The organism is Acinetobacter brisouisimilis, assembly GCF_000368265.1.
Classification (GTDB): domain Bacteria; phylum Pseudomonadota; class Gammaproteobacteria; order Pseudomonadales; family Moraxellaceae; genus Acinetobacter.
Window position 1 is genome coordinate 543618 of record NZ_KB851219.1, and the last position, 115343, is coordinate 658960.

110 protein-coding genes (2 of these 110 cut by a window edge) are annotated in these 115343 nt (G+C 42.2%); 59 read left to right on the forward strand and 51 right to left on the reverse strand.

Features of this window, described 5'->3' with window-relative positions; translation table 11 throughout:
• The 4 genes in view from ybgC to F975_RS06255 are tightly spaced (at most 17 nt apart) and all read right to left on the reverse strand, a layout consistent with a single transcriptional unit that may run on beyond the window.
• On the reverse strand, positions 1–62 hold the 5' end (the start) of the coding sequence (gene ybgC, locus F975_RS06240; RefSeq protein ID WP_004751432.1) for a tol-pal system-associated acyl-CoA thioesterase. Its footprint begins 352 nt before the window's first position; 62 of the gene's 414 nt are visible here — the first part of the coding sequence; its start codon is at positions 60–62; the stop codon falls past the left edge of the window.
• A gap of 15 nt (positions 63–77) precedes the next feature.
• A complete protein-coding gene (gene ruvB / locus F975_RS06245) occupies positions 78–1076 on the reverse strand; it encodes a Holliday junction branch migration DNA helicase RuvB (protein ID WP_034425812.1) in 999 nt (332 codons plus the stop codon).
• Between the two features lie 8 nt (positions 1077–1084).
• On the reverse strand, positions 1085–1687 hold the full coding sequence (gene ruvA, locus F975_RS06250) for a Holliday junction branch migration protein RuvA (protein ID WP_004751436.1): 603 nt from the start codon (positions 1685–1687) through the stop codon (positions 1085–1087).
• 17 nt (positions 1688–1704) lie between these two features.
• Positions 1705–3045, reverse strand: coding sequence for a deoxyguanosinetriphosphate triphosphohydrolase (locus F975_RS06255; protein WP_004751437.1), 1341 nt, complete (start codon positions 3043–3045; stop codon positions 1705–1707).
• 186 nt (positions 3046–3231) lie between these two features.
• Here F975_RS06255 and F975_RS06260 point away from each other — a divergent pair, with 186 nt between their 5' ends.
• From F975_RS06260 to F975_RS06275, 4 genes are all read left to right on the forward strand, one after another.
• Positions 3232–3936: a VIT1/CCC1 transporter family protein gene (locus F975_RS06260; RefSeq protein ID WP_004751440.1), complete on the forward strand. Its 705-nt coding sequence runs from the start codon at positions 3232–3234 to the stop codon at positions 3934–3936.
• Between the two features lie 399 nt (positions 3937–4335).
• A complete protein-coding gene (purL, locus tag F975_RS06265) occupies positions 4336–8172 on the forward strand; it encodes a phosphoribosylformylglycinamidine synthase (protein WP_004751442.1) in 3837 nt (1278 codons plus the stop codon).
• A gap of 113 nt (positions 8173–8285) precedes the next feature.
• Positions 8286–8969, forward strand: a complete 684-nt coding sequence (locus F975_RS06270) for a hypothetical protein (RefSeq protein WP_004751444.1) — start codon at positions 8286–8288, stop codon at positions 8967–8969.
• A 20-nt stretch (positions 8970–8989) separates the two neighbouring features.
• Positions 8990–9313: a YqfO family protein gene (locus F975_RS06275; RefSeq protein WP_004751445.1), complete on the forward strand. Its 324-nt coding sequence runs from the start codon at positions 8990–8992 to the stop codon at positions 9311–9313.
• Between the two features lie 181 nt (positions 9314–9494).
• On the opposite strand, the gene F975_RS06280 is transcribed toward F975_RS06275, so the two are convergent.
• Both F975_RS06280 and F975_RS06285 read right to left on the reverse strand, forming a co-directional pair.
• Entirely contained in the window at positions 9495–10253 is a 759-nt protein-coding gene (locus tag F975_RS06280; protein ID WP_004751447.1) for a nitroreductase family protein, read from the reverse strand.
• 121 nt (positions 10254–10374) lie between these two features.
• Entirely contained in the window at positions 10375–11226 is an 852-nt protein-coding gene (locus tag F975_RS06285) for an enoyl-CoA hydratase-related protein (protein ID WP_004751450.1), read from the reverse strand.
• Positions 11227–11343: 117 nt separating this feature from the next.
• Here F975_RS06285 and F975_RS06290 point away from each other — a divergent pair, with 117 nt between their 5' ends.
• Entirely contained in the window at positions 11344–11907 is a 564-nt protein-coding gene (locus tag F975_RS06290) for a nicotinate-nicotinamide nucleotide adenylyltransferase (protein WP_171063165.1), read from the forward strand.
• A gap of 33 nt (positions 11908–11940) precedes the next feature.
• On the opposite strand, the gene F975_RS06295 is transcribed toward F975_RS06290, so the two are convergent.
• The 6 genes from F975_RS06295 to dapD form a co-directional block, all read right to left on the reverse strand.
• Positions 11941–12402: a peroxiredoxin gene (locus F975_RS06295; RefSeq protein ID WP_004751454.1), complete on the reverse strand. Its 462-nt coding sequence runs from the start codon at positions 12400–12402 to the stop codon at positions 11941–11943.
• 9 nt (positions 12403–12411) lie between these two features.
• Entirely contained in the window at positions 12412–13104 is a 693-nt protein-coding gene (locus tag F975_RS06300; protein ID WP_004751456.1) for a Dph6-related ATP pyrophosphatase, read from the reverse strand.
• 93 nt (positions 13105–13197) lie between these two features.
• A complete protein-coding gene (locus F975_RS06305) occupies positions 13198–13602 on the reverse strand; it encodes a hypothetical protein (RefSeq protein ID WP_004751458.1) in 405 nt (134 codons plus the stop codon).
• Between the two features lie 12 nt (positions 13603–13614).
• Positions 13615–14286: a 7-cyano-7-deazaguanine synthase QueC gene (gene queC, locus F975_RS06310; RefSeq protein ID WP_004751462.1), complete on the reverse strand. Its 672-nt coding sequence runs from the start codon at positions 14284–14286 to the stop codon at positions 13615–13617.
• 22 nt (positions 14287–14308) lie between these two features.
• Positions 14309–15019, reverse strand: a complete 711-nt coding sequence (queE, locus tag F975_RS06315) for a 7-carboxy-7-deazaguanine synthase QueE (protein ID WP_004751463.1) — start codon at positions 15017–15019, stop codon at positions 14309–14311.
• 114 nt (positions 15020–15133) lie between these two features.
• On the reverse strand, positions 15134–15955 hold the full coding sequence (gene dapD / locus F975_RS06320; RefSeq protein ID WP_004751466.1) for a 2,3,4,5-tetrahydropyridine-2,6-dicarboxylate N-succinyltransferase: 822 nt from the start codon (positions 15953–15955) through the stop codon (positions 15134–15136).
• Positions 15956–16309: 354 nt separating this feature from the next.
• Here dapD and carO point away from each other — a divergent pair, with 354 nt between their 5' ends.
• Positions 16310–17047, forward strand: coding sequence for an ornithine uptake porin CarO (gene carO, locus F975_RS06325; protein ID WP_004751468.1), 738 nt, complete (start codon positions 16310–16312; stop codon positions 17045–17047).
• A 56-nt stretch (positions 17048–17103) separates the two neighbouring features.
• On the opposite strand, the gene F975_RS06330 is transcribed toward carO, so the two are convergent.
• The 9 genes from F975_RS06330 to F975_RS06370 all read right to left on the reverse strand — a co-directional run bounded on the left by F975_RS06330 (position 17104) and on the right by F975_RS06370 (position 26146).
• Complete coding sequence (locus F975_RS06330; RefSeq protein WP_004751470.1) at positions 17104–17799, reverse strand: methionine ABC transporter permease; 696 nt, start codon at positions 17797–17799, stop codon at positions 17104–17106.
• Entirely contained in the window at positions 17796–18821 is a 1026-nt protein-coding gene (locus tag F975_RS06335; RefSeq protein WP_004751472.1) for a methionine ABC transporter ATP-binding protein, read from the reverse strand. Before F975_RS06335 ends, F975_RS06330 begins: the two co-directional genes overlap by 4 nt.
• 72 nt (positions 18822–18893) lie before the next feature.
• Complete coding sequence (locus F975_RS06340; RefSeq protein WP_004751475.1) at positions 18894–19769, reverse strand: MetQ/NlpA family ABC transporter substrate-binding protein; 876 nt, start codon at positions 19767–19769, stop codon at positions 18894–18896.
• 464 nt (positions 19770–20233) lie between these two features.
• Complete coding sequence (gene purD / locus F975_RS06345) at positions 20234–21517, reverse strand: phosphoribosylamine--glycine ligase (protein ID WP_004751477.1); 1284 nt, start codon at positions 21515–21517, stop codon at positions 20234–20236.
• A gap of 97 nt (positions 21518–21614) precedes the next feature.
• Positions 21615–23189, reverse strand: coding sequence for a bifunctional phosphoribosylaminoimidazolecarboxamide formyltransferase/IMP cyclohydrolase (gene purH, locus F975_RS06350; RefSeq protein ID WP_004751479.1), 1575 nt, complete (start codon positions 23187–23189; stop codon positions 21615–21617).
• Positions 23190–23258: 69 nt separating this feature from the next.
• Complete coding sequence (gene fis, locus F975_RS06355) at positions 23259–23528, reverse strand: DNA-binding transcriptional regulator Fis (protein WP_004751481.1); 270 nt, start codon at positions 23526–23528, stop codon at positions 23259–23261.
• Between the two features lie 513 nt (positions 23529–24041).
• Positions 24042–24872: an MJ0042-type zinc finger domain-containing protein gene (locus F975_RS06360; RefSeq protein WP_004751482.1), complete on the reverse strand. Its 831-nt coding sequence runs from the start codon at positions 24870–24872 to the stop codon at positions 24042–24044.
• A 19-nt stretch (positions 24873–24891) separates the two neighbouring features.
• Entirely contained in the window at positions 24892–25791 is a 900-nt protein-coding gene (prmA, locus tag F975_RS06365) for a 50S ribosomal protein L11 methyltransferase (protein ID WP_004751484.1), read from the reverse strand.
• 130 nt (positions 25792–25921) lie between these two features.
• The gene (locus tag F975_RS06370; protein WP_034425816.1) at positions 25922–26146 is read right to left on the reverse strand and encodes a hypothetical protein; all 225 of its coding nucleotides are present in this window, start codon (positions 26144–26146) and stop codon (positions 25922–25924) included.
• A 459-nt stretch (positions 26147–26605) separates the two neighbouring features.
• On the opposite strand from F975_RS06370, the gene rutD reads away from it, so the two are divergent.
• Positions 26606–27382, forward strand: a complete 777-nt coding sequence (gene rutD / locus F975_RS06375; protein WP_004751489.1) for a pyrimidine utilization protein D — start codon at positions 26606–26608, stop codon at positions 27380–27382.
• Positions 27383–27393: 11 nt separating this feature from the next.
• Entirely contained in the window at positions 27394–27993 is a 600-nt protein-coding gene (locus F975_RS06380; protein ID WP_004751491.1) for a malonic semialdehyde reductase, read from the forward strand.
• Between the two features lie 49 nt (positions 27994–28042).
• On the opposite strand, the gene F975_RS06385 is transcribed toward F975_RS06380, so the two are convergent.
• A complete protein-coding gene (locus tag F975_RS06385) occupies positions 28043–28690 on the reverse strand; it encodes a TetR family transcriptional regulator C-terminal domain-containing protein (protein WP_004751493.1) in 648 nt (215 codons plus the stop codon).
• 289 nt (positions 28691–28979) lie between these two features.
• On the opposite strand from F975_RS06385, the gene rutA reads away from it, so the two are divergent.
• The 5 genes from rutA (at position 28980) to F975_RS06410 (ending at position 33268) form a co-directional block, all read left to right on the forward strand.
• Complete coding sequence (rutA, locus tag F975_RS06390; protein WP_004751495.1) at positions 28980–30098, forward strand: pyrimidine utilization protein A; 1119 nt, start codon at positions 28980–28982, stop codon at positions 30096–30098.
• Positions 30095–30835: a pyrimidine utilization protein B gene (rutB, locus tag F975_RS06395; protein WP_004751496.1), complete on the forward strand. Its 741-nt coding sequence runs from the start codon at positions 30095–30097 to the stop codon at positions 30833–30835. The genes rutA and rutB overlap by 4 nt, the downstream gene beginning before the upstream one ends.
• A gap of 12 nt (positions 30836–30847) precedes the next feature.
• Positions 30848–31228 (forward strand): pyrimidine utilization protein C, encoded by a 381-nt coding sequence (gene rutC / locus F975_RS06400; RefSeq protein WP_004751498.1) that lies wholly within the window; start codon positions 30848–30850, stop codon positions 31226–31228.
• A gap of 69 nt (positions 31229–31297) precedes the next feature.
• The gene (gene rutF / locus F975_RS06405) at positions 31298–31891 is read left to right on the forward strand and encodes an NADH-dependent FMN reductase RutF (RefSeq protein ID WP_004751500.1); all 594 of its coding nucleotides are present in this window, start codon (positions 31298–31300) and stop codon (positions 31889–31891) included.
• A 30-nt stretch (positions 31892–31921) separates the two neighbouring features.
• A complete protein-coding gene (locus tag F975_RS06410; protein WP_004751502.1) occupies positions 31922–33268 on the forward strand; it encodes a solute carrier family 23 protein in 1347 nt (448 codons plus the stop codon).
• Between the two features lie 325 nt (positions 33269–33593).
• Here F975_RS06410 and trmA read toward each other — a convergent pair whose 3' ends face one another.
• Both trmA and putA read right to left on the reverse strand, forming a co-directional pair.
• Positions 33594–34679 (reverse strand): tRNA (uridine(54)-C5)-methyltransferase TrmA, encoded by a 1086-nt coding sequence (trmA, locus tag F975_RS06415; RefSeq protein ID WP_004751504.1) that lies wholly within the window; start codon positions 34677–34679, stop codon positions 33594–33596.
• A gap of 163 nt (positions 34680–34842) precedes the next feature.
• On the reverse strand, positions 34843–38601 hold the full coding sequence (gene putA / locus F975_RS06420) for a trifunctional transcriptional regulator/proline dehydrogenase/L-glutamate gamma-semialdehyde dehydrogenase (RefSeq protein ID WP_034425820.1): 3759 nt from the start codon (positions 38599–38601) through the stop codon (positions 34843–34845).
• A gap of 116 nt (positions 38602–38717) precedes the next feature.
• Here putA and F975_RS06425 point away from each other — a divergent pair, with 116 nt between their 5' ends.
• Positions 38718–39203, forward strand: a complete 486-nt coding sequence (locus F975_RS06425) for an Lrp/AsnC ligand binding domain-containing protein (protein ID WP_004751508.1) — start codon at positions 38718–38720, stop codon at positions 39201–39203.
• A gap of 47 nt (positions 39204–39250) precedes the next feature.
• Here the strand turns inward: F975_RS06425 and putP are convergent, their stop codons facing one another.
• Positions 39251–40744 (reverse strand): sodium/proline symporter PutP, encoded by a 1494-nt coding sequence (gene putP / locus F975_RS06430; protein WP_004751510.1) that lies wholly within the window; start codon positions 40742–40744, stop codon positions 39251–39253.
• A gap of 581 nt (positions 40745–41325) precedes the next feature.
• On the opposite strand from putP, the gene aspA reads away from it, so the two are divergent.
• Complete coding sequence (aspA, locus tag F975_RS06435; RefSeq protein ID WP_004751515.1) at positions 41326–42771, forward strand: aspartate ammonia-lyase; 1446 nt, start codon at positions 41326–41328, stop codon at positions 42769–42771.
• A gap of 298 nt (positions 42772–43069) precedes the next feature.
• Here aspA and F975_RS06440 read toward each other — a convergent pair whose 3' ends face one another.
• From F975_RS06440 to F975_RS06450, 3 genes are read right to left on the reverse strand one after another with little or no spacing between them, the layout of a single operon-like run.
• Entirely contained in the window at positions 43070–43786 is a 717-nt protein-coding gene (locus F975_RS06440) for an SIR2 family NAD-dependent protein deacylase (RefSeq protein WP_004751517.1), read from the reverse strand.
• A 1-nt stretch (position 43787) separates the two neighbouring features.
• Positions 43788–44717, reverse strand: coding sequence for an alpha/beta fold hydrolase (locus F975_RS06445; protein WP_004751519.1), 930 nt, complete (start codon positions 44715–44717; stop codon positions 43788–43790).
• An 8-nt stretch (positions 44718–44725) separates the two neighbouring features.
• Positions 44726–45265 (reverse strand): PadR family transcriptional regulator, encoded by a 540-nt coding sequence (locus F975_RS06450; protein ID WP_004751520.1) that lies wholly within the window; start codon positions 45263–45265, stop codon positions 44726–44728.
• 130 nt (positions 45266–45395) lie between these two features.
• Between F975_RS06450 and F975_RS06455 the strand changes: the two genes are divergently transcribed.
• Entirely contained in the window at positions 45396–47423 is a 2028-nt protein-coding gene (locus F975_RS06455) for an NADPH-dependent 2,4-dienoyl-CoA reductase (protein ID WP_004751523.1), read from the forward strand.
• Between the two features lie 61 nt (positions 47424–47484).
• Here F975_RS06455 and F975_RS06460 read toward each other — a convergent pair whose 3' ends face one another.
• Positions 47485–47961, reverse strand: coding sequence for a hypothetical protein (locus F975_RS06460; protein WP_155757283.1), 477 nt, complete (start codon positions 47959–47961; stop codon positions 47485–47487).
• A 224-nt stretch (positions 47962–48185) separates the two neighbouring features.
• Between F975_RS06460 and pyrG the strand changes: the two genes are divergently transcribed.
• Genes pyrG through ispD form a run of 5 tightly spaced genes read left to right on the forward strand, consistent with a single transcriptional unit; the run spans position 48186 to position 53135 of the window.
• Positions 48186–49829, forward strand: coding sequence for a CTP synthase (pyrG, locus tag F975_RS06465; RefSeq protein WP_004751528.1), 1644 nt, complete (start codon positions 48186–48188; stop codon positions 49827–49829).
• 25 nt (positions 49830–49854) lie between these two features.
• A complete protein-coding gene (gene kdsA, locus F975_RS06470; protein ID WP_004751530.1) occupies positions 49855–50712 on the forward strand; it encodes a 3-deoxy-8-phosphooctulonate synthase in 858 nt (285 codons plus the stop codon).
• 44 nt (positions 50713–50756) lie between these two features.
• On the forward strand, positions 50757–52046 hold the full coding sequence (gene eno / locus F975_RS06475; RefSeq protein WP_004751532.1) for a phosphopyruvate hydratase: 1290 nt from the start codon (positions 50757–50759) through the stop codon (positions 52044–52046).
• Between the two features lie 11 nt (positions 52047–52057).
• Complete coding sequence (ftsB, locus tag F975_RS06480) at positions 52058–52450, forward strand: cell division protein FtsB (RefSeq protein ID WP_034426178.1); 393 nt, start codon at positions 52058–52060, stop codon at positions 52448–52450.
• Positions 52419–53135, forward strand: a complete 717-nt coding sequence (gene ispD, locus F975_RS06485) for a 2-C-methyl-D-erythritol 4-phosphate cytidylyltransferase (protein ID WP_004751535.1) — start codon at positions 52419–52421, stop codon at positions 53133–53135. The genes ftsB and ispD overlap by 32 nt, the downstream gene beginning before the upstream one ends.
• Positions 53136–53161: 26 nt before the next feature.
• On the opposite strand, the gene F975_RS06490 is transcribed toward ispD, so the two are convergent.
• A complete protein-coding gene (locus F975_RS06490) occupies positions 53162–53815 on the reverse strand; it encodes an A1S_1983 family putative colistin resistance protein (protein WP_004751537.1) in 654 nt (217 codons plus the stop codon).
• An 88-nt stretch (positions 53816–53903) separates the two neighbouring features.
• Here F975_RS06490 and ispF point away from each other — a divergent pair, with 88 nt between their 5' ends.
• Positions 53904–54392: a 2-C-methyl-D-erythritol 2,4-cyclodiphosphate synthase gene (gene ispF / locus F975_RS06495; protein ID WP_004751539.1), complete on the forward strand. Its 489-nt coding sequence runs from the start codon at positions 53904–53906 to the stop codon at positions 54390–54392.
• Positions 54393–54401: 9 nt separating this feature from the next.
• Here the strand turns inward: ispF and F975_RS06500 are convergent, their stop codons facing one another.
• The 4 genes from F975_RS06500 to F975_RS06515 form a co-directional block, all read right to left on the reverse strand.
• A complete protein-coding gene (locus tag F975_RS06500; protein ID WP_034426181.1) occupies positions 54402–54926 on the reverse strand; it encodes a protein tyrosine phosphatase family protein in 525 nt (174 codons plus the stop codon).
• A gap of 53 nt (positions 54927–54979) precedes the next feature.
• The gene (locus tag F975_RS06505) at positions 54980–56071 is read right to left on the reverse strand and encodes a 3-deoxy-7-phosphoheptulonate synthase (protein ID WP_004751542.1); all 1092 of its coding nucleotides are present in this window, start codon (positions 56069–56071) and stop codon (positions 54980–54982) included.
• A gap of 128 nt (positions 56072–56199) precedes the next feature.
• Entirely contained in the window at positions 56200–57078 is an 879-nt protein-coding gene (locus tag F975_RS06510) for a sulfite exporter TauE/SafE family protein (protein WP_034425826.1), read from the reverse strand.
• A 446-nt stretch (positions 57079–57524) separates the two neighbouring features.
• Positions 57525–58805 carry a globin domain-containing protein gene (locus tag F975_RS06515; RefSeq protein WP_004751546.1) on the reverse strand — a complete coding sequence of 427 codons (1281 nt, stop codon included), beginning with the start codon at positions 58803–58805 and terminating at the stop codon, positions 57525–57527.
• A 707-nt stretch (positions 58806–59512) separates the two neighbouring features.
• On the opposite strand from F975_RS06515, the gene lpxB reads away from it, so the two are divergent.
• On the forward strand, positions 59513–60691 hold the full coding sequence (lpxB, locus tag F975_RS06525) for a lipid-A-disaccharide synthase (protein WP_004751550.1): 1179 nt from the start codon (positions 59513–59515) through the stop codon (positions 60689–60691).
• Positions 60692–60736: 45 nt separating this feature from the next.
• Here lpxB and F975_RS06530 read toward each other — a convergent pair whose 3' ends face one another.
• The gene (locus tag F975_RS06530; RefSeq protein WP_004751552.1) at positions 60737–61606 is read right to left on the reverse strand and encodes a DUF2797 domain-containing protein; all 870 of its coding nucleotides are present in this window, start codon (positions 61604–61606) and stop codon (positions 60737–60739) included.
• A gap of 36 nt (positions 61607–61642) precedes the next feature.
• On the opposite strand from F975_RS06530, the gene F975_RS06535 reads away from it, so the two are divergent.
• Positions 61643–62113, forward strand: coding sequence for a DUF6231 family protein (locus F975_RS06535; RefSeq protein ID WP_004751554.1), 471 nt, complete (start codon positions 61643–61645; stop codon positions 62111–62113).
• Between the two features lie 45 nt (positions 62114–62158).
• On the opposite strand, the gene F975_RS06540 is transcribed toward F975_RS06535, so the two are convergent.
• From F975_RS06540 to F975_RS06560, 5 genes are all read right to left on the reverse strand, one after another.
• A complete protein-coding gene (locus F975_RS06540; RefSeq protein WP_004751556.1) occupies positions 62159–62959 on the reverse strand; it encodes a thiazole synthase in 801 nt (266 codons plus the stop codon).
• 12 nt (positions 62960–62971) lie between these two features.
• The gene (gene thiS / locus F975_RS06545) at positions 62972–63169 is read right to left on the reverse strand and encodes a sulfur carrier protein ThiS (protein ID WP_004751558.1); all 198 of its coding nucleotides are present in this window, start codon (positions 63167–63169) and stop codon (positions 62972–62974) included.
• A 7-nt stretch (positions 63170–63176) separates the two neighbouring features.
• Entirely contained in the window at positions 63177–63542 is a 366-nt protein-coding gene (locus F975_RS06550; RefSeq protein WP_004751560.1) for a DUF423 domain-containing protein, read from the reverse strand.
• A gap of 135 nt (positions 63543–63677) precedes the next feature.
• The gene (gene rpoH, locus F975_RS06555) at positions 63678–64547 is read right to left on the reverse strand and encodes an RNA polymerase sigma factor RpoH (protein WP_004751561.1); all 870 of its coding nucleotides are present in this window, start codon (positions 64545–64547) and stop codon (positions 63678–63680) included.
• A gap of 141 nt (positions 64548–64688) precedes the next feature.
• Positions 64689–64922, reverse strand: coding sequence for a sulfurtransferase TusA family protein (locus F975_RS06560; protein ID WP_004751563.1), 234 nt, complete (start codon positions 64920–64922; stop codon positions 64689–64691).
• Positions 64923–65273: 351 nt separating this feature from the next.
• On the opposite strand from F975_RS06560, the gene F975_RS06570 reads away from it, so the two are divergent.
• Together F975_RS06570 and rhlB are read left to right on the forward strand one after the other, a co-directional pair.
• Positions 65274–65486: a cold-shock protein gene (locus F975_RS06570; protein ID WP_004751565.1), complete on the forward strand. Its 213-nt coding sequence runs from the start codon at positions 65274–65276 to the stop codon at positions 65484–65486.
• 101 nt (positions 65487–65587) lie between these two features.
• Complete coding sequence (rhlB, locus tag F975_RS06575) at positions 65588–66739, forward strand: ATP-dependent RNA helicase RhlB (protein WP_004751568.1); 1152 nt, start codon at positions 65588–65590, stop codon at positions 66737–66739.
• 52 nt (positions 66740–66791) lie between these two features.
• Here rhlB and F975_RS06580 read toward each other — a convergent pair whose 3' ends face one another.
• Positions 66792–67169 (reverse strand): hypothetical protein, encoded by a 378-nt coding sequence (locus tag F975_RS06580; protein WP_004751570.1) that lies wholly within the window; start codon positions 67167–67169, stop codon positions 66792–66794.
• Positions 67170–67366: 197 nt separating this feature from the next.
• Here F975_RS06580 and F975_RS06585 point away from each other — a divergent pair, with 197 nt between their 5' ends.
• The 12 genes from F975_RS06585 to F975_RS06640 all read left to right on the forward strand — a co-directional run bounded on the left by F975_RS06585 (position 67367) and on the right by F975_RS06640 (position 79008).
• Positions 67367–67948 carry a nitroreductase family protein gene (locus tag F975_RS06585; RefSeq protein ID WP_004751572.1) on the forward strand — a complete coding sequence of 194 codons (582 nt, stop codon included), beginning with the start codon at positions 67367–67369 and terminating at the stop codon, positions 67946–67948.
• Positions 67949–67966: 18 nt separating this feature from the next.
• Entirely contained in the window at positions 67967–69040 is a 1074-nt protein-coding gene (locus F975_RS06590) for an NAD(P)H-dependent glycerol-3-phosphate dehydrogenase (protein WP_004751575.1), read from the forward strand.
• Between the two features lie 59 nt (positions 69041–69099).
• Complete coding sequence (locus F975_RS06595) at positions 69100–69555, forward strand: SixA phosphatase family protein (RefSeq protein ID WP_004751577.1); 456 nt, start codon at positions 69100–69102, stop codon at positions 69553–69555.
• Positions 69556–69736: 181 nt separating this feature from the next.
• Positions 69737–70741, forward strand: a complete 1005-nt coding sequence (locus tag F975_RS06600) for a quinone-dependent dihydroorotate dehydrogenase (protein ID WP_004751579.1) — start codon at positions 69737–69739, stop codon at positions 70739–70741.
• A 4-nt stretch (positions 70742–70745) separates the two neighbouring features.
• Entirely contained in the window at positions 70746–71339 is a 594-nt protein-coding gene (locus tag F975_RS06605) for a CvpA family protein (protein WP_004751580.1), read from the forward strand.
• A gap of 24 nt (positions 71340–71363) precedes the next feature.
• Positions 71364–72905, forward strand: a complete 1542-nt coding sequence (gene purF, locus F975_RS06610) for an amidophosphoribosyltransferase (RefSeq protein WP_004751581.1) — start codon at positions 71364–71366, stop codon at positions 72903–72905.
• Positions 72906–72998: 93 nt separating this feature from the next.
• Positions 72999–74885 (forward strand): M48 family metalloprotease, encoded by a 1887-nt coding sequence (locus F975_RS06615; RefSeq protein ID WP_004751583.1) that lies wholly within the window; start codon positions 72999–73001, stop codon positions 74883–74885.
• Between the two features lie 72 nt (positions 74886–74957).
• Entirely contained in the window at positions 74958–75650 is a 693-nt protein-coding gene (locus F975_RS06620; RefSeq protein ID WP_004751585.1) for a hypothetical protein, read from the forward strand.
• A gap of 9 nt (positions 75651–75659) precedes the next feature.
• Positions 75660–76628 carry a 2-hydroxyacid dehydrogenase gene (locus F975_RS06625; protein ID WP_004751588.1) on the forward strand — a complete coding sequence of 323 codons (969 nt, stop codon included), beginning with the start codon at positions 75660–75662 and terminating at the stop codon, positions 76626–76628.
• Between the two features lie 15 nt (positions 76629–76643).
• A complete protein-coding gene (locus F975_RS06630; protein ID WP_004751590.1) occupies positions 76644–78101 on the forward strand; it encodes a M48 family metalloprotease in 1458 nt (485 codons plus the stop codon).
• Positions 78102–78116: 15 nt separating this feature from the next.
• A complete protein-coding gene (locus F975_RS06635; RefSeq protein ID WP_004751591.1) occupies positions 78117–78500 on the forward strand; it encodes a hypothetical protein in 384 nt (127 codons plus the stop codon).
• Positions 78501–78636: 136 nt separating this feature from the next.
• Positions 78637–79008: a hypothetical protein gene (locus F975_RS06640; RefSeq protein WP_004751593.1), complete on the forward strand. Its 372-nt coding sequence runs from the start codon at positions 78637–78639 to the stop codon at positions 79006–79008.
• An 80-nt stretch (positions 79009–79088) separates the two neighbouring features.
• Here F975_RS06640 and F975_RS06645 read toward each other — a convergent pair whose 3' ends face one another.
• Together F975_RS06645 and rpsU are read right to left on the reverse strand one after the other, a co-directional pair.
• Positions 79089–79535, reverse strand: coding sequence for a GatB/YqeY domain-containing protein (locus F975_RS06645; protein WP_004751594.1), 447 nt, complete (start codon positions 79533–79535; stop codon positions 79089–79091).
• A gap of 39 nt (positions 79536–79574) precedes the next feature.
• Positions 79575–79790: a 30S ribosomal protein S21 gene (gene rpsU, locus F975_RS06650; protein ID WP_001136722.1), complete on the reverse strand. Its 216-nt coding sequence runs from the start codon at positions 79788–79790 to the stop codon at positions 79575–79577.
• A 147-nt stretch (positions 79791–79937) separates the two neighbouring features.
• Here rpsU and tsaD point away from each other — a divergent pair, with 147 nt between their 5' ends.
• Entirely contained in the window at positions 79938–80951 is a 1014-nt protein-coding gene (tsaD, locus tag F975_RS06655; RefSeq protein WP_004751596.1) for a tRNA (adenosine(37)-N6)-threonylcarbamoyltransferase complex transferase subunit TsaD, read from the forward strand.
• Between the two features lie 46 nt (positions 80952–80997).
• Here the strand turns inward: tsaD and F975_RS06660 are convergent, their stop codons facing one another.
• Both F975_RS06660 and F975_RS06665 read right to left on the reverse strand, forming a co-directional pair.
• The gene (locus F975_RS06660; RefSeq protein ID WP_004751598.1) at positions 80998–81618 is read right to left on the reverse strand and encodes a glutathione S-transferase family protein; all 621 of its coding nucleotides are present in this window, start codon (positions 81616–81618) and stop codon (positions 80998–81000) included.
• Positions 81619–81640: 22 nt separating this feature from the next.
• Positions 81641–81895, reverse strand: a complete 255-nt coding sequence (locus tag F975_RS06665) for a dienelactone hydrolase family protein (RefSeq protein WP_155757284.1) — start codon at positions 81893–81895, stop codon at positions 81641–81643.
• A gap of 185 nt (positions 81896–82080) precedes the next feature.
• Here F975_RS06665 and F975_RS06675 point away from each other — a divergent pair, with 185 nt between their 5' ends.
• From F975_RS06675 to F975_RS06725, 11 genes are all read left to right on the forward strand, one after another.
• On the forward strand, positions 82081–82686 hold the full coding sequence (locus tag F975_RS06675) for an IMPACT family protein (protein ID WP_004751599.1): 606 nt from the start codon (positions 82081–82083) through the stop codon (positions 82684–82686).
• Positions 82676–83293 (forward strand): DapH/DapD/GlmU-related protein, encoded by a 618-nt coding sequence (locus F975_RS06680; RefSeq protein ID WP_004751601.1) that lies wholly within the window; start codon positions 82676–82678, stop codon positions 83291–83293. The genes F975_RS06675 and F975_RS06680 overlap by 11 nt, the downstream gene beginning before the upstream one ends.
• A gap of 498 nt (positions 83294–83791) precedes the next feature.
• Positions 83792–85441 carry a phosphoethanolamine transferase gene (locus F975_RS06685; RefSeq protein ID WP_034425841.1) on the forward strand — a complete coding sequence of 550 codons (1650 nt, stop codon included), beginning with the start codon at positions 83792–83794 and terminating at the stop codon, positions 85439–85441.
• Between the two features lies 1 nt (position 85442).
• Complete coding sequence (locus F975_RS06690) at positions 85443–86123, forward strand: response regulator transcription factor (RefSeq protein ID WP_004751608.1); 681 nt, start codon at positions 85443–85445, stop codon at positions 86121–86123.
• Positions 86124–86235: 112 nt separating this feature from the next.
• The gene (locus F975_RS06695) at positions 86236–87510 is read left to right on the forward strand and encodes a sensor histidine kinase (protein WP_004751610.1); all 1275 of its coding nucleotides are present in this window, start codon (positions 86236–86238) and stop codon (positions 87508–87510) included.
• A 201-nt stretch (positions 87511–87711) separates the two neighbouring features.
• Positions 87712–88860, forward strand: coding sequence for a glycerate kinase (locus tag F975_RS06700; protein WP_004751612.1), 1149 nt, complete (start codon positions 87712–87714; stop codon positions 88858–88860).
• A 259-nt stretch (positions 88861–89119) separates the two neighbouring features.
• The gene (locus tag F975_RS06705; RefSeq protein ID WP_004751614.1) at positions 89120–90094 is read left to right on the forward strand and encodes an HlyD family secretion protein; all 975 of its coding nucleotides are present in this window, start codon (positions 89120–89122) and stop codon (positions 90092–90094) included.
• Between the two features lie 15 nt (positions 90095–90109).
• The gene (rbbA, locus tag F975_RS06710; protein ID WP_004751616.1) at positions 90110–92899 is read left to right on the forward strand and encodes a ribosome-associated ATPase/putative transporter RbbA; all 2790 of its coding nucleotides are present in this window, start codon (positions 90110–90112) and stop codon (positions 92897–92899) included.
• 2 nt (positions 92900–92901) lie between these two features.
• Positions 92902–94026 (forward strand): ABC transporter permease, encoded by a 1125-nt coding sequence (locus F975_RS06715; protein ID WP_004751618.1) that lies wholly within the window; start codon positions 92902–92904, stop codon positions 94024–94026.
• Between the two features lie 19 nt (positions 94027–94045).
• Positions 94046–95518, forward strand: a complete 1473-nt coding sequence (locus tag F975_RS06720; RefSeq protein WP_004751620.1) for a TolC family protein — start codon at positions 94046–94048, stop codon at positions 95516–95518.
• Positions 95519–95945: 427 nt separating this feature from the next.
• Positions 95946–97790: an autotransporter domain-containing protein gene (locus F975_RS06725; RefSeq protein ID WP_004751622.1), complete on the forward strand. Its 1845-nt coding sequence runs from the start codon at positions 95946–95948 to the stop codon at positions 97788–97790.
• Positions 97791–97844: 54 nt separating this feature from the next.
• Here F975_RS06725 and F975_RS06730 read toward each other — a convergent pair whose 3' ends face one another.
• Together F975_RS06730 and rbsK are read right to left on the reverse strand one after the other, a co-directional pair.
• Positions 97845–98330: an Lrp/AsnC family transcriptional regulator gene (locus F975_RS06730; protein ID WP_004751624.1), complete on the reverse strand. Its 486-nt coding sequence runs from the start codon at positions 98328–98330 to the stop codon at positions 97845–97847.
• 207 nt (positions 98331–98537) lie between these two features.
• Positions 98538–99479, reverse strand: a complete 942-nt coding sequence (gene rbsK, locus F975_RS06735; protein ID WP_004751626.1) for a ribokinase — start codon at positions 99477–99479, stop codon at positions 98538–98540.
• A gap of 165 nt (positions 99480–99644) precedes the next feature.
• Here rbsK and F975_RS06740 point away from each other — a divergent pair, with 165 nt between their 5' ends.
• Positions 99645–100631, forward strand: coding sequence for an ion transporter (locus F975_RS06740; RefSeq protein WP_004751628.1), 987 nt, complete (start codon positions 99645–99647; stop codon positions 100629–100631).
• A 289-nt stretch (positions 100632–100920) separates the two neighbouring features.
• On the opposite strand, the gene F975_RS06745 is transcribed toward F975_RS06740, so the two are convergent.
• Both F975_RS06745 and F975_RS06750 read right to left on the reverse strand, forming a co-directional pair.
• Positions 100921–103020, reverse strand: a complete 2100-nt coding sequence (locus F975_RS06745) for a TonB-dependent receptor (RefSeq protein WP_004751630.1) — start codon at positions 103018–103020, stop codon at positions 100921–100923.
• A gap of 61 nt (positions 103021–103081) precedes the next feature.
• On the reverse strand, positions 103082–103483 hold the full coding sequence (locus tag F975_RS06750) for a DUF2946 domain-containing protein (protein ID WP_004751631.1): 402 nt from the start codon (positions 103481–103483) through the stop codon (positions 103082–103084).
• Positions 103484–103580: 97 nt separating this feature from the next.
• Here F975_RS06750 and F975_RS06755 point away from each other — a divergent pair, with 97 nt between their 5' ends.
• Entirely contained in the window at positions 103581–104948 is a 1368-nt protein-coding gene (locus F975_RS06755; RefSeq protein WP_004751634.1) for a PepSY-associated TM helix domain-containing protein, read from the forward strand.
• A gap of 59 nt (positions 104949–105007) precedes the next feature.
• On the opposite strand, the gene F975_RS06760 is transcribed toward F975_RS06755, so the two are convergent.
• Together F975_RS06760 and lipA are read right to left on the reverse strand one after the other, a co-directional pair.
• Positions 105008–106096: a hypothetical protein gene (locus F975_RS06760; RefSeq protein WP_004751636.1), complete on the reverse strand. Its 1089-nt coding sequence runs from the start codon at positions 106094–106096 to the stop codon at positions 105008–105010.
• A gap of 372 nt (positions 106097–106468) precedes the next feature.
• Positions 106469–107431, reverse strand: coding sequence for a lipoyl synthase (gene lipA / locus F975_RS06765; protein ID WP_004751637.1), 963 nt, complete (start codon positions 107429–107431; stop codon positions 106469–106471).
• 434 nt (positions 107432–107865) lie between these two features.
• On the opposite strand from lipA, the gene F975_RS06770 reads away from it, so the two are divergent.
• The 7 genes from F975_RS06770 to F975_RS06800 all read left to right on the forward strand — a co-directional run.
• Positions 107866–108828, forward strand: coding sequence for a thiamine pyrophosphate-dependent dehydrogenase E1 component subunit alpha (locus F975_RS06770; RefSeq protein ID WP_004751640.1), 963 nt, complete (start codon positions 107866–107868; stop codon positions 108826–108828).
• A gap of 26 nt (positions 108829–108854) precedes the next feature.
• Entirely contained in the window at positions 108855–109874 is a 1020-nt protein-coding gene (locus F975_RS06775) for an alpha-ketoacid dehydrogenase subunit beta (RefSeq protein WP_004751641.1), read from the forward strand.
• Between the two features lies 1 nt (position 109875).
• Entirely contained in the window at positions 109876–111432 is a 1557-nt protein-coding gene (locus F975_RS06780) for a dihydrolipoamide acetyltransferase family protein (RefSeq protein ID WP_004751643.1), read from the forward strand.
• Positions 111433–111442: 10 nt separating this feature from the next.
• Positions 111443–112846 (forward strand): dihydrolipoyl dehydrogenase, encoded by a 1404-nt coding sequence (gene lpdA, locus F975_RS06785; protein WP_004751644.1) that lies wholly within the window; start codon positions 111443–111445, stop codon positions 112844–112846.
• A 159-nt stretch (positions 112847–113005) separates the two neighbouring features.
• Positions 113006–114064 carry a 2,3-butanediol dehydrogenase gene (locus F975_RS06790; protein ID WP_004751647.1) on the forward strand — a complete coding sequence of 353 codons (1059 nt, stop codon included), beginning with the start codon at positions 113006–113008 and terminating at the stop codon, positions 114062–114064.
• Positions 114065–114199: 135 nt separating this feature from the next.
• Positions 114200–114985 carry an acetoin reductase gene (locus F975_RS06795; protein ID WP_004751650.1) on the forward strand — a complete coding sequence of 262 codons (786 nt, stop codon included), beginning with the start codon at positions 114200–114202 and terminating at the stop codon, positions 114983–114985.
• A gap of 294 nt (positions 114986–115279) precedes the next feature.
• A protein-coding gene (locus F975_RS06800; RefSeq protein WP_004751651.1) for an iron-containing alcohol dehydrogenase crosses the window boundary here: on the forward strand, positions 115280–115343 show its start. The gene runs 1097 nt beyond the window's last position; only the first 64 of its 1161 coding nucleotides appear in the window; the start codon lies at positions 115280–115282; its stop codon lies beyond the right edge, outside the window.

Below are 115343 nucleotides of genomic sequence, written 5' to 3' on the forward strand. Positions count from 1 at the left end.
ATGCCTCCAGCATCGGTATCTTCAATGTAAACACGTATTTTGAACTCAAAACGATTAGTCATAAATGTTTTCCATAATTACGTTTCAGGTGGAGTCAATCCAAATTGTAAATAAGATTGATTGGTCGCAATTCGGCCACGCGCGGTACGCATGACAAAACCTTGTTGAATCAAATAGGGTTCAATTACATCTTCAAGCGTGCCACTGTCTTCAGCCATAGCTGCAGCTAGCGCTTCAATTCCTGCTGGCCCACCATCGAAGCGCTCCAGCAACATACTCAAATAGCGGCGATCAAGGGTGTCTAAGCCTGCTTTGTCGACATTGAGCATATTAAGGGCACGCTGCGCCATGTCTTGAGTGACTTCACCAGTGCCTTTGACCTGTGCATAATCTCGTACACGACGTAACAAGCGGTTGGCAATACGCGGTGTACCGCGAGCGCGGCGAGCGATTTCTGCTGAACCTTCGGGCGTCATTGGGACATCCATCAGCATGGCTGAACGGCTGACAATTGAGGTGAGGTCTTCTACAGAGTAAAATTCAAGGCGCTGTACAATGCCAAAACGGTCGCGTAATGGTGAAGTGAGTAAGCCCGCGCGTGTCGTTGCAGCCACTAAAGTAAACGGCGGTAAATCGAGTTTAATCGAACGCGCAGCAGGACCTTCACCAATCATGATGTCGAGCTGATAATCTTCCATGGCAGGATAGAGAATTTCTTCAATCACTGGAGAAAGACGATGAATTTCATCAATAAACAGCACATCACCTTCTTCGAGGTTGGTTAACAGTGCTGCCAAATCACCTGCACGTTCAAGGACTGGACCAGAGGTGGATTTGAGATTACCACCCATTTCACGGGCAATAATATTGGCAAGTGTGGTTTTTCCCAGACCTGGAGGACCAAAAATCAAGGTGTGATCCAGTGCTTCGCCGCGACCACGGGCTGCACCAATGAAAATTTCCATTTGCTCGCAGACAACAGGCTGCCCGACATAATCGGCAAGTGTTGCTGGTCGAATGGCCCGATCCATATGATCTTCTGTTTTTTCTACACTACTAATTAATCGATCTTGCATGGTGCTTATCATTTCATCATGGATTTAAGTGCTGCACGAATCAGGTCTGCGACATCGGTATATTGATCTTTGACTAAAGCAATTGCTTTTTGCGCTTCGGCAGGTCTATAGCCCAAAGACTGTAATGCTGCTTCGGCTTCTGCAACTGCAGAATTGCCAGAAAGTTGTAAAGTGCTATTTGGATGATTCTGTGTCTGATAACCAGATAGCCCTTTAACGCGATCTCTTAATTCAATTAATAAACGTTCAGCAGTTTTCTTGCCCACTCCAGGTACTTTGACCAAAGTGTTTACGTCATCATGTTCAATCGTTTGAATGAGTAGTTCGACACTTAATGTGGATAAAATCCCCAGTGCCATTTTTGGACCTACACCATTAACCTTGAGTAAAGTTTTAAAAATACTTTTTTCTTGAGTATCTAAAAAACCATACAATTGCTGTGCATCTTCACGCACAACGAGGTGTGTCCATAGTGTCACTTTTTGCCCCTTTTGTAATTGGCAAAAAGTTGAAAGTGGCGTATCAATTTCATAACCGACACCATTCACATTTAATAAAACGCTTGGTGCAGTTTCGATGGAGATAATTTCGCCAATTAAGCAGCCAATCATGTCAATATTTCCTGAAATTATATAAAAGAGGTTGGTCGACCTTGCAAAACTTGCGCGAGGTCATATGCTTCATGGTCTGAAAACTTACTGATAATATCGAGCACCTGCATGATGTTTTGGTAGTGATTTACCCCAAAATTTGCGCCAGATTGCTGCAAAATTGACATCATACGCTGATCTTTAAAGCTCAGTTGCTTGTTTGGAACAGTCAGTGGAATAAAGGCATCGAGAATAGATTGTAAACTCATGTGTGCAACAATTTCTAAATCTAGTTTTTGTCTGTGCTTAAAGATTTTTTCACGTGCCAGATTTTTTGCTTGCTCAATACCCTCTGAAATATCGGCAGAACAGTATTGCAGTAGTGTTCCTTCGAGTTGACCTGTTAAAATCTGGTATTGATGCTTGGCAAAAGCTGTCGTGACCTCATCGACAAGGCGTTTCATGACGCGTCCGCGTAAAGCTGCAATTTTTTGTTGCCATGTACTCCACGGCACAGAGAGTTCGCTAGGTACGCCGTAGTCGGCAATTAAGTTTAAAAAGATCGGTTCAACTTCTGGGTAACTGAGAATGTTTAGGCTAATACCATCTTCTAAGTCAATCAGGGCATAACAAATGTCATCGGCAGCTTCGAGCAAGTAAGTGAGTGGATGACGGCAATAATGATATTCACCCAGTTGAATCAGCCCAAGCTGTTCGGAAATTTCTTTTAAAATTTCTTTTTCGGTCTGGTAGCAGCCAAATTTTGCTCGGTGGTGAGAAGGCTGGTCGCCCTGAGATTCAATGGTTTTAGACAACCATGGATACTTTAAATATGCGCCAATGGTGGCACAGGTTAAACGCATGCCACCGTTGTCAGGATGGTAGTCAACGCGGGTTAGTAAGCGTAAACCTTGTGCATTGCCTTCAAACTGACGTACATCGGCTTGTTCTTCTGGGCTTAATTCGGTGAGAAAGTCGGTGTGTGAAGCATCATCAAACCATTCGCGAATCGCGTATTCACCTGCATGTCCAAACGGTGGATTGCCAATATCATGTGCTAAACAGGCTGCCTGGATGATGGCTCCGACATCGGCAGGGGTAATCCACATGGGTAAATCATCTTTGATTTTTTCGGCTGCCATCATGCCGAGTGAACGTCCGATACAGGAAACTTCGAGTGAATGGGTTAGACGTGTATGTACGCCATCATGTTGGGTAAGGGGATGTACTTGAGTTTTTCTATTTAATTGACGGAAACTTTGTGAAAAAATAATGCGATCATAATCTTTATGAAATGGGCTGCGTCCTAATTCGTTGCGACTTTTTTTTGTACCTAAACGGATTGCTGATAGCAATTCTAACCAACGCATTTGTCTCATGAATTCAGTTTTTATTCCTTGTAAAAAGACATCATGCCAAAAAAGCGCTATAGACTCTAGAGCATAACGTCATGACTTGTCGTAATTGCAGATGCTGCGCAGTTTATCTCGTATAAATGTCGAAGCAATGACTAATTTCTGCTATATAAAAGCTAAGTACAATCATAAAATTTAGAGTCGATAATAATGACACGACATTCTTCTCATACCGAAAAACATTATACCGAACGCTCAGGTTGGTTACGTGCTGCGGTACTCGGTGCAAATGATGGCATTATTTCTGTGACCAGTTTGGTGATCGGAATTGCCGCAAGTGGTGCATCTGCACAAACATTACTGGTGAGCTGTATTGCAGGTTTGATTTCGGGTGCTGTATCCATGGCGGCAGGTGAATACATTTCAGTTAAGTCACAACAAGACATTGAGCAAGCTGACCTGAAAATGGAAGCGCATGAATTGCATCACAATCCAGATCAGGAACTTAAAGAACTCACCAGAATCTATGTACAGCGTGGTTTGGAGGCGAGTTTGGCTGTTGAAGTGGCTAAACAACTGACGGCACATGACGCTTTACAAGCCCATGCCCGTGATGAAATCGGGATTTTTGAACAAACACTAGCGCAACCTTTGCAAGCCGCCTTTTCTTCAGCTTTTTCATTTTCTGTAGGTGCGGTGTGTCCACTGTTGGCAATCCTGATTTTTCCTGCGCACTGGATTCAAATTGGTGTGGGCAGTGTGGGGATTATTTCTTTGGGAATTTTAGGTGCACTGGCCAGTTATGTCGGAGGAAATAGCGTTTGGAAAGGTGCGTTACGAGTTGTGGTTTGGGGGATTTTGGCGATGCTGTTTAGTTTCTGGGTTGGTTCGTTATTTGATGTTGAGGTGCATTAATATAAGCGTGGAGATCGTGCTTTGAATGTGTATTTATAAACTTGCGACTGATAATTGAGATTTTAATTTTCCTTTGTACTCCAGTTATGGGGGAAATACAACGAGAGTATAAATCATAGAAAGAGGACTATTTTCTATTTGAATTTGAACAGAGACCACAGAAAAAGTCCTTTCTGTTGTCTATTTGTTATACAGTTGGTTCGATTTGAAAAAAAAATTGCATTTAAAATAAGCAATCTAAAAAAATATTTTGTAAAAATAAAGACTTCTTTGAAATTCGATTACATAATTTTATTTCTTGATCTAGCCGATTTGGGCTTTTCACAGTAGAATATGCGCTCTCTCTAAGTCACATTGCGGTAACGTCATTAATGACAAGCCCGTGGAGCTAAAATCAACATGTTTATCGTGGCCGGTGCCTCAGCGCATTCCTCTTTTAAGAAAACTCAACTATTATCACGTTTGACGTCAATTAGTTCTGTTCAGTCTTTTGATAGCCAATGGGTTTATCTGTTTGATCAAGCGCTCAACGAGCAGCAATATCAGTCAGCTTTACAACTTTTAAATGATGGTCAGTCTTTTGAGTTGCGTCAGGCTGCAGCCGACGAAATTCAAATTTTAGTGACTCCACGTGTCGGGACAATTTCGCCGTGGTCATCTAAAGCTACCGATATTTTCAAAAACTGTAATACACCTGTGCACCGCTTAGAACGTGGTCTTTTATTTACTCTAAAAGGCGTAAGTGATGTTTCAAAAGCTGTAAAGCTCGTATTGCATGACCGCATGACAGAGACTGTGTTTGATCAGATTGAAGATGCTCAAGCACTATTTTCAGAGACTGCACCAAAGCCACTCAATGCAATTGATATTTTGGGTGAAGGTAAAGATGCATTGGTTAAAGCGAACCAAGAGTTTGGTTTTGCATTGTCAGAGCAAGAAATTGATTACCTGACTGCGGCTTTCACCAAATTGGGTCGTAACCCGAACGACATCGAATTGATGATGTTTGCTCAAGCCAACTCTGAGCACTGCCGTCATAAAATCTTTGGTTCTGAATGGACAATTGATGGCGAGAAACAGCCATTGTCTTTGTTCCAGATGATTAAAAACACTTATAAAGAATCACCAAATGATGTGTTGTCAGCATATAAAGACAATGCTTCGGTGATTGTTGGTTATGACACTATGCGTTTTTATCCAAAACAAGACGCAGCAACAGGTCATTACATTTATAAATACAAGAGCCAAGCCGCACACATCCTCATGAAAGTGGAAACCCACAACCACCCGACTGCAATTTCTCCATTTGCAGGTGCGGCAACAGGTTCTGGTGGTGAAATCCGTGATGAAGGCGCGACAGGTCGTGGTGGTAAGCCAAAAGCAGGTTTAACAGGCTTTACTGTATCTAACCTGAACATTCCTGGTTTTGAACAGCCTTGGGAAGACAACTACGGCAAACCTTCACGTATGGCATCGCCATTACAAATCATGATTGAAGGTCCTTTGGGTGGCGCAGCGTTTAACAACGAATTTGGTCGTCCAAACCTGAACGGTTACTTCCGTACCTTCGAACAAAATGTTAATGGTGAAGTGAAAGGTTTCCATAAGCCAATCATGATCGCAGGTGGTTACGGTAATATTCGTCCTGACCATGTCGAGAAAGATGCGATTCAACCAGGCGATTTGCTGATTGTACTTGGTGGGCCTGCCATGTTGATCGGTCTTGGCGGTGGTGCTGCGTCTTCTGTTGATAGCGGTACGATGGGTGAAAGCCTTGACTTTGCTTCTGTACAACGTGAAAACCCAGAAATGGAACGCCGTTGCCAAGAAGTCATCGATACTTGCTGGCGCTTGGAAGACTTCAACCCAATCGTTTCTGTTCATGACGTAGGTGCTGGTGGTTTATCCAATGCTATGCCTGAACTGGTGAATGATCACGAGTTGGGGGCAGTGTTGAACTTGCGTAAGATTCCATCGCTTGAGCCTGGCATGAGCCCAATGGAAATCTGGTCAAACGAAGCACAAGAACGTTATGTCTTGGCGATTCATCCAGAGTCTTTGGCACAGTTTGAATCTATTTGCGCGCGCGAACGCTGCCCGTTTGCGGTACTGGGTGAAGCGACTGAAGCACGTCATCTTACTGTTGAAGATCCATTATTTGAGAACAAAGCAGTCGATATCCCAATGCAAGTGATGTTGGGTGGCACGCCACGTATGCAACGTTCTTACGAAACCATTGAACGTCAAGGTAACGAGTTTGATGCATCGAAAGTTGATTTGAAAGATGCGATTTTCCGTGTCTTGAAAAACCCGACTGTTGCATCTAAATCATTCTTGATCACCATCGGTGACCGTTCAATTACAGGTATGGTTGCACGTGATCAAATGGTTGGTCGCTGGCAGGTTCCTGTTGCTGATGCAGCAGTGACTACCACAAGCCTTGAAGGTTATACAGGTGAAGCAATGGCGATGGGCGAACGTCCACCAGTTGCATTGCTTAACCCAGCAGCATCTGCACGTTTGGCAGTGGCTGAAGCAATCTCAAACATCATGTGTGCCAATATTGAACAGATCAGCGACATTAAGTTGTCTGCGAACTGGATGGCAGCAGCAGGTCAAAAAGGCGAAGATCAAGCCTTGTTTGAAGGTGTGAAAGCGATTGGTATGGAAATGTGCCCTACGTTGGGTATTGCTATTCCAGTGGGTAAAGACTCACTTTCAATGCGTACCACTTGGACAGATGAAGGCATCGATAAAGCCGTGACTTCACCTATGACAGGTGTCATTACCGCATTTGCGCCAGTCTTGGATGTTCGTAAAACATTGACACCAGAATTGAAACAGCTTGATGATTCAGTGCTTGTACGTATTGATTTGTCAAAAGGTCAGTTCCGTTTAGGTGGTTCGATCCTTGCTCAAGTTTATAAAGCAATCGGTTCAGTGACACCTGACGTAGACAGTTTTGATGACTTCAAAGCATTCTTTGCATTAGTTCAAGACTGGAACAATCGTGGTCTGATCCAAGCTTACCATGACATCGGTGATGGTGGTTTGTTGGCAACAGTTGCTGAAATGATGTTTGCTTCACGCTTGGGTGTGGCTTTGGAAAACCAAAGCACTGAAAGCCTGTTTGCTGAAGAAATTGGTGCAGTTGTACAAATCAAAACAGCAGACTGGGCAGCACTTGAAGCTGAAGTTGCAGCATCAAGCTTGAAAGATGCAATTACTGTTGTTGGTCAAGTGAATAACAGCGACCAGTTAAGCATCAATGGCTTAACTTTAGACCGTGCAGAGTTACAACAGGCATGGGCAGAAGTTTCACATCAAATCCAGCGTTTACGTGACAACTTTGAAACTGCTGATCAAGAGTTTGCGTTGATTGCAGATAAAAACCACAAAGGTTTGATTGCACAGCCAACATATGACTTGAATGAGCCTGTAGAAGCGCCGTTCCTGAACATGCGCCGTCCAAGCATGGTGATTTTGCGTGAACAAGGCGTTAATGGTCAAACTGAAATGGCGGCTGCATTTGATAAAATTGGCTTTAACACAGTCGATGTTCACATGAGTGATTTGCTTGCAGGTCGAGTTGACTTAAATGACTTCGAAGGCTTAGTGGCTTGCGGTGGCTTCTCTTACGGTGACGTACTGGGTGCTGGCGGTGGCTGGGCAAAATCAGTCTTGTTCAATGCGAAATTGCGTGACCAGTTCGAAAAATTCTTTCATCGTGACGATACCTTTACTTTGGGTGTGTGTAATGGCTGTCAGATGATTTCACAACTTGCACCATTAATTCCTGGTGCAGATGCTTGGCCTCGTTTCCACCGTAACACTTCTGAAGTGTTTGAAGCGCGTGCAGTGAATGTCCGTGTAGAAAAATCAGCTTCTGTATTGTTGCAAGGTATGGAAGGTTCGATTTTACCAATCGCGGTTGCGCATGGTGAAGGTCGTATTGTGGCAAGCGCTGAAAACTTGGCAAGCTTACAAGCAGGACATCAAGTAACTTTACGTTATGTTGATAGCCTTGGTCAACCAACTCAACACTATCCATTGAACCCGAACGGTTCACCAGATGCAATTACAGGTGTAACGTCTAAAGATGGTCGTGCAACGATTATGATGCCGCACCCTGAACGTAACTTCCGTGCGATTCAACATTCTTGGGCGCCAGAAGGCTGGGCAGAAGATGGTGCTTGGTTACGTATGTTCCGTAATGCACGTAAATTTATTGGTTAATCATTGATTTAATCAAGCTAAAAAGCCACCGTAAGGTGGCTTTTTATTTGTTTGTAAATTAGTTTATGCTGAGACTGTTAATTAACTAAATGCGTAAATTGGAAAATAAAAACATGTCTTCAAAGAAATCAGATTTTTCAATTTTTCTCGGTATTTCTCTGAGTTTATTTTGTATAGGTGGGGCAGTATGGTTACTGTTTATTGGAAAGCTTGCAGGAGCTGAGTTTGTTGCATTAGTTTTGGGTGGCATAGTATTAAGTTTAATCATTTATTTTTCTTCGGAAATTCAAGAGTTTTCGATTGCAGGGAATGCAGTCAAACTTAGAGAATTAAAAGATGAAGCGAATCAAACCATTGAAAGCTTAAAACAAGCACGAACCGAGTTATTTAGATTAATGCTGCCACAAACTTTGAATTTTGGTGGTACTTGGAGAGGTTCTTCTAAAGTTGATGAACGTGTAGATGGCTTTTGTCAACTTCATAAAGCAATTCAATCATTTGAGTGCACCATTCAATTAAAGTCAGATATAGAAAAAGTATTAAGAACTCTGATAATAAGCCAATACGGTAATCTAAGCTTTATTCATCAAATGCCAAGGAAAGAGTTAAATGACCCTTTAGATGATTTATGGAAACTACAGGCTTTATCATTACATTTAACAGATGCCATGATTGAAGCGAAGAGAAAATCTACGATTGAATTTATTAAAGTTAAAGAAGATATCTATAATGCGATTGATGTGTATGCAAAACTGTATGTGATCTATAAAGAAATTATGTCATTACCAAATTCATAGCAAACCTAAAGGTTAGCCTTATGCTCAAACTCATTTACTACGTCCCTGAAAGTCATCTCGAATCAACAAAACAAGCCATTTTTGCTGCGGGTGCAGGTGGCATTGGCAACTATGAACAGTGCGCATGGCAGGTTAAAGGTATCGGGCAGTTTAAACCTGTCAAAGGGGCAGATCCATTTTTAGGACAGCTTGATCAGCTCGAACAACTTGAAGAGTGGCGTGTAGAAACCATTGTTCCTGAAGCTCAAGCCAAGCAGGTTGCCCAAGCTCTACAAGCCAGTCATCCTTATGAAGAACCTGCTTTTGAGTTTATTCAAATTTTGGATATTGAGTCACTTTTATGACTACAAATGAACTTTAGAAATGATTTTGTATTGTTTTGATAGTGGTTTACTTTTCATTGGCGAAAAGTAACAAAAGCCCTCTGTTTGATTGATGGTACATCCATGTACCACAATCAAACGGCGACATCCATGTCGCCTTGCGTGTATCGAATAATTGGAAAACCGATAGACAAGAGCGATATTAAACCTTCTGAACAAATAACTCGCGTTCAAAACGGTATTGTGGAAAGAACACACCATCTTCGGCACGTTGCCCAGCACCGATGACCATCACAGGATATTCTTCATCACCAAGCTGTAAAATTTTACGCACGCGAGGTTCATCGAAACCTTCCATCATACAACTGTCAAAACCATAAGCACGGAGTGCTAAAACTAAATTTTCACAGGCAAGGGCAGTGCTTTTAACAGCCCAGAGTTTACGGTCTGCGGGACTAAATGCAGTGACAGGCAGAGGGGTAAATTGTCGAACAACGCTAAAAGCCAGTTTTTTGGCATTGCCAATACTGTTGAACAGCCCTGTTTTGTAGTTGTAAGCAATAAAGCGATAATATTGCTGCACTGCTTTTGGTGCTTTAGGCATTGGAAACTGACTGAGATTTTTCTTCGCCATTTCATCAATACGATCTGTACGTGCCACGCATACAATCAGTTCAGCCGCAGTTCGAGCAGCCAGTTGCCCCATACAGGCTTTCACCAGTTGTGTTTTTTTCTCAGCCGATTGCACCACATAAAACATCCACGGCTGTAAATTTGAGGAATTTGGTGCAAGTAATGCAAGGTCTAAACATTCATCTAAAATTTCAGCAGGAATCGGCGTATCGGTAAATTTTCGCACTGAACGGCGGCTTTCGATGACTTTTTTAAACTGATTGACATCAATATCATCAGGTACAGCCTCATGGTAACGAACTTTGGCTGTGGTTTTCGTAGTGTCCATATTTTAAATATCACAACAAAAAAATCAGGAAAATATTATCTGCCATTCTAAGCGCAGTTGCATGTGGGATTGTGTATTTCGTAAATAGGCAGCTCAGAAAAGAACTGCCTAAAGAGGCTATTTAGTTGAATTTTGAGAAATCAGCTTCGCGCTTTTCCAAGAAAGCATTGACCGCTTCATGCAGTTCAGGTGATTTGACCCGTTGCATAAAAATTTCAGCTTCTTCATCAATCCATTCCAAAATTTCAGGCAGGTTCTGTTTCATAAGTGCTTTGGTTTGCTTAAGCGATGCAATTGGAAGTTTTGCCATATTTTTCGCTGTTTCACTGGCAAAATCATAAACATCATGATGTTCCATCAAGGCCATTAGATGAAATGGTGCACGCAGATGTTCATTTGAAAAAACCTGATTGATTAAGCCAAATTTTTCAGCAGTATGTGCATTGAATTTTTGTGCGGTCAGCAATAGTTCTGCGGCATGATGATAGCCAATTTGTTGTTGCAGAAGTTTGCTTGCGCCACCTTCTGGTGATAATCCAAGACTGACAAATGGTAGCTGAAACACAGCAGATTCATCAGCATAGACCAAGTCTGCATGTAAGAGTAGTGTGACACCAATACCAATCGCCACACCTTTGACTGCAACAATCAGTGGTTTAGAGAGTTTGGCTGCAGATTTGAGCAAGATAAAAGGTGGTTGTTCTGCCGCACTGGTGCTGGTCGGGTTTTGCAGGGAATCTAAAAAATCCTGCATGTCATTGCCTGCGGTAAAGTCATCACCTGCACCACGTAATACAACCACACGAACTTCATCACTGACATTGGCTTGGTCTAAAGCCTGAGAAATCCATAAGTATAGCCCACTATAAATCGCATTTTTGGCAATCGCACGGTCAATGGCGAGAGTGAGTACGCCATGTTCAAGGCTTGCCTGTAAATGCTGATGGGGCTGTGTTAAACAAGTGAGTGTCATTATTCATATCCTTTATTTAGAGTATTTGGTGATTTTTACAAGGTAAATTGTTATGCTTCCGCTGATTCTTTATCATTGCACTTCACCATCCTTTGGTTTAATTATTGATATCCTATGATGTATCGTTTTGATTATCTTGTTTTCATTGGGCGTTTTCAACCATTTCATCTGGCGCATATGCAGACTATTCAGATTGCATTGCAACAAAGCCAGAAGGTGATTATTGCTTTAGGTTCGGCTCAGGCCGAGCGCAGTATCAAAAACCCGTTTCTTGCTCAAGAACGTGAACAGATGATCTTGTCGAATTTTTCTAAGGAAGATCAACAACGTATTGTTTTTGTGCATGTTGTTGATGTCTATGATGATCAGAAATGGGTGAAATTGGTTAAAGATCTGGTGGCAGCCAATACACCTGTTCAGGCTAAAATTGGACTGATTGGTCATTTTAAAGATGACTCATCGTACTATTTGCAACTGTTTCCAGACTGGACTTTGGTCGAGCTGGAAAGTTTAAAAAATTCGATTTCGGCAACACCAATGCGTGAAGCTTATTATCGTGGTGAAATTCAAACCCAGTATTTTCCGCAAGGTACGATTGAGTTTTTACAGCAATTTCAAACAACGTCTGTTTATAGTGAGCTAAGACAGCGTTTTGAACTACAAGACAGTAGTAGTTTTTAAAAAATAGCTAGCATTATTGCTAGCTATTATTTTTTAGGCAGCTTTGAGTGCTTTAAGATCGGCAAGTACTTGCTCGGCATGACCCGCAGCTTTCACCTTACGGTATTCTTTCACTAACTCGCCGTTATGAAAAATAAAGGTGGAGCGTTCAATGCCCATGACCTTTTTGCCATACATATTTTTTTCTTTAATGACATCAAAGTGTTGGCATAAAACTTCTTCTTTATCACTGATCAGATTGATTTTGAGTGCTTGCTTTTCAGTAAAGTTCTGGTGAGATTTTACCGAGTCACGTGAAACTCCAAAAATTGTTGCACCTTGTTCAGTAAACTGATCTTGAATACAAGAAAAATCAATGGCTTGAGTGGTACATCCTGGAGTTGAATCCTTTGGATAAAAATAAACAATGAGCCATTCTGATGCAACTTCAGCTAAGTTGATTTCACCTGTTGTGGTAGGAAAGGCTTGATTTGGAAGTTGAATGCTGTCTGTCATCATCTGTCCTTAAATTTCATGATGTTCTAATGTAAGGGGCAAAAACGCATAATTGTTGTGATACAGAATATCACCTTTGCGAATTGAAAGTGCTTTTTTAAAGATTGGACCATCAATCACCGTGGTATGAAATTCACCTGCTTCACCACAGGGATCAATGCCACGCGCACAAAGTTCTTCTACATACTGGGTGGTCAAAACCCGCCCAAGATCTTCAACTTTCATGCCTAAATATAGGTTTACCGTAACAATAACGCTTTGAAAACCTAAGTCTATAAATTCATGGATAATTTCAAGGCGGTTTTTTTGCCATAGAGGCATGCACAATTTTAACTGGCTTTTATCACAGACTGATTGGTTCCATTCTGCATGACCGAGTAAGTCGATATCCCCAGTGACCAAAACTTCTGCCCCCAATTTTTTTTGCTGGGTGAGTAGTTCAATAAACTGCGCTTCATAGCTTTGCCATGTTGCAGAAGCAGTAAAAATAGGCAACCCAATAGCATCGGCTTGCGCATGGATAATGTCGAGTGACATACCATGTGAACGTGATTTGAGCCCTTGCTCTTCTAGCATCACAATTAAACCTATCGCTTCACCCATTTGCATGGCTTTAAAGAGAGCAAGACTGCTGTCTTTACCTCCACTATAAGAAGCGACAAATTTTTTGTTCTGGGCGTTGGCATTCCATAGCATTTGCATGATTTATGTTCTATCTTCGTTGAAAATAGGTGACCCATAAAAAAACTAGCCACATGATGTGGCTAGTTAATTGAATCACTTAACTGTGATGTCTTACTTCTTTTGTTCTGCTTGTTGCGCATTTTTCATGGCTTCTTCAGACAAAGATTTTAGCTTTGTAGTCAACTGTGGGCCAAAACAAGACTGAACAGCTTTGTTTTGTTGTTGAATAAAAGGAAGTGAGCTTGGGCTTTTCTTCTGGTTGACTGTGCTAATAATTTGCCATTCTTGAGCTTTGGTCAAGCGACCTTCAGCATCGACTTGACATGTACAAAACTTATTGGTTTCTGCTGCAGTCAATTTTCCGCCTTTACCTGCACTTTCTTTACAGTTGCTAATTAGCGTTGCACGAACATTGGTGCTTTTTGACGGATCTTGTGCTGCATGAGACATTGTTGCTGTAAATGCCAATGCAGAAAAAAGAGTAGAAACAATCAGTTTTGAATTTAGGAATTTCATATAACCTGCCTTTTATTGAGGTACGTAACGTGTTGGGTCTTCAACGCCTGCCTGAGCAAAACCTTCTTTACGTAAGCGGCAGCTATCGCATTTACCACAAGCACGCCCCTGGTCGTCAGCTTGATAGCAAGACACTGTTTGACTGTAGTCTACACCATGTTCAAGACCTAAACGTATTATATTCCCTTTAGATAAATGTAACAGAGGTGTTTCAATTTTAAGTGGTTTTCCTTCAACCCCTGCTTTTGTCGCAAGGCTTGCAAGTTGTGCAAACGCTTCAATAAATTCAGGGCGGCAGTCAGGATAACCTGAGTAATCTACAGCATTTACCCCAATCACAATGGCTTCAGCGCCAAAAACTTCTGCTGCAGCCAGTGCATAAGACAGGAAAATCGTGTTACGTGCTGGAACATAAGTGACAGGAATACCTTCCTGAGCCTGTTCTGGAACAGCAATGCTATGGTCAGTGAGTGCCGAACCACCGAGATTACCCAAGTCGATGTTGATAACTCGATGTTCTACACCTGAACGCTGTGCCAGTGCTTTGGCTGCATCAAGTTCAGTGCTTGAGCGTTGCCCATATTGAAAGCTCAGGGCAATACATTCATATCGTGCTTGCGCCCAAGCTAAACAAGTAGTTGAGTCTAAACCACCAGATAATAAAACTATGGCGCGAGGGCGCATATTCATTCTCCAAAAAATTTAATTAACGACCTATTTCATCTTGCCACAACAGTTTATGCAATTGTAACTGAAAACGTACAGGTAAATGATCATCTAAAATCCACTGTGCCAGATCACGGGCAAAGCGTGGCAATTTGGCATTGCCTTTTTCGACAGCAAAAGCGGGGGAGAACCAAACGGTACTGACTTTTTGCTGGAGTTGATACTCTGCAACCTGTTGCTTTGACCATTCATAATCTTCACGGTTACAAATCACAAACTTGATTTGATCTTGGGCGGTGAGCAGGTCTAGGTTGCTGAGCAAATTGCGGTGAGCCTCACCCGAAGTTGGGGTTTTTAAATCAAGGACTTTGGATACGCGTGGATCGACTTTACTGACATCTAATGCACCACTGGTTTCTAAAGATACTTCAAAACCGAGTTCGCACAAGCGATCCAGTAAGGCGATACAGTTGGGCTGTGCCAGTGGTTCACCACCAGTCACACAGATATATGGGGTTTGATAGGCTTGGGCTGTTTCAATAATTTTTTCCAGTGACCAGCGTTCGCCACCTTCAAATGAATAGGTCGTATCACAATAAGTACAACGCAGTGGACAGCCTGTCAAACGGATAAAAACCGTGGGCAATCCTGCGGTATTCGCTTCACCTTGCAGTGAATAGAAAATCTCGGTAATACGTAAGCCTGCAGCAGGATCTGTAACAGGAATCTGAGAGGAGCGAAGCGGATTCATAGCAAAATAACCACAGTATTTAAAAAAACAAAAATCTCTACGATTTTACAACCGTAGAGACGAGGAGCGACTAAAGCTCCGTGGAACAGTTTAAGTTCCGCAACAGTTTAGAGATTACTCGTCGCGAAGCAAATCGTTCAAGCTGGTTTTTGCACGTGTTTGCGCATCAACTTTTTTCACGATAATTGCAGCATACAGGCTGTAAGTACCGCATTTAGACGGAAGGCTACCTGCAACAACAACAGAACCTGCTGGTACACGGCCGTAGTGGATTTCGCCAGTTGCGCGGTCATAAATCTTGGTTGACTGACCAATAAACACGCCCATAGAAATCACAGAACCTTCTTCAACGATCACGCCTTCAACGATTTCAGAACGCGCACCGATGAAACAGTTATCTTCAATGATGGTTGGATTTGCTTGAAGTGGCTCAAGAACACCACCAATCCCTACACCGCCAGACAAGTGTACGTTTTTACCAATTTGTGCACATGAACCTACAGTTGCCCATGTATCAACCATTGTACCTTCGTCAACGTATGCACCGATGTTCACATAAGAAGGCATAAGCACGACATTTTTCGCTTGGAAGCTACCACGACGTGCAACTGCTGGTGGTACTACACGTACGCCAGCTTGTTTAAATTGTTCTTCAGTCCAACCTTTGAATTTAGTGTCTACTTTGTCATAGAAACGAAGGTCGCAAGATTCGATTGGTTTGTTGTCATTCAATTTGAATGATAAAAGCACCGCTTTTTTCAACCATTGGTGAACAACCCACTCACCTTCAATTTTTTCTGCAACACGAAGGCTACCGTTGTCTAAACCTTGAATCGCTTGCTCAACAGCAGCGCGAACTTCAGCAGGACAGTCTGCTGCAGTAAAGTTAGCACGGTTTTCAAAGGCTTGTTCAATAATCGTAGCAAGCTCAGACATATGCTTATCCCAAAATTATGCTCAAAAAATTACAACGATTTTACACTAAAAACGAGTGCATGCGATTGAAAAAATAGCAAAACGATCAAGATTTCAGAAAAAGCGGCATCATGGTTTAGCTTAAGAAAATCTGATATGTGTGATTTGGTTATTTCATGTGTATCGGCGAGATTTTATTATTTTGATTTAAAATGGTTTTTTTTAATATTTTATTTGGATAATTTGAAAAAACGTATTAAAAAATAACATAAACTCAGCAAATTTTGCATAAAAATCACCCATTTTCAACTTAATATGTCCAGCCATAATAGCAATACAACCCGTGGAAATTCACGATTGGTCAGGAGAAGCATCATGAAGAACATTCAGAAAATTCTGGTTGCCTCGGCACTGGTTTCAATTACAGGTGTAGTCATGGCAGATGAACCAGTCATTACTGAACCAGGCAATACCTATAAAACTTATTTGCCAAGTTCATTTCGTGCTGAAGCAGGGACAACTGGTTATGGCGGGGCATTTACATGGGATGTCAATCCCTATGTAGGTGTAAGTTTAGGCTATAATGGTGGTGATATTAACTGGCGTAATAACATTAAGAGTCATGGAACTAAATATGACCTGAATCAGGACAACAACAATAACGTCTACTTAAATGCAGAAATGCACCCTTGGGGAGCAAGCGGTAATCATTTTGCCAAATCGGTATATGTTGCAGCAGGGGCAGCATATCTGGACAATGATTACAAGCTGACCTCAAAGTCCAACAATGGCAATGTCATCGTTAATGACAACAAATATAACATTACAGGCAATATTACAGGTCAAATGAAATACAAAAACGAGATTGCCCCATATGTCGGAATTGGTGCGCGTCCAATGCTGAGTGAGCACTGGGGTGTCTTTGGTGAAGTGGGAGCATACTATACCGATAATCCAGCGGTGACATTGACCTCGAATGCAGCGGTGAATACACCGAGTGGTTCAGATGCTCAGTTCCAGAGTGACTTGAAAGCACAGGAAAATCAAATCGCCAATCAAGATAAATACAAATGGTTGCCTTCCGCCAAAGTCGGCGTGATTTACCGTTTCTAATCGTAACGCATAAAAAATGCCATCATTGGATGGCATTTTTTATTTATAGCATTGATTTAACGTAATTTGGCAAGCCAAGTACCGAGCGTTTGCACAATCTGAACCAAAATCAATAGCACAATCACGGTTAAAATTACCACGCTACTGTCAAAGCGCTGATAACCATAAGAAATTGCCAAATCACCAATCCCGCCTGCGCCGACAGCACCTGCCATAGCAGTTGCACCGATCAGGCTAATGGTGGCTGTGGTCATGTTTAAAATCAGGGAGCTACGCGCTTCAGGTAAAATAAACTTGAAAATGATTTGCCAAGGTGTTGCACCCATTGACTGTGCCGATTCGATAATCCCTTCATTGACTTCAAGCAATGAAGTTTCGATCAGGCGTCCCATGTAGGGGCCCACATAGATGGTCAGTGGCACAATCGCTGCCCATGTGCCAATCGATGTTCCCACGAGCCATTGGGTAAATGGAATCACCGCAATGAGTAAAATAATAAATGGCAGTGAACGCAAGGCATTTACAATCGGGTTGAGGACATGATAAATCACAGGGTTTGGCAAAATGCCTGCTGGGCGCGTAACCAATAGCACAATCGCCTGAATGAGCCCCCAGATTCCACCAAAAATCAGGGAGAAGAACACCATTTGAAAGGTTTCTTGCAAGGCAGTGACAAACTGATCAATGCTTAAAGAACTGTGCCAGAACGGCTGAGTGACTTCAGTCAACCATTGTACAATCCAGTCTCTCATGATTGTTCTCCTTGCTGACGAACTTCAACCCCTTGCTGTTTGAGGTAGTCTGTTGCTTGAGCAACAATAGCAGCATCCCCCAAAATCTGTACAAACATCTGACCAATCACTGTACCGTCAATTTCCGTCATGTTGGCAAACAAAATATTCAGGCTAATATCAAACTGTTTGATCATGGCCTGAATCACAGGTTGCTGTGCCGACTGACCTAAAAATTGCAAGCAATAAATGCTATGTTCATGCTGATGCTCAAGCTGCTTAAGAATATTGCGTGGCAATTGTTGCTGTAGCACAGTCTGAATAAAGTTTTTGGTGGTCGGTTGCTGTGGCTTACTGAAAATATCAACCGTTCTACCTGTTTCGATAACTTTCCCTGACTCCATGACTGCAACATAATCACAGACACTTTCGATCACATCCATTTCGTGGGTGACCATGACAATCGTAATATTTTGTTCTTTATTGATTTTTTTCAATAAAGCCAAGACAGATTGCGTCGTTTGTGGGTCAAGTGCAGAGGTTGCTTCATCGCACAGCAAAATTTTAGGATGATTGGCAAGCGCACGGGCAATCCCGACACGCTGTTTTTGACCACCAGACAGTTCGTCAGGGTAGGCATTTTTTTTATGACCCAGATCAATAAAGGACAGCAATTCATCTAAACGAGCCTGACGTTTTTCTTTACTGACGCCGAGTAATTTCATTGGCATTTCAATATTTTCTGCTACCGTCTTGGTTTCAAGCAAATTGAAGTGCTGGAAAATCATGCCAATATTGGCACGTTCCTGACGTAATGCACGCGCATCTAAAGCAGTAAAATCTTTGTCATGAATAATAACCTGACCTTCAGTTGGGCGTTCCAACAAGTTGATCAAACGAATTAACGTACTTTTACCTGCGCCACTATAGCCAATAATGCCAAAGATACTGCCTTCGGGAATCTCGAGATTGATCTGATCGAGCGCGCGCAGTGTTTGCCCTTTGAGCTGATAGTGTTTTGAAATGTTTTTAAATTGAATCATGTGGTCAAAAACTATGCGAAAAAGAAAAAACAGGCAAAGAAGCTTTGCCTGTTCGTTGGCAACATTATATGACTATTTGCTTTCAGTCAGGTAGCTGATTGGTTTATTTACATCTACTTTTGTGCCAGCAAAATGTTCTTGAACATATTTCTTCACGGCTTCAGTGTGGTAAAGCTCGCCAAGTTTTTTCAGTGCAGGGTCATTTTTACGTGAGTCAGCAGTTGCAACAATGTTGACATTGAGCTTGGTTGATTGGTCGACTGGCTCATAATAAATTGAATCTTTCAGTACATTCAAACCACCTTCCATTGCCAAGGTATTGCCAAGAACAATGGCATCAACGTCATTTTTCGCACGTACTGCAGTTGCCATTTGAATTGGTTTAATGTCAATTTTCTTGGCGTTGTCAGTAATGTCGTTTGGCGTGCCTTTGGCTGGATCAAAACCAGTTTTTAGTTTGATTAGGCCTGCGCTTTGTAATAATAATAATGCGCGTGCTTCATTGGCTGCATCGTTAGGAATAGCAATGCTTGCACCTTGCGGGAACTGATCAACTTTCTTGTACTTGGTCGAGTAGATCCCCATTGGCTCAAGGTAAGTTGTCGAAACAGGCGCAATTTTCTTGTCATTGCTTGCATTGTAAGCGACTAGGTAAGCATACGATTGGAATGCGTTGGCATCGACTTCTTTGTTGGCAATCGCGGTGTTCATGGCAACATAGTCAGTGAAGTTTTGGACTTTGAGGTCAATCCCTGCTTTTTTGGTTTCAGGCAATGTTGCAATATAACGCCAGATATCAGCATCTGAACCTGTCGATGCCAATACGATTTTTTGCGGTTGACCTGCATCGGCAGCTTTAGTGTTGTTGCTTTGTTCAGGTGCATTTTTACTGCAACCAGTAGCAAGGAGTACGCTTGTACCTAAAACAACGCTCAATAATTTTTTCATGAGGTGTGTGTCCCTAAGTCAATAATGTTCAGTGTTTGGATGAAACTTCAGAACATGACAAATACATTCACTGACCGATCATAATTTCTACGCACTACTATATAGCAGCAAATATGCTGAAATCGATTATCGATGAGTGTGTTGAAAATGATGTTGATGCTTGTCAAGACTGATGTGTAGCAGACAGACAAGTCATAGATCAGTTACATCAGTGTGAGAATTGTGCTCATGATACCAAGAAAATAAAATGCACAATAGGGGAGCATATAGAATCTGTATGCTGCACGATTGATTTTCATTGAAATATTTTCACAAAATTATATCTGAGCCGGAAAGCTGGCAGTATAAAGTTTTGTCTTTTGAGGTCAAAACAATAAAAAACATAAATCATATGAAAATTTATGGTTAAGACTGCAAAAATAAAAACGCCCTCGAAAGAGCGTTTTTATTATAAAAATCGGAGTTTACGCTTGTTCGCGGGCAATCGCACGGTAACCGATGTCACTGCGGTATTGCATGCCATCAAAGGTAATCTGACCACAGACTTCCAATGCGTTGACTTGTGCTTCAATAACGCTGTCACCCAATGCGGTCACGCAGAGTACGCGACCACCTGAAGTGATGACTTGGCCTTTGGCATTGGTTGCTGTGCCTGCATGAAAGACTTTTGTGCCTTCAGGAGATTGACCTAAACCAGAAATCACATCGCCTTTGCGAACGCTTTCAGGGTAACCTTCTGCTGCAAGTACAATACCAATTGATTTACGCTCGTCCCACTGTGCTTCTGCAGGTAAGTTGCCTTCAAGACCTGCTTCAACCAAGTCAACCAATGATGACTGTAAACGCATCATGATCGGTTGCGTTTCTGGATCACCGAAACGGCAGTTGAACTCGATCACACGTGGTTGACCTTGTTCGTCAATCATTAAACCTGCATACAAGAAACCTATATAGACATGACCATCTGCGGCCATACCGTCAACAGTTGGGCGCATGATTTCAGTCATCACACGTTCAAATACGTCAGCTGTCACGACAGGAGCAGGAGAATACGCACCCATACCGCCTGTGTTTGGACCTTGGTCACCTTCAAAGATACGTTTGTGATCTTGTGAAGTTGCCATTGGTAAAATGTTTTGACCGTCGATCATACAGATGAAAGATGCTTCTTCGCCTGCAAGGAACTGTTCAATTACCACGCGTGAGCCAGCATCACCGAACTTGTTGCCTGCCAACATGTCATCAATTGCAGCAAACGCTTCGTCTTTGCTCATTGCAACGATCACGCCTTTGCCTGCAGCAAGACCATCAGCTTTAATCACAATTGGTGCGCCATGTTGTTCAACAAAGGCTTTCGCTGCATCCACTTCTGTGAATACATCATAAAAAGCAGTTGGAATGTTATGGCGTTTCAAGAAATGCTTGGCAAAAGCTTTTGAGCCTTCAAGTTGCGCAGCGTATTGAGTTGGGCCCCAAATTTTAAGACCTGCAGCACGACCAGCGTCTACCACACCATTCACAAGTGGTGCTTCTGGACCGACAATAACTAGAGCGACATCATTATTTTTTGCGAATTCAATGATCGCTGGATTGTCGAGAATATCCAGTTGTACATTTTCACATTTTTCTTCCGTTGCAGTACCTGCGTTACCTGGTGCTACAAAAACTTTGCTGACTTTTGCATCTTGCGCGATTTTCCATGCCAAAGCATGTTCACGACCACCGCTACCCAAAACGAGAATATTCATCGGTTCATACTCCATGAATCGAAATGGCACAAAGCCCTCAGCTATCAAATAGAGAGGACTTTGTGCAATGATCTATAATGTCTTAATTGTTGTTCAATTAGTGACGGAAATGACGCATACCTGTGAACACCATCGCAATGCCGTGTTCATCTGCTGCTGCAATCACTTCTTCATCGCGCATAGAACCACCCGGTTGGATGATACATTTAATGCCTGCTTTTGCAGCATTGTCGATACCGTCACGGAACGGGAAGAATGCGTCAGATGCCATAACTGCACCTTCAACTACTAGACCCGCATGTTCTGCTTTAATTGCAGCAATACGAGCTGAGTTTACGCGGCTCATTTGACCTGCGCCAACACCGATAGTTTGACGACCTTTTGCATAAACAATCGCGTTTGACTTCACGTATTTCGCAACTTTCCAAGCAAAGATCAAGTCATCAATTTCTTGTTCAGTTGGAGCAACTTTAGTCACAACTTTCAAGTCAGAAGCTTTGATCATGCCTAAGTCTTGGTCTTGAACTAGCAAGCCGCCATTGACGCGTTTGTAGTCAAGTTGTGGAGTGCGTGCATCGATTGCAGGAAGTTCACCACAAACCAATACGCGAACATTTTTCTTCGCGCCAGTCACTTCAAGTACGCCTTCAGCAATACTTGGTGCGATGATCACTTCAACGAACTGGCGTTCAACAATTGCTTTAGCTGTTTCAACATCTAACTCGCGGTTAAATGCGATAATGCCACCAAATGCAGATTCAGGGTCAGTTGCATATGCCAAGTCATAGGCTGCTTTGATACCGTCTAAAGATACCGCAACGCCACAAGGGTTGGCATGTTTTACAATTACACATGCAGGTTTAGCAAAAGATTTCACACATTCAAGTGCTGCATCGGTATCTGCGATGTTGTTATAAGATAATTCTTTACCTTGTAACTGCTTAGATGTAGAAACTGATGCTTCTTTTGCAGCAGGGTCAACATAGAATGCAGCTGATTGATGCGGGTTTTCACCGTAACGAAGGTCTTGTGCTTTCACCAGTTGCGTGTTGAATGTACGCGCAAATTTATCTGCTTGACCTTCTTCTTTACCTACGCGAGCGCCAAGGTAAGATGCGATCATACCGTCATATTGAGCAGTATGTTCAAATGCTTTAACAGCCAAGTCGAAACGGGTTTCGTAAGACAATGCACCGTTGGCTTTGATTTCAGCAACAACAGTTGCATAGTCAGAAGCATTCACGATGATGCCGACAGAAGCATGGTTTTTTGCCGCAGCGCGAACCATGGTAGGACCACCGATGTCGATGTTTTCAATCGCATCTGCAAGTGAACAGTTTGGTTTTGCAACAGTTGCTGCAAATGGATAAAGGTTCACAATCACAAGATCAATCGGGTCGATGTTGTGTTCTTGCATAACCGCTTCATCTAAGCCGCGGCGAGCAAGGATACCACCATGAATTTTTGGATGTAGGGTTTTGACACGACCATCCATCATTTCAGGGAAGCCAGTATGTTCAGATACTTCAACGACAGCAATATTGTTGTCTTTAAGCAACTTATATGTACCGCCAGTAGAAAGAAGTTCAATACCCAAATTTGCAAGTTCTTGAGCAAATTCAACAATACCAGTCTTATCAGAAACTGAGATTAAAGCGCGCTTAATAGTCATGATTTTCAAGTCTTCAGATTAAACATTTAGGCAAAAAAAATGCCCACGACGACGTGAGCATTTTATCATTTATTCACTCATTAAACCGTGAGCTTTTAACTTTTTACGTAAAGTGCCACGGTTAAGTCCTAGAATCTCAGCGGCACGAGTCTGGTTGCCACGAGTGTATTCTAGAACCACAGATAAAAGAGGTTTCTCCATTTCTGCTAGCACCATGTCATATACCTGAGCAGGCTGCTCACCTTGCAATTGTGCAAAATAATGACGAACTGCGCGATCCACATGGATGCGAAGCGCTACATCAGATTGTGCAGTAAAAATAGGAGATTTGCTATTCATGCGTTTTAATCCGAATAATCTATAACCACTAGGGTAAAAGTGGTTGAGTTTATAAAAGGTTAAAAAATACCCAATTCAGCTTGTGAAGAGAATATTAAAAATAAGTAACTAGCTTGCCATACATTGTCTGTATCGGTTAAAAAATAAGCGTAACTTTTGTTAAAGAAATGTTACAGCCCAAATTTTAAAATAAAAAAACTGCTACATGCGCAATATGGGGATAATGCACATCTGGCAATTTATTTCATTATGGGAATTTCTACGAGATGTTTGTGTAGTCAAGCTTTCGTGGCGCGTATCATACCACTGTCATGTAAAAAGTGAGTAAAATTAATGCAAAAAATTGCTATTTTTTATCGTTTTTTTTAATTGAAAATATTTATAAAATTGCTTTTATAGATTATTGAAAAGCACAAATTCCTTCACTGAATAAAAAATATCAGAAACAGTGAAAACTTGTACAAAGCTATAGATTTAATTGATGGTTGGTGTTTGGGTATTTTTTTTTGTGATCTAGTTTAGAGATGTTTTGAGTTGTAATTTAAATGGTTGATGAGCGTCGTGTGACGGAATATCGATACGAAAATATTGAGTTTGTTTTGCGTCTATGTGTTGTTTATGTTGTTGCTGAAGTGGTAGGTAATGCGTAGGCATAAAGCTGAATACTTTTTGCGCGGTAATGATTTGTATGCTCGGTAAACTTTGTGGGTGATCACTATTATTCACCAGTTTTCCTGTAATCGTGGTTAATCCGGGGTAGTCTTTATCAAAATGGGTTGTTTCAACTTGTAACGCATTGACGGTTTTAGTGCTGCATTTGACCATGCTGCATGTGTGAGTTGAAAAAATCGCCAGTAAAGGGAACTGCTGTTTCAGGTCGTTATTGTTATTGGTAATCTGACTCACGACAAACCCAAACACGATAATATTCAGAACAAATAGAAATACGTGAATACTTAAGTTAAAAAATCGAGTTGAGGTGTTTTTTGAAAAATTAAAAAAAGAATCAGGCTTTTTAAAATCAAACCGATGCTCTTCACTAAACTGGTGACTATTTAGGTAATTGAGCAAATCGATATTTGATGAATCAAGTTTACGGTCAAAAATAGCCAAAACTGTCTCCGCACCGCCACGTTCATGAATTTGATGGTGGGTGAGTAACGTAACATTCTGAAATTGGCTGTCTAATTGTATAACATAAGGCGAATGGCTTAGTAATTCATACGCGTTAAAATTGTGGTCACATTTGGCACAACAAACCATGCCCTGTGCAATCGACAGCTGAGTTGGGGAAATCAGATATTGTGTCTTGCAGTTTGGGCATTGGGTTTGTATGTCACACATAGTGATTGCCTAAAACGGATTAGCTTTGGCGTTTACCTGAAATACGGCACCAGTTTTCTTCGCGTTTTTCGATGTTCAAGATATCAAAGAATTCTTGATAAACTCCAGAAACATCTTCGACTTGCTCTTCAATGACGCCTGCTAGAGCAAATTCACCGTCAGCTTTCAGTAATTTAGCAAATTCTGGTGCAAGTGCCATGAGAGGGGCAGCTAAAATATTGGCGACCAAAACATCTGCCTGTTGGCTCTTGAACTCAGCGTTAAATTCTTCTGGTAAACCAACAAACAAACGGTCAAGTACCCCATTGAGTTCAGCATTTTGTTTGGTTGCAAGTACAGCTTGCGGATCAATATCCGTTGCATAAACTTTTTTCGCACCCAATAGAAGTGCTGCAACACCTAAAATGCCAGAACCGCAGCCATAATCAACCACAATTTTGTCTTTAAGATCAATGCTACCGAGCCATTGTAAACATAAGAAAGTACTTGCGTGATTACCTGTACCAAACGCTAGACCTGGATCAAGTTTAATGTTGGTTGCATCTGCATCGGGCGCTTCTAGCCATTCAGGAACAATCCAGAATTTTTCAGCGATCTGGATTGGCTCATAATAGTCCATCCATGCACGTTCCCATGCTTGATCTTCAAGTTCGTCAAAACGTACAGGCGCTTCAGGAAGTTGTTCCTGAACAAATTTGATCAGGCTATCAACATCGATTTGTTCGTTGTCATCTTGTTGGTAGATGCCTGTTACAATTACTTTGTTCCAAAGTGGAGTTTCGCCTGGAAGTGGCTCAAGCAATGCCTGATCTTCAGCATCATCTAGAGTGACACTGACTGCGCCCAAAGAAAGTAACAATGTTTCAGTAAAATCAACTTGTGCTTGATCAACAGTAATATGTATTTGTAACCACTTCACGCAAATAACCTAAATGTTTAGAACAAAGCGGTATTGTAACGAAATCAGCTGCGCTTGGGGAGTTTGTACACTTATATGTCTCAAAATAAAATAACCACCGCGTTGAGGGTGGTTATTTTACAACTCAGGACTATTGAATTGGGCAAGTCAGCTGATTTAATTCTTTACGGCTAAAACCACGTGAGAGTAGTATGCGCTTGATTCCTGTTATTACATCCTCATCCTGAGTTAAAGCTAAAGTTTGAAGGAGCTGTTCATTGGATTTACAAGCACAATCATTTTCAACCCATGCCGCATGATTTTTGCGGTCATTTGTGCTGTCTTGTGCACCAAAAAATTTCTGCAAAAAACTCATAAAGCCTTCATAACGCAACCTAAGATAGTTCGAAATATAATTTAAAAAAATAAAAAAACAAGTTGGCGAAAGTTATGGGAAAAATGGAGATTGTGTTGAGCAACAGTGGTTTTCATGAAATTGTAATCAAAAACAAGTAAATAAATTTATGATAGTTGTCATATTTATTTACAAATTCATGCGTATGGTCTGTATGGCATGATTTGATCAATCAAACACTAAAGTGAGCTATTTATACTTTAAAATTGAAATTATGCTTGAGCTTGAATAAGTTTGAATTTTTATTTTTTGGTATAAATTTCAAAAAAACCTATCTTGATTAGATTTAAAATTTTCTGCTAAGCATATTATTTTTTAATATAAATAAAATATTTATAAGGCAATACAATAATTCATTATTCTAAAACTGGCATTTTAATTGCTAATAAAACAATAAATTTGGACTATTTGGTTTAAAAAATGGCAGTTTCTTTTTATCGGTCAGTACGCTCTCAAGCCAAAACAGTGGTTTTGAGTTCGGGTTTGGGTGGGCATGCACAGTATTGGCAAGCGCAAATTACGCATTTGCAGCAACAGTTCCATGTGCTGACTTATGATCAGGCTGGGGTTTTACCTGGGAGTGAAATCTTACCAGATGGGTATAACTTACCCATGATGGCAGATGAGTTGCGGCAGATTTTAGAAGAGCAGCAAATCGCCCAGTGTCATTTTGTTGGGCATGCTTTGGGTGGTTTTATTGGTTTGGAACTGGCACGTCAGGCACCACAACTTGTAGAAAAACTGGTGCTGGTCAATGCATGGGATCGACTCGATGCTCATACCAATCGGTGTTTTGCCACACGTTTAACTTTGTTGCGGCAAGCAGGCATAGCTGTCTATGTACAGGCACAAGCCTTGTTTTTATATCCACCTGCATGGATTTCAAAACACGACCAACAACTTGCTCGGCAAGAGCAACAGGCGATTGCCCATTTTGCACCTTTAGGAAATGTAGAAAAGCGGTTAGCGGCATTACGTCAATATCAACCCGAACAGACTGCACGTGAGGTATCTCATCCTGTTTTGGTGATTGCCAATCAGGATGATTTTTTGGTGCCTTGGCAACGTGGTTTGGCACTTTCCCGTTTAATTCCACATGCTGATTTTGAGTTGTATCCAACAGGCGGGCATGCCAGTAGTGTGACCCAGCCCGATTGGTTTAATTCGTGTGTATTGCAATATTTATGTTCTGAATAAGGAAAACCTGTATGAATAACCTCAATTTGAAACTAGAACATGATGCTTTAGAAAAATTGTTTAGTGAAGCGCGGACACATAATGCATGGCAAGACAAAGCTATTGCACCTGAACTGCTACAGGAGCTTTATGATGTGTTAAAAATGGCGCCCACTTCAGCCAATTGTTCACCTGCGCGGTTTGTGTTTATCCAAAGCGCAGAAGCCAAAGCCAAACTTAAACCTGCGTTATCTTCAGGCAATGTAGAAAAAACCATGACTGCACCTGTGACAGTTTTGGTGGCGTATGACAGCGAGTTTTATGAAAAACTGCCTGAACTGTTTCCACATGGCAATGCCAAATCATGGTTTACCTCTAGCCCCGAGCTGGCACATGAAACTGCATTTCGTAATAGCTCCATGCAGGCAGCCTATCTGATTTTGGCATGTCGTAGTTTGGGTTTGGATACAGGCCCAATGTCGGGTTTTAACCCAACTTTAGTGGATGAAAGCTTTTTGTCAGGCACCACATGGAAAAGCAATCTACTGATCAATATTGGTTATGGCAATCCTGAGAAGCTTTATGGGCGTTTGCCACGTTTAAGTTTTGAAGATGCCTGCCAGATCGTTTAAGTTTTCCTCAGATGACAGGTGACTTGACCTGTCATCTTGGCTTTTTATCTTAACTTTCAGCAACCGCAGGAATCAGACTCTCGATTAAGAGTTGCTTCGAAGTTACCAGTGCTTCCTGATAGAAGTTTTTATTTTTAAGGCTTTTGCCTGAAATGGCTTGAGTTTGTACTGCAAAATCCGAATAGTGCTGTGTCACTGCCCAAATATGAATAATTAAGTGCAGTGCTGATACAGGCTTTAAACGACCTTGTTCAATCCAGTCATTAATTACTGCAGTTTTTTGCTGTACCAGTTTTTTCAGTGAATTTTTTAAAATCGTGCTGATATGTGGCGCGCCTTGCATCATTTCCAGCGCATATAAACGTGAAGCTTGCGGAGAATCTTTGGCAAGCTGAAATTTGGCTTCAATATAACTGCCCAGTGCCTGTGCAGGGTCTTGCTGTTTTTCCAGTTGATTCAGCGGCATTAACCATGCGGTCAGTACTTGTGACAGTACCGCGACATATAAATCATCTTTCCCTGCAAAATAATAAAACAGATTTGATTTGGAAATGCCTGCCACATCGGCAATCTGTTCCATGCTTGCACCTTGTAGACCATAAGTCGAGAAAACATCCAACGCTGCCTGCAAAATCAGTTGTTGTTTTTGTTGTGCATTTCTACTTTTTTTTACAGAAATAAGTGGTTCATTGTGCATCGGGTCTAACCTGATTCTATTTTCAGGCAATTGTAGCAAATCCTTGTGCTGAAATAGGTATCACTGAAAGATTAGTGCGCGAAAAATGCACGAAGCTTGTGCGTGTATGTTTCAAATTAGACTGTAGTTGGACTAAATGGTCTAAATAATAAAACCATAAGATAAACTCAATATACTGAAATTTAATAATAAAAAATATTGGCATTTAAATTGCTTAATTGATTATACAAATACTGTGAGTGCACCACAGTCTTGATTTTTACACTTTATGAATAAACGAGGTGTCAGTATGCAAGTAGGTGTTTTCTGTCCAATTGGTAATAATGGCTGGCTCATTTCTAAAAATGCACCGCAATACAAGCCAACTTTTGAGCTGAACAAAGAAATTGTACAAAGTGCAGAGCAGTATGGTTTTGATTTTGCCTTATCGATGATCAAGTTGCGTGGTTTTGGCGGTGAAACCGAGTTTTGGGACTATAACCTAGAAAGTTTTACATTAATGTCTGGTTTGGCTGCCGTGACGTCTAAAATCAAGATCTATGCAACCGCAGCCACACTGGTCATGCCACCTGCGATTGTGGCGCGTATGGCAGCAACACTAGATTCGATTTCCAATGGGCGCTTTGGCTTAAATGTCGTGACAGGTTGGCAACGCCCCGAATACAGTCAAATGGGCATGTGGCCAGGCGATGAGTATTTTGGCAAGCGTTATCAGTATTTGTCGGAATACGTCCAAATTTTAAAACAACTTTGGGCAACGGGAAAATCAGACTTTAAAGGCGACTTTTTCCAGATGGATGATTGTCAGGTCAAGCCGCAGCCATCGAAAGATTTAAAAATGATCTGCGCAGGGCAGTCCGATGAAGGTTTAGCATTCTCTGCACAATACGCTGACTATAACTTTGTCTTTGGTAAAGGGGTCAATACACCAACTGCTTATGCTGCGATTAATGATCGTCTAAAAGCGCAAACCGATAAAACAGGGCGTGATGTGAGTACCTTTGTGCTGTTTATGCTGATTGCCGATGAAACCGATGAACAGGCTTTGGCGAAATGGCAAAGCTATAATGACGGTGCTGACATGCAAGCGATTCAGTGGTTGCAAGATCAGGGTGGCAAAGACAAAGTTTCAGGTAGTGACACCAACATTCACCACATGGCATCCAGTGTTTCACCCGTGAATATCAATATGGGAACGCTAGTGGGTTCGTATGCCAAAGTCGCTGCCATGCTGGATGAAATTGCCGAAGTAAAAGGCACGGAGGGCATTTTGTTGACCTTCGATGATTTTGTGCAAGGTGTTAAAGATTTTGGGGAAAAAATTCAACCATTAATGAAAAGCCGTACTTTGGCAGACAGTATTGTCCCAAGCCAAGTGACTGATCTTGCTATGGAGAAAAGCGCATGAACCATTCAACGATCCGTGCCAGTTTTACCCAAGCTACTGCACCGATTTTAAAAGCGGAACCTGAGTCGATTCAGCTTGATGCGAAACAAACCGCGTTAATCGTGGTGGATATGCAAAATGCCTATACCAGTCTAGGTGGCTATCTGGATCTTGCAGGGTTTGATGTATCCAAAACCCAGCCAGTCGTGAAACAGATTCAGCAGGCGATTGATGTGGCACATGCCGCAGGCATTCAGGTGATTTTCTTTAAAAATGGCTGGGATGCTGACTATGTTGAAGCAGGCGGCGAAGGTTCCCCGAATTTTCATAAATCCAATGCCATTAAAACCATGAAGAAAAAGCCCGAGCTACAAGGCAAACTGTTGTCAAAAGGCGGGTGGGACTATGAACTGATTGATGAACTGCAACCTGCATCACAGGATATTGTGATTGAAAAACCACGCTATAGCGGTTTCTTTCATACCCAACTGGACAGTATTTTACGTGCCAAAGGTATTCGCAATCTGGTGTTTACAGGGATTGCTACCAACGTCTGCGTGGAGTCAACCTTACGTGATGGCTTCTTTTTAGAATATTTCGGGGTGTTGCTCGATGATGCCTGCTATCAGGCAGGACCGGTCGAAGCGCATGAAGCGACTTTATTTAATGTCAAAACTTTCTTTGGTTGGGTGTCCGATACCCAGAGTTTTGCCGAAAGTTTTGCTCCAGTAACTCAGCCAATAGTTGAAGCAGTTTAAGGAGATTCAGCCATGCCAAAGAATGTGATTATTCCTGAAGGAACCAGTAAACCGCTTGCGCCGTATGTCCCTGCAACCAAAGCCGATAATATTGTCTATGTGTCGGGAACGTTAGCACTTGATGCCAATAACGAGGTGGTCTGTGTGAGTGATGCTGCAGGGCAAACCCGCTATGTGCTTGAAACTATTCAAAAGGTGATCACCACCGCAGGTGGCAGTATGGATGATGTGACGTTTAACTCAATTTTTATTCAGGATTGGGCGGATTATGCAGCAATCAATCAGGCTTATGCTGAATTTTTCCCAAATGATAAGCCTGCACGTTATTGTATTCAATGTGGTTTGGTCAAAGCTGAAGCCTTGGTTGAAATTGCTTCAGTCGCACATCTTTAATCAATTTTTCATGCAGCGATTTGCCCCTGTTTGAAGGGGGAAGGCGGCGATGTATGCAAGGAGCAAACCATGAGTATTTTACAACCGAGTTCACAAACGGCTGCTGCATTGAATAAAATGATGGCACAAACAGCAGCAGAAAATAATGTTCTTAAAACAACTACAGTGTTAAATGCAACCCAGCAACAGTTTCGTAATGCCATGAGTAATCTGGCGGCAGCCGTAAATATTGTCACCACCGATGGTGAAGCAGGTCGGGCAGGTTTTACCGCTTCAGCTGTGTGTAGTGTAACCGATAGCCCACCGACGCTATTGGTGTGCCTAAACCGCAACGCATCGGTGTATCCTGTATTCCAGTCAAACCAAGTGCTATGTGTGAATACATTGGCACAGCAACATACACAACTGTCGAATGTATTTGGTGGCAAAACGCCAATGCCAGAGCGCTTTGCTCAAGGGGTATGGACTTCTTTGAGTACAGGTTCACCTGTTTTAACTGATGCAGTGGTGGCGTTTGACTGTAAAATTAGACAAGTCGTGGCAATCGGCACACATGACATTTTGTTTTGTGAAGTACAAGATTTACAACTCAATCATACAGGTGCGCAGGGGCTGATCTATTTTGATCGCGCCTATCATCATTTGACACGTCATCAATCATGACAACACCTTGATAAACAAGGGAGTATTACTATGAAAGAAAGTTGGTTTAATCAATGGCGACCTTATCGAGGTAATCTAGAGCAAACCCCTGTTGCAACTAATGAATACCTACCTGCAGGGCAAACCCTTGTGCTGGGTATTCAGCATGCTTTCGCTATGTTTGGTGCGACGGTACTTGCACCGTTGTTGATGGGTTTTGATCCAAGCCTGACCATGCTGATTACAGGCATCGGCACGATTATTTTCTTCCTGATCACAGGTGGGCGCGTCCCAAGTTATTTGGGTTCAAGTTTTGCGTTTATTGGTGCGGTGGCTGCGGTGACAGGTTATAACGGAGTCGGTGCGAATCCACACATTGCACTGGCACTCGGCGGAATTATTGCTTGCGGCATTGTGTATATGTTGGTTGGTTTACTGGTGATGAAAATCGGCACGGTATGGATTGAAAACTTGCTACCGCCTGTGGTGACGGGTTCAATTGTGATGATTATTGGTTTAAACCTTGCACCCGTAACCATCAAAGGCGTATCGGGCAACAGCTTTGATACATGGATGGCGCTAGTCACTGTACTGTGTATCGGGGGAATTGCGGTTTTTACCAAAGGGATGTTGCGCCGCTTACTGTTACTGGTTGGTCTGTTGTTGTCGTATGCGCTGTATTTTGTCTTGGCGAATGTTCTGGGTTTGGGTAAACCGATTGATTTTGCTCCGATTGTCAATGCTGCATGGTTTGGTCTGCCAACCTTTCATCATCCTGAATTTAGCTTAAATGCCATGCTGTTGATTGCCCCTGTGGCGATTATTCTGATTGCTGAAAACTTAGGGCATTTTAAAGCCGTAAGTGGCATGACGGGACAAAATATCTCGCCGTATATGGGACGTGCCTTTTTTGCAGATGGTTTGTGTACCGCGTTGTCTGCATCGATCGGTGGTACAGGCATGACCACCTATGCAGAAAATATCGGGGTGATGGCTGCGACGCGCATTTATTCTACCTTGGTGTTTGTGATTGCAGGTGTGTTTGCAATGTTACTGGGCTTGTCACCAAAATTTGGCACGTTAGTCAGTACTATTCCCGTTGCGATTTTAGGTGGGGCATCAATTGTGGTTTTTGGTCTGATTACCATTGCAGGTGCTCGGATTTGGATGAGCAATCAGGTCGATCTTACTCAAAATGGCAATATGTTAGTGGCTGCAATCACCATCATTATGGGGACAGGCAATTATTCATTGCATATCGGGCAGTTTGATCTGGGCGGGATCGGGACAGCAACCTTTGCTGCAATTTTATTGAATCTGGTCTTAAACCGAAAATCGATGCAACCCCAATTGACTCAAGGGCCTGCATTAAGCGAATCGCAGATTGTATCTAAATAACAAGAGTCAGATATAAAATCTCTAGAGAAATAGGATACGTGAAAGTGTCAGTTGCATGTTTGAGGCCAGGGTTGAATTTACAAGATGCTGTTTTTCAATGGTTTAATTGAATTGATGGTATTTGACCGAGTTTGCAACTGACAGATGGTTCGACCTAAGATATGCTGAAAACTGTAAGACTCCGTCCTCGTACCTAATTGATTTTCAATAGCCTTAATAAAAATTTTCAGTGAGATCAGTTTAAAAGGCTTCTTTCATTATGTTGTGTTAAAAAAAGCCGATCATTGATCGGCTTTAATTTTTATTGGATTTGATACTGATAATTTTAAATCTTTTCCAGCAACACACCACTTTCAACATGGTGGGTATATGGGAATTGATCAAACAGGGCAAAACGCTGAATACGATGGGTCTGGCTCAATGTTTTCAGGTTGTCATGTAAAGTGTCTGGGTTACATGAAATATAAATGATGCGTTTAAACTGCTGTAAAAGCTGTAAGGTGGCATCGTCAATTCCTGCACGTGGTGGATCGACAAACACGGTATCGAACTGATATTCGCCTAGGTTGATTTGTGCTTCCTGTAAACGACGGAATTCACGTTCACCATGAAAGGCTTGGGTAAATTCTTCTGCAGCTAGACGGGCAATCTGAATATTTTCAATCTGGTTTTTTTCAATATTCCATTCGGCAGCATAGACCGAAGATTTTGCCAGTTCGGTTGCCAGTACGCGCTCAAATTTTTGTGAAAGTGGTAAGGTGAAGTTACCGTTACCACAGTACAACTCAAGCAAATGTCCTGAGGCATCATTTGCTACATCACAAGCCCAGTGCAACATTTTTTCACAGACTTTGGCATTGGGCTGGGTAAAACCACCTTCAATTTGCTTATAAAAGTAGTTGCGACCGTCAATTTCTAGTTGTTCCACCACAAAGTCATCGGTCAGCACCAGTTTTTGCCCACGGCTACGACCAATGATTTTAATATTCAGTTGTTGCTCCAGCGCTTTTGCCGCAGCAATCCACTGTTCATCGAGTTTACGATGATAGATCAGTGTCACCAGCATTTCACCGCTCAGTGTTGCCAGAAAGTCGACTTCAAATAAACGGCGATGCAGTTCAGGTTGTGCTTTGAGTGCATTTAACAACACAGGCATTAAATCATTAATGCTTTGTGCTGCGATTGGGAAGTTATCAACACGTACCACTTGTTTTTCTTTATTGTCGGTGTTGCGTTCAAACATGGCATAAAACAAATCCGTGTCGGTATGCCAGATGCGAAATTCTGCACGCATACGAAAATGCTGTTCGGGAGAATCGAACACTTCAAGATTTGGCGTTTGGAATTCGGCAAACTGGGTGCGGATACGCTCGACTTTGTCTTGCAGTTGTTGTTGATATGCAGAGGTCATGAACAAAAAAATACACGTTAAACGAAAACGGCAATCTTAACAAACTCGGCTGCTTTAGCCTAGTTTTGCGCTGCAATTGTGTGAAAAGAAAAAAACCTCTGTAACGATTGAAGCTGTTACAGAGGTGCTAAGGGAGAGCCAGAAAATAAGGAAGGAAAAGTTTTTAGTCAGCCATGGTCATCAGGCTAGCGTTACCGCCTGCGGCTGCGGTGTTAATGCTAATCGCACGTTCAATGACCAGACGTTCGAGCGGAATGTCAGCGCTGTTGCTTGCCATGTGAGTAATGCTGACAATTGCCCCTGTGCGACTCGCCATGACTTTTTGCAATGCTTCCAAATCTTGTTTTGAACCGTGATGCAGCACAGCATCATAATCAGCTTTGGCAATGTCATCGGTGAGTTTGATGGCATCCAAAATGGCTTTTGGCAATGACTGTGCATATTTGGTAAAGAAAGCATTGTCACGTTTTAGCAGCGCTTTTGAGTTCACTGCGAAAATGGCAAGCAGTTGATAAACTTGCTCCTGTTCAGTGCTCGCAAGTGATAGCACACTTTCACGCGGCAAAATCACATACTGGTTACTTTCACCTGTTGGACCTTGCAATTCATAGATTTTATCGACCATGAAGTTTGGAACAGCATTGCTGTTGATCCCACTGATGTTTTTTGTAGCCCATGCTTTAAATGCCTGATAGTTTTGTGTTGCCGTTGCATTTTGATCGACCAATGTGGTTTTTACTGCAAATGGTGTGGTTAAGCCTGCTGATGCATGGTTTTGCATGAGGCGATACAAATACAGTGGGCCGCCTGCTTTTGGCCCTGTACCTGATAAGCCTTCGCCACCAAACGGTTGCACACCAACCACTGCACCGACAATGTTACGATTAATGTACAGGTTACCAACATGTGCAGAATCAACCACTTTCTGAATGGTCTCATCAATACGGGTATGTAAGCCCATAGTCAAACCATATCCTTTGGCATTGATCTGCTGCATGAGGGCATCCAGCTCTCCGTATTTATAAGTCACGACGTGTAATACTGGACCAAACACCTCGCGCTCCAAGTCATTGAGGTTTGGTAACTCAATCAGGGTTGGCGGTACGAATGTGCCTTGCCCAAGTTGGGCTTGAGTCGCTGCTTGGTCAAACATCAATTGATGCACAGGGTAGCCTTTGCCTTGCATTTTGCTGATATGGCGCTGAATGTTTTGCTGAGCTTCAGCATCAATCACAGGACCAATATCGGTTTTGAGTAAGTAAGGATTGCCCACGCGCAGTTGTTGCATTGCACCTTTGAGCATGGTTAAAACCGTTTTTGCATTATCTTCTTGCACACATAAAATACGTAGCGCCGAACAGCGTTGACCTGCACTGTCAAATGCCGAGTTCACTGCATCAAACACCACCTGTTCGGTCAGTGCTGATGAATCGACGATCATGGCATTTTGACCACCCGTTTCAGCAATCAAAGTCACAGGTTGACCATGCTGGGTTAAACGCTGCGCTACGGTTTTTTGCAGGATTTTCGCAACTTCAGTTGAACCCGTGAACATGATGCCGCTGATACGTGCATCTTGGCTGAGTTTCGCACCGATGGTTTCACCTTGACCTGGCATGAACTGTAAAACTGCTTGTGGAACACCTGCTTCATGCAGCATTTTCACTGCTTGGAAAGCAACCAACGGGGTTTGTTCAGCAGGTTTGGCAATCACGCAGTTACCTGTCACTAGCGCTGCAGCGATTTGCCCTGTGAAGATGGCCAATGGGAAGTTCCATGGGCTAATACACAAGATAGTTCCCAGACTTTGCAAGGCTTTTTGATTTGGGAAATGCTGTGCCTGCTTTGCGTAATAACGTAAGAAATCAACTGCTTCACGCACTTCGGCAATTGCATTGGCATAGGTTTTACCACTTTCACGGCAAAGCAAGACCAATAGTTCCAGTAGGCGTTCTTCCATCAGGTCGGCAGCACGTTCCAGCGCTTGAGCACGTAACGCAATAGGGGTATTTTGCCATGCACTATGCTGAGACTGTGCTTGCTGCAAGGCTTGTTCAACTTGCTCAACGGTTGCTTCATTGACATGACCCACCACATCGCGATGGTTGGCAGGGTTAATCACCACTTGGTTATTGCCCTGAGTTTCAGTAAGTTGTCCTGCAACCAGTGCTTGGCTGTGCCATCGATGCTGCGCGAATTGTTTGGCGACCGCATTTAATTCTTCAAGACAACTGTCATTGGCAAGGTCAAAACCTTTCGAATTGACGCGGTCTAGGCTATACAAATTCTTTGGAAATGGGATTGAGGCATGTTTCAAACCCACAGTTTTGTCATGTTGGGTATTTTGCTCAATTTCCTTGATTGGAGATTGAATCAGATCGTCAATTTTCAGATTTTGATCCGCAATACGGTTGACGAAAGAGGTATTTGCACCATTTTCCAGTAAACGACGCACCAAATACGCGAGCAGGGTTTCATGCGTACCCACAGGCGCATAAATACGACATGGCACACCGAGTTTACCTTCCGCTTTCGAGCCGACAACATTTTCATACAGTGGTTCGCCCATGCCGTGAAGACATTGGAATTCGTACTGACCTTCGTAGTATTTTTCTGGGTTGGCAAGGTTGTAAATCGTTGCCAAGGTTTGCGCATTGTGGCTGGCAAATTGCGGATAAATAAATTCAGGCTCAGCCAGTAATTTTTTCGCACAGGCAATATACGACAAGTCAGTATGCACTTTACGAGTATAAACAGGGTAGTCGCTCATGCCATCAATTTGGGCTTTTTTGATTTCACTGTCCCAGTACGCGCCTTTCACCAGACGAATCATCAGACGTTTTTTGCTGCGTTTTGCCAAATCAATAATGTAGTCCACTACGAAGAAGCAGCGTTTTTGGTAAGCCTGAATCACAAAACCAATGCCTTTCCAGTCTGCCAAGTCAGGCTCAAAGCATAAACGCTCAAGCAATTCTAGAGACAGTTCAAGGCGGTCGGTTTCTTCAGCATCAATATTTAATCCGATATTGTATTGCTTGGCTAAGCGAGCCAATTCTAAAACACGGTTATACAGCTCTGTATGTACACGATCATGTTGCGCACGTTGGTAGCGCGGGTGAATCGCAGATAATTTAATTGAAATCCCTGCGCCTGTATAAACATCTTTATCAGTTGTTGCTTTACCAATCGCATGAATCGCAGAGACATAATCCTGCATATAACGGTCAGCATCACGCTCAGTAAATGCCGCCTCACCCAGCATGTCGTATGAGTAACGGAAACCTTTGGCTTCTAAAGTTTTGGCATGATTCAACGCTGCTTCAATGGTTTCACCTGTCACAAACTGTTCGCCCATCATGCGCATAGCAACATCAACTGCTTTACGAATAATGCCACGCCCACTGCGTGCCAAAATTCCCGTTAAAACACCCGATAAACTCATGCCGCTTTGTGGCTGCATGATTTTGCCAGTTAGCATCAGACCCCATGCTGCGGCATTGACAAACATCAGGCTACTTTGCCCCACATGTTCTTTCCAGTTGCCCTGATTGATTTTGTCGCGGATGAGCAAGTCACGAGTTGCTGTATCTGGAATCCGCAGCAGTGCTTCTGCCAAACACATCAATGCCACACCTTCGTGAGAAGACAATGAAAACTCTTGCAACAAGCCCTGCACAATGCCTGCTTTACCCGCAGACGCTTTACGCTCACGTAAACCGCTGGACAAACGAAACGCCAGTTCATAAATCTTTTTGTCCAGTTCGCTTGGAAGTTTGGCGAATTGTAAAAGTTGCTGAACCGCTTCAGGTTCAGGACGGCGCCATGCCTGATTAATCTTGTTTTCGAAGTTATTTTTTTCGTCAAAAAGAGTGATATCAGTAACAGTGGTCGATTGAGTTGCAGTGACCTTTTCAGTTTCCATCATGGCGCGTGTCCCGTTGCTAAAAAAATTGAACCAGAGGTGGATTAAATCTATAATTGCAAAATAATTACCGAATAACTCACTATAATTCGGGTTATTTTTAGAGAATAATTCATATGTCAGATGCTTTTTTTAGCCTTGACCGTACAGACCTCAAAATTCTGGATTTGTTGCAAAAAGATGGGCGAATTTCCAATATTAAATTGGCAGAAGCAGTCAACCTGTCGCCAACAGCCGTGATGGCACGCGTACAGAAACTCAATAAAGAAAATTTTATTTCGGGTTATTACGCACATCTCAATCCTGAGAAATTACACGCAGGTTTTTTGGTATTCGTTGAAATTTTATTGGATAAAACCACGCCACACGTACTGGAAGATTTTATTGATGCGGTGCAGCAGTACCCTGAAATTCTAGAATGTCACATGACCAGTGGTGGCTTTGATTTTGTCGTGAAAATCCGTAGTCAAAACATGGACGAATTTCGCCGTATAGCAGGGCAGGTACTCTGGCATTTGCCAGGCGTGAAGGAAACCCGTAGTTATCCTGTCATGCAGGTGGTGAAGGAAACTACACAAATTAAATTACAAAGTAAGAAATAAAAAAGGCATGCTAAAGCATGCCTTTTTGGTGGCCTGAAACAAATCAATTAATGTTCGCGATGATAAATTTCATCGGCTTGTTCAAAGCGTTCAAGCATGTCACGTGTCGGTGCTTTGCTGATTAAACTGACCACAATAATGGCGAGCATTGCCAAAATGAAGCCTGGAACAATTTCATATAAGCCTGTTGAGGCAAACACATTTTTCCAGAGAATTACCGTCACTGCACCGACTACCATCCCTGCAATAGCACCACTTAAAGTCATGCGTTTCCACAGCAACGACAAAATAATTAATGGGCCGAATGCAGCCCCAAAACCTGCCCAAGCATAGGCAACCAAGCCTAAAACTTTGCTGTCAGGGTTGCTTGCTAACACAATCGCAAAGGTGGCGATGGCAAGCACCATTAAACGACCAACCCAAACCAGTTCTTTTTGAGAAGCATTTTTACGAATAAATGCTTTATAAAAGTCTTCGGTGAGTGTGGTTGAACAGACTAGGAGCTGACAACTCAACGTACTCATGACCGCAGATAAAATCCCCGCCATGACAATTCCCGCAACCCAAGGGTTAAACAGAATTTGTGTTAGTTGCATAAATACCAGTTCAGAGTTGCTACTGACCTTGCCTGACAAATCAGGATGGGCTTGGAAAAATGCAATTCCAAAGAAGCCAGCACCAACTGCACCAGAAAGGCATAAAATCATCCATGACATGCCAATACGGCGCGCAGCAGGGATCGATTTCATTGAGTCTGCAGCCATGAAGCGGACTAAAATATGCGGTTGTCCAAAATAGCCTAAGCCCCATGCCATTGATGAAATAATGGCAATTTTAGACAAATTTGAAAACATGTCGTAAGCATGTGGACGAGCAGTTTCAATGAGTTGAGAGAATTGTACTTGACCATCACCAATCGCCAGATAGGTAAATACAGGTGTCAAGAACAATGCAAACAGCATCATTGCAGCTTGGAATGTGTCCGTCCAGCTAATCGCCAAGAAACCACCAATACATACGTAGCTAATCGTTGCGAGTGCACTCACCCAAAGCGCGGTGCTGTAGTCCATATGGAAAATCGTTTCAAATAAACGTGCACCAGCCACCATGCCTGAAGCACAGTAAATAGAGAAAAAGATCAAAATGGTGAGAGCAGAGACAATACGCAGTACACGTTTTGTATCATTGAAGCGGTTGGTGAAATAATCAGGTAAGGTCAGGGCATTATTTTGGATTTCAGTGTGTACCCGTAAGCGCCCTGCGACAAACTGCCAGTTGAGCCAAGCGCCAATGGTTAAACCAATCGCAATCCATGCTTCAGATAGACCTGTTGCATAAATTGCGCCAGGTAATCCCATGAGTAACCAGCCACTCATATCGGATGCACCTGCAGATAAGGCAGTCACAAAACTGCCTAAACTACGACCTCCGAGAATATAGTCGGAAAAGTCGCGTGTCGCACGGTAAGCATACAGGCCAATACAAACCATAGCGACAATATATAAAACAAAAGTGATAACGGTCGGATTCGTGTAGTTCATAGATCATCCTGTCTAAAAAACGGTTCGAGTGTTGTGAACCAACATGTGAATGAACTCTGTAATGACAAAATAATTACTGAATAATTCACGATAATCGGAGGCTTTTTAGAGGGAAATTTAAAAATAATGATGAAACAGTAGAGGCTAAAGATTCATCAAAATGAATAAAAAGCGGTTAGATTTGCTATTGATATCGCGAGTTGGGGAGTGTTCTATGAGGCAAGTGTACTGCCATAAAACATCAACTCTTCGAATTACGGTGTAATCGAGTTCAAAGCAGATGCCGTAGTTTAGATGAATTTGACTTATTGGTACAAAGTGAAAAGCATAAAGTCCAAATATTTTATGACTAATTGAATATAAATTGATTAAATTTTGATAACTATCAGATTGTTCCATGATCTTGCCTGATGACTTATCTGATTAAAAAATAAGATTGTGTGGTGATTAATTGGCTAAAAGTTACATTCCTGAGATAAAAAATACCAAGAAATAGCAATTTGGCTAACGCGATATTGAACAATTTTGATTAAGCTAGATTTTGCACAGTTGAAGTGCATTATTTTGTTTAAGGGTTTAACATGGATCGCGTTCAAGCCAATCGATTAGAAAAAGATTTATTAGGAATCAAAGAAGTACCTACCCATTGTTACTATGGTATTCATACCATGCGCGCACTGGAAAATTTCAAGATTTCATCATTGAATATCGGGCAGCAGCCTTATTTTTTATGTGCGTTGGCACAGGTAAAAAAAGCCTCGGCACAAGCCAATTTAGAAGTGGGAAAAATCAGCGAGCAAATCAGCCATGCGATACAAGGTGCATGTGATCTGATTATTCAAAATCCAGAACACTGGCATAAAGAGTTCCCGCTGGATGTATATCAGGGCGGAGCGGGCACTTCAATCAATATGAACATGAATGAAGTGATTGCCAATATTGCACTGGAAATGCTGGGGTATCGTAAAGGTCAATACGATATTTTGCATCCTAATGATCATGTCAATAAATCCCAGTCGACCAATGACGTTTACCCAACCGCGCTACGTTTGGCAACTTACAGCATGCTCGATCCACTTTTTGAGCAGATGCAGCACTTGATCGCTTCTTTGGAAAATAAAGCGCTCGAGTTTAAAACGGTCTTGAAAATGGGACGTACCCAATTGCAAGACGCAGTGCCGATGACTTTGGGGCAAGAGTTTCATGCATTCGCGACGTTATTAAAAGAAGACGTACGACTGATTAAGACCACACGTGAATTGTTGTTGGAAATTAATTTGGGTGCAACTGCAATTGGTACGGGGATTAATACCGTATCTGGACATGCCAAACGGGTCACTCGATATTTGCAACAGGTTACAGGTTTAAGCGTCAAGACCAGTGAGGATTATGTCGAGGCAACCAGTGATTGCGGTGTATTTATTTTGTTGTCGAGCACACTGAAACGCTTGGCGGTTAAGCTCAGCAAAATTTGTAATGATCTACGGTTACTGAGTTCTGGGCCGCGTGCTGGTTTTGGTGAAATTCAACTTCCAGAGATGCAGGCAGGTTCATCGATTATGCCTGCCAAAATTAACCCTGTAATTCCTGAAGTGGTCAATCAGATTGCTTTTAAAGTCATTGGTAATGATTTGACCATTACCTTTGCCGCAGAAGCAGGACAGTTACAGCTCAATGCCATGGAGCCTGTGATTGCCTATTCTATTCAGGAATCAATTTCACTGTTAACCCAAGCGGTACGAACACTGGATGAAAAATGTATTCAGGGTATTCGAGCCAATGAACAAGTTTGCCGTGATTCGGTCATGCGCAGCGTCGGAATTGTGACCTTGCTTGATCCGATTTTGGGGCATGGTTTATGTGATGAAATTGGTAAACAATGCATTGCTGAAAATAAAACTATTCCCGAAGTGGTACTTGAGCGTGGCTTATTGACTCAAGAACAGTTAGATGAAATCTTTAAGTTTGAGAACTTAGTCTCGGAAATCGTGGTTGTACCCGATGAAGAATTTATACAAGCCGGTTAAGTTGAATTGAAAAAATGTGAGCCATCTTCGGATGGCTTTTTTATGCTAACAATATGTGCTGTAAAAATTAAAGATATTGAGAACATCTTATATTTTGAATACTTAGAGATGATCTCAGCACTACCAATTTTATTCGACAGATCATACAAAGCTCACATAGATGTTGTTTTATGGCTGAATATGATCAGGGCAAAGTGGTCGTTTTTATTTTCATTTTAATGATGTTGTAAGCTGTACTGTGTTGAATGCTGTATTTGTGCGCAGCAATTTTACGATCATCAGGGCTATATTGAATCACTTAAATATCTGATGAAGAAGCAATCAGTTGGGTAAATAATTGCATCATGCCTTGAGTCGCAGTGGTATTGAGTAAAGTATATTGTGTTGGGACAGCAGCATGACTAGCTTTAGGGTCAATATAAAATGCCTGACAATGTTTGGGAATTTCATGAACCAGACCTGCCACAGGGTAAACCACTAAAGTTGAACCAATCACAATAAAAATATCGGCTTGCCTCACAATCTGCTGGGCAATCGCATATTCAGGCACAGCTTCACCGAACCACACTACATGCGGACGTAGTGGTGAACCATCATCTGCAAAATCTCGGTCTAGGCAAAGTTCCCAGCCTTCTATTGGGTAATATTTTTCAGGATATGCTGCGTGATTGGGTGCAGAACTTTTGGCAAACCGAATATTGCCATGTAAATGCGTCACCTTGAGGTTACCGGCTCGTTCATGCAAATCATCAATATTTTGCGTGATCACGCTAACATCAAAATAGACTTGCAGGCGTGCAATCAACTGATGCGCGAGGTTAGGCTGTGCCGCCAAAATTTGTTTGCGCCGCTCATTATAAAAGCGCTGTACCAGTTCGGGCTGGCGTGCCCATGCTTCAGGTGTGGCAACATCTTCAATCGCATGGTTTTCCCAAAGCCCGTTACTGTCACGGAAAGTATGAATACCGCTTTCAGCACTCATGCCCGCGCCTGAAAATACCACCAGTTTTTGCATGCTAGCTTCCTGAAGATAAATGATGTCGCTGTAAAAACTGCCCTAACGCCTGTGCAAATTTTTTCGGTTCAGAAATCAGGGGCGTGTGTCCCGAATTGGCAAATTCAACGCAGTGAGCTTGTTGCATGTTTTCAGCAATCAGACGCTGTCCTTCAATTGGATAGAGTTTAGATTGTACGCCCATAAAAAATGTACTTGGACAGCTCAGTTGCTGTAAAGCATGCCGATAGTCGTGATCGTGCTGCAAATAGGTATTGGCATACCACGCCAAATAGTCAAGGCGTTGTATTGGTAAAACAATTTGCTGCAATACATGATGACGCTGGGCGGCTTTAAAAAGTAGTGGAAACAGATCATTGCTGTTCTGAAATTCCAGTAACTCATACCAGACATCAATCAGATGAAAGCGTTCATGGCTCGACAGTTCATGAATATAACGGTGTGGCAGATAGGTTTGCAGTAATTGCGATAACTGTTGCAAATGCTGCTTAAATTGTTGTTGCTGTTCGGAAAACAACCCGTATGACCATGTGGCATCAACGGCAATTTTAGGGCTTTGGTCAATATGCAAATAGGCTTGAATATGTTGTTGCAATCCACCATACGCCATACCATGCATGGCAGTGGTTGCGCCCATCGAGTATGCAATCACGATAAATTTTTCAAGGCGTTTATGCTGAATCACATCACTTAAATCTTGCCAGTGACTGGAAATGGCATCTAAGCCTTGAGGAATTTCACAGTGCCGAGAATGTCCAAAGCCACGCCAGTCAGGAATAATAAACCGGAAATTTTTACGCTGCGGATACAAAAAAGGCAGCCATTGCCAGCTTTTCATGCCCAAACCTGAAAGCACTAAAACGGGTTGTTGCCCTTGCCCAAACTCGCGTACAAACAGCGTTTGCTGGTCGCGCATGACATAAAACGGCATAGTTCACCTTAATCTTGAAATGTTTCTAAGACGGGAATAATTTGTTGTAACCATTTAATCCATTCCAGCTCAAGTTGTATGCCCAATTCTAGAATCATTTTGTGAATATAGAGGGTACGTTGTAACGGCTGCTCATCTGCAAAATCTTTCTGATAAATATTTTGATAAATAGCAAGTGTCTGCTGATGTAGCTCTAAATGGCGCTGTAACTCAGGTAAAATCAAATTACCACCGAGTTGAGCTTCTGCGCGCAGACGTACCATCAAATCTTCACGTAACTGGGCAGGAGCGCTTTGCTTGCTTAACCATTCTGCCAGTTCCATTCGTCCAAGTTGCTCAACCTGATAAATCTTTTTTCGGGAAGGTTGTGCTTCATCTTCCAAGGTTGAAAGCCAGCCTTTACTGAGCATGTGCCCCAGTTCCCGATAAATCTGTTGATGGGTGGCACTCCAGAAATAGCCCATGGAGCGATCAAAGCGCCGTGCCAACTCAAAACCTGTACTCGGCTTTTCTAGTAAACTGGTCAATAAAACATGGGAAAGTGACATAATCGTGACAAGATAAACAAAAAATGACTGAATAGATTATGCAACAAGTTGCATTGAAAAAGAAACTTGACTATAACTAAATGCAACAAATTGCATAATAACGCCAGCATGATGCTCGCAGGAGTTCGAAATGTCGACTTATCCTCATTTACTTGCCCCTTTGGATTTGGGTTTTACTACATTAAAAAACCGCGTATTGATGGGTTCAATGCACGTGGGATTAGAAGAAGCGCCGCAAGGCTATGCTCGTATGGCCGCCTTTTATGCTGAACGTGCCCGTGGTGGCGTGGGGCTAATTGTGACAGGTGGTATAGCCCCCAATGCCGCAGGCGTGACTTTTTTAGGTGGGTCAAAGCTCGACACGCATGAAGAAGCCGAGAAACATCGGCAAATTACCCAAGCGGTGCATGAAGCAGGCGGCAAAATTGCCATGCAGATTTTACATACGGGGCGTTATTCTTATCAGCCCAATATTGTCGCACCTTCACCCATACAAGCCCCGATTAATCCTGTAAAACCACATGCATTAAGTGTGGATGAAATCGAACAGACCATTGCCGACTTTGTACATTGTGCTGAGCTTGCACAGTATGCAGGCTATGACGGTGTGGAAATCATGGGTTCGGAAGGGTATCTCATCAACGAATTCATTGCAGCACGAACCAACCATCGCAGTGATGAATGGGGAGGCACTTATGAAAACCGTATTCGCCTTGCGATAGAGATTGTGCGCCGTACCCGCGAGGCAGTTGGCGAGCAGTTTATTATTATTTATCGGTTGTCGATGCTGGATTTGGTTGAAGGTGGCTCTAACCTCGCTGAAGTGATTGACCTTGCTAAAAAAATTGAGCAGGCAGGTGCAACCATTTTAAATACAGGGATTGGTTGGCATGAAGCACGCATTCCGACCATTGCCACCAAAGTGCCACGTGCCGCATTTACCTGGGTGACGCAAAAGCTCAAAGGTCAGGTCACTATCCCACTGATTACATCCAACCGTATCAATACTCCTGAAATGGCAGAGCATGTTCTTGCTTCTGGACATGCCGATATGGTGTCTATGGCACGCCCAATGCTCGCAGACCCTGAATTTGTACTAAAAGCCAGTGAAGGTCGTTCGGATGAAATCAATACCTGTATTGCCTGCAATCAGGCGTGTCTAGACCAGATTTTTTCTATGAAAATAGCATCTTGTTTGGTCAATCCACGTGCATGCTATGAAACTGAACTGATTTTTAAAGAAGCCACCCAGAAAAAAAGAATCGCCGTAGTTGGGGCTGGACCTGCGGGCTTGAGTTTCGCCATTTATGCGGCGCAGCGTGGACATCAGATCGATCTTTTTGATGCTGACGATAAAATCGGCGGGCAGTTTAATATTGCTAAAACCATTCCTGGCAAAGAAGAATTTTATGAAACCCTACGCTATTTTCAACGTCAAATAGAGCTATATGCTACACAGATTAATGTCAATCTGAGTCAGCGGGTAAGTACTGAAACACTGTTACAGGCAAATTATGATGAGATCGTTGTGGCCACAGGTGTAACGCCAAGACAATTAGAAATAGACGGGATTGATCATCCGAAGGTGCTGAATTACTTGCAGGTATTAAAACAACGGCAACCTGTAGGGCAGCGTGTAGCAATTATCGGCGCTGGTGGTATCGGGTTTGATACCGCAGAATTTCTAACCCAGTCAGGAACCAGTGCCAGTATTGTGCCAGAAAAATTTTATGATGAATGGGGCATTGATCCAGCCTATGAACATACAGGCGGTTTAAAAGCAGCCCGCCCTGAATCGGCTGCCCGAGAAGTATTTTTATTGCAGCGGAAAAATAGTGCGATTGGCGCGCAGTTGGGTAAAACCACAGGTTGGATTCACCGCATGGGTTTAAAACACCGTAATGTGCATATGTTGTCTGGGGTCAGTTACGAAAAAATTGATGATCAGGGTTTACACATTATTGTGAATGAACAGCATAAATTACTGGAAGTTGACCATGTTGTGATTTGTGCAGGGCAGCAATCGTATACTGCAATGTATGATGAATTGCTGGCACAGGGTCAATCTGTACATTTGATTGGCGGAGCAAAAGAGGCGGGTGAACTCGATGCCAAACGCGCGATTCGACAAGGTGCAGAATTGGCCGCCACAATTTAAAAACCCTGTAATAAAAAAACCAGCATTCTTGCTGGTTTTTTTATTATTCAGATTGAGTTAATTAGTTACTGAGTGCAGGTTTGGCTGCAGCAATTGCAGCGGCAACAGCATCATCTTCGCTCAAACGTGCTTTTTTGCTTGATTCTGGTTTTTTCTCAGTCACGACTTGGCTGTTGCTCGTGCTGTTGTTATTGCTTGAACCTGTCGTACCGCCAGTTGTTGAACTGGTTGAACTATTTGTTGTTGGTGCCGCTGTATCGGCATCTTTCACTTCGCTGCGAATTTCTGTTGATGTGTTTTCAGTTTCTTCACGCTGAATTTTCACAACTTTTTTGGCTGGCGGTGCAGGTGGTTCAACATCTGAAGCAGGCGTATTGCTATTTTCATTAATTGAATGGAATTGCTCTGAAGCAGGATTGTTCGTTTGCTCAGATTGAGCTTGCTGCTCATCAGGATGCGCTTCTTCTTTTTTAGACGAACATGCCGCAAGGAGTAAACCTGCTGCGATTGCACCACAGATAATAAATTTCTTATTCATCACGTAACAAAATTGACTTAAACAAAGATACGCCATTATAGCAATAAAAAATCGATTGCAAATGTACAGATATGTCACCATATTGCATCGAATTTGATGGTAAAATAGACAATTGTAATTTGTTATGTGAATACCTGTGGAATGACTTTGCTTTATAGGGCCAGAGTAAAGTAAAATTGCCCAGCATTGCATGCCGATTTAGGCTTGATTGTACGAGAAACCGAATGACCCATTTTATTTTCGTTACTGGTGGTGTGGTATCATCACTAGGTAAAGGTATTTCAGCCGCTTCAGTTGCTGCACTTTTAGAAGCTCGTGGTTTAAAAGTAACCATGGTGAAAATGGATCCATATATTAATGTCGATCCAGGGACAATGAGTCCTTTCCAACACGGTGAAGTCTTCGTAACTGAAGATGGGGCCGAAACAGACTTAGACTTGGGTTATTACGAACGTTTCTTACGTCGTGCGAAAATGACCAAACTCAATAACTTTACCAGTGGTCGAGTGTATCAAGACGTCCTTAACAAAGAACGTCGTGGTGATTATCTTGGCGGTACGGTACAGGTTATCCCACATATTACGGACAATATTAAAGAACGTGTACTTCGTGCAGGCGAAGGCTACGATGTGGCTATCGTTGAAATCGGTGGCACAGTCGGGGATATCGAGTCACTTCCATTTATGGAGTCTGTTCGTCAGTTGTTGGTTGAACTTGGACACAAACGCAGCATGCTCATGCATCTGACGTTATTGCCATACATCAAATCTGCGGCTGAATTAAAAACCAAACCAACTCAGCATTCTGTAAAAGAATTGCTTTCAATTGGTATTCAGCCAGATATTTTGATCTGTCGTACCGAACATGATGTCGATGCAGACACTAAACGCAAAATTGCACTATTTACCAATGTAGAAGCACGTGCAGTTGTCGTTTGTAAAGATGCAAAAACCATTTATCAGATTCCGCGTAATTTCTATGAGCAAAACGTTGACGATTTGATCTGTGAGCGTTTTGGTTACAATGATTTGCCAGAAGCAGATTTGACCGATTGGGATCAAGTGTGTGAAGCATTGTTTAACCCAGAGTACACTGTGCGTGTTGCGATGGTCGGCAAATATGTTGAACTGCCAGATGCTTATAAGTCTGTCAATGAAGCATTGCTACATGCTGGTATTCAAAACCGCGTGAAAGTGCAAATCGACTATGTTGATGCTGAAGCACTTGAATCTAAAGATGTTGCTGCTGAACTGAAAGATGCTGATGCAATCTTGGTTCCAGGTGGTTTTGGTGAGCGTGGTACTGAAGGCAAAATGAAAGCCATTCAGTATGCCCGTGAAAACCAAGTTCCATTCTTGGGGATTTGCTTGGGGATGCAGCTTGCCGTGATCGAATATGCACGCCATGTTGCAGGTTTGCCAGAGGCAACATCTACAGAATTCAATCGTGCTACAAAATATCCATTGATCGGCTTAATTACCGAATGGTTAGATGAGCGCGGCGAACTGCAACAACGTAGTGTTGAGTCTGATTTGGGCGGCACCATGCGTTTGGGTGCGCAAAAATCTGAACTGGTTGCAGGGACTAAAACACGTGAAGTGTATGGTAAAGCTGAGATCACAGAGCGTCACCGTCACCGCTATGAAATGAATGACCGTTTTATTGCACCGCTTGAAGCAGCAGGCATGAAAATTTCTGGTTATTCAGTTGCACAGCATTTGGTTGAAACGGTAGAAATTCCTGCTCACCCTTGGTTTATTGCGGTGCAGTTCCATCCAGAATTTACCAGCTCACCACGTGATGGACATCCGTTATTTGCCAGCTTTATTGATGCCGCGAAAAAACAGTATCAACAAAGCAAAAACTAAATTACTCCAGTTTTGGAAAGTTTAAATGTCACAATTAAAACCACAAGAGATTGTACGTTTAGGCGATATACAAATGGCAAATCATTTGCCATTTGTACTATTCGGCGGCATGAATGTACTAGAGTCTAAAGATCTTGCATTTGAGATTGCAGAAACGTATATCGATATTTGTAAGCGTTTAGACATTCCGTATGTCTTTAAAGCCAGTTTTGATAAAGCCAATCGTTCGAGTTTGTATTCGTTTCGTGGTCCTGGTTTAGAAAAAGGTCTGGAATGGCTGGCTGACATTAAAAAACAGTTCAATGTGCCAATCATTACCGATGTGCATGAGCCGTATCAGGCTGCACCTGCGGCTGAAGTTGCAGATATTATTCAACTTCCTGCTTTCTTAAGCCGCCAGACTGACCTTGTTGAAGCAATGGCAAAAACCAATGCCATTATTAACATTAAAAAAGCACAGTTTTTAGCTCCACATGAAATGCGTCATATCTTGAATAAATGTCTGGAAGCAGGCAATGACAAGTTGATTTTATGTGAGCGTGGTTCTGCATTTGGTTATAACAACCTTGTAGTTGACATGCTTGGCTTCGATACCATGAAAGCCATGAATGTTCCTGTGTTCTTTGATGTGACTCACGCATTACAGACACCAGGTGGGCGAGCAGACTCAGCAGGTGGTCGCCGTGCTCAAATTACCACACTTGCACGTGCAGGTATGGCAACAGGGCTAGCAGGTTTATTTTTAGAAGCTCATCCAAATCCAGATGAAGCAAAATGTGACGGCCCATGTGCGTTGCGTTTATCCCAACTAGAACCGTTCTTGGCTCAGCTCAAGGAACTGGATACGTTGGTCAAAGGATTTGCAAAATTAGACACACACTAATGCCAAAAATAGCATTAGATTATTAATTAACAGAGGAATTGTTCATGAGCCAAATCGTTGACATTCGTGCGCGCGAAATTTTGGACTCTCGTGGTAACCCAACCATCGAAGCGGATGTTATTTTAGACTCTGGGGTTGTTGGTCGTGCATGTGCACCATCAGGCGCTTCAACAGGTTCTCGTGAAGCACTTGAACTTCGTGATGGTGATAAATCACGTTACTTAGGTAAAGGTGTGCGTACCGCAGTACAAAATGTGAATAACGATATTCGCAATTTGCTTGTTGGTCAAAGTACATTTGAGCAAAAATCACTTGATGAACAAATGATCGCGCTTGATGGCACTGAAAACAAAGCAAAATTGGGTGCGAATGCAACATTGGCTGTATCTCTAGCAGCAGCGCGTGCAGCAGCAACTGAACAAAAACTTCCATTGTTCCAATATATCGCAAACTTACGTGGTCAAACCACTTTGTCTATGCCTGTGCCAATGATGAACATCTTAAATGGTGGCGCACATGCAGATAATACAGTTGATATTCAAGAATTTATGATTGAGCCTGTAGGCTTTACATCATTTGCTGAAAGCTTACGTGCTGGTGCAGAAATCTTCCATGCGTTGAAATCTGTATTGAAAAAGCAAGGTTTGAATACTGCTGTAGGTGATGAAGGTGGTTTTGCACCAAACCTTCGTTCAAACGAAGAAGCGATTACTGTAATTCTTCAAGCAATTGAACAAACAGGTTATAAAGCTGGTTCTGACATCATGTTGGCACTTGACTGTGCAGCTTCAGAATTCTACAAAGATGGCCAGTACATCCTTGCAGGTGAAGGCAACAAAGCATTTACAAGCAACCAGTTTGCTGACTACCTTGCTGGCTTGGCTAAACAGTACCCAATTATCTCAATTGAAGATGGTTTAGACGAATCTGACTGGGAAGGTTGGGCTTACTTGACTTCTATCTTGGGTGACAAAATCCAGTTGGTTGGTGATGACTTGTTCGTAACTAATCCGAAGATTTTACAACGTGGTATTGACCAGCACGTTGCAAACTCAATTTTGATCAAGTACAACCAGATTGGTACTTTGACTGAAACTCTAGATGCAATTTACCTTGCAAAAGCTAATGGCTACAGCACTGTTATTTCACACCGTTCAGGTGAAACAGAAGATTCAACTATTGCTGACTTGGCTGTTGGTACTGCTGCGGGTCAAATCAAAACTGGTTCACTTTGCCGTTCTGACCGTGTGTCAAAATACAATCAATTACTTCGTATTGAAGAATTGACTCAAGCGATTTATCGCGGTAAAGCTGAATTTAAAGGTTTGAACTAAGCTTTATGTTGATGTTTTGGAAAGAGACCTTTAACTCTTTTTCAAGTCGTATCATATTGTGCCTTGCGATCGTTTTGGTCGCAGGGTGTCAATATATGTTCTGGTTTGGTGAGGATGGTTATTATGATCATAAAAAACTCATGCAACAAATCCAGCAACAGACTGAAGTGAACCAAGAACTCAAAGAACGTAACCGCATCTTGGGTGCAGAAGTTTATGATTTGAAAAATGGTGCGGAAGCCATAGAAGAGCATGCGCGTTTGGACTTGGGGTTAATTAAACCACATGAAACCTTTGTACAAATGAGCACGATTAGCACCCAGTATCAATCGACGTATGTTGACCCAAATAAACAGAAAGATTCAGGTACCAATGAAGATGAAGACAGCCCAGACATGCACTAAACTTTGGGCTATTATTCCCGCTGCGGGCTCAGGTCGCAGATTTTCACCCACCGAATTAAAACAATATCAAAAAATTTTAGATCAGACCGTGCTGGAACATAGTGTGGCACGGTTAAATCAACTTCCCTTAGCAGGCTATGTGCTTGCGATTAACTCACAAGATCAATTTTCCAAACAATTACCACTCGCTTACCCTGAACGTGCGCATTTTTGTGAAGGCGGGCGTGAACGTGTTGATTCTGTGCTGAATGCTTTGCAGTATTTGCAAGCTTTTGCAGCCGATGATGACTATGTGTTGGTACATGATGCAGCGCGTCCGTGTATTACACTGGAGTCTTTACAGAATTTGGTTGAGCAAGCACAGCAACAGGCTTGCAGTGCTATTTTAGCGACCCCTGTACGTGATACCTTAAAGCGTGTTGCTGATCAGCAACAGATTGAAACCACCGTGAGTCGTGATGCACTCTGGCAAGCGCAGACACCGCAAATTGCTCGGTTTTCTGTATTAAAAGCAGCTATAGAGCAGGCATTGGCAGCAGAAATGAGTATTACTGATGAAGCCAGTGCGCTTGAGTTTGCTGGGCAGCCCGTCATTGTGGTGCAAGGGCGTTCTGACAATATTAAAATTACTTATCCTGAAGATCTTCGCTTGGCTGAGCTTATTTTGACGGCTCAACAAAAATAGAAAAATACTTTTCCTCTATCTGCACATTAATCATAAAGGCGATAAATACCGGTAAAGCGTTGGCAATTCTGTTTTGCCACATGATTGGTGCTGGTAACTACTAATAAGGCTTTCTGATAGTTAAATTGATACTGACAAGTGGTTTCATTGTTGGTGACTTTGGTTTTGTCTGTATTGTTTAAATATGCCAGAAAAACAAAACTGAGCTTATCGAGGCTAGCATTTGGGTTACGATACATCCAGCCTTCGATTTTCATTTTATTTTGATCGAGTTGATGAATCTGCAAATAGGTTTGTGGCTGGGCAATTTTCCCATGATGATATTTAATAAAATGCTGAGTGAGGCTTTGGTTTAAGGCGCTATAGGCATTTAAGTCTTCAGCGCGTAGATTAAATTGTTGTTCAAAACAGCTTTTATTCTTGCACTGTTTTAAACGGGAATGCCACATATGCTGAGTATCTTGTAATAAGCGTAATGGTGCATTGGTGACCAGATTTGAGGTAAAGTACAGCTTATTGATCTGATCAACTTGAGTTTTATATTGTGTTTTACAGTAATTTGGATGTGATTGATTGCTACATAAGGGCTGATAGGCATAGCTCGAAGAGCATGCTAATACGCTGAGCAAAACCATACAGCCAAATGCTTTATTGGTATAAAGATTAAAATTCAACGACATGATCGCTTATACTTTGACGAGATGATGCTAGCGCTAACTATAGCGAATCAGCGATAACAAACACAAGTCTTGATAAAGGATGTTTAGCGTGGTTACAAAAATTCGAATCGGTCAAGGCATGGATGTACATGCTTTTGAAGAAGGTGATTTTGTCACTTTGGCAGGAATTCAGATTCCTCATACACAGGGTTTAAAAGCACACTCAGATGGTGATGTAGTATTGCATGCACTGTGTGATGCGTTACTTGGTGCATTGGCATTGGGCGATATTGGACAGCATTTTCCAGATACAGATCCCGAATTTAAGGGTGCAGATAGTCGTAAGCTGTTGCAGCATGTTTATCAACTAATTTTGGATCGTGGCTATGTGCTAGCTAATGCGGATATGACTGTCGCATGCGAACGCCCGAAACTGGCGAAATATAATCTAGACATGCGTCAGAGTGTGGCAAATGTGCTTGATGTAGATGTATCGCAAATTAGCATTAAAGCTACAACAACTGAAAAATTGGGCTTTACGGGGCGTCAGGAAGGGATTCTGGCGACTGCCACTGTATTGTTAGTGGCAGCAAGCTGATCTAAGCATTCACGAGAATGCTTTTGTTCCCATGAGGGCTTGTTGAAGTTCAAGAGTTGCTTTGCGCCCTTGGAGCTGTAAGGCAACATTGTGAATTAAACCTGTCCAGGTATCATTTGGTTCCCAGATTTGATGCAGATAATGCTGTGCCTGTTCTATATCGGCATCCATATAATACTGACGATATAAATAGATGAGAGCGCTGGCACAATAATTTTCAGAGCAGTGAATCCAGATATTCTGTTGTTTCAATAGGAAGTTCAATGTATCAAGTACAAAAAGAGCTTGTTCTGGATCGGGAAGTTCCCAGTCAATCGGCAGTTGAATATAATTTAATCCTAATTCAAGGCAAATCTTATCTTCATGCTCAACTGCATTGTTGGCATCGCTTAAAGCCAAATTAATAACAGTATTGATTCCATACGCTTTAATCAGTTTGAGTTGTTCAACGGTTGGTTGCCCAGAACTGAGTAGGCGTTCATGAATATACTGAAAGTTAAGGGTCTGACTAAGCGCGCGTTCTAAACTGTTCATACGATGATCATTCATAAAAAACGCCATCTTGCTGATGGCGTATTGTCAAATAATTAGCGGTTTGGTAAAACATCTTTTAATGCATCGTGCATTTCAAGAAGCGCTTTTTCCGTGGTATCCCAATCAATACAGCCATCAGTAACTGATTTGCCATATTCAAGTTCACAAAGATTCTCTGGAATATCTTGGCGTCCGCCTTTAAGGTGACTTTCCACCATCAAGCCCACAATTGACTTGTTGCCATTGATGATTTGCTCAGTGACATTTTTGAGAACAAGTGGTTGTAAGTACGGGTCTTTGTTAGAGTTGGCGTGGCTGGCATCAATCATGATTTTGTTGCTGACTTTTGCTTTTGCCAAAGCTTGCTCTGCTTCTGCAACAGAGGTTGCATCGTAGTTTGGCTTGCCGTTACCACCACGCAATACCACGTGTGCGTATGGGTTACCATTGGTACGAATTACAGAAACCTGACCATTTTCATTTAAACCGAGGAAGCTGTGTCCATGTTTAACGGCTTGCATGGCATTGGTTGCGACGGTTAAACCACCATCTGTACCATTTTTAAAGCCAACAGGTGAAGATAGACCTGAAGACATTTCACGGTGAGTTTGGCTTTCTGTAGTACGTGCACCAATTGCTGACCATGAAATTAAATCGTGTAAATATTGTGGTGAGTTTGGATCAAGCGCTTCAGTTGCACAAGGTAAACCCACTTCATTGAGTTCAAGTAATAATTTACGACCAATGCGCAGACCTTTTTCAATATTGAATGAATCATTCATATCGGGGTCATTGATCAGGCCTTTCCAGCCAATTGTTGTACGCGGTTTTTCAAAATAAACACGCATAACCAAATAAAGAGTGTCTTTGACTTTTTCACTAAGTGCTTTAAGACGTTCAGCATATTCGTGTGCGGCTTTAGGATCGTGAATTGAGCATGGTCCAATCACGACAAATAAGCGTTTATCTTCACCATCCAAAATCTTGCGAATCGTTTCACGTCCGTTAAGCACAGTTTGATAAGCCTTCTCTGAAAGAGGAAGTTCTTCTTTTAATTGTGCTGGAGTAACAAGCGGTTGGATGCTTTGGATATTGATATCATCAATATCGGCTGACGTAATAGAATGGGACTGTAAACTATTCATTGCCTTCACTGGTTAAAAAATAGGATCATCTGGATGAGTCTGACTATAGCATGCTTTCAGAAACAAAAGATGATCGTAGCGCTAAATCTTTGGATTAAAAACGTCTATTAGTCTAATGCTCGATAGCATTAGCCATGTTGTTGTGAATTGCTTACAGGCTGAATGAGCATTGCAGTTTCAGCTTTTGGTTTCGGCTTTTCTTTAACAGGATGCAAAATAAAGTTAATCCCGAGCAGGAACAGGGTAATCCCTAAAATTTTACGAATCATTTTTTCAGGCAATTTTGAGCTGATCAGCGTACCAAAAATAATGGCAGGAATAGAACCAATCAGTAACCAGCTGAGTAAATGAAAGTCCACGTTGCCAGAACTCATGTGAGCAATCCCTGCAACGAAAGTCAGTAATACCGCATGTGCAACATCTGAACCGATAATCCGAATCATCGGTAGATTTGGGAAAAGCAGAATTAGTGCCATAACACCAAATGCACCCGCACCAACCGATGACAATGTCACGAATACACCCAGTACAATTCCCATAAAGACGACATAAATGCGGCGCTTGCCTGTAAAGATTAATTCTTCAGACTGTGGTTCTTTTTTGCGGAAATGGTTAAAGAATTTCTCGATTTTTGAACGGAAAATAATGGAAATACCAGTCAGGGTCAACATGAAACCCAAGACCATAGTCAAGACTGCTTTATATTCAGAAGAATGGCTTAAATAGTGCTCCAGTACCCAGTGTGTTGCAAATGAAGCAGGAACACTACCCAGAGCTAGCCATGAAACAATTGGCCAAACGACATTGAGTTTTTTGGCATGAACGATTGAGCCACAAAATTTAGAAATGGATGCATAGATTAAGTCAGTACCAATTGCGATATGTGGTTCGATTTTAAATAAACTGATCAGCATTGGAGTCATGAGTGAACCACCACCAACACCTGTGATCCCTACACAAAAACCCACTAGCATGCCTGCTAAAATAAACTGAACCGCATCAACCATGACCATGTGCCATTATATAAATTTGTGCTTATATTAGGAGTTTTTATGAAAAAACGTACTCATAAAAAATGATTTGCTTATTCAAAAAAAGAATAAATAAATACTGAATCACAAAATCATGATTTTTCAGAAATTTTTAAGTAAGATTTTTAAAAAATACCAATAAAAATCAATTCACTACTTTAAAATTTAATTGTGGTATTTTCAATTGAGACTTTCGCTAAACACATTGTGCCAATTTTTGAGAGTTTTAAATATTTTAAAAAAGCCATCGCTTTAGCAATACGGCCGAGAAAGCATATAGCCTGATCAATAAAATTGCATGAAAAATATTCTTAATATTATTGGGTGTTGCTCAAGGAGCAAGATCATTTGTGCTGCAAAAAATCAATAAAAAAGCCATCTCTAGATAGAAATGGCTTTTTGTTTTTGTGGCAGTTTGTTGTTTATAGGGCAACGCCACCTGTACCAAAAGCTTCGCTGTGGATATTTTCTTGTGGAATACCGAGTGCTAACAAGGCTTTATTTTGAATTTGCATAAATGGCATTGGACCACATAAATAATAATCAGCATTTTCAGGTAACCATTTACGGTCTAGTGTCGACAAATCTAGGCGACCTTTCGAATGGTAGTCTTGTCCCAACACATCTTGTTGTTCAGGATGTTCATAAGCAACAAAGACATTTAAATTATCGTGCTGCTCTGCCAATCCTTGAATGGCATTTTTCATGGCATGTACGCGTGAACCACGTGTTGCATGAATGAAATGAACAGATGGTTTAGCTTCTGTCGAGCCAAACTGTGCTTTGATTTTTTGCCAGAATGATATTTTGGCACTTGGATCAGTATTTTCTGTTAACAACTGATTCAACATGGCAACCATTGGTGTTAAGCCAACGCCTGCACTGATTAAAACATTGGTTTTTTCAGGATTAACCAAGAAGAAGTTACCTGTTGGTGCAGAAAGCTCCACCACATCATTGACGTTTAAATGCTTATGTAATGTTGAAGAAACATAACCAGGATCTTGTCCTTCAACTTTTGCTTGTTCACGTTTCACCGAAATACGGAAATAGTTGCCTGAAGCGCAGTCTGACAGGCTGTATTGACGTGGTTGTTTAATGCCGAGTTCAGGAACAAATACACGTACAGTCACGTATTGACCTGCTTTGTATTCTGGTAATGCACCACCATCTTTTGGCATCAAATAGAAAGAAGTAATTTCATCACTTTCTTTGACTTTTTTGGAGATAATAAAATCACGCCAGCCTAACCAGCTACCTTTAGTCTGTTGATGTTCTTGATAAATTTTCTGCTCAGTTGCAATAAACAAATCTGCAAGTTGTCCGTATGCCAGACCCCATGCCTCAATCAGTTCGTGATCCATTGGAATACTGAGCACTTCACTAATTGAGTGCAACAGGTTTTCACCGACAATGTCATACTCAGGTGCTTGGATATTCAGGCTGACATGTTTGTGGCAGATCAGTTCAACAACAGGTGCAAGTACGCTTGGGTCTTCGATGTTTTCAGCATATGCCAATACCGCCCCCGCAAGTGCTTTTGCTTGCGCGCCGCTGCGCTGATGTCCCATGTTAAACGTTTCTTTTAACTGCGGATTGTTGGTTAGCATACGGTTATAGAAATAATCTGTAAGCGCAACCCCGTTTTCACGCAAAACTGGAACAGTTGATTTAATGAGGTCAATTTGATGTTGGCTTAACATAACGAATACTCGCACGTTTTTATAAGATGTATTTAAAATACATCTTATATTGATTTTGCGTCAAGTACTACATTAAATAAAAAATTAAAAATTTTATAATATAATGTTTTTTAATGAAAAATAATTAAAAAACCAATCAAAATGATTGGTTTTAAAATGCCTATAAAAGCAGACTAAAATGGTCAGTATTTGAATTTGACCGCAACCGTATAATTGGTAGGTACGTCTTAGTAAACTTAGCCTTGATCTAGATCCGTCAGATATTTTTCCTGCTACATTATTGTTATTTATTTGGAAGCTAACATTGTTATTTAACTCATAACGCCATCAAGTTCAGCAGGGCATAAGCATCCTGTTGAAGCATTTGATCATCATTGCTGCTGATCGGGGTGCTAATTTTATCTTGGCCCTGTACGGTTGACGTTCGCATCGATTTTAGATTTTTGGAATCGTGGTGTGGTATGAGTGGTTAAAATATTGAATCTTGATGTTGGATTGTAATGATGTGGGTGACTGCCAGTTTTGGTATTTTCAGGTTAAATTTGCTGTTGTCTGTTTGAGTGTAATTTGCAGCATAATTATCATCGAAAATGATTTGCAGGAAGATATGATAAGAGAACAAGTGTTTTATATTCAAACCAAGCATGAAGTAATGCCTAGAAATCTTTTATAATATTGTCGATGACACACCCAAAAGGAAAACATTCTTGCAAAAACGTAAATTGAGAATCGGCATTGTCGTCGGTGAGGTTTCAGGAGATACACTTGGGGCTGAACTGATGCGTTGTTTCAAGGAGCAGGGTGTTGACGTCGAATTTGAGGGTATTGGCGGTCCACAAATGATTGCTGAAGGCTTTCAGAGTTTTTATCCGATGGATACTCTTGCGGTCATGGGGTTGGTTGAAGTCTTAAAAGAACTGAAACAATTATTTGCTGTACGTGATGGTTTGGTTGAGCGTTGGCAAAACAATCCTGTTGATATTTTTATTGGAATTGATGCCCCAGATTTTAATTTACGTTTGTCTAAGCGCCTAAAACAAAAACAGCTTCCGATTAAAACTGTGCAATATGTCAGTCCTTCTGTATGGGCATGGCGACAAAAGCGTGTGTTTGGTATTAAGCAAAATATCGATTTGGTGATGTGTTTGTTTCCATTTGAAAAAGCCTTTTATCAACGGTATCAAGTTCCTGCAATTTTTGTTGGGCATCCGCTAGCGAAACAGTTACCACTCAGTAACCCGATTCAGCAAGCCAGACAAGCACTGAATCTTCCCGAACAAGCTAAATATATTGCGTTGTTACCAGGGAGTCGCCGTGGAGAAGTAGAACGACTTGCGCCTTTAGTTTTTGACGCAGCACAGATTTTGCAAACCAAATATCCTGAATATGAATATCTTGTTCCTGCAATTAATGCTCAGCGTTTTGAGCAAATTCAGAAAATTTTGGCAAGTTATCCTGAAAATGTACGTGCCAAGATTCATGTTCTCGACAATCAACATACTGAATCAAAAATTGGGCGTTTGGTCATGGATGCCAGTAATATTATCGCGTTGGCTTCGGGGACAGCCACACTTGAAGCGATGTTATTGCACCGCCCGATGGTGACATTTTACAAGCTGCATTGGTTAACCTATCGCATCATGAAATTCATGATCAAGATTCCGTACTTTTCTTTGCCCAATATTATTGCGGGGAAAAAAGTCATTCAGGAGTTGGTGCAGGATCAGGCAAACCCTGAAATATTGGCAGCTGAAATTGAAAAATTGATGAATGTTGAAGTGGCACAAATACAAGCCATGCAGCATTTAAGTATGCATAAGCAACTGATTTCAGGAGATACTGAAGATCCTGTGCATGCAATTTTGCAGCTACTGGCAGTGCATTGAATTTAAACAGGCAGGAATTTCCTGCCTGTTTTTATAATTATAAGTTTAAGTCCGAATAATAATTTCGTAGCCTGTATATTTACGAATATTAATCACGCCTGTATCTAAAATCAGATATTGACCTTTGATGCCTTGCAACACACCGCGAATGGTTGGGGTTTTGTCGAGATTATGCGATTTGATTTTTTCAGGATACTGCTCGACAGGGTAAACAAATTCGCGCATTTGCTCATTTTCAAGTAATTCAATTCCTTCATCAAATTGCAAGTTTTGACTAAATTCATCACGAATGCGCTGAATTTTAGGTGCAAACTCCTCAACCAGTTGTTCGCGAACTTCAACCAAATTTAGCGGTTCAGCTTCACCTTTGAGTAATTTACGCCAGTCAGTTTTATCCGCCACTTGTTCACCAAACATAATTTCAAGCTGCCCCGACAAGCGCCGTGAGCCGACTCGCATAATCGGTAAAGCCTGAGTTGCCCCTTGATCGAGCCAGCGTGTTGGCATGTGCGTGATACGGGTAATGCCGACTTTTAAAGCACTTGAATTGGCTAAATAGACAATGTGCGGCTGAAAACAGACATTTTGTGCAAACTCATCTTCACGGCAAGTTCCGAGATGATAATGGCAAGTTTCAGGCTTCATAATGCACAGGTCACAAGATGCTTTAGTTTTAAAACACTTAAAGCAGTGACCTTGTGAGTAGGATTTCGGGGTTTTTGCACCACAAGACACACAAAAAATTTGCCCAGTCCATTCAATTTCAAGCTCTTGGCCTAAAGTAAAGGGTAAATTGATCTGAGATTGGTCTAGAATAAAGCTGTATTCAACATGCGCTTTTTGAGTGTTTTGTTCGGTTACACTATGGTTGGCTAAGTCGGCATGCATTTTGTGACAAATGCCTTGTAATTCCATATCAATTTCTCTCTAACTCAGATAAAGGTGCAGTTTATGGCTGAACAAAATGTCATCACTTCAATGCTAGACGATTTATGTCAGGAGCAGCCCATTGAAACTGCATTGTGTATTGGACAGGATCTTTGCCAACACGGCTTACAACACTCAATTGACTGGCAATATTTTAACGTATCTGATTTTTTAAGTCTGCCATTTACCCGTCGCTATGACTTGGGTTTTATTTTGCTCGATACACCAGCAATGCAGAATTTAAGCGAAACTGAAAAGTCGCAGCTTTTAGTCAAGTTACGCGACCTTATGGCAAAGCGCTTGGTGGTCGTGTGTCAAAACCAAGATGTCAAATTGATGCGTGCTTTAGGCTTAACCCAAATGCTTGATAAAACTCAGCAACAGGGCAGTGTTAGCTTGTGGCAATTTAATATTTTGACTTACAAGCATGTGCCTGACTGGTTTAACTCTAAGTTCTGGGCCAACCCAGAAAACTGGGACAAATTCCGCTGGTAAAAAAAAGCCAAGTTAAACTTGGCTTTTTTTTATGTATTTATTCAGTTATTTAAAGAAATAACCTGTTTCTGGTGAGCTGGCGTTTGCCATGCGTTTACGTGGCATACGTCCTGCCAAGAACGCTTCACGACCTGCTTCAACCGCTTTTTTCATCGCAGATGCCATTAAAATCGGGTTTTGCGCATTGGCAATCGCAGTGTTCATCAACACGCCATCGCAGCCCAATTCCATTGCAATCGCTGCATCGCTGGCAGTACCAACACCGGCATCGACCAAGACAGGAACTTTGGCATTTTCTTTAATAATTGAAATGGTATGTGGATTCAAAATACCCAAACCTGAACCAATCAAACTGCCTAAAGGCATAATTGCGACACAGCCCATACTTTCAAGTTCTTGGGCGACAATTGGGTCATCTGAAGTGTAAACCATGATTTCAAAGCCATCATCGATCAAGGTACGTGCGGCCTTTAAAGTTTCCATGATATTTGGATATAAGGTTTTCTCATCACCCAACACTTCAAGCTTCACCAAGTTGTGTCCGTCGAGAAGCTCACGTGCCAACATACAAGTTCTGACTGCGCTATTGGCATCGAAACAACCTGCGGTATTGGGCAAAATCGTGTATTTCTCAGGCGGAATTACAGAAAGCAAATTCGGTTGGTCAGGATGCTGACCGATATTCACACGGCGAATTGCGACAGTGACAATTTCTGCACCACTGGCTTGAATTGCCAGATCGGTTTCATTGAGGTCTTTGTATTTTCCTGTGCCAACCAATAGGCGAGATTGAAAAGTACGTGAACCGATAATTAAAGGAGAATCCTTAAATTGAGCATCTTGCATAATTATGTCCTATTAACCACCACCAACGGCATGAATAATTTCAATATGGTCTTGTGCTTGGATTTGGGTTTGCTCTAATTTTGATTTCGGCACAATCATTTCATTGAGTTCAACTGCAAAGCGTTTATTCTCTAAAGCGAGAGATTGAACCAATGCCAGTAGATTTTCACAAGACGTTTCAGTTGCAACGCCATTTAAAAAGATTTGCATACAGTCCTCATTTTGCAAATTTCATGGCATTCCACGCCAAGACTAACCAACCAATAATCATGAAGGTTCCACCAATTGGAGTAATTGCTCCTAAAATACGTGGCAGACCTAAACCCATGACATATAACGAACCACAGAAGAATATAATCCCTATCTGGATGCACACAAAGCTCAGTTTGATCGGAAACTGCGGTGACACTTTTGCCAAAATAGCCAGTGCCAGCAAACCTAGAGCATGATAGAAAAAATAATCCGTTGCAGTATGCCACCAAGAGAGTTGGTCAATGGTTGCTCGAGCTTTTAAGCCATGCGCACCAAAAGCACCAAGTAGAACTGCGATCGCAAGATTCAATGCAGAGATTGCAAGCCACATTGCGCTATTCCGTCATGATTTTGCGCTATACCATAACATAGATTTTTAGGTGGGTTACGATTATTTGCCTAAAACTCAGGCGATAAAAAAGGCTGAATAATCAGCCTGATTTATCGTGTTTAACACTTCAAAATTTTAGTTGGATGACATAGCAACTTTAATCTTTTCCATCGCATTTTTTTCAAGCTGGCGAATCCGTTCTGCTGAAACATTGTATTCAGCAGCCAGTTCATGCAAGGTTGATTTATCATCATCTAACCAACGGCGCTGTAGAATATTACGAGAGCGATCATCAAGCTGATTCATCGCATCATGTAGTGCAGATGTACTTTGCTCTTCGTAGTCTTCATTTTCAACCAAACGCGCAGGGTCGTAACGGCTATCTTCCAGATATAAAGCAGGCGCAACGTGAGTTGAACCTTCGTCATCGTCATCATTTTGCGTTTCAAAAGCCGCATCATACGCAGTTAAACGACCTTCCATTTCTAGCACTTGCTCGGGTGTGACATTTAAGTCATCAGCAATTGCTTGAGCTTCTTTAAGAGTCAGTTTTTTACTGGATTTTTTTAAGCTACGCAAATTAAAGAATAATTTACGCTGCGCTTTGGTGGTCGCAATTTTTACAATGCGCCAGTTACGAATCACATATTCGTGAATTTCAGCCTTGATCCAGTGCACTGCAAAAGACACCAAACGCACACCCATGTTCGGGTCAAAACGTTTTACGGCTTTCATCAAACCAAGGTTGCCTTCTTGAATCAGGTCGCCTTGCGGTAAACCATAGCCTGCATACGTACGTGCAATATGAACCACAAAACGCAAATGCGACATCACCAGCATTTTTGCTGCATCAAGATCTTGGTCATAATAGTAGCGTTCCGCCAACTCTTTTTCTTGTTCGGCAGTCAAAATAGGAATCTGATTGACAGTACTAATGTATGCACCCAAGTTTACACCTGGTGCAGACAATGACAGGGGCATCAATAGATTGCTGCTGTCAGTCATGAAAACTCCTTATAAGGATATCTAGTAAAGACCAATATGTTTATCTTAATCTGCTTTATACGCATAATTAAGGTAAAAAGGGTAGATAAATGTAAATTTTTATGCCAGTGTTTTTTCATTTTTTACACAAATTATTCATTATTATTCAATAATGTAATGTAATTCGTGTTCTGAAATCTTGATCATTTGGCATTGTCGCTTCTGTAATTGACAATAGCGTAAAATATCAATTTCACTATTGGGGTCAGAAGCTTTTAGGCAGAATTTTTGTTGAGCTGGTGCAGACTTTATTGCGCGTTTCAACATCAATAATGGCATAGGACATGGTTTTCCTATTGCATCAATTTCAATGAAAGTAGCTTTAGGATCGGTCATAAAACAGGATTCTAAACTCAATAAAGGTCTAAATACTAACAAAAAGCTTAAGCCTAAAAAAGACCAAATGCACTGGAAAAAACCATCTAAATGTAAGAAAAAAAATGAAGCGATAAAATACGATATTTATGAAAAATTTTTGTATCAATTATAGTAAAGGCATGCTAATCTCAGGTCTGGACGTAGGGTGCTTTTTGCTAAGAAACCTATGACAATGTGGATATAACCGGATTTTGTTAATAGTTTTACAGAATGATCACAAGCTTAAAAATAATAACTATTTTTAAACCTTGTCGCTCTACTGTTTGCAACACCGGGTGATCCTTTTTTTTAATCACAGAGGATTAACTAATGACAGTACGTGAACAAGGCGTAGTTAAATGGTTCAACGACACTAAAGGTTTCGGCTTTATTCAACGTAGCAGCGGCGATGACGTATTCGTTCACTTCCGCGCAATCATGGGTGACGGTCATCGTTCTTTACGTGACGGTCAACGCGTTGAATTCAGCGTTGTACAAGGTCAAAAAGGTTTTCAAGCAGAAGAAGTTCAGCCATTAGACTGATTTCTCTTCAGGCTTGACCGAAGAAAACGCTCCATAACATTTGGGGCGTTTTTTGTTTATAATGAACACCTATTTTACGCGTATAACGGATTAACAGGTTTATGTCATCTGGTTTCGAAACCTTAAATTTACATCCTCAGTTAAAACAGGCAATTGATGCGTTGGGCTTTAGCAGCATGACGCCGATTCAAGAAAAGGTTTTAAAGTTTACGCTTGCAGGTCATGATGCGATTGGTCGAGCGCAAACAGGAACAGGGAAAACTGCTGCATTCTTAATCAGCATTATTAATGACTTGTTGCACAATCCAATTCAGGAACAGCGTTACCGTGGTGAGCCACGTGCACTGATTCTAGCGCCAACGCGTGAACTGGCATTGCAAATTGAGCAAGATGCCAAAGATTTAATCAAATTTACTACACTCAATGTGGTGACTTTACTCGGTGGCGTCGATTTTGATAAGCAAAAGAAACAGCTAGATGCAGGGTTTGTTGACATTTTAGTGGCAACACCAGGGCGTCTGATTGATTTCACTGAGCAAAAAGAAGTCTGGTTAGATCAGGTTGAATTTCTGGTGATTGATGAAGCTGACCGTTTGCTGGATATGGGCTTTATTCCTGCGGTTAAACGTATTGTACGTTTCTCACCACGTAAAGAGCAGCGTCAAACTTTGATGTTCTCGGCAACCTTTAGCTATGACGTTTTAAACTTGGCGCGCCAGTGGTTATTTGACCCTGTAACTGTTGAGATTGAACCAGAAAAGAAAACCAATGCTGACGTTGAGCAACGAGTTTACGTTGTTTCAAATCAGGATAAATATCGCCTGTTGCAGGAAGTTTTGCAACATGAGCCAATTGAAAAAGTCATGATTTTTGCCAATCGTCGTGATCAGGTGCGCCGTTTATATGATCATCTGAAAAAAGATGGGTATAAAGTGGTGATGCTTTCAGGTGAAATTGCACAGGATAAACGCCTGAAAATGCTCGACCAATTTAAAAATGGGCAGCACAATATTATGATTGCGACTGATGTCGCAGGGCGTGGGATTCATGTTGATGGCGTGTCACATGTCGTGAATTTTACGCTACCAGAACAGTCTGATGATTATGTTCATCGTATTGGGCGTACAGGTCGGGCAGGTGCACAAGGTGTAAGTATCAGTTTCTTGTCGGAAGATGATGCATTCTACTTGTCAGATATTGAAAAAGCGATTGGGCAAAAATTACCACTTACTCGTATGGATGGTTATTGCTAGTTTTGCCAAATCTATAAAAAAAGGATCACATGGGTGATCCTTTTTTTATGTTTTATTTGGCTTGGCAATAGAAGGTCAAGGTTGTTTGATAGTCATCATCACGTTGTAGATTTGAACTATGCCCTAAAATACCACCCAGAATTTCAGCGGCAGCAGTCACGCTTTGTCCTGTTTGTTCATCAGTTACATTCTTGAAAAGACCATGGTAACTGGTCTTTTCACTGCGAATAATTGCAGTTTGTCGAGCGCAGGTTTTATTGGCAGCAATAATGGCATTATTTTTTGCAATTACCGCGCTTTTTCCTAAGCCAGTCACCTCAAATTCATGATTTTCTTTTTGCAGTGCAAGCGTCGCAGGTGGGTTGGAGCTACATGCAGTGAAGAATATGCTCAATCCAATATAAGTGGCAACACGTAAATAAGGTTTCATGTGTGACCTCAAAAATCTGATGTATTGTTATATTGAGCAGCAATACGGCAAAACAATAGTGAAAATCTGTATGAGAAATGCAGATTTTGCAGATAGCATTTAACACTTGGTTTTTTCTTGCAGCAAAACTAGAGTTCATTTTTTAGAGTGTGTTAATCTAAATCGCATTGTTTAAATGAAAAAAGATTGCAGTATTTATGGCAAATACAACAGTAAAAGTGGTTCATGACAACATTCAACACCGTCAATCTGTTGGGCATCTGGTTGAACCTGCTCCAAATAAACAGCAGCTTGATTTGGCATTTACTGCAGCGTTGACTGCACCTGATCATCATCGTTTAAAACCAACTCGTTTTGTGGTGATTGAAAATAACCAAAGAGCAGCATTTGGTGAGTTACTGGCACAAGCGATGCAGCAAGATTTTCCTGAAACTGATCCAGTACAGATCGAGCGCGTCAAAAACCATCCGTTTCGTGCACCAATATTGGTATTGGCACTGACTCAGATTGTTGAGCATCCTAAAGTACCTGAGTATGAGCAAATTTTAAGTTCGGGTGCGGCAGTTGAGAATTTTCTATTGTCTTTACAAAGTCAAGGTTTTGCGACAATGTGGCGTACAGGTGCTGTAGTTGAATCTGTGGCGCTAAAAGCTGCACTGGGTTTGCAAGCACATGATTTAATTTCAGGTATTATTTATGTAGGCACTGCCGACAAACAGTTGCCTGCCCGTGCTACAGTTGATTTGGCTGCTTATGTTCGTTATTGGTCAGCCCCTTAAAAAAATAGAGAAAATACAATGTCTGAAGTAAAATTTACCGATTTGGTTGAAGCTGTACCCGTAGATAAGAAAACAGCTTTACGTGTTACTGTGCTGGGTGGTGGTAGTTTTGGGACAGCGATGGCAAATCTTGCAGCGCGTAATGGCTGTGATACCATACTTTGGATTCGTGATGCTGATACAGCTCAGGAAATTAATCAAACGCATATTAATAAACGCTATTTACCTGATTTTGAACTTGAACATAGTTTACAGATTACCGCAGACTTAGAATACGCAGCACGTGATCGGGATCTGATTTTAGTGACGATTCCAAGTCATTCTTTCCGAAGTGTGATTCAGCAAATCAAGCCATTTATCAGCGCTCAGGCGATCATTTCATTGACTAAAGGGATTGAAGCCAACACGTTTAGTTTCATGAGTGAAATTATTCGTGAAGAGTTGCCAGAAGTACCTTATGGTGTCTTGTCGGGTCCAAATCTGGCGAAAGAAATTATGGCAGGTATGCCAGCAGGGACAGTGATTGCTAGCCATTCAGAACAAGTACGTTATGCAGTTCAGCAAGCTTTGCATAGCGCACTATTTCGTGTCTTTGCCAGTGATGATGTGCATGGTGTAGAGTTGGGCGGTGCATTAAAAAATATTTATGCTGTTGCAATGGGGATGGCTGCTGCGCATGGAATCGGTGAAAATACCCGTAGCATGATTTTAACCCGCGCATTGGCAGAAATGAGTCGTTTCGCAGTAAAACTAGGTGCAAACCCTTTAACATTCTTGGGTTTGTCGGGCGTGGGGGATTTATTTGCTACTTGTAATAGCCCACTCAGCCGTAACTATCAGGTTGGTTTTGCTCTAGGTCAAGGGAAAACCTTGCAGCAGGCAACTGAAGAACTGGGGCAAACTGCCGAAGGGATTAATACCATTGTGCAGGTACGTACTCGAGCCAAAGAACTTGATGTTTATATGCCGATTACCAATGCGTTGTATGAGGTAATTTTTGAACAGGCGCCGCCGCTATCAATTGCTTTGGCACTGATGAAAAACGGACATCGTAGTGATGTTGAATTTGTTTTGCCACACCAACATGTGTAAGGCAAACTTCATATTGTTGAGTTATAAACAATTCTAGTTGCACTTGATCAGGAAATTTTATGCAATTAACTTTGGTTCGTCATGGTGAAGCCGCTCCTCCAGTGCATGGCAATGATATTAAACGTCCACTGACTAAACGTGGCCATTTGCAAGCTGAGCAAACCGCAGAATTCTTGCGCCATAAAGTTCAGCCAGATTTATTTGTCGTGAGTCCATTGTTGCGGGCACAGGAAACTTTGGCACATATCCAATATTATTTTTCTAATGTACCTGTCATGTTATGTGACCACATTAAACCTGATGATGATCCAGATTTGGCAGTCGATTGGTTGTCGAAACTTCCTTATGAGTCAATTGTAGTCGTGTGCCACATGAATGTGGTGGCCTATATTGCTGAACGTTTGACTCAATTGGCATTTCATCCTTTTGCACTGGCAGAAGCAAGCATTTATGAGCAGGCAGTAATCGCAGAAGGCTTATCAACGCAAAAGGCGAGTTTTATTCCGCTTGCCTAAGATAAAATTGTCATTGAATTGTTCGTTGTTACAGAGCAATTCAATGATTTTTCAGGAATTAGTGATGAAAATCGCAACATCTTGGTTACGAATATTATAAATAAAGCGTTGTGAAGCATGGTGTTTTTGCGTATGCATGCCTATAATAAGGCGGTTTTCAAACTACCCACTCGATGATTTTATGATGTATTCGCTGGCTCGCCCTTTGTTGTTTTCGTTAGCACCAGAGCGTGCGCATGAACTTACATTGTCATGGTTGAAAACTGCGCATAAAATGGGGCTAGTAAACTCTAAATTTATCGCAAAACCTGTCACTTGTATGGGAATTGAATTTCCAAATCCAGTTGGATTGGCGGCAGGTCTAGACAAAAATGGTGACTATATTGATGCACTTGCTGCATTAGGTTTTGGTTTTATCGAAATTGGAACCATCACGCCGCGCCCACAAGCGGGAAATCCACAACCACGATTATTTCGTCTCCCACAAGCCAAAGCAATTATTAACCGTATGGGATTTAATAACGACGGCGTGGATAAGCTTGTAGAAAATGTTAAGGCTGCGCAATATAAAGGGGTTTTGGGAATCAATATTGGTAAAAATGCCGATACTCCTGTCGAAAAAGCAGCGGATGATTATTTAATCTGTCTAGAAAAAGTTTATAACTATGCGTCTTATGTAACGGTAAACATTTCTTCACCGAATACAAAAAATTTGCGTAGCTTGCAAAGTGGAGAAGCATTGACGCATTTGCTGGAAACTTTGAAAAATCGTCAGGCTGAACTTGCTGAACAATATGGACATTATGTGCCTTTAGTTTTGAAAGTTGCGCCTGATTTAAGTACCGATGATATTGCTTTTATTGCGAAACAACTTCTGGCATACAAAATCGATGGTTTGATTGTAACCAATACGACACTGTCGCGTGAAGGGGTGGAAAACCTACCATTTGGCGATGAAGGTGGTGGTTTGTCAGGTGCGCCTGTGTTTGAAAAAAGTACAGCCTGTTTAAAAACTTTTGCTGCTGTGTTAAAAAATCAGATTCCCCTCATTGGTGTGGGTGGAATTTTGACAGGTGAACAAGCACATGCGAAGCAACAGGTGGGTGCAAGTTTAGTTCAGATCTACAGTGGTCTGATTTATACAGGTCCGGACTTGGTGCAAGATTGTATTCGTGCTATGACGTAAATTTATGAATACCATAGATATTATTGTCCTTGCAATCTTGGTGTTTAGCTGCATTAACGGATTGCGACGAGGATTACTAAGTGCATTGGCAAGTTTGCTGGGATGGATTCTTGCACTGTTTGTTGCGACCAGTTTGGCGAGTACGCTGGCACCATTTATGTCTGGTTTTAGCCATAGCATCATGGTGCAAAAAGTGGCTGCGTTTGCCTGTGTGGCATTGGCTATCATTGTACTGACATGGGTAGTAACATCTATTTTAAGTGGTATTCTTAAAACGCTTAAACTTGACCCACTCAATCGTCTTGCAGGTGGGCTGTTTGGTATACTCAAGAGTTTATTTATCGTCCTGATTGTCATGCAAAGTCTCGCACCGTGGTTACACAGTGCCCAATCGTGGCAACATTCCTTATTTGTTCAGGCATTATTGCCGTATGCACCGCTTGCAACCGACTTATCAAAAGATGTTGCCAGTGATGCGATTAAACACATGAATCATCAGGGTCAGGCTGAAGTTGCAACTTCAGATGACTCATCTTTTGGGCAGGAAAGTTCTTTAGGGAATCGCTCAGAACATTCAACTAAAAACCCTTTTAATTAATCCAAGCTTGTCTGCGAGGTTGCTATGTGTGGAGTTGTTGGGATTGCTGGTCATGCGCCAGTTAACCAATTGTTGTTTGATGCTTTAACGATGTTGCAGCATCGTGGACAAGATGCAGCAGGTATTGTCACTTGTCACAACGGGCGTTTATTTTTGCGCAAAGACAATGGCTTGGTGCGTGATGTATTTCATACTCGCCATATGCGTGCCTTACAAGGAAACTATGGTATTGGGCATGTGCGTTATCCAACCGCGGGTTCATCAAGTAGTGCTGAAGCACAGCCATTTTATGTAAACTCGCCTTACGGGATTACCTTGGCACATAATGGTAACCTGACTAATGCAAATGACATTCGTCAAGATCTGTTTGAAACAGATTTACGCCATATGAATACCGATTCGGATTCGGAAGTTCTGTTAAACGTATTTGCGCATGAGTTACAAAAACTCAGAACCTTGCACCCAACACCAGAAGATATTTTCTACGCAGTACATCGTGTACACCAACGTTGTCGTGGTGCGTACGGTGTCGTTGCAATGGTGACTGGGCAAGGCTTGGTGGGTTTCCGTGATCCAAACGGTATTCGCCCATTAATTTATGGCTCACGTGTGACTGAGTCGGGTAAGACTGAATATATCATTGCTTCTGAATCGGTTGCGATTACTGCACTTGGCTTTAAGGTTGAGCGTGATGTCGCACCAGGCGAAGCGGTTTATATCAATGCAGATGGTGAATTGTTCACTAAGCAATGTGCAACAGATCCAAAATACTTCCCATGTATTTTTGAATATGTGTATTTTGCTCGTCCAGATGCAACCATTGATGGTATCTCTGTATATAAAGCTCGCCTTAAAATGGGTGAAAAGCTGGCAAACCGCATTTTGAAAGAATGGGGTGAAGACCACGGTATTGATGTCGTTATTCCAATTCCAGATACCAGTCGTACCTCTGCGCTTGAACTTGCAAATATGTTGGGTATTAAATTCCGCGAAGGTTTTATGAAAAACCGCTACGTGGGACGTACCTTTATTATGCCAGGTCAGCAACAGCGTAAAAAATCAGTGCGCCAAAAACTCAACCCAGTTGAGCTTGAATTTAAAGGTAAAAATGTTTTGTTGGTCGATGACTCCATCGTTCGCGGCACAACCTGTAATGAAATTATTCAGATGGCTCGTGATTCTGGTGCGAAGAAAGTTTATTTTGCATCGGCTGCACCAATGGTGAAATATCCAAACGTGTATGGTATTGATATGCCTGCAAAAGCTGAACTGATTGCATCTGACCGTACGGTTGAAGAAATTCAAGAAATTATTGGTGCTGACCGCTTAATTTTCCAAGATTTGGAAGATTTAAAAGATGCGATTCGTATTCCAAAAGTACCAGAAGTCAGCGAGTTTGATTGTTCGGTGTTTGATGGCGTTTATGTCACTGGCGATATTGATGAAGCGTATCTGGACAATTTGCAACGAAGCCGTAGCGACCTTGCGAAAAAGAAAAAAGATGGTTATATCGATGTCAATATTGATGCAGCCTCTGTAGATTTAACAGGGATTCGCGAAGAATAATCCTGTTAACTCATCATAGTGAAAAAGCGGGATTTCCCCGCTTTTTTATTTTATGATGGATGTGCAGGTATGCATTGAGGCAGTTATTTGGCGATGGAAACACTTTCTTCTTCAGGACATCAGAAAAGCTTATTTTGGTCGACCACTATTTGTTCGTTGGCGATTATACTGACCTTGGTGGTGCTCAATTTATCTTTTGGTTTGGTCATGCATTATATTGACCCGACTCAGTCTGTGTTTTGGTATAACCTGAGTCCGATTGTACTGCTGGTCATTTTGGCGATCATGCTCGGTTCGGTGCTGTACGAAGTTTATGTGTTTCGTGAAGGCGGACACTCGTTGGCAAAACAGTTGCGTGCACGCTTTTTAAATCCTGCGGAAAGTACACCTGAAGAAACGATCGCAATTAAAATCACCCAGCAATTTGCCAAACAATATCGGCTGCGTGTTCCTGCCGTATATGTACTGCCAGATGAAGTCGGTGTGAATGCGCTTACGGCAGGAGTACACCCTGACGATACCGTGATTGTGATTACATGGGGAGCATTGCAAAATCTGGATGAGATTGAGCTATATGGTTTATTTAGCTACGCATTTAACCAGATTTTGACGGGTGAAACTTATCAAAACACTCGTCTGAAAATCATGTTTAGTAGCTTAACGACTTTTAGCCAGTTGGGGAGCAAGGTGGCACGGTATGGTTTTAAACCCTATCATGCAAAACGTCAGAATAAATTTGAAACCATTTTGGTTGCTCTAGGTGGCATCATCTGGCTCATGGGCAGTCTTGGGCTATTGATTTCTCGTTTAATTAAATTTATTACGCTGATCGGGCGGACATTTAGAAATGATGTTTATACGACACAGCTGATTGCCAATGATGCCAATATTCAGACTTTATTGCGGATTTATGTGCATCATGCAGGCTCTCAAATTCATAGCGCTTATTCGGAATCGATTGCACATATGTGTTTTGCCAACTCATTGAGTAGTCAGAGTTGGTTGAATATTCATCCGAGCATTGAGCGGCGTATTTATGAGTTAAATCCGAATTTGCTTGAAGATTTACGACTAGAAAATTTGAAAAAACTTAAAACCCAGCCGTTATTTAGTTTATTTCATCCTTTTGGTGATGAAGGGCATGAAGTTGCATTTACATGGTCTGCGCCTCAACCGTTGCCTTTGCTACGGTTGTCGCCTATTAGTTTTACGCTTAAAGATGCAATAAAGCCATTAAACCCAGCAATCCGCGCAAAAATGTCACGTCCTGAACAAATTGATCGTGCTTTACAAACTGCATCAGGTTCAAGAGAAGTTTTAGTCGCGATTTTAATGATTCGTCAGTATCGTGAATTTATTCCCAAACATGCCGAAGTGAGTCGTGCCATTGTTGATGCTTTATTGAGTATTGATGGGCGACAGCATGTGCAGGTTTTCTATTTGGCTTGTCAAAATATTCAGCGTATGCCATTGAGTTCATCACGGCAGTTTTTAACCAAACTGGCATTAATTGCGCAGGCGGATGGTGAAATTGGCTTGTTGGATGCTTTGTTGATTGAGCGGGTGAAGTATCAACTTAACTTGCTTCCGACCCATATGCCAACTGCATTTAATGACGTATTGCCTGAAGTGATGCGTTTGATGGATGCGCTCTTGCACGTACAACAACTGAATGCCAGCAATCAGCTCGAAATACGTGAAAAGCTGATTAAAAAACTGATCAAACCTGAAGATTGGGAGCATTATCAGGATTTATCTGATGAGCCGATTGACCTTGGAGAGATTTTGCAAGACATTTCGGGTTTGCTACTGCGTGATCGTTTGCGCATTTTAAGTATTGCTGAAGAATATTTGTGGAATGATCGGGTGATTACCCAAGATGAGCTGGACGTTCTACAGTTACTTTACTGGCGCTTGGGTTTTGAAACTGATGAAATTGTGGATCAAGTGATGAAGAAAAACAGTATCATGATTGTGTAGCAAATCGGCAAATACAATTCGGTTTCACAGTGAAATAGCCTACACTATGCTAACTTTAGAAAAGATGATGAGATGATGATAGAGCAACAGCGCCAACAACTTGCCATGATGGGAATAGATTTGTGGATTCCTCGGCATGCGGCTGTGCGTTCTATCTCAACCGCAACGACATTATGGCGAGATGCCGATATTGGACAATCGGGTCAGCTATCAACAGCATCAAAACGACCTGAGCTTGAGTCTGCAATTGTACTGAAAAAAGAAATAAAAAAAGAAATAGTGATCAAGCCCAATGATCAGCATGTCAGTTTAAATGTAAAAGCCGTAGAAACACCATTAAATTTGCAGGAAACAGCACCTGCTGCTGCGGTAACCAAGATAGATGTAGAATCACTAGAAATAGAGCAGCAAGCCTTTCAGTTACAGGTTTTATTTGCTGAACAATTTGTTTTGCTCGTCGATCAACAGCAGCTCACAGCCCAGACATTACCTTTATGGCGTAATATTCAACAGGCATTACATTTGCAGGATGCCAGTTTGCAATGGCCTTTTCCATTGGTAAATTTGCAAGAGCCGAGTGGTCTACAAGATTATTTACAAGGTTTTTTTGATGTTGTGGCCGCTGAGAAAAGCATTTTTTGTTTGGGTGAATTGCCCGTATCATTTAAGCTTTCTTGTCAGACTGTACCGAGTTTGCAGGATATGCTGCAACAGCCATTGTTAAAACAACAATTATGGAAATTGATTCAACACTTAAGACCCTAGGATTGCTTTATGCCAAAAAAAGTGCTGGTTTTTAGTCAAATCGCCCCAGAAATTCTCACCCGACTCCAAGAAAATTATGATGTGGTGCAGGTTAATCCCAAACAAGGCGATGTTAATGAACAGATTCGCCAGCATGTGGCAGATGCGGATGGCATGATTGGTGCGGGAAGAATTTTAAATGAAGCAAATCTTGCATCAGCACAGCGTTTAAAAGTCATTTCTAGTGTCAGTGTCGGTTACGATAATTACGATGTAAATTATTTAAATCAGAAGAAAATCTGGTTGGGTCATACGCCACATGTACTGACCGAAACGACGGCTGATTTGGCATTTACCCTGCTCATGAGTGCTGCACGCCGTGTGCCTGAACTAGATCGCTGGACAAAACAAGGGCAATGGCAACGCACCGTTGGCGCAGCGCAATTTGGACAGGATATCTTTGGTAAAACTTTGGGCATCATCGGGCTTGGGTATATTGGTGCCGCCGTTGCTCGGCGTGGTTTTTATGGTTTTAACATGAATATTCTTTATCATAACCGCCGTGAAAAAATCGAAGCTGCTCAGCCCTTTAATGCACAATATTGTCATTTAGCAGAGCTACTAAAACGCTCGGACTTTGTAGTTGTTGCTGTCGATTTAAATGCAGATTCAAAAGCATTGATCGGGCAGGCTGAACTGGATTTAATGCAGCCACATGCGGTATTGGTGAATATTTCCCGCGGTTCAGTGCTTGATGAAACTGCTTTGATTGAAACTCTAAAAGCCAAAAAAATCTTTGCAGCGGGACTGGATGTTTATTGTAAAGAGCCCTTGCAACAGTCAGAGCTGTTCAGTCTCGACAATGTGGTGACATTGCCACATTTGGGTTCAGCAACCGCAGCCACACGATTAAAAATGGCGGAACTTGCCTATCGAAACCTGATAGATGCACTTGAAGATCGAACACCGCGCTATTTGGTGAACCCAAACTTTGCCTGAACCTGAAAGGTGAATATGACTAAAATCCTGATGCAGCGACTGATTTGTTTGGCATGTGCTATTTCAATGCCTGTTTATGCTGAGGATTTTGCATATCATTATCACCCTGAATCACTTGATGTTCCTAGTGTTGGAGGCATGAGTGTCGGAATTATTGATCAGCAAAATGAGAAAATCTTAGGGGAAAAAGTTTATCGGGAAATTCATTCGCATCTGGATGTTATTCAAAATCCGTGGCTGGAAGATCAGCTAGATGCTATTTTTCGTAATATTGTTAGTCAAACCAATTTGGGTGCGCCGATTGGCTTGTTGATTATTAAAGACAAACAAGTTAATGCTTTTGCTGTGCCAGGTGGTGTATTTGCAATCAACACAGGTTTAATTGCATTGGCAAAAAATCGCGATGAAGTCGCGAGTGTGATGGGGCATGAAGTCGCGCACGTCACGCAGCGTCACTATAGTCGATCCCAAGAAGCATTTAAAGGGCAAGGTTTGTTGGCACTTGCAGGCATTTTGGTTGGTGCAGCAATTGCTACACAGTCTAATAGTGGTGCAGGTTCTGCGGTGATGCTTGGAACACAGGCGGCATTGGTTAGTCAGCAGCTCAGCTATAGTCGTGATCAGGAGCGTGAAGCAGACCGTATTGGTATGCAGTACATGGTAGCAGCAGGCTATAACCCAAATGCGATGGCAGATTTTTTTGAACGGATGCAGCGGTCTTCGGTGCAATTAAGTTTTATGCCTGAGTTCTGGATGACGCACCCCTTAACCACTGCACGCATGAGTGAAGCCCGATTACGAGCAAAGCAATTTCCAAATGTAAAACCCAATATTAGCGATCCAGATTATGAGTTAATGAAATGGTATGCTGCAGTGTTGTCAAATGATGTCACTGAGCTGCAACTTAAAACCTTGCAAGCACAGCATAATCAGGCGGCCATTTTGGCGCTGACTGCATTTTATCTGCAACAAGGAGATGCTGACCAAGCTCAGGCAACACTCAATACGGTGCAGATGCAAATGCGTAAAAATATGCTGGCAGTCCTGCTGCAAACCGATATTTTTTTGGCGCAGCATCAGTTTGATCAGGCTTATCAAACCATTGTGTCACAGCAGAAAATCATGCCTGAAAATCGTGCTTTGACTTATAAGCTTGCTGAGGTGTTGATCCGAAAAAAACAGCCCGTTGCTGTATTTAATTTGGTCAATAAAATTTTACAGGATAACCCGCATGATGTGCAGGGTTGGGATTTGATGCAGCGTGCAGCGGTGATTGATCAAGCTTCACCTGTACAGGCCATACAAGTGTTACGCTACCGCGCTGAGATGCAGTTTTGGTCAGGTCAGGAAGAAGAGGGGATTAAATCATTATTACACGCCCAGCGTTTAGCCAAAGATAATTTATCTTTGTCTGCTACAATTGAGCATCGCTTAAAACAAATGCAGGCAGAGCGATTATTTACTTTAGAATAAATTTTGAGAATTTTTATGAAAAAACTGATTTGTGTGCTGGCTTTAAGTTTATGTAGTGTATCGAGCTTTGCTTCTGAATCCGCGTTAAAAGCGCATAGCCAACAAGAGCTTGAACAAAGACTAGAGCAATCTACCCAAAAGCATGATACGGAAATGCGCGATTTTTTGAAATCAATCGATCCTAAAGCGACTCAATTTACGACAAAACAATCCCAACGCTTTTGCCAGATTACTCAGGGATTAATTAATGACATGTATGCAGTACTGGATCAGAACCGTGAGCTGCTCGCAGAAGAAGATCGTAGCGTGACGAAGCAGGATTTTATTACTCAGGCAGTGTATGAAGCGCCCGATTATCAAAGTTTGCAGAAAATGGGTGTGAATTGTAAATTAAAATAAATCATCAATTGCACAGGATGTATGTATATAGACTGTGCAATTCAATATAAAAAATAATCCATAATAGTTATCAGTTTTAGATAACAAGAAAACATATTAATTGAAATCTATCTGATTAATAATATTAGGAAATTCTGTGAAAAAAATAATTGCAGTTGTTATTTTGGGTTTGTATAGTGTGTCGGTTTTTGCAGGGCAGACTTCGCTCAAAATGCATGATAAGGCAGCAATGGATCAAAAAATGGATGAGTTTAGAAACCAGTATACGCAGAGGAAAAATGCGTTATTGCAGTCGATTGATCCTCATGCAACAAGTTTGACCGTACAACAAAAACAGCAGATGTGTCAGTCCACGCAAATTTATTTCAATAATGTTTATGAGCTAATGGATCAAAATAGAAATTTATTAAAACCGGAAAAGAGAGAATTCACGCGTGAACAATTTAAAGCCATGTTTTTAACAAGAGCAGGTTTAACATTGAAACAGATAAACTGTAATTTTATATAATCATCGGATTGCACAGTATGTAGTGATCTATGCTGTGCAATAAAATCTGAGGGATGTCTTTTTGGCTTAGACTGTAAGTTTTAAGCGAGTTGTGCTTTAACTTTTGCAGATGCAAGTGCAGGATCGGCACGCCCGGCTATGAGCGGACGTAGAGAGTTCATCACCTTACCCATATCTTTCATGCTAGTAGCTTCTTGCGCAGTAATAGTCTGTGCAATGATGGAATCAAGCTCTTCCTCAGTCATAGCTTCTGGTAGAAATTGAGATAAAACTTCAATTTCGGCTTGTTCCTTACTAGCTAAATCTTCTCGGCCAGCGCCTTCAAAGGCTTTAACCGATTCTTTACGTTGTTTTATTTGCTTTTCAATGACCGCAAGAACCTGAGTATCGTCAAGCTCTATGCGCTCATCGACTTCGATTTGCTTGATTGCTGCCTGTAGACTACGAATTACCGTTAACTTATCCATTTCTTTAGCACGCATTGCGGCTTTCAAAACATCAGTTATTTGGTTTTTTAAAGTAGTCATTTATTTTGTCCAGGTGAGTCAATCAATCACAAATTAATCTTAGTAAAGGCGAGTAGTACGTACTGATTCGCGAGCCAATTTCTTTTGGTAGCGTTTAACAGCAGCAGCTTTTTTACGTTTACGTTCTTGAGTTGGTTTTTCGTAAAATTCACGTTTACGAACGTCAGCTAAAACACCCGCTTTTTCGCATGAACGCTTGAAACGACGGATAGCTACGTCTACTGGTTCGCCTTCTTTCAATTTAACTTGTGGCATGAAGAATCCTCATTAAGTTATGGATAAGATCTAGGCTGAATTGCCTTCGATCACAAGTGAAGGTCAGTATTTTACTCATTTACATCTCATATCACAAGTCTATAATAGCGAAGGCTGTAATTTGCATAGTGAAAAATAGGCATTTAAATGATTGTTTTAGGCTTGGAAACATCTTGTGACGAAACTGGACTGGCACTTTATGACAGTGAGCAGGGGCTTTTAGGTCAAGTATTATACAGCCAGATTAAGTTACATGCCGAATATGGCGGTGTAGTGCCTGAACTGGCATCGCGTGATCATGTGCGTAAATTAATTCCATTACTCAACGAGTTATTGCAGCAAAGCGGTATCAAGAAAAATCAGATTGATGCCATCGCCTACACCCGAGGCCCTGGCTTGATGGGGGCGCTCATGACAGGCGCACTGTTTGGTCGGACTTTAGCATTTGCATTAAACAAGCCCGCGATCGGTGTGCATCATATGGAAGGGCATATGTTGGCACCGCTACTTTCCAAAAAACCGCCTGAGTTTCCGTTTGTAGCGCTGTTGGTGTCTGGCGGGCATACACAGTTGATGGCAGCCTATGGCATTGGTCAGTATGAGTTGTTAGGCGAGTCGATTGATGATGCGGCAGGTGAAGCTTTCGATAAAGTGGCGAAAATGATGGGCTTATCCTATCCGGGTGGGCCAAATATTGCCAAGTTGGCGCTGAGTGGTAATCCTGAAGCCTTTGAATTTCCACGCCCGATGTTGCATCAAGGTCTGGATTTCTCATTTAGTGGTTTAAAAACTGCTGTTTCAGTACAAATGAAAAAATTGGGTGATGAGAACCGTGATGCGGATATTGCAGCGTCATTCCAAGAGGCGATTGTCGATACCTTGGTGAAGAAATCTGTCAAAGCTTTAAAGCAGACAGGTTTAAAGCGTTTGGTGATTGCAGGTGGTGTGAGTGCCAATCTGCGCTTACGTGAAAGTCTGGAACAAAAACTCGCCAAGATTAAAGCTCAGGTCTATTATGCAGAGCCTGCGCTGTGTACAGATAATGGTGCAATGATTGCATTTGCTGGATACCAGCGCTTGAAGTCGGGTGCATGTGATGGGTTATCTGTGACTACGACACCACGCTGGCCAATGACTGAATTGACCGCACCAGAAGCATAAATCTGTAAGTAAGAAAAAAGCCTGTTAGAACAGGCTTTTTTATGGCTTAAAAGTCTTCCTGCTCACCTTGCTGAGACCATTCTTGTACATTAGGATGCTGCAAAATACGTTGCATCCATTGCTGAGTAGTTTCAGAAAATTTAAGGCTATAACTTTTTGCCCGTAGCGCGATTGGTGCAAAAAAGGCATCTACTGCACCAAAGTCTTTACCTGCCAACCACACACCACCAAACTGAGTCAAACCTTGTTGCAATAATTCATCTAGGCGCTGAATGTCGTGATCGAGTGCAGGTGTATGTTCTATCTCGATACCTGTTAATGCGCAGTTCATTGGACAGCGTGAACGCAATTCCATAAACCCTGAGTGCATTTCGGCCATTGCACAGCGTGCCCATGCACGTGCCGCTTTATCTTGTGGCAATAGCTTAGGATATTGTTCGGCAACATATTCAATAATTGCCAACGAATCCCAAACCACTTGTTCTCCATCAATTAAACAAGGCACTTTACCTGATGGGGAAAATGCCTTGAATTTTTGGTAGCTGCTACTGCCCAGATTTAATGGGCTAAGTTGTTCCTGAAAAGGAATATCCAGTGCGCGCAGGCTGAGCCATGCACGTAGTGACCAAGACGAGTAATTTTTATTGCCAATCCATAAGGTATACATGAAATGAATATCCTGTTTTAGGTTATTGGAAAACATCTTCTAAAAGTTCATACATGCTTTGAAAGGCACGTTTTGATGATTTTTGGTTATGTTGTTTAACATCTGCTTGATTGGCAGTTTTTACTGTAAAAGAATGATACGTTTGAGCATAACTGATCAGTTTCCAGTCTAACTCAGTTTTTTTCATTTCTTCACTAAATTCTTGCAATGGTTTATGCGGAACAAGTGGGTTGCAAGCATCGTCCAGAATCAGAACAGAACCTTTTTTATAATGTATTCATATGCACAAGATTTATGAATTGGGGTGAGGTGGTTGAGGATGTTCATCTATTGAAGAGCGGTGCTGCGGAACGTATTGCTGAATTTGCGATGATTTTCTCAGGCAAAATTATAAAAGCTCTTTTGATTATGCCCTTAGACCTTTTATGATATGTCTCCAGATTTTTAGATTGATTCAGGGTTATGCCATTTACCATTGCAACACGGGTGAGTTTTGAGGAAGAAATCAAAAAAAGCCGTTTTCAGGCATATGCGACTCCCGTCGAAACTGAACAGGATGTCAAAGATTTCTTGGCTTTGTATAAAGATGCTAGCACGACCCACCAATGTTGGGCATGGAAAATCGGTCATCACGTTCGCTTCAATGATGATGGTGAGCCATCAGGTACGGCTGGGCGTCCTATTTTAGCCACGATCGAAGGCAATGAGTTGACGAATGTTCTGGTTTTGGTCAATCGTTGGTATGGTGGTGTTAAATTGGGCACAGGTGGTTTAGTCCGTGCTTATGGTGGCTGTGCAGGTCAATGTTTATTACTGGCTGAAAAAATTGAGTTAATTGAAAAAAAACAGGTTTCTTTTTCATGCTTCTTTAATGAATGGGCAATTTTTCAATACGAAATGCAACAGCAAGGCATTGAGTTTCAAGAAGACTATACAGCCGAAGGTGTTACGGTTTTGGCTAAGTTGCAGATTCATCAAATCGAAGCCCTTGCTAAAAAAATTCAGGATGTGACCCGTGGACGCGAACAACTACACATTTTAGATGAGGAATTGCCAGATGCAGGCTGATGATCCATTACTGAAATATCGTGAGCAGCATAAACAGCGCCTAAATTATATGCCTTGGTTATATTGGACTTTAAAACCAAAGCATCGTTTATGGGCGGAGCAATGGCAACAAGAGTACCAAGCCTATCTCATGGAAATGGAAACTGTTGAAATTGGTGAAAACTGTTTTATTTCACCTTTAGCGCATATTTTTGCTGAGCGTGGGCGCAAAATTAGCATTGGTGACAATACTTTTATTGCAGCGGATTGCACCTTGCATGGACCTTTAACTATAGGTAATGAAGTTGCGATCAACCACCATTGCATCCTTGATGGTGGACGGGCAGGCATTACCTTGGGTGATCAGGCGCGCCTCGCAGCATATTGCCATTTGTATGCCTTCGATCATGGTATGGATTTGGCGGAACCGATTTATCAGCAGCCTGTACGTTCTCAAGGTATTTGGGTTGGACGTGATGTTTGGCTTGGTGCTCATGTTGGTGTGAAAGACGGTGTGCAAATCGAGGATCAAGCCATTATCGGTATGAATAGCATGGTCACGAAACATGTTGCAAGCAAACATGTGGTTGCAGGTAATCCTGCGAAGTTCATTCGTTATCGTAAATAAGCTCACTGAATTTAACTGAGCTTGGTGAAACTTGTTATTCATAGCATTGAATTGAAAGGTATTTGGAGCGTTAGAACATTGAATATTTTTATTCGCTCTGTATTTAATTTTTAAATTTTTGATGTGTTTGATAATTCATTGCTTCTCCCGATAATCTCTTGGATATGATGCTTTTTTATTTCTTTTTAAATTGTGAATGAAATACAAAAAAGAATATAACCGCTTCGTGAGATGAGTTTATTGTTCTTTAATTCTAAATGCCTAAAAATTAAACGCTTTATTGTAATAAAAATGAAACATGTCTTTTAGGCAAGATTCGGCATAAAACATTATAAAATAACATTTTTCCCTGTAATAAATGTGATCTAAATTAAGATTTTAAATTACATAACTTTACATTTTTATTTAAGTTATTAATTTTTAATAAAAATATTTGTAAGAAAGTCTTAAGGTTTGCAAGGTGTAATGGCCGATCTTCTATCGACAATGATCTTTATTATGCTGATGTACCTTTCAAAAAATAAAATCAGCCTGTCATTAGCAGTGTTTAATGGTTTGGTTGCATGTTGGTTAGCTGGATTCACCAACCTCAGTTTCTATCGCAATATTTCCCAACTCAGCTCATATCAAGGAATAAGTAATTATTTATTTATTTTGGTGACATTTGTATTAATTGGGACTTTTTATTTCTTTGTGTTGCAGTTATTGAACTGGCGTAAAATTGCAAAAACACTCAGCATCATGTTGATTATTCTGACAGGTATGACGTCATATTTTGTCAATCAGCTTGGTGTGGATGTGAGCACTTCACAAATTGAAAATGTGGCACAAACTGATTTGCATGAAACTTTAGATTTGTTATCTTTTCCATTTTTATTGTGGTGTCTGGCAACGATTGTATTGCCGATGATCGTTTTGTATTTTATTCAGATTCGTCAGGATTCTTTTAAAAAAGTCGTCATGGCCAAACTGGCAAGTTTAGTCATCGCCTTAGCCGTCATGGGTGGCGGGCTTTTTTCATTTTATAGTCAGTATGCTCCGATTTTCCGTGAACACCGTCAGCTCAAGGCACAAATTTCACCATTGAATGTGTTGTCAAGTAGTACGAGCTATCTCACTAAGCAGTTTGAACATAGTGATAAAACATTGGTTCCCTATGGACAAGATGCACATGTTGTGACTACAGCCGCACAAACTAAGCCTAAAATTTTAGTGCTTGTCGTGGGTGAAACAGCTCGTGCTCAAAATTTCAGCCTAAATGGCTACACTAAAAAAACCAATCCTGAGTTATCTAAACTCGATATTATTAATTTTAGTAATGTTGAATCTTGTGGTACACAAACTTCAGTTTCGGTTCCGTGTATGTTCTCGGGTATGCCACGTAAAGATTATGACGATGGCTTGGCATCGCATCGCGAAGGGCTGCTCGATATTGCTCAACGAGCAGGTTATCAGGTCACATGGATTGATAACAACTCAGGTTGTAAAGGTGTATGTGCCCGAATTAAACACTATATTTCACCTAAAGATGACCCGCGCTATCAAAAATGGTGTGAAAAGAATGAGTGTCGTGATGGAATCCTGATTGATGCACTGGCTGATTATTTAAAAACTTTAGATGTTGAACATTTGAAACAAAGCCAATTGATTGTCTTGCATCAAATGGGGAGTCATGGGCCAGCTTATTACAAGCGTTACCCTGCTGAATTTAAAAAATTTACACCAACTTGTGAAACAAATAACATCCAGAACTGTGATCATCAGGCCTTGGTCAATACTTATGACAATACCATTTTGTATACAGATCATATTTTGGCATCGACCATTGGCTTGCTGAAACAACAGCCTGTAGCAAGCAGTATGCTGTATTTATCAGATCATGGTGAATCTACAGGAGAAAGTGGGTTATATTTACACGGTACGCCATATATGGTCGCACCAGAACAACAAACGCATATTCCGATGTTATTCTGGTTTTCATCGCAGTGGTCTGATCAAAGTAAAATCTATCAATGCCTGTCAGAATATAAAGACAGCGCATGGAGTCAGGATAACCTGTTCCCAACGCTCTTGGGGCTGTTAAATATCCAGACTCAGGTCCTTGATCCTAAATTAAATATGTTATCGAGCTGTAAAGGGCAAATTTAGCATGATTCGAGTGCTCTATATTGAAGATGATGAAATGATTGGTAAGAGTACTTACCAATTATTGCAACATGAAAAATTCCATGTGGACTGGGCACAAACAGGCTTACAGGCTCTAGATCTTCTATTTCGTAATGTTTACCACATTGCATTGCTGGATTTGGGCCTGCCTGAAATTGATGGCTTGGAAATTCTCAAGCACATACGCAAGAAAGCTGATTTAAACCGCATGGGCATTATTATTATTAGTGCCCGTGATCAGAGTAAAGACAAAATTCTGGGGTTAAAACTTGGTGCAGATGATTATCTGGTCAAGCCGTATGACTTTGAGGAGTTAGTGGCACGGATTGAATCGGTACTGCGCCGTAGTCATTTTAGTGTAGATGAAGAAATCTGCTTTAAAGTGGGTAATATTCAACTCTTTCCAAATACCCACCGCGTGTTGAAGGCGGGTAAAACCGTAGAGCTTTCCCAAAAAGAATGGGCAATTTTAGAACCGATGATGATGTATCCTAACCAGATTTTTTCCAAACAGGTTCTTGAAGAAAAGCTGTATGATTGGCAGACAGATATCAATAGCAACACGATTGAAGTGCATGTGCATAATCTGCGGCAAAAACTCGGCAAAAATTTGATTCGCACGGTACGTGGGTTGGGCTACTGTATTGAAACGCATACAAAATAGTCTGCTTAAATGTGCTGCTTACGGGCGGTACATTCAGCATTTTTATGGCAAACTCCCACTCAGCTCAAGAATGTCCTTGAGCGTTTGCATTTTTAGCATCCTATTGTTTTTTATGATTGGGATGTCTGCATATCAAATTTCTCTGCAAGAGTCCGAAGAAGTGTTAGATCGGCAAATGCAGGAAATGGCAACTTTCCTTGATAAAAACAATATTTCCTATCGTACATCGACCTATGATAGACGTCGACCTTATGATGAAACAGATCTGTTTATTGATATTGTACCAAGGCAAGAGCTGCAAAACAGGGAAAAGCATCCAGACTATCTGGTGGGTTATGCCAGTGAACCGTATTTTCAAAAAATTCATTCTTCGCGTGGCGAATTAAAGATTTATGTGTTGCCATTGCCTGACAGGCAGATTCAGATTAGCCAGTTTGTAAAAGTACGGCGACATCTTGCCAAGCAATTGGCATTTACTATGCTGATTCCCTATGTGCTATTTATGCCATTTGCAATTTATGGTTTTTATCAACTGATTCGGCATCATCTTAAACCACTCGATGAACTTAAAAAGACTTTTGCACTGCGCGATTATTCGGATTTGTCCGAAGTTCATATTGCACATTTACCTGCTGAAATTACCCCTGCCATTGATGAGCTGAACCATTTATTTCATCGAATTGAACAAGAGCAGCAGCAGCAAAAAATGTTTATTGCCAATGCCGCACATGAACTACGTACGCCACTGACGGCTATTCGTTTGCAAGTTTCCTTGTTGAGTAAGACTGCAAAAGATACCCAAGTATATGCTGAAACTTTGCAGGATTTAGAGCAGAGCCTAAAGCGTATGTCACATTTGGTTGAGCAGCTTATGAGCATGGCGCATCATGATGTACAAGAAAAACAGACATTACAACCTGTGAATATGCTCGACTGTGTTCGCCGTTGTGTAGGGCAACTGCTGGCTAGTGCGGATAGAAGGCAGATTAAAATCAAGGTGCAGGTTCAGGATGAGCAGACCCCCATCTATGTTATTGCGTTGTCTACTGCACTCGAAACGATTATGCTCAATTTGCTTGATAATGCAATCAAGTATAATCCTGAACGAGGTAAGGTTCTGTTAAATATAAATTTTGACACTAAATATGTCTATGTTGATATTCATGATGACGGAGGTGGAATTGACCCGAGTCAGTATGAGAATGCTATGCAGCGTTTTGTGCGTTTGGAAAAAACTCAACATCAGGCGATGGGTAGCGGTTTGGGACTGTCGATTGTGCAGACTGCGCTCAAGCAGATTCATGCAGAAATGCATTTTCAACCTTCTGCATGTTTGCATGGGTTACAGGTTAGTTTGAAGTTTTTGAGATGGACGAGTCAGCCATAGTCACAGCAACATGAAAATTTAACCTGTTTTATTTATCTTGTGCTTCACTGAAATATATTTCAATTTTGCTCAAGGAGGAAAACCAAGAAGTTTATAAACAATCATGAAGCAGGTCTATTTAAATAAAAATTAAAATCAGCGTGACCTGTAACTGTAAATCACTTAGATTTTAGCAATATATTGAGATCATCAGAGAATAAAATGCCAAAAACCTTTGTCCTTGCCCCAGACTCCTTTAAAGAAAGTATGACGGCACAGCAGGCTTGCCAAGCGATGCAAAGGGGGATTATCAAAATTTTTCCTGATGCGCATTTTATTCATGTTCCGATGGCAGATGGTGGGGAAGGTACAGTGGATGCCTTGCTGTTGGCATGTGGTGGGCAGCGTGTTGAAGTAACGGTGTCAGGTTCTTTACCCGAACAGAAAGTAGCAACCTATTTTGCGTTGATTGATCAGGGAAAAACCGCTGTGATTGAAATGGCAAAAGCCAATGGGTTAGATTTACTGCCTGTTGAATTACGTAACCCGTTACTGACCAGTACTTTTGGTACGGGAGAGATGATTCGTGCCGCGCTAGATTATCAGGTTGAAAAAATCATCATTGGGCTTGGTGGAAGTGCAACCAATGATGCTGGTGCAGGCATGGCTCAAGCACTCGGTGTACGTTTTTATGATACCCAAGAACAGGAGCTGCCTATAGGATTGGCAGGTGGGCAGTTGCATCAGGTTCAGCAGATTGATCTGACTGCGCTAGACTCACGCTTACAGCATACGCAAATCTGGATCGCCAATGACGTAACGAATCCTTTAACGGGTGTAAACGGAGCTTCAGCGGTATTTGCTCCACAAAAAGGTGCGGACGCAGATATGGTGCAACAGCTTGATGCCAACTTGCAGCATTTTGCCGAGAAAATTCAACAGGACTGCCAAATTCAGGTTGCCAATGTTGCAGGGGCTGGCGCGGCAGGTGGTCTGGCAGCGGGACTTATGGCGTTTACAGGTGCAAACTTACATTCAGGAGTTGATTTGGTTATTGAGCAAACCCAATTGGCGAAACATATTGCACAGGCAGATTATGTCTTTACAGGTGAAGGCGGTATTGATTTTCAAACCAAATTTGGCAAAACACCACTCGGTGTAGCTAAAGTGACTCGCCAGTTCAATAAACCATTATTTGCCTGTGCAGGTTATGTTGGTGAAGGAATTGATGAACTGTATGATGAAGGATTTACTGCAATTTTTGGCATTTTAGATCGTTGTTGTGATTTGACAACAGCTTGTCAGCATGGGCAGCAGAACCTTGAACGTACCTGTGAAAATATTGCTCGAATTTTAAAAAATCATAATTAAAATCAAATAAATAATCTTTAATATTAAAAATAATTTGGTTGTAATTAATATATGACCTATAAGTTACAGACCCATCTTCAGGTATTGAATTGATGAGGTAGAAATATATGGCCTAAAAATGACGGTAGATGATGAGCTTTACGTTGACTATCTTATTCTTATCAATTTTACTGATTTAATATTACCCAGTAGAGGGGCTAAACTCGGCATTATTACAAATATTTATAAATTTAAATGATTTAACAATAGGTAACAAATCATGCTGAAGAAGGTGCTGGTTGTTGTCGTGATCGCTGCTCTGATTGGTGTGGCGGTTTGGGTGAATTATAAGAGTAAAAATCATCTTCCTGAGGGTTTTGCCACTTCAAATGGTCGCTTGGAACTGCAGCGTCTGGATGTTGCAACGTTATATGCTGGGAGGGTCAAACAGCTTATGGTCAATGAAGGTGACAGCGTTCAGCAAAATGCGGTTTTGGCGCAGCTTTCTTCCGAACAAAGTAATAGTCAGGTGATGGCCGCACAGGCAGGTAAAGACCGCGCGCAGGAAACAGTTAGCCGTGCCGATGCTGAAATTAGTGCGCGCCGTCAACAGGAAAAAGTAGCTAAACTGGACTTGGATAATACTCGCCAATTATATCAACAAGCTTTGGTCTCTAAAGCTGAGCTAGACCGACGTCAGGCAGCGTATGAAGCCGAGCTTGCAGCAGTCAAAGCTGCTCAGGCTGCGAAAGCCGAGGCTGTTGCCACTGTGGGACAGGCTCAGGCACAGATCCAATCTGCCGATTCGACTCATCAGGATATGCTGATTCGGGCGCCCAAAACGGGACGTGTGGAATACCGTATTGCTGAGGTGGGTAACGTCCTCGCTGCAGGCAGTAAAGTCGTGACATTACTCGACTCAAGCGATGTCACCATGACGGTTTTTCTGCCAACCAATACGGTAGGTAAACTCAAAGTAGGTGATGAAGCCCGTATTGTACTGGATGGGCTAGATGCTGTATTTCCTGCCAAAATCAAGTTTATTGCTGATCAGGCACAGTTCACACCGAAGTATGTAGAAACTGCCGATGAGCGTGAGAAACTTATGTATAAAGTCAAACTCGCTATTCCGACAGAGATTGCCTTACGTTATAACCAGTTATTCAAAGGTGGCATGACAGGCAATGGTTATGTGCGTTTGGATCGGCAAAAGAACTGGGCACCGCAATGGGCAATTAAACTGCCTCAGCCATAACCCGAGGGCAAGCTCATGTTAGAACAACAAGCCACTGCCACTGTAGAAAATGCTGTGGTGATGCAGGCGGTCACACATCGTTATGGTCAGGTACAGGCGCTCGATGCTGTAAGTTTAACGATTCCTAAAGGCGTTACAGTCGGTCTGATTGGCCCAGATGGGGTAGGAAAATCAACACTATTGAGTTTAATCGCTGGGATTAAAGTGATTCAGACGGGGAGCGTACACGTTCTGGGTTGTGACCTGTCAAATAAAAAACAGCAACGAGCATTATCTCACAAAGTGGCATTTATGCCGCAGGGTTTGGGACATAACCTTTATCCGACCTTATCGGTCTATGAAAATGTTGATTTTCATGCACGGCTGTTTGGTTTGCCACGACAGGCGCGTCATGCGCATATTCAGCGCTTGCTAGAAGCAACAGGACTTGCACCATTTGCCGAGCGCGCTGCGGGAAAACTGTCCGGCGGCATGAAGCAAAAGCTCAGCCTATGCTGTGCGCTGGTGCATCAGCCTGAACTGCTGATTTTGGATGAGCCAACGACAGGTGTTGACCCATTGTCTCGCCGCCAGTTCTGGAGTTTGGTGGACAGCCTACGCAGTGAAAATCAGGGCATGACGGTACTGGTTTCAACGGCTTATATCGATGAAGCTGAACGTTTTGAATATTTGCTGGCAATGGATGATGGCAAGCTGCTTACCAGTGCCCCAACCCAAGCGGTTTTACAGCAAACCCAAAGCCAGACTTTGGAGCAAGCCTATATCAAGCTTTTGCCCGATCATAAAAAAACCGATGAACATGGTTTGCAACTGACACCATTCATTAAAGATGAAAGCTCACCTCCAGCGATTGAGGCGGTCAACCTAACCAAAAGTTTTGGTGATTTTACTGCGGTTGATCATGTCAATTTCACTATTGAGCGCGGTGAAATTTTTGGCTTTCTGGGGTCAAATGGCTGTGGTAAATCCACCACCATGAAAATGCTAACAGGTCTACTTGAAGCCACCGAAGGCAGTGCCAAATTACTTGGAACACAAATTGAAACTTCCGATATGCAGACTCGCTTGCGGGTCGGTTATATGTCACAGGCATTTTCTTTGTATGAGGAGCTAACAGTCAGGCAAAATCTGGTCTTGCATGCACAGCTTTATCGGATGCCTGAAGCCAAGATTGCTGCACGGGTCGATGCTGCTTTACAAGAATTTGACTTGGAGAGTATTGCTTCTACCAAGCCCAGTGAAATTTCGTTGGGAATGCGCCAGCGTTTGCAACTTGCAGCAGCTTGTTTACATCATCCTGAAGTGTTGATTTTAGATGAACCGACTTCAGGGGTTGACCCCGCAGCACGAGATATGTTCTGGCGACATTTATTGCGCTTGTCCCGAGATGACCGCATTACCATTTTTGTATCGACCCATTTTATGAATGAAGCCGCGCGTTGCGATCGGATCTCCTTCATGCATCGTGGGCAAGTACTCGCAGTGGGTTCACCTGAACAGCTTTGTCAGCAGCAACAGACGACAGATCTTGAAGAAGCCTTTATTGCCTATTTGCAAGAGGCTTCACAGCAGAAAAAAGCGCCCTCCGCAGTTGCAGAAGAGACTGTGGAAAACTCTCATGAATTTACAGATTTAAGTCATCTAGCAGCTTTTAATTCGGCACAGGTACAAGGCGTATTGTACTGGCTGGCAACAGTTTGGACATTTGCAGTCCGTGAAGGCAAAGAATTATTCCGTGACAAGATTCGCCTGTTTTTTGCCTTAATTGGCCCTGTCATTTTAATGATGGCAGCAGCTTATGGCGTATCGTTTGACGTAAAGAAAATCAAGTTTGCGGTACTTGACCGTGACCAGACCATTGAAAGTCGTGAGTTGATTCAAAACTTTTCCGCATCGAGCTATTTTAAGTTGACCGAATATCTGGACAGTAGTGATCAGATTGACTACTCATTGAAAAGTTCACAAGCACGTTTGGTGATTGATATTCCACCACACTTTGGACAGCAGTTAATGCGTGGAGAAAAGCCAGAAGTCGGTTTCTATATCGATGGGTCTTTACCTTTTATCGCGGAAAATATTAAAGGTTTTGTTTTAGGCATATTAACCAGCTACTTAAATGACAAGTTGCAGGAAAAAGGTTATTCGTTCAATACTGCTGACTCCGTGCAGCTTCAGCCGCGCTATGTCTATAATCAGGATTTTAAAAGTATTTATGCGATGGCTCCTGGCATGATCATGCTGGCAACCATGCTGATTCCTGTGATGATGACTGCGCTGGGCGTGGTACGTGAACGGGAAATTGGTTCGATTACCAATTTGTATACTTCACCTGCATCGGTACGGCAGTTTTTGATTGGCAAACAGTTACCGTATATCACCGTTGCCATGTGCAGTTATTTGATTTTGGTGTGGCTTGCGGTTGTGGTGCTACGTGTGCCTGTGCGGGGCAATTTCTTTGCGATGGCATTGGGGGCATTTGCGCTGATTTGTGCTGCAACTTCGTTCGGGTTACTGATTTCCAGTTTTGTTAAATCTCAGGTTGCGGCAATTTTTGGTTCAGCGATTTTATCCATGATTCCTGCGCTGAATTTTTCGGGGTTGTTCTATCCATTGTCCACGCTGACAGGCGTTGGTTACTGGATAGGATGGTGTTTCCCAACCTCATGGTTTCAGTTGATTAGTCTGGGTGGCTTTACCAAAGGATTGAGTTTTCAGAGTTTTATCGGGTATTACCTGATTCTGTTTGGTTTTGGCGTGGTCTATGTGTTTTTGGCAGGATTGGTGCTGAAAAAGCAGGAGGTATAGTTATGCTGCGCTGGCTTAAAAATGTCTGGATTCTCAGTCTAAAAGAACTTAAAAGCCTGTTTAATGATGTGATTTTACTGGGGCTGATTGTGGTATTCTTGTCGGTTGCTGTATACACCGTGGCTAAAGGGATCACCACCGAAGTGCGTAATGCGTCAGTTGCCATTATTGACGAAGACCGTTCACAGTTGTCTTTTCAGATTCGGGATGCACTGCAAGCACCATATTTTAAACAACCTGCGATTATCTCACCTGATCAGGTTGATCAGGCAATGGACAAAAGTAATTATGTTTTTGTGATCACTATTCCTGCGAATTTTGAGCGTGATGTCTTGGCAAATCGACAGGTGTCTATACAAGTTCTGGCCGATGCGACTGCAGTGACACAAGCAGGTGTTGGAACGACTTATCTGAATCAGATCATACAAAATGAAGTCAATGCGTTTAAGCATCAGTCTCCTACAGATATGTTGCCATTAACGCCGATGGTACGAGTATTTTTTAATCCCAATACTCAAACGCACTGGTATACAGGCGTGGCACAAGTGCTGAACAATATTACCTTGCTTGCCATGATTTTGGTGGGGGCCGCGGTTATTCGGGAAAAAGAACACGGTACGATTGAGCATTTATTGGTTATGCCTGTACATGCCAGTGAAATTGCGATGTCTAAAATTCTGACCAATGGTTTGGTGATTACCTTGGCGGCATTATTGTCTTTATGGTTAGTGGTGCAAACGTTGCTGCAAGTCCCAATTAACGGCTCGATTGGTTTGTATGTTTTAGGTACAGCCATTTATTTGTTTTCGGTCTCTTCTATGGGAATTTGTCTGGCAACAGTTGCGCCAACCATGCCTCAGTTTGGCCTGTTATGTTTGCCTATTTATATGGTGAGCCGCTTGTTATCTGGTTCTGAATCCCCGATTGAAAGCATGCCTGAGTGGATTCAGCAGGTTACCTTTTATTCACCTGTGACCTTATATATGCAGTTTGGGCAAGAAGTGCTGTTTCGTGATGCAGGTTTAGATATCGTGTGGAAAAAGTTACTGATTATGAGTGCAATCGGCGCAGCATTTTTAATGTTTGCGCTCAAGCGCTTTCGTTCCATGTTGACGAGTCAGGGATAAGCTTGTGGAGAATAATAAAATGCAAAAATCGCTGTTGGTAATAGCCATGGGGAGCATATTGCTCGCTGCATGTAGTCCATTGCAAGTCAAACTGGATTCGAAAGTCGCTGTGCCTACACAGTTTGAACACGTTGCGGCGACTCCTGATGCAACTGATGTCTCACAGTGGTGGCTCACATGGCATGACCCTGTACTGACACAGCTGATTCAACACGGTCTGCAAAATAATCACGATTTGACTGCTGCACGGGCAAACTTGCAGGCGGCACGTGCCAATGCAGCGTTGGCATTGGCTGATCTGGGGCCAACGGCTGGCATATCTGCAGGGGTAGATGGTCATCATGCCCAAGTGAATAATCCACTTAGCCCACAAACTCGCAAGATGCTATCGGGTTTAGGAGCTTCTGGTTTAAACCGCGATGATTTGAATATTACAGGGCACAGTGAACATGCTGGTTTTGCTGCAAGTTGGGAACCTGACATTTTTGGGGGTAAACGGAGTGATGCCGATGCCGCCAGATATGCCAGTATGGCGGTAATCCAGCAGTGGTATGCTGTGCAGATGCTACTTGCTAGTGATATTGCCGACAATTATTTTAAAATGCGAAGTTTACAAAAGCGTATGCAGATTGGGCAAAATACCCTTGCTAGCTTGACAGAACTTCGCCGTTATATTGACGGGCGTTTTAAAGCAGGGCAAGTCACCGATTATGATGTACGTGATGTTGAAATTAAACGGGAGAGTTTAAAAGCTCAGTTGGCAACTTTACAGGCACAGGCAGATGTCTATCAACGTAATATTGCCGTGTTGACAGGGCAGTCGCCACAACAGTTTCATGTGCCAGCATCGGTGGATATTTTAAATCATATTCCTGCATTACCCAGTGGCGAAACGCCCTTATCCGTGTTGAATCGCCGTCCTGATGTGCGTCAGCAATATGCCTTGATTCAGGCATCCAGTGCGCAACTTGCCAGTGCCAAAGCCGACTTGTTGCCACGTTTTAATATTCAGTTTATTGGGCAAACTGGACAGGTACGTTTAGATAGCAGTACACCTGAACTGAAAGGATTTGGTGGACTGATCAGTGCAGGTGTCAGCTTGCCAATTTTTACTTCGGGACGTATTCAACGCAACATAGAAGTACATGATGCTCAAGCTCAAGCAGCGTTAGCACATTATGATCAACTGGTATTGAAGTCTTTGGCAGAAGTCGATAGTGCCTATCAGTTACAAATCAGTTTAACGCAGCAAAATCGCTATTTGGCACAAGCATCGCAGCAAGCCAGTGTTCAAGTCAGCAAATCTAGCCAGTTGTTTAAATTTGGCAATATCACACTCGATAAAGTTCTGTTAGCACGTATCAATGCACAGGATATACAGGATCGACTGGTACAGGCACGGTTGGCTGAAGCTGAAAATATGCTGAATGTCTATAAAACGCTGGGTGGAGGCTGGCAGATGGAAAAAACTCCAATTCAGAAGAATCAATAGAGGCTTTCCAGTTTTGTAAGTCATCTGAGATCAGCACAAAAAGATCAATTAGCCAAATAAGCAGATTGATAAAACCAGAGTGTTCGTATGATTTGGAGAGTAGGTGGCTTACATTAGTTAAACCAGTAGATCGCTGACGCTTCTTGTAAGCAGTTTTAACCTTATATTTATCCCCTGATAATACAATTTAATTGATAGTATTTAGATATAAATTATTGTTTTAATTTATCAAATACAAATAAGATTAAAGTGATTTTAGTTGATGCACTTGAATTTGATTTGATGTTAGATTTGACTGACTACTCATACCATAAAAAACGATAAATAGACTAAAAAGAACGCATTTAAATATGCTATACATTAAGGCATTGCAAAAGCATAATGCTGGCAATTTAAAAACAAAAAACATCATTCAGAGGATAGGGCAATGCGGATAAGAAAATTATTATGGCTTGCCACCACAAGCCTGATGTGGCTTGGGGTAACACAAGCACAAGCAACCAGTTTTAACAATGTTGTGATTTTTGGTGATAGCCTTAGCGATGGGGGGAATTTTTCATTAAATCAATTTAGTACGCAGAATCGATTTACGACTAACCCTGGGTTAACAGCGGCAGAACTGGTAGCGGAAGATGTCGGCACAACCACATCCCCTTCAGTATTGGGTGGAAGTAACTATGCTTGGGGTGGGGCAGGCGTTGTCAATAGTCTTTATCCTGTTCCGACTTTACAACAGCAATTAGCGCTATACCTAGGTTCAACGGGTGGAACAGCCAACCCGAATACTTTATATGAAGTGTGGGGGGGAGCTAATGATATTTTTGGTTTACTTGAAACATCAGGTATTACTCAAGCTCAATTGATTACAGGAACAACAACAGCAGCCAATACAGAATTAAACTTGTTGTCGTCGTTAAAACAGGCAGGCGCGAATTATGTCGTGGTGTATAACTTACCTAATATGGGGCTGACGCCTTCAGCATTAGAGTCAGGTACTACAGCTGCAGGGGCTCTAACACAACTGGCACAACTTTATAATTATAATTTAAGTAATGGTTTAGACAATTTAAGTGCTTCGGGATTAAACATTGTTCCTGTCAATGTTTATGGACTACTCAGTGAGGTTGTTGCCAACCCAACTGCTTATGGCTTTAGCAATGTCATCAATGAAGCCTGTGGTTTAAATTCATCATCTGTTGCATGTGGCCCTGCTGGCTCAGGAGCACCTTATACTTATGCTGCAGGAACCAATCAAAGCTATTTGTTTGCTGATGGGGTACACCCAACGACGGCAACCCATCGTTTACTGGCACAGGCAGTTTTGGCGGAACTCGCTGCACCTGGGCAAATGTCTTTATTATCAGAAGCTCCACTCGAGATTACAAAAGCTCAGTATCGTGCAGTAAAAAATGAAATGCTCACCGATGTAAATGGTGGTGAAACTCGGGTGTTTTTTAATCTGGATTATAATCACCAGAAACTCAAAGCTTCAGACAGCTCACCTCAGTTAAATAGCAATAATGTCAATTTTACCTTTGGTTCAGATGCTCAGATTAATCCCGATTTTTCGGCTGGGGTTGCTATGAGTTTAAATCAGCAAAATGGTAATTTCTCTAACAGTCAGGGTGATTATAAATTATTTGATGTCAGTGGTTTGGGTTATGGTATTTATCATAAAGGCAATGGTTATATTGGTGGTTTTGCCAATGCAGGCAGCTTGCACTTTACCGACATTAAACGTCAGATTCAACTTGGTACGGCAGTACGTACAGAAACTGCTGATGCTCAAGGCTACCATGTTGGTGGTGGGGTAGATGGAGGTTGGTGGCTCAACTTAAATGACTTAAAAACAGGACCTTTTGTTCATTTAGAATGGCAAACCATTAAAGTAAATGATTTTTCTGAGCATAGTGCTGACAGTACAGCAATGTGGTTTGGGAAACAACAGCGCGACTCGTTTGTCTCTAGTGTGGGCTGGCGTTTAAAAGGCGACTGGATGTACCGAGATGTTAAAGTTTCGCCATTTGCCGAGGTGGCCTGGAATTACGATTCTCAAGCTAGCAGCCACGATGTTCGTGCAGGTTTAAACAGCATGGGCGGAAGTTTTGTACTTTCAGGTTATACACCAGACAAAAAATGGGGTAGTGCAAGTCTTGGTTTAACTACACAGTACACGCCAAATCTTTCTGCATGGGCAAGTGCCAATGGTGAATTTGCAAATCATTCGGCAGATAATATTGGGGTAAATTTGGGTATGAAATATTCATTCTAAAACCGATGAATAAAAAAGAGCCTGTGTGGCTCTTTTTTATTCATACAGCAGAATTTAATCAATCAACATGAGATCTGCTGTATTTTCCAGTTTTAAAGGACGCAAGGCAAAAATAGAACGTGTATGGCGAATGCCTTGAATCGAATATAACTTTTTACGCAAGAATTTTTCATAATGCTCGGCATCTTTGACGGCAACTTTGACTAAATAATCATAATCACCTGTGACCAAATGCGCTTCGATGACTTCGGGAATATCTGCAAGTACTTGGCTAAATTGTTCTAAAATTTCATCATCATGGCGTTCTAGCGTAATTTCAATAAAAAACAACTCGTTAATCCCGATGGCTTTGGGGTTAATGTTGGCGGTATAGCCATCAATAATTTTGAGGGATTCGAGTCTTTTTAAACGTGTCCAACAGGGTGAAGATGACAGACCCACCTCTTCAGATAACTGGGCAACGGTTAAGCGGCCATTATGGCGTAAAGCCGATAAAATTTTCCGATCTATTTTATCTAATGTGTATTCTGTGCTGTTCATAAATTAAACTTTGGAAGGATTTTCTGAAAAATCAAAATATACCCCATTTTTATTTTGTTAAACCAAGAAAAAGCTCAAAAATCGGGAGACATTTGTCAGTTATTCACTATAGACTTGATTTATAAGATCAAAGTTACTTGGGTAATGTCTTTGATTCTACAAATAGCACCTTTTCAGGAAGGGTGCCTCAAAAGGTGCTATTTGTTCTCAATCTTGCTCTTTAAGTTCTTCTAAAAATTCATCAATTTGTACACGCCAAGGAATGGATGGTTGTGCGCCTGCATGGGTGACTGCTAATGCTGCTGCTGCGTTGGCAAAATAGCTGGCGTCAAATAAGTTTTGGCCTTCGAGAAGTGCTGTCATTAAGGCACCATTAAAAGTATCACCTGCACCTGTGGTGTCAACAGCATGTACTTTAAATGCAGGGATATGTTGCCCCTGCCCCTGTTGGCTCAGCCAAATGCCTTGTTCGCCTAGCGTAATAATCACCATGCCAACGCCTTGCTGATGCAGATGTTGGGCAGCTTGTTCTGCGCTTAGGAGGTCATAGACTTGAATCCCTGTTAGTGCAGAGGCTTCAGTTTCATTGGGGGTAATCAGATCAACTTGTTGCAAAAAATCTTCAGGTAATGGCTGCGCTGGCGCAGGGTTAAGTACCACCATGGTATTGGCGGCTTTGGCAATCTTGACGGCATCAATTAAGCTTTCAAGAGGTGTTTCCAATTGTAGTAAAATAGCATCAGCACAGCGGATTTTTTCAGCGTGTTGAGCAACATATTGCGGACTTAAACTTGCATTTGCCCCTGCGTAAATTCCAATGCAGTTTTCAGCTTGGTTGTTGACAAAGATGAGGGCAACACCCGTATTTTGCTCAGGAATCTGACGAACTGCTTCTATATTCATACCATCTTGAACAAACTGCGCCAAAATGTCTTGAGCAATTGCATCACTACCTAAGCATGCAAGAAATTGAGTGTTGGCACCACTACGGCTTGCAGCAACAGCTTGATTTGCACCTTTGCCACCAAATGCCAGTTGGTAGTGGCTGCCAGTCACAGTTTCTCCAGCTTGTGGAAACTTCTGCACATTTAAAAGATGATCAACATTAATACTGCCCAATACGACCAATTGTTTATGATTGTTATTCATTTTTTTTCGCTCAACAGTAAAGCCATGAGAATCAGCATAAAGGATTTTTAATTGAGACAGAAGTAGCAAAAAAATCAGGTAAATAAGGTTCGAAGTTGCCGAAAAATTCCTCAAATTCTATAAGGAATTTGTTAATATCGAATTTTTCTTTTTCGCGTCTCTGCCATGACAGCTTTAGACCATTATCGGCGCACACGTCGTTTTTGCTATGACGTGCTGCATAATACTGATTACGATACGCCTGCAAGCCGCTATTTCAACTATTTGCTGATTATAATGATCATTGCAAACGTTTCAGCGGTTTTGGTTGAATCAGTCGATAATGTTTATCAAGCTCATGCGTTTTATTTTGATCGTTTTGAACATATTTCAATTGCAGTGTTCACAATTGAATATTTGCTACGACTGTGGAGTGTAGTTGAAGAAGACCTTGAAATTCCAGCATGGAAGCAGAGATCTCGTTGGCTTTTAAGTGGAGCTGCTATTGTTGATTTTTTAGCGATTTTTCCTGCGTATCTCAACTTTTTTGTTCATATGGATTTGAGTTATTTACGAATCCTTCGGTTGTTACGACTGCTGAAATTGACTCGTTATTTTGTGTCATTACAAATTCTGTTGAATGTCATTGAGCGTGAGAAAGGTTCATTTCAGGCAGTCATTTTTATTTTAATCATTATGATTGTGCTGGCGGCAGGAGGAGTCTACGCTTTTGAACATGAGGCACAGCCTGATGTTTTTGGCTCAATTCCACAAGCCATGTGGTGGGCAGTGGTGACATTAACCACGGTTGGCTATGGGGATGTAACGCCTGTCACCAATGCAGGAAAGTTGCTCGGCTCAGTAATTATGGTTTTGGGGGTTGGTTTAGCCGCTTTACCTGCAGGTATTCTGGCAACAGGTTTAGCCAATGAACTCAATGTGCGTAAGGAACGTCTTGAGCAAGAATTTCGGGAATTGATTATCGAAAAAGACTTGGATTTGGTGAATGATGAAAAAGAAATACAGAAAATAGGGCGTATAGTCGGACTCAGAAAAGAGCAAATTCATGAAATTCAGATGCAATTAATTCGAGAACAAATACTCGAAGAAAAAGAACAAGAATTAAAACATTATAAATATTGCCCGCATTGTGGTGAAAAGTTGCATGATTAAATCAAAGTTGATTTTTGAGGTTTTATCATTTTGTTTGCTGAGGCATTTTAAATTTGTCGGGATTTATTGCCAACGCAGCAACAACTGATTGGTGAAGAATACTGCTCATGAATAGTGTGCCAAACTTAAACAGCAAACCATCCTTGCACATGAGTTTTGGTGACATCCGACTCTTATGAAGAACGTCTCCAAGCTTGTATGAATAGTTAGGGTATAAATCTTTCTAAGCGTTAGATCCGATATTCAGAATTCAATACACGCCATCCTCAGAATGGCGTGTAAATAAAAATTAGAATGTCCAACTTAAAGTCAGTGTGGCTTTCAGAGGCTCGCTTGGTTGCACCCAGTAATTGGTATAGCTCGATACATAGTAGGTGCGGTTAAACAGGTTGCTGATGTTGAGCTGTATTCGCACGTCTGGACGCGGCAAGATATAACTACCCACATTCATCACAGTAAATGATGGCAAGGTCGTGCCGTTGTCAATATAGTTAGCGCTGCGCTGACCAAAGTAGTTGAGATTCCCTACCAGTCCAGCAGGGTAATCTGCAATATGCAATTGATAATCTGCTGATAGGTTTGCCATATGTTTTGGAATATTTTTTAGACGTGCACCTTTGACATCGACCTCACTTTCAATTACTGAAGCATGGGTCAAGGTATAGTTGGCACTTACCCGTAAATTTTGCGTGAGTTGATGCTGTAATTCGACTTCAAGCCCGTGGCTTTGTACATGCCCGCTATCGACATAACTGTCACTAATACCTTCCGTCAATAAGTGGTGTTTATCCATATTAAAATAGGTCAGCCCGAACCAGCTTTTTGGCAGAAACTGATATTTTGTGCCGATTTCCCAGCTTTGAGTTTTTTCAGGATCATACAGGCGATTGTTTTTGTCTAAGCCTGTGTTGAGTTCAAAAGATTTGCCCCAGTTGCTATATATTGACCATTTTTTTGTCGGCTGATAATTAATTGCGACGCGTGGAGTAAATGGGGTAAATGACTGTTTGGCAGAAACTCCAGTACGGTAATCATCAATCTGCTGTTGTAAGCGATTATAGCGTCCACCCAGCACAATATTCCATTGATCATTCAGAAAAATCTGATCTTGCAGGTTCAGCCCCAACATGTCTTGGGTTTCTAAGCTAAATTTGGTGGTGCGGGTCAGTGGTAAAATCATTTGACCATAAACAGGGTTGCTAATGCTAATAGGGCTACTTGCGCCTGATGCACTTCTTCGTTGTAACTGGTCAATGCTGTAATGTCCTGCTTCAAAGTTGGCAACGACTTCGTGACGAATCGAACCTGTAGTGAATTTACCACGTAAAATTTGCTGGAACTGGGTGGTTTCAGTTTCAAAATGCCGATAACGACGGAAACGGTTGGCAGTTTGCCCATCGCTACTGATGGATGAAATCTCGGTTGATGTACCTTCACGCTCGCCGTGTTCATAACTCAGCGCCGTAGTGCTGTCCCAGTTGTCATTAAATTGATGATTTAAGCGCAGTTGAACCATCTGATCTTTAATCTTGATATCGCCATCGCTCGGCTCACCGTAAAAGCTATGAATACTGCCAAACTGACCGTTGATCATCGGAATACCACGGTCAAATACACCACTGTAATTTGCAAACTCGGTGTCTAAATTCAGTTGGGTCTGATCCGAAATTTTCCATGCGAGTTGTGGAGCGATGTAATAATGCTGATTATCGACATGATCGCGGAAACTTTGGTTATTTTCATACGCCACACCTAAACGGTAGGCAAGGGCATCGTTGATTGCTCCCGTAGTATCGGCTGAACCGCGATACTGTTCTTCGGTGCTACCACTGACCGAAATTTCTGTTTTCGGTTGCCACTCGGGCTGTTTGGTGGTGATGTTCATGATCCCACCAATCGCGCCTTGTCCATACATGGCAGCCATTGGGCCTTTGAGAAAATCAATCGACTGGATGTTGATCATGTCGCGTGGTGCATGAATTCCATTCAGCGCACTCAAACCGTTACGCATGTAAATCGTGCCCATATTTGGGTCGGTACTAAAGCCACGAAATGAATAGTTGTCCCAAAATCCGCCACCATAACTGTCCTGATACATCACACCATTCACTAGCGCCAGGGCATCACTGACCCGTTGAATGTTGTAGTTCTGAATATCGTCTTTGGACACATGTGATTTGGTAAATGGCACTTCAAGTAGCTTGTGTTTAAATTGGGTAATTGCCTGAGAGGATGAATGTCGCTCATCCTGTTTTTCGGCAGATACTGTAATGACTGGCAAGTCTGAAACAGTATTGCCATCAACGTTGTTTGCGGCATTCACCGTAGTGGATAGAGACGCAGCAAGAATTCCCCAAGTGAGAGGGTGCAATAAAAAAATACGTGGCATAACAAAGCCTTTCAACAAAAGCAAAATAACGATGTGCGAAAATTTTTTCGCTTAAACAAAACTATGCAAGGTTGAAGGCAACAGGCGGAGCTCGCCCTTGGGGACAGAGAAATAAACGGCGTAGATAGAAAAACACATAACTGAGTGCTGCAAAGACAATCAGACGAACCAGAATTTTGTCTTCGATCAGCGTCAGGTTTGGTTCAGTAATCGGTGAGAGATGATGGAACAGTTCACAGAAGTGACAGTGCTGCAGCATTTTGTCATGTTGTTTTTGAATTTGAGAATGTTCAGCGGCAGACATATACATATGCGATATGGGCATATTGCTCTGTTCTAAGGCGGTACTGATCTGCTCACAAATCACGTTAGTTTGCATGCTTTTAGGCATAGCTATTTGCCAAAACACAAGGTTTTGCAGCAAAAGTGCCATCAAGCCAAAAAACAAACCATAACGTCGCATGACTGAGTCTAAACCTAGACATTCCCCAAAAAAGGTACACAGACTAACATGAGATTGATAAGATGCAGCCTATTTTTGCAGAGTGTTGGGCTGTTTTATGCAGAAAAATTCATCGCAAACGCGCTTTTCCAGTCAATTGTTACATGTGTTGCATGTTCAGCTTGGCGTACTGGTTGCGCCATTTATTTTTATTGCTGCATTGACAGGCTTGCTGTATGCATTGACTCCTCAGCTTGAGCATGTGGTGTATCAAAAGCAGTTATTTGCTGTGCATGATCTATCTCAGTCTGAACAAGCACTCAGTTTGCAAGTTGCTGCGGCACAAGTAGTTTTACCTGTACAAACCGTGATTACCGCTGTTCGCCCAGCGCCGCAGCCTAACCTGACCACACGAGTGTTGTATCTCGATCCAAAAGACCCTGAGCATAGTCATGCGGTTTTTATTAATCCGTATACGCTCGCTGTTCAGGGGCAGTTACCTGTTTATGGAACAAGTGGTGTGCTGCCGATTCGTACTTTTTTAGATAACCTGCACCGTAACTTGTTGCTCGGTACGTTTGGACGCGCCTACAGTGAACTGGCAGCCAGTTGGCTCGGAATTTTTGCACTGACAGGGTTATGGCAATGGTATCGGAAACGTCAACAGATGAAGGTGACTACCCAGCACCCTCGGCAGAAAAATCTGCGCTGGCATGCTTGGGTGGGATTAAGTGTGTTTCCAATGCTACTGTTTTTCTCGGCAACAGGACTGACATGGTCAAACTGGTCAGGGGCAAATATTGCCAAACTACGGCATTTGGCAAATAGCGATACACCAACACTGAACACGCAACTCAGCCCTATGCTTATGTCGATGGATGCACATGCCGAGCATCATATGCCGATGCCAATCTCAGCTCATCATCAGCCTTTAGTACTGAAAAATTTTGATGTGATTGAAAAACTGGCACAGCAAAATGGACTAACTTCCGAATATCTGCAAATTAAACCGAGCTATAGCAGTGACAAAGCATGGACGATTGAGGAAATGCGCCATCGCTGGCCTGTGCAGGTCGATGCAATTGCGGTGGATATGCAGCAGCAAAAAGTAGTTGATCAAATCGAATTTTCCAAGTTTCCACTGTCTGCCAAGCTGACCCGTTGGGGAGTCGATGCCCATATTGGAGTGCTATTTGGCTGGGTCAATCAACTGGTGCTGGTGCTGAGTGCTGCATTGATTTTGGTGTTGGTGGTGTTTGCCTATCGAGCATGGTGGAGCTATGCACACGTACGTTCGACCTTACAGCATTTAAACCGTCAAGTTTTTCGTTTATGGCAGTCTGCAAATACACTGCAGCGTAGTATGAGCTTAGTGACCTTGGCGATACTCTATTTTCTGATGCCTGTGTGGGTGCTGAGTGTGTTGGCACTACAAATCATGTTGTGGTTATTGAATTTGAGGAAACCAGAAACATTGACAGAATAAAAATAAACCCGCCAATTTGAATCTAAAAACTGGCAGGCAATCAATCTATTTTAGACAGTTTAGCTATGACTGAGTAATGCCTGTACTTTGTCTAAATAAGGGCTGTCTTCAGGTAAGATTTCCAGTAAGCGTTCAATCGCATCGAGGCGTTCAGGCGCACGATTGACCAAATTCAGCAGCAAGTTTGTATCCTGACAGTGATAAATATAGTGACTCAAACGGGCATCGAAGGCATCGCGCCATGCCCGTAAAAATGGGCTATCGGTTTTCGGTAAAAACTCGCCTTTATATAGATTAAATACCGTTTGCATATAGCCTGCATTCAAGGCTTTTTCTGCCATGAGGAAGTCACATTGGAGTTCACAGTTCAGACGATAACAACGCGACTGAATCCCACCTTTGAGTAAATGCCGTAGCTGAGAAATTTCGGCTTTGAGCGTAGTTAAACTGACTTCTCGGTCGCCATATAAAGCATAGTGCAGTTCATCGAGCTGAATTCCCGCAGGGCAGAGTGCCAAAATACATAAAATTTCAGTTTGGCGTTGGGTCACAGTGAGAATAGTTTGGTTGAAGCTGATTTGTGGTGTACCGAACAGATTCATCGACAGGCAATCTTGTTGCTGCGCATGAAACACTTGACTGAGTAACTCAGCACAGCGTTCCACTGCCAATTTACCCAAAGCGCTATGTTTTTTATATTTGGCAGATAAATTCATAATGCCATAATATTGCTTGGTTTTTTGGTCAATAATCGGTGTGGCATAACAGACCCAGTCACGCACACTATTCATACTGTTTTCATGCGAATAGACACAACTGGTTTGATGGGTATTTAGCGCTATGCCAATCGCGTTGGTTCCGACAGACTGGGTTGACCATTGACCACCTTCAACAAAATGTACTTGCTCGGCAGAGGAACGCATGGCTTTGCTACTCCATGCCCATAGCAGTGTGCCACAACTGTCCGTAACTCCAATGGCCATGCCTGCTTCATCGGCAATGCTGGCAAGCTCGCGTTGCCCTTGCTGAATGCTGCGTCCAAATAATGAAGACTGCCAATTCTGTTCCAAACATAGTAACGGAGCGGCAGTTAAAGAAAGAGTTGAATCCGCAGATGTGCTAGAAAATCGCGTGTGTTGCATATCCATGTTGTTATCCTTCAAAGGATGGGACACTGAGCTCGTATCCGTTGAGCATTTTGCATGTCCCATCACAGTTTTGTGCATTCAATTTCACTGAAAAGAAACAGCTTTGTTGTGATTTAAAACAGAATTTTGCCTTGGTATTTTTACTGTTTTAAAATCTTATGCAGCTTATCTTCTAACACCAATTTATAGCAGATCGTGGCATGAGTTTGCTCAAAAAATGTTAAAAAATTTTGATGCCTTGTGAAATGTAAAATGAAGCACTTGTTTTCTCAGGGTTTATGAGGTGCTATTGATGTTTCACAGAAGTCTTTGTTGCATGCCTTGTTTAACTTTTGCTGATAATGCAGGCCATGCATAAACTGTCAACAGGCCCTACAGGATAGGCAAGGTTTCTCCCAGATACTGCTTGTCGGCAAAGTAACTGGAACGAACCAACGGGGCACTCCATAGGTTAAAAAACTGCAAATGTTTGCCGTGTGCCTGATAACGCTGGAACTCGGCAGGGTCGACAAAGCGTTGAATCGGGGCATGTGCAGGGCTGGGCTGTAAATATTGTCCAATAGTGATCAAATCCACAGCATGGTCTTTCAAATCATTCAGTAATGCCAAAACCTCGGCTTCGATCTCACCTAAGCCGACCATCAAGCCACATTTGGTTAAAACCTCAGGGCAGCGCTGCTTAAACTGCTGGAGCAGGTTGAGGGAGTGCTGATAGTCTGAACCTGGGCGCATGGCTTTGTATAATCGTGGCACGGTTTCGATATTGTGATTAAACACATCGGGCGGGCAGCGACTTAAAATATCCAGTGCCAACGGCATACGTCCACGAAAATCGGGAACTAAAATTTCAATCCGCGTTTGTGGGCTGTGTGTGCGGATCGCGGTCATACAATCCACAAAATGCTGAGCGCCACCATCGGCCAGATCATCCCGATCCACCGAAGTAATCACCACATAATTCAGATTTAAGCGTGCCACTGTTTCAGCAAGGTGTTCGGGTTCATCTGTATCAAGTGCCAACGGGCGACCATGTGCCACATCGCAAAATGGACAGCGCCGCGTGCAAATATCACCCATGATCATAAATGTGGCTGTGCCACTGCCAAAGCATTGCGGCAGATTGGGGCATGCAGCTTCTTCACACACGGTATGCAATTTTTGCTGGCGTAATAAACGCTGAATGCGCTTAATTTCTTCTGGGTCACTGATTTTACTACGAATCCAGCGTGGTTTTTCGGGCAGGTGATCACTTGGCATAATTTTAATGGGAATACGTGCCAGTTTCTGTGTACCACGTAATTTCTCTCCCTGTGCTGGTTTTATATTTTGTGGCATTTAAAACATATCCTTATGTGATTTAAATTGATTAATTTGCTCGGAATAAATATAAATAATTCTATTTTTAAAATAAAATATCATATTTATTTAAATAGCAGCATTTTAGATTATCAGACAAAGGTTGGTTGAAGGTTTGTTTTTGTAAACAATTGATTGTTAATAAAAAATTACATTTATATTTAATGATTTAAATCTTTGTTTTATTTATATTTTGTTTAAAAATAAATCAGAATTTTTTTTAGTCTAATATGAAAATTCAGGGTTTTGATTTTATATAAATAGACTTTTTCGTCATTGTTTAATTCTCTTTATTCTTTGCATGAAGGGAAATTTAAATGGGTTTGTGAAAGAGTTTTAATATTGATGATTTAAATAAAATCATCGAGTTAATTTTATTTTAAAGACAATTTTAAAATATAAGGGATATGGACATGCAGCTTACTGAAGAGCAATTACTTGCCGCATATAAACGTATGCGGGATATTCGTGAGTTTGAAGATCGACTTCACGAAGAAAATACCAATGGTGATATTCCGGGGTTCATTCACTTATATAGTGGTGAAGAAGCGGTTGCGGTGGGTATCTGTGAAAATTTGACCGATAAAGACTACATCACCTCGACCCACCGTGGACATGGGCACTGTATTGCCAAAGGCTGTGATATTCACGCCATGATGCTGGAAATCTTCGGGAAAGATGATGGTTTGTGCCGTGGTAAAGGCGGTTCGATGCATATTGCCGATCTGGACAAGGGGATGCTCGGCGCAAACGGGATTGTGGGCGGTGGTCCTCCTTTGGCGATTGGTGCTGCATTAACAGCGAAAACCCTGAAAACAGGCGGTATTGGTTTGTCCTTTACAGGCGATGGTGGTTCCAACCAAGGCTTGACTTTCGAAGCGATAAATATGGCAGTGGTGCTGAATCTTCCTGTTGTTTTTGTATTTGAAAACAATGGTTTTGGTGAAGGTACAGGGCATGACTACGCGGTCGGCAGTAAAGATATTGCAGGGCGTGCAGCAGGTTTTGGTTTACCTGCGGTCAAGGTGGATGGTACAGACTTTTTTGCTGTGTATGAAGCTGCGAAAAAAGCCATTGAGCGTGCGCGCCGTGGTGAAGGCCCAAGCGTGATTGAAACCGTGACCAACCGTTTTTATGGGCACTTTGAGGGTGATCCGGGATTGATCCGCTCCAAAGAAGAAGTGGACTATGTCAAAGAACATAAAGACCCACTGAAAATTTTCCGTAAAAAAGTCAAAGGTAAAGTCGATGTTGCCAAGCTGGATGCGATTGATGCAGCAGCGAAAGCCAATATAGATGATGCAGTGGCGAAGGCTCGTGCAGCTGCTTACCCACAACTAGAACAATTACTCACTGACGTTTATGTTTCCTATTAAGGGAAAAGAGTTAAGGGAATAGCAAGATGCCAAATAAAAGTTATCGTAATGCTGTGAAAGAAGCTATTGAGCTGGAAATGCGCCGTGACCCGACTGTGGTGGTGATGGGTGAAGATGTTCGTGGTGGACATGGTGGTAAAAATACCGATGAAAATAAATTAGAAGGTTTTGGTGGCGTATTGGGCGTGACCAAAGGGCTATGGACAGAATTTGGTTCGGAACGCGTGATTGACACGCCAATTACCGAATCTGCATTGGTGGGGATGGCAGCAGGTGCATCGGCAACAGGTTTGCGTCCTGTGGTTGATTTGATGTTTATGGATTTTTATGGTGTCTGTCATGACATGCTGTATAACCAAGCGGCCAAATTCCGTTACATGTTTGGTGGTAAAGCCAAAGCCCCAATGGTCGTGCGCGGTATGATTGGCGCTGGTTTCTCTGCGGCTGCACAGCATTCGCAGTCACCCTATAATGTCTTTACTTCTGTGCCAGGCTTAAAGGTGGTAGTGCCATCTAGTCCTTATGATGTCAAAGGCTTGCTGATTCAGGCGATTCGTGATGACGACCCTGTGGTGTTCTGCGAACACAAAATGCTGTATGACATTAAAGGTGAAGTCCCAGACGAAGCCTATACCATTCCATTTGGCGTAGCGAATTACACTCGTCAAGGCACTGACATTACCATTATTGCACTCAGTTTGATGGTACACCGTGCCAATGAAGTCGCCGACAAACTGGCAAAAGAAGGCATTTCAGTGGAAGTGGTTGATCCGCGTACTATTTCACCACTGGATGAAGAAGGTATTTTGGAATCGGTGGCATCGACAGGGCGCGTGGTGATTGTGGATGAATCGGCAGCACGCTGTGGTTTCGGGCACGATGTCGCTGCCTTGATTGCACAAAAAGGTTTCCATTATTTAAAAGCACCGATTGAACTCGTCACCCCACCGCATACGCCAGTACCATTTTCACCTGTATTAGAAAAAGAATGGATGCCAAGCGTAGAACGAATTGAACAGGCAGTGCGTAAAGTATTGGAGGCTTAGGATGAGCGAGATCAGAACCTTAGAAATCCCGAAATGGGGATTGTCGATGGAAGAAGGTACGATTGCACAATGGCTGATTCAGGAAGGTGACAACTTCACCAAAGGTCAGGAAATCTGTGAAATTGAAACCACTAAAATCGTCAATGTGTTAGAAGCTCCCTTTGATGGAACTTTGCGTAAAATTATTGCCAAAGATGGCGATACTTTACCTGTCGGTGGGCTGATTGCTGTTTGTGCAGAAAGCAGTATTTCCGATGCTGAAATTGAACAGTTTGTGCAGTCTTTAGGTGGGAAAATAGCCAATGCCACCCCTGTGGTTCAGACTGAAGCTGCTGTCGCGGCAACCGCACCGCAAGCTGAAGTCACAGCACAGCCTGTACCTGTGGCAAGTGTGACTGCGCCAGTCACTAAAGCACCTGCCACGACGCAAACGGGTTATGTTGTGCCTGCGGCATTGCAAGGCTTTCAAGCCGATGCTGAGGTTTTTACGACGCCACATGCACTTAAACTGGCTGAAAAACACAATGTAAATCTGGCAAAAGTTTCAGGCTCAGGGCGTGAAGGGCGTATCAGTGTTCAGGACATTCAAACTGCAGTGCGTGCGGCAGGTGGGCAGTGGGCAGATGTAAAAGTTCAAGCCCATTCCTCTGCTAAAGTTGCTAAATCTACTGCCGATGACAGCAAGGTTTTGGCAACGCCTGTGGCGCGCCGTTTGGCACAACAGTGGGGCATCAACCTGCACGACTGCCGTGTGTCAGGTTCGCGTGGACGCGTGTGTAAGGAAGATGTTGAAGCGCTGTATCATCGCGACAATCCAAGTACAGCGTGTGCACAATCTTCTGCGACCAGTTCAGATGCAGCACCGAAAAATCAGGTCACTTCGATCGCCTTAAATGCCATGCGTAAAGCGATTGCTTCGCGCCTGCAAGCCGCGAAACGCAATGCACCGCATTTCCGTTTAACGGTAGATCTTAATGTTGAGGCTATGCAAAACCTGCGTAAGCAGATTAATGACAGTGTTCCGCAGGTGAAATTATCGATTAACGACATGTTGATTAAAGCCGCAGCCGCAGCATTGCTCAAAGTGCCTGAGGTTAATGTGCAGTTTGATGAAGCGACCCAGTCTATTTTGCAATTTGCTCAGGCGGATATTTCGGTGGCTGTGGCGATTCCCAACGGTTTAATCACCCCGATTGTGAAAGCTGCCAATCAAAAGTCACTGTCCGAAATCTCAACTGAAATGCGCGATCTAGCAACCCGTGCCAAAACTGGAAAATTACAGCCTGACGAATTTCAGGGTGGCAGTTTCAGTATTTCCAATTTGGGCATGCTCGGCATTAAACAGTTCGATGCAATTATTAACCCGCCACAAGGCGCGATTATGGCGTTCGGCGCATCCGAAGCACGTGCTGTGGTTGAGCAAGGTGAAATTGTGGTTCGAGAAATGGTGACTGCGACCTTGTCTTGTGATCACCGTGTGATTGATGGTGCAGTTGGGGCAAAATTTTTGGCAAGCTTCAAGCAGTTTGTTGAAAATCCAGCCCTGATTTTGGTCTAGGAGAAGCCACATGTCAGAAACACAATTTGATGTGGTGGTGGTTGGTGCAGGACCGGGGGGATATGTGGCTGCCATTCGTGCAGCCCAGCTCGGGCTGAACACTGCGATTGTTGAAGCACAGCATTTGGGCGGGATTTGTCTGAACTGGGGCTGTATTCCGACCAAAGCCTTACTCGCAGGCGCAGAACTGGCTACTCAGTTTAAACATGCGGGACAGTTTGGTTTTCAGGTGTCACAGCTTGAGTTTGACCTGCAACAACTGGTCAAGCATAGCCGTCAGGTGTCAGCACAACTGGTACAGGGTATTGCACATTTGCTGAAAAAAAATCAGGTCACGGTATTTGATGCCAAAGCCAAACTGATCGGCAAAGAAACCCTGCAACTGACCGATGCCAAGGGGCAACAGCAAACTTTAACTGCACCGCATATTATTTTGGCGACAGGTGCACAGGCACGACATTTTCCACAACTGCCTGTCGATGGCAAATATGTCTGGAGTTATAAAGAAGCATTAGTTCCTGAACAATTGCCAAAGCATTTACTGGTGGTCGGTTCGGGCGCAATTGGTAGCGAGTTTGCCAGTTTGTATCAGGACTTGGGCTGTCAGGTCACGCTGATTGATATTGCTAAGCAAATTTTACCGACCGAAGATGCCGAAGTTGCCCAGTACGTGCAAAAACAGTTTCAGCAAAAAGGCATGCAGGTGCTGACCCAATCGGCGATTCAAAGTATCAGTATTGTGAATGAACAAGTGCAATGTGTACTGACTACGCCGCAAGGTGAACAGACACTTGTGTTTGATCGGGTACTTTCAGCGATTGGGGTGCAGCCTAACACTGCCCATTTGGGGCTGGAAGATTTAGGTGTTGAGCTGAACCCTCAAGGTTTTATCCAGACGGATGCCTACTGCAAAACCAATGTTGTAGGGCTATATGCGATTGGTGATGTGGCAGGTGCGCCATGTTTGGCACATAAAGCCAGCCATGAAGGTATTTTGTGTGTGGAAAAAATTGCAGGCGTGCAAGGCGTACATGCCTTAGATCGTAGTCAGATTCCAGGTTGCATTTTTACCCATCCGCAAGTGGCCAGTATCGGGTTGCATGAAGCGGCTGCCAAAGCACAAAACTTGCCGATCCATATTGGCAAGTTTCCACTGTCTGCCAATGGTAAGGCACTGGCTTTGGGAGATAGTGCAGGCTTTGTCAAAACCATCATGCATGCGGAAACAGGCGAATTGCTTGGCGCACATATGGTGGGGCATGAAGTCACCGAGCATATACAGGGTTTTGCGATTGCCAAATACCTCGAAGCGACTGATGCGACATTAGCACAGGTGATTTTTCCACATCCGACCTTGTCGGAAGCGATGCATGAATCGATTTTGGCGTCCATGCAACGCGCGATTCATATTTAGCTTTTTAAAAAATAGACTTCTTTCATAACTGCTTACACCCTCTTTCTTTTTCCCTGAGCCAGATTGCAATATATTTCAATGTGGCGAAAGAGAAATAAAAGAGCCTTATAAAAGAAGTCTAATCAGTATGGCATATGCCTTTTTTATGGATACAAAACAATGAAAGCAGCACGTTTTTATGACAAAGGGGATATCCGCATTGAAGATATTCCAGAACCTGAAGTGAGTGCAGGCACCGTTGGCATTCAGGTGGCATGGTGTGGAATTTGCGGCACAGATCTACATGAGTTTATGGAAGGTCCGATTTTTATTCCACCGTGTGGGCATCCACATCCGATTTCGGGTGAATCTGCGCCGATCACGATGGGACATGAGTTTTCAGGGGTAGTTTATGCGGTGGGTAAAGGGGTAACCGACATTCAGGTAGGACAACATGTGGTGGTTGAACCGTATATCATTGCTGATGATGTACCGACAGGACCAGGTGAAAACTACCATCTCTCCAAGAATATGAACTTTATTGGCTTGGGTGGTCGAGGTGGTGGATTATCGGAAAAAATTGCGGTCAAACGCCGCTGGGTACATCCGATTTCCAACAACATTCCGCTCGATCAGGCTGCGCTGATTGAACCACTTTCGGTTGGGCATCATGCTTATGTGCGTAGTGGTGCCAAAGCAGATGATATCGCTTTGGTGGGAGGAGCAGGGCCAATTGGTTTATTGCTGTCTGCGATTCTCAAAGCCAAAGGTTTAACCGTGATCGTCACCGAACTGAGTAGCAAGCGTAAGGAAAAAGCCAAAGAATCGGGTGTTGCCGATTATATTCTTGACCCATCACAGGTCGATGTAGTCGCAGAAGTCATGAAAATTACCCAAGATCGTGGTGTAGATGTCGCTTTTGAATGTAGTAGCGTCAATAAAGTTTTAGATACGTTGGTGGCTGCCACCAAACCGACAGGTGTGATTGTGATCGTGTCGATCTGGAGTCATCCAGCCACCATCAATGTACATAGCGTGGTCATGAAAGAGCTGGATGTGCGCGGTACGATTGCCTATGTCAATGATCATCAGGAAACCATCAAACTGGTCGAGCAGGGCAAGATCAATCTTGAGCCGTTTATTACCCAGCGTATTCAACTGGATGATCTGATTTCACAAGGCTTTGAAACCCTGATTCATAACAATGAATCGGCAGTGAAAATTATTGTTCATCCTTAAGATTTTTATGGATGAAGCACAGACTTCTCTTGGTGAAATACGAATCGCTGCTATTTGTAGTGATTGAACTGAGAGAAGTCATTTTGAACACAGGAGCAGGACTGTCCTGAATATTCACATAAAAAGGATAAAATGATGCCAAGAGGATTACACAATAAAGTTGCCTTGGTGACAGGAGCAGCACAGGGTATTGGACGCGGGATTGCACTACGTCTGGCACAAGAGGGCGTGCATGTGGCATTGGTCGACATGCATCAGGAAAAGTTACAGCATGTGCAGCAGGAAGTGCAGACACTTGGTGTGCAAGCCAGTACTTTTATTGCGGATGTCAGCCAGTTGGAACAGGTCGCATTTGCGATTGATCATGCTGAAAGCAGTTTGGGCGGTTTCGATATCATGATCAATAACGCAGGGATTGCACAGGTTCACGCACTTGCTGATGTTACCCCTGCCGAATTTCATAAAATTGTCGATGTGAATATTGGTGGTGTGTTGTGGGGCATACAGGCAGCCGCCAAGAAATTTCAGCAGCGTAAACAAAAAGGCAAAATTATCAATGCCTGTTCGATTGCAGGGCATGATGGTTTTGCTTTATTGGGCGTGTATTCGGCGACCAAGTTTGCCGTACGAGCGCTAACGCAGGCAGCTGCTAAAGAATATGCCAGTCAGGGCATTACCGTAAATGGCTACTGTCCCGGGATTGTGGGTACAGACATGTGGGTGGAAATCGATAAACGCTTTTCTGAAATTACAGGCGCAGCGATTGGTGAAACCTACAAGAAATATGTTGAAGGAATTGCTTTAGGACGTGCTGAAACTCCAGATGATGTGGCAGCTCTGGTGGCATTCTTAGCCAGTGAAGATTCGGACTATATTACAGGTCAGTCGATTTTGACCGATGGTGGTATTGTTTATCGCTAGTTTAAAAATTCTATTTAAGTTTTGATCTCCAACCGCTCAACCGAGCGGTTTTTTTTATTTTGTAATGACTGCTCCGGAAAATAGAAAGAATGAAATATTGACTAAAATTGATCAAAAATCATTTGCGAGGATTCGAAAGTTAATTTATATTCATTTAATAATGATACGATATGTATCGTTTTAAAAAATTAAAAAGCTCAGGATAGCTTCATCATTATGCAAACCGATCAGCTTGAATGTCATCACCACGACTCAAAAGACTGATTGGTTGTGATGGTGCAATAGAGGGAAACTATGTCACACCGTATTGTTTTACCGCGTATTTTAGAAATTGGTCGCAATGCCCGCAGTCAGTTAC

Excerpts from the sequence above, each read along its gene's own strand:
- ruvB (WP_034425812.1), bottom strand. The coding sequence starts at position 1,076 with ATGCAAGATCGATTAATTAGTAGTGTAGAAAAAACAGAAGATCATATG.
- ruvA (WP_004751436.1), bottom strand. The coding sequence starts at position 1,687 with ATGATTGGCTGCTTAATTGGCGAAATTATCTCCATCGAAACTGCACCA.
- F975_RS06255 (WP_004751437.1), bottom strand. The coding sequence starts at position 3,045 with ATGAGACAAATGCGTTGGTTAGAATTGCTATCAGCAATCCGTTTAGGT.
- F975_RS06260 (WP_004751440.1), top strand. The coding sequence starts at position 3,232 with ATGACACGACATTCTTCTCATACCGAAAAACATTATACCGAACGCTCA.
- purL (WP_004751442.1), top strand. The coding sequence starts at position 4,336 with ATGTTTATCGTGGCCGGTGCCTCAGCGCATTCCTCTTTTAAGAAAACT.
- F975_RS06270 (WP_004751444.1), top strand. The coding sequence starts at position 8,286 with ATGTCTTCAAAGAAATCAGATTTTTCAATTTTTCTCGGTATTTCTCTG.
- F975_RS06275 (WP_004751445.1), top strand. The coding sequence starts at position 8,990 with ATGCTCAAACTCATTTACTACGTCCCTGAAAGTCATCTCGAATCAACA.
- F975_RS06280 (WP_004751447.1), bottom strand. The coding sequence starts at position 10,253 with ATGGACACTACGAAAACCACAGCCAAAGTTCGTTACCATGAGGCTGTA.
- F975_RS06285 (WP_004751450.1), bottom strand. The coding sequence starts at position 11,226 with ATGACACTCACTTGTTTAACACAGCCCCATCAGCATTTACAGGCAAGC.
- F975_RS06290 (WP_171063165.1), top strand. The coding sequence starts at position 11,344 with ATGTATCGTTTTGATTATCTTGTTTTCATTGGGCGTTTTCAACCATTT.
- F975_RS06295 (WP_004751454.1), bottom strand. The coding sequence starts at position 12,402 with ATGACAGACAGCATTCAACTTCCAAATCAAGCCTTTCCTACCACAACA.
- F975_RS06300 (WP_004751456.1), bottom strand. The coding sequence starts at position 13,104 with ATGCAAATGCTATGGAATGCCAACGCCCAGAACAAAAAATTTGTCGCT.
- F975_RS06305 (WP_004751458.1), bottom strand. The coding sequence starts at position 13,602 with ATGAAATTCCTAAATTCAAAACTGATTGTTTCTACTCTTTTTTCTGCA.
- queC (WP_004751462.1), bottom strand. The coding sequence starts at position 14,286 with ATGCGCCCTCGCGCCATAGTTTTATTATCTGGTGGTTTAGACTCAACT.
- queE (WP_004751463.1), bottom strand. The coding sequence starts at position 15,019 with ATGAATCCGCTTCGCTCCTCTCAGATTCCTGTTACAGATCCTGCTGCA.
- dapD (WP_004751466.1), bottom strand. The coding sequence starts at position 15,955 with ATGTCTGAGCTTGCTACGATTATTGAACAAGCCTTTGAAAACCGTGCT.
- carO (WP_004751468.1), top strand. The coding sequence starts at position 16,310 with ATGAAGAACATTCAGAAAATTCTGGTTGCCTCGGCACTGGTTTCAATT.
- F975_RS06330 (WP_004751470.1), bottom strand. The coding sequence starts at position 17,799 with ATGAGAGACTGGATTGTACAATGGTTGACTGAAGTCACTCAGCCGTTC.
- F975_RS06335 (WP_004751472.1), bottom strand. The coding sequence starts at position 18,821 with ATGATTCAATTTAAAAACATTTCAAAACACTATCAGCTCAAAGGGCAA.
- F975_RS06340 (WP_004751475.1), bottom strand. The coding sequence starts at position 19,769 with ATGAAAAAATTATTGAGCGTTGTTTTAGGTACAAGCGTACTCCTTGCT.
- purD (WP_004751477.1), bottom strand. The coding sequence starts at position 21,517 with ATGAATATTCTCGTTTTGGGTAGCGGTGGTCGTGAACATGCTTTGGCA.
- purH (WP_004751479.1), bottom strand. The coding sequence starts at position 23,189 with ATGACTATTAAGCGCGCTTTAATCTCAGTTTCTGATAAGACTGGTATT.
- fis (WP_004751481.1), bottom strand. The coding sequence starts at position 23,528 with ATGAATAGCAAATCTCCTATTTTTACTGCACAATCTGATGTAGCGCTT.
- F975_RS06360 (WP_004751482.1), bottom strand. The coding sequence starts at position 24,872 with ATGTGTGACATACAAACCCAATGCCCAAACTGCAAGACACAATATCTG.
- F975_RS06370 (WP_034425816.1), bottom strand. The coding sequence starts at position 26,146 with ATGAGTTTTTTGCAGAAATTTTTTGGTGCACAAGACAGCACAAATGAC.
- rutD (WP_004751489.1), top strand. The coding sequence starts at position 26,606 with ATGGCAGTTTCTTTTTATCGGTCAGTACGCTCTCAAGCCAAAACAGTG.
- F975_RS06380 (WP_004751491.1), top strand. The coding sequence starts at position 27,394 with ATGAATAACCTCAATTTGAAACTAGAACATGATGCTTTAGAAAAATTG.
- F975_RS06385 (WP_004751493.1), bottom strand. The coding sequence starts at position 28,690 with ATGCACAATGAACCACTTATTTCTGTAAAAAAAAGTAGAAATGCACAA.
- rutA (WP_004751495.1), top strand. The coding sequence starts at position 28,980 with ATGCAAGTAGGTGTTTTCTGTCCAATTGGTAATAATGGCTGGCTCATT.
- rutB (WP_004751496.1), top strand. The coding sequence starts at position 30,095 with ATGAACCATTCAACGATCCGTGCCAGTTTTACCCAAGCTACTGCACCG.
- rutC (WP_004751498.1), top strand. The coding sequence starts at position 30,848 with ATGCCAAAGAATGTGATTATTCCTGAAGGAACCAGTAAACCGCTTGCG.
- rutF (WP_004751500.1), top strand. The coding sequence starts at position 31,298 with ATGAGTATTTTACAACCGAGTTCACAAACGGCTGCTGCATTGAATAAA.
- F975_RS06410 (WP_004751502.1), top strand. The coding sequence starts at position 31,922 with ATGAAAGAAAGTTGGTTTAATCAATGGCGACCTTATCGAGGTAATCTA.
- trmA (WP_004751504.1), bottom strand. The coding sequence starts at position 34,679 with ATGACCTCTGCATATCAACAACAACTGCAAGACAAAGTCGAGCGTATC.
- putA (WP_034425820.1), bottom strand. The coding sequence starts at position 38,601 with ATGGAAACTGAAAAGGTCACTGCAACTCAATCGACCACTGTTACTGAT.
- F975_RS06425 (WP_004751508.1), top strand. The coding sequence starts at position 38,718 with ATGTCAGATGCTTTTTTTAGCCTTGACCGTACAGACCTCAAAATTCTG.
- putP (WP_004751510.1), bottom strand. The coding sequence starts at position 40,744 with ATGAACTACACGAATCCGACCGTTATCACTTTTGTTTTATATATTGTC.
- aspA (WP_004751515.1), top strand. The coding sequence starts at position 41,326 with ATGGATCGCGTTCAAGCCAATCGATTAGAAAAAGATTTATTAGGAATC.
- F975_RS06440 (WP_004751517.1), bottom strand. The coding sequence starts at position 43,786 with ATGCAAAAACTGGTGGTATTTTCAGGCGCGGGCATGAGTGCTGAAAGC.
- F975_RS06445 (WP_004751519.1), bottom strand. The coding sequence starts at position 44,717 with ATGCCGTTTTATGTCATGCGCGACCAGCAAACGCTGTTTGTACGCGAG.
- F975_RS06450 (WP_004751520.1), bottom strand. The coding sequence starts at position 45,265 with ATGTCACTTTCCCATGTTTTATTGACCAGTTTACTAGAAAAGCCGAGT.
- F975_RS06455 (WP_004751523.1), top strand. The coding sequence starts at position 45,396 with ATGTCGACTTATCCTCATTTACTTGCCCCTTTGGATTTGGGTTTTACT.
- F975_RS06460 (WP_155757283.1), bottom strand. The coding sequence starts at position 47,961 with ATGAATAAGAAATTTATTATCTGTGGTGCAATCGCAGCAGGTTTACTC.
- pyrG (WP_004751528.1), top strand. The coding sequence starts at position 48,186 with ATGACCCATTTTATTTTCGTTACTGGTGGTGTGGTATCATCACTAGGT.
- kdsA (WP_004751530.1), top strand. The coding sequence starts at position 49,855 with ATGTCACAATTAAAACCACAAGAGATTGTACGTTTAGGCGATATACAA.
- eno (WP_004751532.1), top strand. The coding sequence starts at position 50,757 with ATGAGCCAAATCGTTGACATTCGTGCGCGCGAAATTTTGGACTCTCGT.
- ftsB (WP_034426178.1), top strand. The coding sequence starts at position 52,058 with ATGTTTTGGAAAGAGACCTTTAACTCTTTTTCAAGTCGTATCATATTG.
- ispD (WP_004751535.1), top strand. The coding sequence starts at position 52,419 with ATGAAGATGAAGACAGCCCAGACATGCACTAAACTTTGGGCTATTATT.
- F975_RS06490 (WP_004751537.1), bottom strand. The coding sequence starts at position 53,815 with ATGTCGTTGAATTTTAATCTTTATACCAATAAAGCATTTGGCTGTATG.
- F975_RS06500 (WP_034426181.1), bottom strand. The coding sequence starts at position 54,926 with ATGAACAGTTTAGAACGCGCGCTTAGTCAGACCCTTAACTTTCAGTAT.
- F975_RS06505 (WP_004751542.1), bottom strand. The coding sequence starts at position 56,071 with ATGAATAGTTTACAGTCCCATTCTATTACGTCAGCCGATATTGATGAT.
- F975_RS06510 (WP_034425826.1), bottom strand. The coding sequence starts at position 57,078 with ATGGTTGATGCGGTTCAGTTTATTTTAGCAGGCATGCTAGTGGGTTTT.
- F975_RS06515 (WP_004751546.1), bottom strand. The coding sequence starts at position 58,805 with ATGTTAAGCCAACATCAAATTGACCTCATTAAATCAACTGTTCCAGTT.
- F975_RS06530 (WP_004751552.1), bottom strand. The coding sequence starts at position 61,606 with ATGGAATTACAAGGCATTTGTCACAAAATGCATGCCGACTTAGCCAAC.
- F975_RS06535 (WP_004751554.1), top strand. The coding sequence starts at position 61,643 with ATGGCTGAACAAAATGTCATCACTTCAATGCTAGACGATTTATGTCAG.
- F975_RS06540 (WP_004751556.1), bottom strand. The coding sequence starts at position 62,959 with ATGCAAGATGCTCAATTTAAGGATTCTCCTTTAATTATCGGTTCACGT.
- thiS (WP_004751558.1), bottom strand. The coding sequence starts at position 63,169 with ATGCAAATCTTTTTAAATGGCGTTGCAACTGAAACGTCTTGTGAAAAT.
- F975_RS06550 (WP_004751560.1), bottom strand. The coding sequence starts at position 63,542 with ATGTGGCTTGCAATCTCTGCATTGAATCTTGCGATCGCAGTTCTACTT.
- rpoH (WP_004751561.1), bottom strand. The coding sequence starts at position 64,547 with ATGACTGACAGCAGCAATCTATTGATGCCCCTGTCATTGTCTGCACCA.
- F975_RS06560 (WP_004751563.1), bottom strand. The coding sequence starts at position 64,922 with ATGACCGATCCTAAAGCTACTTTCATTGAAATTGATGCAATAGGAAAA.
- F975_RS06570 (WP_004751565.1), top strand. The coding sequence starts at position 65,274 with ATGACAGTACGTGAACAAGGCGTAGTTAAATGGTTCAACGACACTAAA.
- rhlB (WP_004751568.1), top strand. The coding sequence starts at position 65,588 with ATGTCATCTGGTTTCGAAACCTTAAATTTACATCCTCAGTTAAAACAG.
- F975_RS06580 (WP_004751570.1), bottom strand. The coding sequence starts at position 67,169 with ATGAAACCTTATTTACGTGTTGCCACTTATATTGGATTGAGCATATTC.
- F975_RS06585 (WP_004751572.1), top strand. The coding sequence starts at position 67,367 with ATGGCAAATACAACAGTAAAAGTGGTTCATGACAACATTCAACACCGT.
- F975_RS06590 (WP_004751575.1), top strand. The coding sequence starts at position 67,967 with ATGTCTGAAGTAAAATTTACCGATTTGGTTGAAGCTGTACCCGTAGAT.
- F975_RS06595 (WP_004751577.1), top strand. The coding sequence starts at position 69,100 with ATGCAATTAACTTTGGTTCGTCATGGTGAAGCCGCTCCTCCAGTGCAT.
- F975_RS06600 (WP_004751579.1), top strand. The coding sequence starts at position 69,737 with ATGATGTATTCGCTGGCTCGCCCTTTGTTGTTTTCGTTAGCACCAGAG.
- F975_RS06605 (WP_004751580.1), top strand. The coding sequence starts at position 70,746 with ATGAATACCATAGATATTATTGTCCTTGCAATCTTGGTGTTTAGCTGC.
- purF (WP_004751581.1), top strand. The coding sequence starts at position 71,364 with ATGTGTGGAGTTGTTGGGATTGCTGGTCATGCGCCAGTTAACCAATTG.
- F975_RS06615 (WP_004751583.1), top strand. The coding sequence starts at position 72,999 with ATGGAAACACTTTCTTCTTCAGGACATCAGAAAAGCTTATTTTGGTCG.
- F975_RS06620 (WP_004751585.1), top strand. The coding sequence starts at position 74,958 with ATGATGATAGAGCAACAGCGCCAACAACTTGCCATGATGGGAATAGAT.
- F975_RS06625 (WP_004751588.1), top strand. The coding sequence starts at position 75,660 with ATGCCAAAAAAAGTGCTGGTTTTTAGTCAAATCGCCCCAGAAATTCTC.
- F975_RS06630 (WP_004751590.1), top strand. The coding sequence starts at position 76,644 with ATGACTAAAATCCTGATGCAGCGACTGATTTGTTTGGCATGTGCTATT.
- F975_RS06635 (WP_004751591.1), top strand. The coding sequence starts at position 78,117 with ATGAAAAAACTGATTTGTGTGCTGGCTTTAAGTTTATGTAGTGTATCG.
- F975_RS06645 (WP_004751594.1), bottom strand. The coding sequence starts at position 79,535 with ATGACTACTTTAAAAAACCAAATAACTGATGTTTTGAAAGCCGCAATG.
- rpsU (WP_001136722.1), bottom strand. The coding sequence starts at position 79,790 with ATGCCACAAGTTAAATTGAAAGAAGGCGAACCAGTAGACGTAGCTATC.
- tsaD (WP_004751596.1), top strand. The coding sequence starts at position 79,938 with ATGATTGTTTTAGGCTTGGAAACATCTTGTGACGAAACTGGACTGGCA.
- F975_RS06660 (WP_004751598.1), bottom strand. The coding sequence starts at position 81,618 with ATGTATACCTTATGGATTGGCAATAAAAATTACTCGTCTTGGTCACTA.
- F975_RS06675 (WP_004751599.1), top strand. The coding sequence starts at position 82,081 with ATGCCATTTACCATTGCAACACGGGTGAGTTTTGAGGAAGAAATCAAA.
- F975_RS06680 (WP_004751601.1), top strand. The coding sequence starts at position 82,676 with ATGCAGGCTGATGATCCATTACTGAAATATCGTGAGCAGCATAAACAG.
- F975_RS06685 (WP_034425841.1), top strand. The coding sequence starts at position 83,792 with ATGCTGATGTACCTTTCAAAAAATAAAATCAGCCTGTCATTAGCAGTG.
- F975_RS06690 (WP_004751608.1), top strand. The coding sequence starts at position 85,443 with ATGATTCGAGTGCTCTATATTGAAGATGATGAAATGATTGGTAAGAGT.
- F975_RS06695 (WP_004751610.1), top strand. The coding sequence starts at position 86,236 with ATGATTGGGATGTCTGCATATCAAATTTCTCTGCAAGAGTCCGAAGAA.
- F975_RS06700 (WP_004751612.1), top strand. The coding sequence starts at position 87,712 with ATGCCAAAAACCTTTGTCCTTGCCCCAGACTCCTTTAAAGAAAGTATG.
- F975_RS06705 (WP_004751614.1), top strand. The coding sequence starts at position 89,120 with ATGCTGAAGAAGGTGCTGGTTGTTGTCGTGATCGCTGCTCTGATTGGT.
- rbbA (WP_004751616.1), top strand. The coding sequence starts at position 90,110 with ATGTTAGAACAACAAGCCACTGCCACTGTAGAAAATGCTGTGGTGATG.
- F975_RS06715 (WP_004751618.1), top strand. The coding sequence starts at position 92,902 with ATGCTGCGCTGGCTTAAAAATGTCTGGATTCTCAGTCTAAAAGAACTT.
- F975_RS06720 (WP_004751620.1), top strand. The coding sequence starts at position 94,046 with ATGCAAAAATCGCTGTTGGTAATAGCCATGGGGAGCATATTGCTCGCT.
- F975_RS06725 (WP_004751622.1), top strand. The coding sequence starts at position 95,946 with ATGCGGATAAGAAAATTATTATGGCTTGCCACCACAAGCCTGATGTGG.
- F975_RS06730 (WP_004751624.1), bottom strand. The coding sequence starts at position 98,330 with ATGAACAGCACAGAATACACATTAGATAAAATAGATCGGAAAATTTTA.
- rbsK (WP_004751626.1), bottom strand. The coding sequence starts at position 99,479 with ATGAATAACAATCATAAACAATTGGTCGTATTGGGCAGTATTAATGTT.
- F975_RS06740 (WP_004751628.1), top strand. The coding sequence starts at position 99,645 with ATGACAGCTTTAGACCATTATCGGCGCACACGTCGTTTTTGCTATGAC.
- F975_RS06745 (WP_004751630.1), bottom strand. The coding sequence starts at position 103,020 with ATGCCACGTATTTTTTTATTGCACCCTCTCACTTGGGGAATTCTTGCT.
- F975_RS06750 (WP_004751631.1), bottom strand. The coding sequence starts at position 103,483 with ATGCGACGTTATGGTTTGTTTTTTGGCTTGATGGCACTTTTGCTGCAA.
- F975_RS06755 (WP_004751634.1), top strand. The coding sequence starts at position 103,581 with ATGCAGAAAAATTCATCGCAAACGCGCTTTTCCAGTCAATTGTTACAT.
- F975_RS06760 (WP_004751636.1), bottom strand. The coding sequence starts at position 106,096 with ATGGATATGCAACACACGCGATTTTCTAGCACATCTGCGGATTCAACT.
- lipA (WP_004751637.1), bottom strand. The coding sequence starts at position 107,431 with ATGCCACAAAATATAAAACCAGCACAGGGAGAGAAATTACGTGGTACA.
- F975_RS06770 (WP_004751640.1), top strand. The coding sequence starts at position 107,866 with ATGCAGCTTACTGAAGAGCAATTACTTGCCGCATATAAACGTATGCGG.
- F975_RS06775 (WP_004751641.1), top strand. The coding sequence starts at position 108,855 with ATGCCAAATAAAAGTTATCGTAATGCTGTGAAAGAAGCTATTGAGCTG.
- F975_RS06780 (WP_004751643.1), top strand. The coding sequence starts at position 109,876 with ATGAGCGAGATCAGAACCTTAGAAATCCCGAAATGGGGATTGTCGATG.
- lpdA (WP_004751644.1), top strand. The coding sequence starts at position 111,443 with ATGTCAGAAACACAATTTGATGTGGTGGTGGTTGGTGCAGGACCGGGG.
- F975_RS06790 (WP_004751647.1), top strand. The coding sequence starts at position 113,006 with ATGAAAGCAGCACGTTTTTATGACAAAGGGGATATCCGCATTGAAGAT.
- F975_RS06795 (WP_004751650.1), top strand. The coding sequence starts at position 114,200 with ATGCCAAGAGGATTACACAATAAAGTTGCCTTGGTGACAGGAGCAGCA.